General features: G+C 69.3%; 104 protein-coding genes (2 of these 104 only partly in view). 53 read left to right on the plus strand and 51 right to left on the minus strand.

The annotated features are described in order from the left end of the window. Positions 1–38, plus strand: the end of a protein-coding gene (locus tag ACODSY_RS06715) for an NADP-dependent oxidoreductase (protein WP_488950920.1). The gene continues 1,000 nt to the left of window position 1, outside the view; 38 of the gene's 1,038 nt are visible here — the last part of the coding sequence; its start codon lies off the left edge, out of view; its stop codon occupies positions 36–38. Positions 39–144: 106 nt separating this feature from the next. Here the strand turns inward: ACODSY_RS06715 and ACODSY_RS06720 are convergent, their stop codons facing one another. Next, positions 145–1,953: a PAS domain S-box protein gene (locus tag ACODSY_RS06720; RefSeq protein WP_488950921.1), complete on the minus strand. Its 1,809-nt coding sequence runs from the start codon at positions 1,951–1,953 to the stop codon at positions 145–147. A gap of 515 nt (positions 1,954–2,468) precedes the next feature. Between ACODSY_RS06720 and ACODSY_RS06725 the strand changes: the two genes are divergently transcribed. The 6 genes from ACODSY_RS06725 to ACODSY_RS06750 all read left to right on the plus strand — a co-directional run bounded on the left by ACODSY_RS06725 (position 2,469) and on the right by ACODSY_RS06750 (position 8,346). Further along, positions 2,469–2,999, plus strand: a complete 531-nt coding sequence (locus ACODSY_RS06725) for a cytochrome P460 family protein (protein WP_488950922.1) — start codon at positions 2,469–2,471, stop codon at positions 2,997–2,999. Between the two features lie 54 nt (positions 3,000–3,053). Further along, entirely contained in the window at positions 3,054–3,614 is a 561-nt protein-coding gene (locus tag ACODSY_RS06730; RefSeq protein ID WP_488950923.1) for a hypothetical protein, read from the plus strand. Positions 3,615–3,859: 245 nt separating this feature from the next. Next, positions 3,860–5,899 carry a prolyl oligopeptidase family serine peptidase gene (locus ACODSY_RS06735; protein ID WP_488950924.1) on the plus strand — a complete coding sequence of 680 codons (2,040 nt, stop codon included), beginning with the start codon at positions 3,860–3,862 and terminating at the stop codon, positions 5,897–5,899. Positions 5,900–5,988: 89 nt separating this feature from the next. Next, on the plus strand, positions 5,989–6,951 hold the full coding sequence (locus tag ACODSY_RS06740) for a hypothetical protein (protein ID WP_488950925.1): 963 nt from the start codon (positions 5,989–5,991) through the stop codon (positions 6,949–6,951). Positions 6,952–7,108: 157 nt separating this feature from the next. Further along, on the plus strand, positions 7,109–7,552 hold the full coding sequence (locus tag ACODSY_RS06745; protein ID WP_488950926.1) for a helix-turn-helix domain-containing protein: 444 nt from the start codon (positions 7,109–7,111) through the stop codon (positions 7,550–7,552). A 113-nt stretch (positions 7,553–7,665) separates the two neighbouring features. After that, positions 7,666–8,346, plus strand: coding sequence for a YceI family protein (locus ACODSY_RS06750; protein WP_488950927.1), 681 nt, complete (start codon positions 7,666–7,668; stop codon positions 8,344–8,346). On the opposite strand, the gene ACODSY_RS06755 is transcribed toward ACODSY_RS06750, so the two are convergent. From ACODSY_RS06755 to ACODSY_RS06770, 4 genes are all read right to left on the minus strand, one after another. Next, positions 8,333–8,854: a winged helix-turn-helix transcriptional regulator gene (locus ACODSY_RS06755; protein WP_488950928.1), complete on the minus strand. Its 522-nt coding sequence runs from the start codon at positions 8,852–8,854 to the stop codon at positions 8,333–8,335. The genes ACODSY_RS06750 and ACODSY_RS06755 overlap by 14 nt on opposite strands. A 49-nt stretch (positions 8,855–8,903) precedes the next feature. Continuing rightward, positions 8,904–10,442 (minus strand): class I adenylate-forming enzyme family protein, encoded by a 1,539-nt coding sequence (locus ACODSY_RS06760; RefSeq protein ID WP_488950929.1) that lies wholly within the window; start codon positions 10,440–10,442, stop codon positions 8,904–8,906. 45 nt (positions 10,443–10,487) lie between these two features. Next, complete coding sequence (locus ACODSY_RS06765) at positions 10,488–11,969, minus strand: MFS transporter (protein WP_488950930.1); 1,482 nt, start codon at positions 11,967–11,969, stop codon at positions 10,488–10,490. A 144-nt stretch (positions 11,970–12,113) separates the two neighbouring features. Continuing rightward, entirely contained in the window at positions 12,114–13,370 is a 1,257-nt protein-coding gene (locus tag ACODSY_RS06770) for a TetR/AcrR family transcriptional regulator (protein ID WP_488950931.1), read from the minus strand. 103 nt (positions 13,371–13,473) lie between these two features. Between ACODSY_RS06770 and ACODSY_RS06775 the strand changes: the two genes are divergently transcribed. Continuing rightward, complete coding sequence (locus ACODSY_RS06775) at positions 13,474–14,646, plus strand: CaiB/BaiF CoA transferase family protein (protein ID WP_488950932.1); 1,173 nt, start codon at positions 13,474–13,476, stop codon at positions 14,644–14,646. 97 nt (positions 14,647–14,743) lie between these two features. After that, positions 14,744–16,312: a flavin monoamine oxidase family protein gene (locus ACODSY_RS06780; RefSeq protein ID WP_488950933.1), complete on the plus strand. Its 1,569-nt coding sequence runs from the start codon at positions 14,744–14,746 to the stop codon at positions 16,310–16,312. A 211-nt stretch (positions 16,313–16,523) separates the two neighbouring features. Here the strand turns inward: ACODSY_RS06780 and upp are convergent, their stop codons facing one another. The 3 genes from upp to ACODSY_RS06795 are packed head-to-tail and all read right to left on the minus strand — an operon-like array spanning position 16,524 to position 19,587. Further along, positions 16,524–17,153 (minus strand): uracil phosphoribosyltransferase, encoded by a 630-nt coding sequence (gene upp, locus ACODSY_RS06785; protein ID WP_488950934.1) that lies wholly within the window; start codon positions 17,151–17,153, stop codon positions 16,524–16,526. Between the two features lie 11 nt (positions 17,154–17,164). Then, positions 17,165–18,328 carry a DUF1688 family protein gene (locus ACODSY_RS06790; RefSeq protein ID WP_488950935.1) on the minus strand — a complete coding sequence of 388 codons (1,164 nt, stop codon included), beginning with the start codon at positions 18,326–18,328 and terminating at the stop codon, positions 17,165–17,167. A gap of 2 nt (positions 18,329–18,330) precedes the next feature. Continuing rightward, a complete protein-coding gene (locus ACODSY_RS06795) occupies positions 18,331–19,587 on the minus strand; it encodes a GTP cyclohydrolase II (protein WP_488950936.1) in 1,257 nt (418 codons plus the stop codon). A gap of 182 nt (positions 19,588–19,769) precedes the next feature. Between ACODSY_RS06795 and ACODSY_RS06800 the strand changes: the two genes are divergently transcribed. From ACODSY_RS06800 to ureG, 9 genes are all read left to right on the plus strand, one after another. Then, positions 19,770–20,156: a nuclear transport factor 2 family protein gene (locus ACODSY_RS06800; protein WP_488950937.1), complete on the plus strand. Its 387-nt coding sequence runs from the start codon at positions 19,770–19,772 to the stop codon at positions 20,154–20,156. A 90-nt stretch (positions 20,157–20,246) separates the two neighbouring features. After that, a complete protein-coding gene (locus tag ACODSY_RS06805) occupies positions 20,247–21,071 on the plus strand; it encodes an urease accessory protein UreD (RefSeq protein ID WP_488950938.1) in 825 nt (274 codons plus the stop codon). After that, a complete protein-coding gene (locus tag ACODSY_RS06810; protein WP_488950939.1) occupies positions 21,072–21,374 on the plus strand; it encodes an urease subunit gamma in 303 nt (100 codons plus the stop codon). A gap of 13 nt (positions 21,375–21,387) precedes the next feature. After that, a complete protein-coding gene (locus ACODSY_RS06815) occupies positions 21,388–21,591 on the plus strand; it encodes a hypothetical protein (protein WP_488950940.1) in 204 nt (67 codons plus the stop codon). Further along, the gene (locus ACODSY_RS06820; protein ID WP_488950941.1) at positions 21,588–21,893 is read left to right on the plus strand and encodes an urease subunit beta; all 306 of its coding nucleotides are present in this window, start codon (positions 21,588–21,590) and stop codon (positions 21,891–21,893) included. The genes ACODSY_RS06815 and ACODSY_RS06820 overlap by 4 nt, the downstream gene beginning before the upstream one ends. Beyond that, on the plus strand, positions 21,893–23,596 hold the full coding sequence (ureC, locus tag ACODSY_RS06825; protein WP_488950942.1) for an urease subunit alpha: 1,704 nt from the start codon (positions 21,893–21,895) through the stop codon (positions 23,594–23,596). Before ACODSY_RS06820 ends, ureC begins: the two co-directional genes overlap by 1 nt. Then, positions 23,593–24,048, plus strand: coding sequence for an urease accessory protein UreE (locus ACODSY_RS06830; protein ID WP_488950943.1), 456 nt, complete (start codon positions 23,593–23,595; stop codon positions 24,046–24,048). The genes ureC and ACODSY_RS06830 overlap by 4 nt, the downstream gene beginning before the upstream one ends. Further along, positions 24,038–24,694 carry an urease accessory protein UreF gene (locus ACODSY_RS06835; protein WP_488950944.1) on the plus strand — a complete coding sequence of 219 codons (657 nt, stop codon included), beginning with the start codon at positions 24,038–24,040 and terminating at the stop codon, positions 24,692–24,694. The genes ACODSY_RS06830 and ACODSY_RS06835 overlap by 11 nt, the downstream gene beginning before the upstream one ends. Continuing rightward, positions 24,691–25,311: an urease accessory protein UreG gene (gene ureG / locus ACODSY_RS06840; protein ID WP_488950945.1), complete on the plus strand. Its 621-nt coding sequence runs from the start codon at positions 24,691–24,693 to the stop codon at positions 25,309–25,311. The genes ACODSY_RS06835 and ureG overlap by 4 nt, the downstream gene beginning before the upstream one ends. Here ureG and ACODSY_RS06845 read toward each other — a convergent pair. The 4 genes from ACODSY_RS06845 to puuE are packed head-to-tail and all read right to left on the minus strand — an operon-like array spanning position 25,308 to position 28,641. Then, entirely contained in the window at positions 25,308–26,270 is a 963-nt protein-coding gene (locus ACODSY_RS06845) for a glycosyltransferase family protein (RefSeq protein WP_488950946.1), read from the minus strand. The genes ureG and ACODSY_RS06845 overlap by 4 nt on opposite strands. 6 nt (positions 26,271–26,276) lie before the next feature. Continuing rightward, positions 26,277–27,266, minus strand: coding sequence for an allantoicase (gene alc, locus ACODSY_RS06850; RefSeq protein ID WP_488950947.1), 990 nt, complete (start codon positions 27,264–27,266; stop codon positions 26,277–26,279). A gap of 9 nt (positions 27,267–27,275) precedes the next feature. Continuing rightward, positions 27,276–27,740: a 2-oxo-4-hydroxy-4-carboxy-5-ureidoimidazoline decarboxylase gene (gene uraD / locus ACODSY_RS06855; protein WP_488950949.1), complete on the minus strand. Its 465-nt coding sequence runs from the start codon at positions 27,738–27,740 to the stop codon at positions 27,276–27,278. Then, positions 27,730–28,641 (minus strand): allantoinase PuuE, encoded by a 912-nt coding sequence (puuE, locus tag ACODSY_RS06860; protein ID WP_488950951.1) that lies wholly within the window; start codon positions 28,639–28,641, stop codon positions 27,730–27,732. The genes uraD and puuE overlap by 11 nt, the downstream gene beginning before the upstream one ends. A 110-nt stretch (positions 28,642–28,751) precedes the next feature. Here puuE and uraH point away from each other — a divergent pair, with 110 nt between their 5' ends. From uraH to ACODSY_RS06905, 9 genes are read left to right on the plus strand one after another with little or no spacing between them, the layout of a single operon-like run. Then, entirely contained in the window at positions 28,752–29,093 is a 342-nt protein-coding gene (uraH, locus tag ACODSY_RS06865) for a hydroxyisourate hydrolase (RefSeq protein WP_488950953.1), read from the plus strand. Position 29,094: 1 nt separating this feature from the next. Beyond that, on the plus strand, positions 29,095–30,534 hold the full coding sequence (xdhA, locus tag ACODSY_RS06870) for a xanthine dehydrogenase small subunit (protein ID WP_488950955.1): 1,440 nt from the start codon (positions 29,095–29,097) through the stop codon (positions 30,532–30,534). After that, positions 30,527–32,842, plus strand: coding sequence for a xanthine dehydrogenase molybdopterin binding subunit (xdhB, locus tag ACODSY_RS06875; RefSeq protein ID WP_488950957.1), 2,316 nt, complete (start codon positions 30,527–30,529; stop codon positions 32,840–32,842). Before xdhA ends, xdhB begins: the two co-directional genes overlap by 8 nt. Continuing rightward, a complete protein-coding gene (xdhC, locus tag ACODSY_RS06880; RefSeq protein WP_488950959.1) occupies positions 32,835–33,779 on the plus strand; it encodes a xanthine dehydrogenase accessory protein XdhC in 945 nt (314 codons plus the stop codon). Before xdhB ends, xdhC begins: the two co-directional genes overlap by 8 nt. Next, on the plus strand, positions 33,776–34,966 hold the full coding sequence (locus tag ACODSY_RS06885) for a urate hydroxylase PuuD (protein WP_488950961.1): 1,191 nt from the start codon (positions 33,776–33,778) through the stop codon (positions 34,964–34,966). The genes xdhC and ACODSY_RS06885 overlap by 4 nt, the downstream gene beginning before the upstream one ends. After that, a complete protein-coding gene (locus ACODSY_RS06890; protein WP_488950963.1) occupies positions 34,963–35,454 on the plus strand; it encodes an ureidoglycolate lyase in 492 nt (163 codons plus the stop codon). Before ACODSY_RS06885 ends, ACODSY_RS06890 begins: the two co-directional genes overlap by 4 nt. Beyond that, positions 35,451–36,758, plus strand: coding sequence for a guanine deaminase (gene guaD / locus ACODSY_RS06895; protein WP_488950965.1), 1,308 nt, complete (start codon positions 35,451–35,453; stop codon positions 36,756–36,758). Before ACODSY_RS06890 ends, guaD begins: the two co-directional genes overlap by 4 nt. 57 nt (positions 36,759–36,815) lie before the next feature. Beyond that, a complete protein-coding gene (locus ACODSY_RS06900) occupies positions 36,816–37,844 on the plus strand; it encodes a purine nucleoside permease (protein ID WP_488950967.1) in 1,029 nt (342 codons plus the stop codon). Then, positions 37,841–39,169, plus strand: coding sequence for an NCS2 family permease (locus ACODSY_RS06905; protein ID WP_488950969.1), 1,329 nt, complete (start codon positions 37,841–37,843; stop codon positions 39,167–39,169). Before ACODSY_RS06900 ends, ACODSY_RS06905 begins: the two co-directional genes overlap by 4 nt. Here the strand turns inward: ACODSY_RS06905 and ACODSY_RS06910 are convergent. Beyond that, entirely contained in the window at positions 39,166–40,632 is a 1,467-nt protein-coding gene (locus ACODSY_RS06910) for an adenosine deaminase (RefSeq protein WP_488950971.1), read from the minus strand. The two genes, ACODSY_RS06905 and ACODSY_RS06910, sit on opposite strands and share 4 nt — an antisense overlap. Before the next feature lie 61 nt (positions 40,633–40,693). On the opposite strand from ACODSY_RS06910, the gene ACODSY_RS06915 reads away from it, so the two are divergent. Next, positions 40,694–41,104, plus strand: a complete 411-nt coding sequence (locus ACODSY_RS06915; protein ID WP_488950973.1) for a cupin domain-containing protein — start codon at positions 40,694–40,696, stop codon at positions 41,102–41,104. On the opposite strand, the gene ACODSY_RS06920 is transcribed toward ACODSY_RS06915, so the two are convergent. From ACODSY_RS06920 to ACODSY_RS06960, 9 genes are all read right to left on the minus strand, one after another. Next, positions 41,101–41,640: a Pycsar system effector family protein gene (locus ACODSY_RS06920; protein WP_488950975.1), complete on the minus strand. Its 540-nt coding sequence runs from the start codon at positions 41,638–41,640 to the stop codon at positions 41,101–41,103. The two genes, ACODSY_RS06915 and ACODSY_RS06920, sit on opposite strands and share 4 nt — an antisense overlap. A gap of 45 nt (positions 41,641–41,685) precedes the next feature. After that, the gene (locus tag ACODSY_RS06925; RefSeq protein ID WP_488950977.1) at positions 41,686–42,288 is read right to left on the minus strand and encodes a nitroreductase family protein; all 603 of its coding nucleotides are present in this window, start codon (positions 42,286–42,288) and stop codon (positions 41,686–41,688) included. Next, positions 42,288–42,677 carry a pyrimidine utilization protein C gene (gene rutC, locus ACODSY_RS06930; RefSeq protein ID WP_488950978.1) on the minus strand — a complete coding sequence of 130 codons (390 nt, stop codon included), beginning with the start codon at positions 42,675–42,677 and terminating at the stop codon, positions 42,288–42,290. Before rutC ends, ACODSY_RS06925 begins: the two co-directional genes overlap by 1 nt. Before the next feature lie 11 nt (positions 42,678–42,688). Continuing rightward, a complete protein-coding gene (gene rutB / locus ACODSY_RS06935; protein WP_488950979.1) occupies positions 42,689–43,411 on the minus strand; it encodes a pyrimidine utilization protein B in 723 nt (240 codons plus the stop codon). After that, complete coding sequence (rutA, locus tag ACODSY_RS06940; protein WP_488950980.1) at positions 43,398–44,474, minus strand: pyrimidine utilization protein A; 1,077 nt, start codon at positions 44,472–44,474, stop codon at positions 43,398–43,400. Before rutA ends, rutB begins: the two co-directional genes overlap by 14 nt. A gap of 63 nt (positions 44,475–44,537) precedes the next feature. Further along, on the minus strand, positions 44,538–45,347 hold the full coding sequence (locus tag ACODSY_RS06945) for an LOG family protein (RefSeq protein ID WP_488950981.1): 810 nt from the start codon (positions 45,345–45,347) through the stop codon (positions 44,538–44,540). 18 nt (positions 45,348–45,365) lie between these two features. Then, a complete protein-coding gene (locus ACODSY_RS06950; RefSeq protein WP_488950982.1) occupies positions 45,366–46,661 on the minus strand; it encodes a hypothetical protein in 1,296 nt (431 codons plus the stop codon). Between the two features lie 9 nt (positions 46,662–46,670). After that, positions 46,671–47,714 (minus strand): alpha/beta hydrolase family protein, encoded by a 1,044-nt coding sequence (locus tag ACODSY_RS06955; RefSeq protein ID WP_488950983.1) that lies wholly within the window; start codon positions 47,712–47,714, stop codon positions 46,671–46,673. Between the two features lie 4 nt (positions 47,715–47,718). After that, positions 47,719–49,965 carry a TonB-dependent receptor gene (locus tag ACODSY_RS06960; RefSeq protein ID WP_488950984.1) on the minus strand — a complete coding sequence of 749 codons (2,247 nt, stop codon included), beginning with the start codon at positions 49,963–49,965 and terminating at the stop codon, positions 47,719–47,721. 165 nt (positions 49,966–50,130) lie between these two features. Here ACODSY_RS06960 and ACODSY_RS06965 point away from each other — a divergent pair, with 165 nt between their 5' ends. Further along, a complete protein-coding gene (locus tag ACODSY_RS06965; RefSeq protein WP_488950985.1) occupies positions 50,131–50,838 on the plus strand; it encodes a hypothetical protein in 708 nt (235 codons plus the stop codon). Here the strand turns inward: ACODSY_RS06965 and ACODSY_RS06970 are convergent. The 3 genes from ACODSY_RS06970 to ACODSY_RS06980 are packed head-to-tail and all read right to left on the minus strand — an operon-like array spanning position 50,835 to position 53,605. Further along, on the minus strand, positions 50,835–51,329 hold the full coding sequence (locus tag ACODSY_RS06970) for a DUF6841 family protein (RefSeq protein ID WP_488950986.1): 495 nt from the start codon (positions 51,327–51,329) through the stop codon (positions 50,835–50,837). The two genes, ACODSY_RS06965 and ACODSY_RS06970, sit on opposite strands and share 4 nt — an antisense overlap. Before the next feature lie 26 nt (positions 51,330–51,355). Next, a complete protein-coding gene (locus ACODSY_RS06975; protein ID WP_488950987.1) occupies positions 51,356–52,042 on the minus strand; it encodes a TetR/AcrR family transcriptional regulator in 687 nt (228 codons plus the stop codon). A gap of 3 nt (positions 52,043–52,045) precedes the next feature. Beyond that, on the minus strand, positions 52,046–53,605 hold the full coding sequence (locus ACODSY_RS06980; protein ID WP_488950988.1) for a sulfatase: 1,560 nt from the start codon (positions 53,603–53,605) through the stop codon (positions 52,046–52,048). Positions 53,606–53,692: 87 nt separating this feature from the next. On the opposite strand from ACODSY_RS06980, the gene ACODSY_RS06985 reads away from it, so the two are divergent. Then, positions 53,693–54,601, plus strand: coding sequence for a LysR family transcriptional regulator (locus ACODSY_RS06985; RefSeq protein ID WP_488950989.1), 909 nt, complete (start codon positions 53,693–53,695; stop codon positions 54,599–54,601). Positions 54,602–54,611: 10 nt separating this feature from the next. On the opposite strand, the gene ACODSY_RS06990 is transcribed toward ACODSY_RS06985, so the two are convergent. Further along, positions 54,612–55,262: a 2-hydroxychromene-2-carboxylate isomerase gene (locus ACODSY_RS06990; protein WP_488950990.1), complete on the minus strand. Its 651-nt coding sequence runs from the start codon at positions 55,260–55,262 to the stop codon at positions 54,612–54,614. A 77-nt stretch (positions 55,263–55,339) separates the two neighbouring features. Between ACODSY_RS06990 and ACODSY_RS06995 the strand changes: the two genes are divergently transcribed. The 8 genes from ACODSY_RS06995 to ACODSY_RS07030 all read left to right on the plus strand — a co-directional run bounded on the left by ACODSY_RS06995 (position 55,340) and on the right by ACODSY_RS07030 (position 61,518). Beyond that, positions 55,340–56,341: an MBL fold metallo-hydrolase gene (locus ACODSY_RS06995; protein WP_488950991.1), complete on the plus strand. Its 1,002-nt coding sequence runs from the start codon at positions 55,340–55,342 to the stop codon at positions 56,339–56,341. Between the two features lie 85 nt (positions 56,342–56,426). Beyond that, entirely contained in the window at positions 56,427–57,041 is a 615-nt protein-coding gene (locus tag ACODSY_RS07000) for a response regulator transcription factor (protein ID WP_488950992.1), read from the plus strand. 54 nt (positions 57,042–57,095) lie between these two features. Beyond that, positions 57,096–57,467, plus strand: coding sequence for a response regulator transcription factor (locus tag ACODSY_RS07005; protein ID WP_488950993.1), 372 nt, complete (start codon positions 57,096–57,098; stop codon positions 57,465–57,467). Positions 57,468–57,532: 65 nt separating this feature from the next. Further along, positions 57,533–58,330, plus strand: coding sequence for a PAS domain-containing protein (locus tag ACODSY_RS07010; protein ID WP_488950994.1), 798 nt, complete (start codon positions 57,533–57,535; stop codon positions 58,328–58,330). 89 nt (positions 58,331–58,419) lie between these two features. Further along, on the plus strand, positions 58,420–59,100 hold the full coding sequence (locus ACODSY_RS07015) for a sensor histidine kinase (RefSeq protein ID WP_488951085.1): 681 nt from the start codon (positions 58,420–58,422) through the stop codon (positions 59,098–59,100). Positions 59,101–59,214: 114 nt separating this feature from the next. After that, on the plus strand, positions 59,215–60,084 hold the full coding sequence (locus ACODSY_RS07020; protein ID WP_488950995.1) for an alpha/beta fold hydrolase: 870 nt from the start codon (positions 59,215–59,217) through the stop codon (positions 60,082–60,084). 78 nt (positions 60,085–60,162) lie between these two features. Further along, positions 60,163–60,729, plus strand: a complete 567-nt coding sequence (locus ACODSY_RS07025; protein WP_488950996.1) for an NADPH-dependent FMN reductase — start codon at positions 60,163–60,165, stop codon at positions 60,727–60,729. A 93-nt stretch (positions 60,730–60,822) separates the two neighbouring features. After that, on the plus strand, positions 60,823–61,518 hold the full coding sequence (locus tag ACODSY_RS07030) for an EF-hand domain-containing protein (RefSeq protein WP_488950997.1): 696 nt from the start codon (positions 60,823–60,825) through the stop codon (positions 61,516–61,518). Here ACODSY_RS07030 and ACODSY_RS07035 read toward each other — a convergent pair. Genes ACODSY_RS07035 through ACODSY_RS07045 form a run of 3 tightly spaced genes read right to left on the minus strand, consistent with a single transcriptional unit; the run spans position 61,515 to position 65,822 of the window. Next, on the minus strand, positions 61,515–63,134 hold the full coding sequence (locus ACODSY_RS07035; RefSeq protein WP_488950998.1) for a glycoside hydrolase family 43 protein: 1,620 nt from the start codon (positions 63,132–63,134) through the stop codon (positions 61,515–61,517). The two genes, ACODSY_RS07030 and ACODSY_RS07035, sit on opposite strands and share 4 nt — an antisense overlap. Continuing rightward, entirely contained in the window at positions 63,131–64,375 is a 1,245-nt protein-coding gene (locus ACODSY_RS07040) for an MFS transporter (protein WP_488950999.1), read from the minus strand. Before ACODSY_RS07040 ends, ACODSY_RS07035 begins: the two co-directional genes overlap by 4 nt. Before the next feature lie 22 nt (positions 64,376–64,397). Beyond that, complete coding sequence (locus ACODSY_RS07045) at positions 64,398–65,822, minus strand: sugar porter family MFS transporter (protein ID WP_488951000.1); 1,425 nt, start codon at positions 65,820–65,822, stop codon at positions 64,398–64,400. A 430-nt stretch (positions 65,823–66,252) separates the two neighbouring features. Here ACODSY_RS07045 and infA point away from each other — a divergent pair, with 430 nt between their 5' ends. After that, positions 66,253–66,528 carry a translation initiation factor IF-1 gene (gene infA, locus ACODSY_RS07050; protein WP_488951001.1) on the plus strand — a complete coding sequence of 92 codons (276 nt, stop codon included), beginning with the start codon at positions 66,253–66,255 and terminating at the stop codon, positions 66,526–66,528. A 7-nt stretch (positions 66,529–66,535) separates the two neighbouring features. Here infA and ACODSY_RS07055 read toward each other — a convergent pair whose 3' ends face one another. Genes ACODSY_RS07055 through ACODSY_RS07075 form a run of 5 tightly spaced genes read right to left on the minus strand, consistent with a single transcriptional unit; the run spans position 66,536 to position 72,521 of the window. Continuing rightward, on the minus strand, positions 66,536–68,317 hold the full coding sequence (locus tag ACODSY_RS07055; RefSeq protein WP_488951002.1) for an IlvD/Edd family dehydratase: 1,782 nt from the start codon (positions 68,315–68,317) through the stop codon (positions 66,536–66,538). Continuing rightward, positions 68,310–69,185, minus strand: coding sequence for an SMP-30/gluconolactonase/LRE family protein (locus ACODSY_RS07060; protein ID WP_488951003.1), 876 nt, complete (start codon positions 69,183–69,185; stop codon positions 68,310–68,312). Before ACODSY_RS07060 ends, ACODSY_RS07055 begins: the two co-directional genes overlap by 8 nt. Next, positions 69,182–69,952, minus strand: coding sequence for a D-xylose 1-dehydrogenase (xylB, locus tag ACODSY_RS07065; protein WP_488951004.1), 771 nt, complete (start codon positions 69,950–69,952; stop codon positions 69,182–69,184). The genes ACODSY_RS07060 and xylB overlap by 4 nt, the downstream gene beginning before the upstream one ends. After that, positions 69,943–71,379 (minus strand): aldehyde dehydrogenase family protein, encoded by a 1,437-nt coding sequence (locus ACODSY_RS07070; RefSeq protein ID WP_488951005.1) that lies wholly within the window; start codon positions 71,377–71,379, stop codon positions 69,943–69,945. Before ACODSY_RS07070 ends, xylB begins: the two co-directional genes overlap by 10 nt. Next, positions 71,376–72,521 carry a fumarylacetoacetate hydrolase family protein gene (locus ACODSY_RS07075; protein WP_488951006.1) on the minus strand — a complete coding sequence of 382 codons (1,146 nt, stop codon included), beginning with the start codon at positions 72,519–72,521 and terminating at the stop codon, positions 71,376–71,378. The genes ACODSY_RS07070 and ACODSY_RS07075 overlap by 4 nt, the downstream gene beginning before the upstream one ends. Before the next feature lie 157 nt (positions 72,522–72,678). On the opposite strand from ACODSY_RS07075, the gene ACODSY_RS07080 reads away from it, so the two are divergent. After that, complete coding sequence (locus tag ACODSY_RS07080) at positions 72,679–73,881, plus strand: SGNH/GDSL hydrolase family protein (protein ID WP_488951007.1); 1,203 nt, start codon at positions 72,679–72,681, stop codon at positions 73,879–73,881. A gap of 135 nt (positions 73,882–74,016) precedes the next feature. Here ACODSY_RS07080 and ACODSY_RS07085 read toward each other — a convergent pair whose 3' ends face one another. Beyond that, positions 74,017–75,087: a LacI family DNA-binding transcriptional regulator gene (locus tag ACODSY_RS07085; protein WP_488951008.1), complete on the minus strand. Its 1,071-nt coding sequence runs from the start codon at positions 75,085–75,087 to the stop codon at positions 74,017–74,019. Between the two features lie 313 nt (positions 75,088–75,400). On the opposite strand from ACODSY_RS07085, the gene ACODSY_RS07090 reads away from it, so the two are divergent. Next, a complete protein-coding gene (locus ACODSY_RS07090) occupies positions 75,401–78,280 on the plus strand; it encodes a TonB-dependent receptor (RefSeq protein ID WP_488951086.1) in 2,880 nt (959 codons plus the stop codon). A 165-nt stretch (positions 78,281–78,445) separates the two neighbouring features. On the opposite strand, the gene ACODSY_RS07095 is transcribed toward ACODSY_RS07090, so the two are convergent. Beyond that, the gene (locus ACODSY_RS07095) at positions 78,446–78,967 is read right to left on the minus strand and encodes a BLUF domain-containing protein (protein WP_488951009.1); all 522 of its coding nucleotides are present in this window, start codon (positions 78,965–78,967) and stop codon (positions 78,446–78,448) included. A 44-nt stretch (positions 78,968–79,011) separates the two neighbouring features. Here ACODSY_RS07095 and ACODSY_RS07100 point away from each other — a divergent pair, with 44 nt between their 5' ends. Continuing rightward, entirely contained in the window at positions 79,012–79,446 is a 435-nt protein-coding gene (locus tag ACODSY_RS07100; RefSeq protein WP_488951010.1) for a DUF6491 family protein, read from the plus strand. A 7-nt stretch (positions 79,447–79,453) separates the two neighbouring features. Here the strand turns inward: ACODSY_RS07100 and ACODSY_RS07105 are convergent, their stop codons facing one another. Then, positions 79,454–81,559, minus strand: coding sequence for an alpha-glucuronidase family glycosyl hydrolase (locus ACODSY_RS07105; RefSeq protein ID WP_488951011.1), 2,106 nt, complete (start codon positions 81,557–81,559; stop codon positions 79,454–79,456). 105 nt (positions 81,560–81,664) lie between these two features. Between ACODSY_RS07105 and manD the strand changes: the two genes are divergently transcribed. Next, entirely contained in the window at positions 81,665–82,876 is a 1,212-nt protein-coding gene (manD, locus tag ACODSY_RS07110) for a D-mannonate dehydratase ManD (RefSeq protein ID WP_488951012.1), read from the plus strand. A gap of 79 nt (positions 82,877–82,955) precedes the next feature. Continuing rightward, positions 82,956–83,702 carry a FadR/GntR family transcriptional regulator gene (locus ACODSY_RS07115; protein ID WP_488951013.1) on the plus strand — a complete coding sequence of 249 codons (747 nt, stop codon included), beginning with the start codon at positions 82,956–82,958 and terminating at the stop codon, positions 83,700–83,702. 1 nt (position 83,703) lies between these two features. On the opposite strand, the gene ACODSY_RS07120 is transcribed toward ACODSY_RS07115, so the two are convergent. The 5 genes from ACODSY_RS07120 to ACODSY_RS07140 all read right to left on the minus strand — a co-directional run bounded on the left by ACODSY_RS07120 (position 83,704) and on the right by ACODSY_RS07140 (position 89,847). Beyond that, the gene (locus ACODSY_RS07120; protein ID WP_488951087.1) at positions 83,704–84,660 is read right to left on the minus strand and encodes a DUF1206 domain-containing protein; all 957 of its coding nucleotides are present in this window, start codon (positions 84,658–84,660) and stop codon (positions 83,704–83,706) included. Further along, positions 84,564–85,763, minus strand: a complete 1,200-nt coding sequence (locus tag ACODSY_RS07125) for a DUF2252 family protein (protein WP_488951014.1) — start codon at positions 85,761–85,763, stop codon at positions 84,564–84,566. The genes ACODSY_RS07120 and ACODSY_RS07125 overlap by 97 nt, the downstream gene beginning before the upstream one ends. Positions 85,764–85,858: 95 nt before the next feature. Further along, positions 85,859–88,249 (minus strand): glycoside hydrolase family 3 N-terminal domain-containing protein, encoded by a 2,391-nt coding sequence (locus ACODSY_RS07130; protein WP_488951015.1) that lies wholly within the window; start codon positions 88,247–88,249, stop codon positions 85,859–85,861. A gap of 87 nt (positions 88,250–88,336) precedes the next feature. Beyond that, a complete protein-coding gene (locus tag ACODSY_RS07135; RefSeq protein ID WP_488951016.1) occupies positions 88,337–89,191 on the minus strand; it encodes an aldose 1-epimerase in 855 nt (284 codons plus the stop codon). After that, positions 89,188–89,847 carry a TetR/AcrR family transcriptional regulator gene (locus tag ACODSY_RS07140; protein ID WP_488951017.1) on the minus strand — a complete coding sequence of 220 codons (660 nt, stop codon included), beginning with the start codon at positions 89,845–89,847 and terminating at the stop codon, positions 89,188–89,190. The genes ACODSY_RS07135 and ACODSY_RS07140 overlap by 4 nt, the downstream gene beginning before the upstream one ends. Before the next feature lie 258 nt (positions 89,848–90,105). Between ACODSY_RS07140 and ACODSY_RS07145 the strand changes: the two genes are divergently transcribed. After that, positions 90,106–91,323: an amino acid aminotransferase gene (locus ACODSY_RS07145; protein ID WP_488951018.1), complete on the plus strand. Its 1,218-nt coding sequence runs from the start codon at positions 90,106–90,108 to the stop codon at positions 91,321–91,323. Here the strand turns inward: ACODSY_RS07145 and ACODSY_RS07150 are convergent. The 3 genes from ACODSY_RS07150 to ACODSY_RS07160 are packed head-to-tail and all read right to left on the minus strand — an operon-like array spanning position 91,290 to position 96,335. Next, entirely contained in the window at positions 91,290–92,582 is a 1,293-nt protein-coding gene (locus tag ACODSY_RS07150; RefSeq protein WP_488951019.1) for an APC family permease, read from the minus strand. The genes ACODSY_RS07145 and ACODSY_RS07150 overlap by 34 nt on opposite strands. 10 nt (positions 92,583–92,592) lie before the next feature. Then, positions 92,593–94,314 carry a M61 metallopeptidase family protein gene (locus tag ACODSY_RS07155; protein ID WP_488951020.1) on the minus strand — a complete coding sequence of 574 codons (1,722 nt, stop codon included), beginning with the start codon at positions 94,312–94,314 and terminating at the stop codon, positions 92,593–92,595. After that, positions 94,314–96,335 carry an amidohydrolase family protein gene (locus ACODSY_RS07160; RefSeq protein ID WP_488951021.1) on the minus strand — a complete coding sequence of 674 codons (2,022 nt, stop codon included), beginning with the start codon at positions 96,333–96,335 and terminating at the stop codon, positions 94,314–94,316. Before ACODSY_RS07160 ends, ACODSY_RS07155 begins: the two co-directional genes overlap by 1 nt. Positions 96,336–96,552: 217 nt before the next feature. Between ACODSY_RS07160 and ACODSY_RS07165 the strand changes: the two genes are divergently transcribed. Both ACODSY_RS07165 and ACODSY_RS07170 read left to right on the plus strand, forming a co-directional pair. Continuing rightward, positions 96,553–98,046 carry a S10 family peptidase gene (locus ACODSY_RS07165; protein ID WP_488951022.1) on the plus strand — a complete coding sequence of 498 codons (1,494 nt, stop codon included), beginning with the start codon at positions 96,553–96,555 and terminating at the stop codon, positions 98,044–98,046. Between the two features lie 5 nt (positions 98,047–98,051). Continuing rightward, positions 98,052–99,521, plus strand: coding sequence for a S10 family serine carboxypeptidase-like protein (locus ACODSY_RS07170; protein WP_488951023.1), 1,470 nt, complete (start codon positions 98,052–98,054; stop codon positions 99,519–99,521). Here the strand turns inward: ACODSY_RS07170 and ACODSY_RS07175 are convergent, their stop codons facing one another. The 4 genes from ACODSY_RS07175 to ACODSY_RS07190 form a co-directional block, all read right to left on the minus strand. Continuing rightward, positions 99,522–100,223, minus strand: coding sequence for a class I SAM-dependent methyltransferase (locus tag ACODSY_RS07175; protein WP_488951024.1), 702 nt, complete (start codon positions 100,221–100,223; stop codon positions 99,522–99,524). Beyond that, complete coding sequence (locus tag ACODSY_RS07180) at positions 100,213–100,677, minus strand: RrF2 family transcriptional regulator (protein ID WP_488951025.1); 465 nt, start codon at positions 100,675–100,677, stop codon at positions 100,213–100,215. The genes ACODSY_RS07175 and ACODSY_RS07180 overlap by 11 nt, the downstream gene beginning before the upstream one ends. A 71-nt stretch (positions 100,678–100,748) precedes the next feature. After that, complete coding sequence (locus ACODSY_RS07185; RefSeq protein WP_488951026.1) at positions 100,749–101,690, minus strand: ornithine cyclodeaminase family protein; 942 nt, start codon at positions 101,688–101,690, stop codon at positions 100,749–100,751. 90 nt (positions 101,691–101,780) lie between these two features. Then, positions 101,781–104,765: a TonB-dependent receptor domain-containing protein gene (locus tag ACODSY_RS07190; RefSeq protein ID WP_488951027.1), complete on the minus strand. Its 2,985-nt coding sequence runs from the start codon at positions 104,763–104,765 to the stop codon at positions 101,781–101,783. 291 nt (positions 104,766–105,056) lie between these two features. On the opposite strand from ACODSY_RS07190, the gene ACODSY_RS07195 reads away from it, so the two are divergent. The 3 genes from ACODSY_RS07195 (at position 105,057) to ACODSY_RS07205 (ending at position 108,500) form a co-directional block, all read left to right on the plus strand. Next, a complete protein-coding gene (locus ACODSY_RS07195) occupies positions 105,057–105,539 on the plus strand; it encodes an Lrp/AsnC family transcriptional regulator (RefSeq protein WP_068876012.1) in 483 nt (160 codons plus the stop codon). 100 nt (positions 105,540–105,639) lie between these two features. Further along, a complete protein-coding gene (locus ACODSY_RS07200) occupies positions 105,640–106,905 on the plus strand; it encodes an aminotransferase class V-fold PLP-dependent enzyme (RefSeq protein WP_488951028.1) in 1,266 nt (421 codons plus the stop codon). Beyond that, positions 106,902–108,500, plus strand: a complete 1,599-nt coding sequence (locus ACODSY_RS07205) for a S10 family peptidase (RefSeq protein WP_488951029.1) — start codon at positions 106,902–106,904, stop codon at positions 108,498–108,500. The genes ACODSY_RS07200 and ACODSY_RS07205 overlap by 4 nt, the downstream gene beginning before the upstream one ends. Positions 108,501–108,552: 52 nt before the next feature. Here the strand turns inward: ACODSY_RS07205 and ACODSY_RS07210 are convergent, their stop codons facing one another. Further along, positions 108,553–109,008 carry a hypothetical protein gene (locus ACODSY_RS07210; RefSeq protein ID WP_488951030.1) on the minus strand — a complete coding sequence of 152 codons (456 nt, stop codon included), beginning with the start codon at positions 109,006–109,008 and terminating at the stop codon, positions 108,553–108,555. Between the two features lie 549 nt (positions 109,009–109,557). Between ACODSY_RS07210 and ACODSY_RS07215 the strand changes: the two genes are divergently transcribed. Beyond that, on the plus strand, positions 109,558–109,899 hold the full coding sequence (locus tag ACODSY_RS07215; protein ID WP_488951031.1) for a hypothetical protein: 342 nt from the start codon (positions 109,558–109,560) through the stop codon (positions 109,897–109,899). A 136-nt stretch (positions 109,900–110,035) separates the two neighbouring features. Beyond that, positions 110,036–110,626: a hypothetical protein gene (locus ACODSY_RS07220; RefSeq protein WP_488951032.1), complete on the plus strand. Its 591-nt coding sequence runs from the start codon at positions 110,036–110,038 to the stop codon at positions 110,624–110,626. Between the two features lie 134 nt (positions 110,627–110,760). On the opposite strand, the gene ACODSY_RS07225 is transcribed toward ACODSY_RS07220, so the two are convergent. After that, the gene (locus ACODSY_RS07225) at positions 110,761–112,269 is read right to left on the minus strand and encodes a S10 family serine carboxypeptidase-like protein (RefSeq protein ID WP_488951033.1); all 1,509 of its coding nucleotides are present in this window, start codon (positions 112,267–112,269) and stop codon (positions 110,761–110,763) included. A gap of 259 nt (positions 112,270–112,528) precedes the next feature. On the opposite strand from ACODSY_RS07225, the gene ACODSY_RS07230 reads away from it, so the two are divergent. Continuing rightward, on the plus strand, positions 112,529–112,707 hold the start of the coding sequence (locus ACODSY_RS07230; protein WP_488951034.1) for a pyridoxal phosphate-dependent aminotransferase. 1,000 nt of this gene lie beyond the right edge of the window; the window shows 179 of its 1,179 coding nt (coding positions 1–179); the start codon lies at positions 112,529–112,531; its stop codon lies beyond the right edge, outside the window.

The raw sequence follows: 112,707 nt of genomic DNA on the forward strand, positions 1-112,707 counted from the left end.
AGATGCTGGTGCGGGTGAGCGAGGACCCGACGCTCTAGAGCGCGTGGGCGAAAGTGGATGCCGGTTTCGCCCCGGGAAACGCGCTCCAAATCAGAGAGATCGAGCCTGTTGGGTTCAGATGGGTCCGCCTGGCCCGAACGGGCTCTAGGCGGCCTTGCGCGCCCGCAGCAGCTCGGTGTCCAGCAACTGCACGTCGACCGGCTTGCGCACGCGCGGCCACTGCTCGTAGACGGCGCCGCCTTCCAGATGTTCGTACCCCGAGCAGAACACGAAAGGCACCTTCTGCGACTGCAGCCACTCCGCCAGGGGGTAGACCAGTTCGCCCCCCAGGTTCACGTCCAGCACCGCCGCGTCGGGCAACGACCCGTCCTGCAGCAGACGGCGCGCCTCCTCCACCGTGGCCGCCGGTCCCACGATGTCCCAACCCAGTTGGGCCAGGTCCTTCGCGACCGCCATCGCGATCAGCGCCTCGTCCTCCACCACCAGCAAGCGCCCGCGCCGCGTCGCCGGCGGCGGCTCGGGCGGCGCCGTGCCCCAGAAGGCGGCCGGCGCTGCGGGAAAGTGCTCGGGTCGATAGGCGGGCGCCGGGAGGATCGCCGCCAGCCGGACGCCGCTGGCCGGCCAGGCGACGTCCAGCGAGCCCCCGAGTTGGCGGGTGACCACCTGCCGGATCAGCGTGGTGCCGAAGCCGGAAGCCGCCGGCTCTTCCACGGCCGGCCCTCCGGCCTCCTCCCAGCCGATCTCCAGCTCGCCGCCGTCGTGCACGCTCCACCGGACGCGCACCTGGCCACGCTGCGTCGACAGCGCGCCGTACTTCACCGCGTTCGTCGCCAGCTCATGCACCAGCAAGCCGATGGGTTGGACCGCCTTCGGGCTTAGCGTGACGCTCGGTCCGTCGATGGCGACCTGACCTTCGCGGCCATAGCTGGCCGTCTCGTCGGAGACGATCTGCGCGAGGTCGGCGCCCTGCCAACTGTTCTGCGCCAGAAGCGAATGAGCGCGTCCGAGCGCCGAGATGCGGCCACGCACGGCGTCCACGAACGCCTCCTTGCTCTCCGCCCGTGTCAGCGAAACCACCGCCTCCACGACCGCGAGCGCATTCTTCGCGCGATGATCGACCTCCCGCGCCAGCAGGTTCCGGGCGTCCTCGGTGGCGCGACGCTCGGTGATGTCGCGCAGGATCACCGTTCCCAGCTTCGCGCGGCCGAACCTCACGTGCGAGATCGACGCCTCCACCGGGAATTCCTCCCCGTCCGCCCGCAGCGCGCTGACTGCGCCCAGCGCGCCCATCCGCCGGTTGGTGATCCCGGCCTCCTTGAAGCTGAGGATGTGTTGCCGGTGACCTGGGCGGAACCGCTCGGGGATGAAGCGCTCGATGGAGGTGCCGATCGCCTCGGGGGCCGGCACGCCGAACATCCGCTCTGCGGCCGGATTGAACACGATGATCCGCTGTTCCTCGTCGATGGTGATCAGCGCATCCATCGCCGACTCGACGATGGCTTCCATCCGCCGCCGGCTGTCGAGCAGCGCCACTTCCGCGGCGCGGCGTTCGGTGATGTCGCGCAGGATTACCGTCGCCAGCCGCTCGCCGCCCACCTGGACCTGCGAGATGGACGCCTCGATGGGGAACTCCTCGCCCCCGGGGCGCACGCCGCTCACGGCGCCCAGCGAGCCCATCTGCCGGTTGGTGTCTCCGGTTTCGAGGAAGCGGCGGATGTGCGCGGCGTGCAGTCGGTGGTGGCGCTCGGGAATGAAGCGGGAGATCGGCTGGCCCAGCGCCTCGCTTGCCGGGAGGCCGAACATCCGTTCCGCAGCCGGGTTGAACACAACCACCAGCTGTTCTTCATTGACGGTGATGATCGCGTCCATCGCCGAGGCGAGGATGCCCTCGAGCCGCTGCATCGTCTGGAGGTCGCCCTGAGCGGCTCCCAGGCTGGGTGTGGGTCCTTGCATTGGAGCCGGCCGGACCTGTCCAACACAGCCACGAAGCGGCTGCCCCGCGATCTTTACGGCAATGCGAGCCTGCCAGAAGCATCTTCTGGTTGAGTTCCGCCGCGTGCGGACAGGGCTTGCGCCGACGCTGCGCCGCACCATCTGTTGAGGGCGCGAGGTGAGATCCCCGCTCGAGCCCCCCGCCGCCTGATCACCGGCGCGACTCGACGGCCCGCCTCCGCCAGCCGGAACGCAACGCAGCGGTGGCCCCGCCTTGGTCCCTGCCCAGGGATGCGTTCGCTCCGGCGCCGTTTCCCGCCTCTGCGGCTCTCCTCACCTCGCGCGGAACGGCGCTTGACGGCCCGCGGCCATGAGCGCGCAGTGCGCGGCAGTAGCGTCGTGACCCCCCGTGATCTGCCGTGCGATGCGCGCGTGCTGTGTGGTGCGGACGGCAGCCTCCGAAGACCGCGTGCCGACCGCCGCGCACTCCCGCGCGGCGTCGCGAACTGTCCATGGCAGCCGCAAAGGGATCGACCATGAAGCGCCACCAGAAACTCGCCCTCGCGACCGCCGCCGCGGGCTTCATGCTCGCCGGCGCCGGCGTCGCCGCACATGACAAGTACACGCTGAAGTCCCCCGACGGCGTCGCCTTCGCCGATTTCCGGGGTTACGAGGACTGGGCCGTGGTCTCGTCGGCGCGCACCGGCGAGGTGCTGAAGGTGATCGTCGCCAACCCCGCCATGATCAAGGCGTACAGGTCGGGCATACCGGGCGACGGCCGTCCGTTCCCCGAGGGCTCCAAGATCGCCAAGCTCCAGTGGAAGCCGAAGAAGAGCACCGAAGCGCCCTTCGAGGTCGAGGTGCCGGACACCTTCGCCCAGGCCTTCATGATGGAGAAGGACAGCAAACGCTTCGCCAGGAGCGGAGGCTGGGGCTACGCGGTGTTCAACTACGATCCCGCCTCGGACAGCTTCACGGCCGACGCCGCCCCGTCGGACTGCGGCAACGCCTGCCACACGGCGGTGAAGGCCAAGGACTACATCTTCCATCCGTACCAGAGGCGGTAGCCGCAGCCGCATGAACGACCGCTTCTGACGCACGGCCATGTTTCCCTCCGGCTCATGTCGGATGACATCGCCCCGATCTCCCGCGAGGAGGAGGTGCTGGCCGTGGCCATGGAGCTCGAGCTGGCGGTGGCGAAGCATGTCCAGGCCAAGCTGCTGGCCGCCGAGGACGCCGACGAGCTCAACGGCCTGGGCCGCACCTGGCAGCGGGTCAGCCGGTCGCTGCGCCAGACGGTGGCGCTGAAGGCCAAGCTCACCCGCGAGCGCGAGGCCGGCCCGGCGGAGGCGCGAACGCGCGAACCCCGGCATCACCCGCACGACGACCGCATCCTGTTGCTCTCGCCGAAGACGCGCGCCCGCGTCGAGCAGGCGGTCGTCGCGGCCCGACCCTGTGTGGAGCGCGAACGCCCCGACTGGGACGAGTTCGACGAGACCGAGCTCTACGACGTGCTGATCTATTTCGCCGAGACCTGCGACGATTTCCTCGACGCGCCCATGAACGTCCTGGTCCAGCGCGTCCTCGAGGAGATGCGCGGCCGCTCGGACGCGTTTGCGCAGCTCTGGACCCCGTCCGACGGCGCCGTCCCCGCCAAGCCCGCCGTCGACGACTCCGCCTGACCGCCGCGCCCGCGCGAAGCGCCGTTCTCTCCAACCCCCAAAGACACGAAAGACACGAAAGCGCGCCGCCCATCCCGGACCGCGCCGCCTTCGCCTGCCTTTTCGTGCCGTTCGGGGCTTTCGGGGTTCAACAACGACGGCGCCTGCGACGCGCACCGGCGCGCGACCCACGTTCGTCGACACCTTCTGGACAAAACCGGCGGCGCCGCTTCTTCTCACCGCCTTGTTCATTCGGGGAATTCGGGATGCGGCTGGCGGCTCTGGCGACGGCGATGGTTCTGGCGACCGCGGGCGCGGTCTCGGCGCAGGTGGCGGAAGGGCCGTCGAGGACCTTCGGCGCCCGCGACCTCTTCGGGCTGCAGATGGCCACCGATCCCCAGGTGCGGCCCGACGGCGGCGCGGTGGCGTACGTGCGGGCGTCGAACGACATCATGACCGACCGCGCCCGCCGCTCGATCTGGCTGGTCGACACCGCGACCGGCGCCCAGACCCCGCTGGTGGTGGACGAAGCGTCCAACCTCGCCCCGCGCTGGTCGCCCGACGGCTCGCGCCTGGCCTACGTCGCGGCCGGTCCGGACGGGGCGCACCTCTACGTCCGCTGGATCGCTTCGGGCCGATCAGCCAAGGTCGCGAGCCTGGAGCAGGCCCCCAACGACATCGCCTGGTCGCCCGACGGCAAGACCCTGGCCTTCACGATGCTCACGCTCGACGAGGGCCGGCCGCTTGGCCCGCCGATCAAGAAGCCCGAGGGGGCCAAGTGGGCCGAGCCGTTGAAGGTGATCGACCGCATCACCTACCGCGCCGACGGCGAGGGCTTCCTCAAGCCCGGCTACCGCCATCTGTTCGTGGTCTCGGCCGACGGCGGCCAGCCGCGCCAGATCACCTTCGGCAAGTTCGACGACGCCGGACCCATCGACTTCAGCCATGACGGCAAGTCGGTCTTCTTTTCCACCAACCGCGCCGAGAACTGGGAACGCGATCCCCAGGAGGCCGAGATCTATGCGGTGAACGTCGCCGATGGCGCGCTGAGCCGCCTGACCAACCGCGTCGGCCCCGACGCGGCCCCCACCGTCTCGCCCGACGGCGCCCGGATCGCCTACCTCGGCTACGACGACCAGCGCCGCCGCGGCTACGAGAACGTTCGGCTCTACGTCATGGACCGCGACGGCAGGAACGGCCGCGTCCTGACTGGCGGCCTCGACCGCAGCGTCAACAGCCCGGTCTGGGCGGCGGACGGCCGCAGCCTCTATGTCTCCTACGACGACCAAGGCGTGACCAAGGTCGCCCGCATCACCCTGGACGGTAAGGTCGAGACGGTGGTCTCAGGCCTGGGCGGCGGAGGCCTGGACCGCCCCTACACCGGCGGCCAGTTCTCGGTGGGTCGGAACGGCGTGGTCGCGTTCACGGACGCCGACACGGCCCGGCCGTCCGACCTCGCCATCTGGCGCGGCGGCAAGGTCCAGCGCGTCACCGACCTCAACGGCGGCCTGTTCGCGGGTAAGAGCCTGGCCAAGGTCGAGGCCCTGCCGGTTACCTCCAGCTACGACAAGAAGCCCATCGGCGCCTGGATCGCCTACCCGCCCAACTTCGATCCCTCGAAGAAGTATCCGCTGATCCTGGAGATCCACGGCGGCCCGTTCTCGGCCTACGGCCCCAGCTTCGCCACCGACGTGCAGCTCTACGCCTCGGCGGGCTACATCGTGGTCTATTCCAATCCGCGCGGCTCCACGTCGTACGGGGAGGCCTTCGCCAACGAGATCGACCGCAACTACCCCAGCCACGACTACGACGACCTGATGAGCGTGGTGGACGCCGCGATCGCCAAGGGCGTGGTGGACGACAAGCGCCTCTACGTCACCGGCGGCTCGGGCGGCGGGGCGCTGACCGCCTGGATCGTCGGCAAGACCGACCGCTTCCGCGCGGCGGCGACGCAGAAGCCCGTGATCAACTGGACCAGCGAGGTGCTGACCACCGACGGCTACACCTTCATGGCCAGCTACTGGTTCGGGAAGATGCCGTGGGAGGATCCGCAGGGCTATTGGGCCCGCTCGCCGCTCTCCCTGGTCGGCAATGTGAAGACTCCGACCCTGGTCGTGGTGGGCGAGAACGACGACCGCACGCCGCCGTCCGAGGCCGACCAGTACTTCGCCGCGCTGCAGCTCCGCGGCGTGCCGACCGCCCTGGTCCGGGTGCCCGGCGCGAGCCACGGCGGCATCGCCGCGCGCCCCTCGCAATCGGCCGCCAAGGCCGGCGCGATCCTCGCCTGGTTCGAGCGATACAAGTGAGGTGAAGCCCCGCCGCACGCTCCGGTGGCTGTCAACTTCCGCAGAACATGGTTTATTCCGGGGGTATGGCGAAGCCGGGGACATAGGCGGTGGCGCGGGAGGCTCCGAACAACCGCATCCGCGTGGCTGCCCGGCTGGCTAATGCCTTCGCCCTCGACCTGGTGAAGCTGGGCGGGTTCGGACGCGACGTGATCGACGGCCTGCTGATGGTCGCCATCAGCCAGGCCAACGTCGCCCAGATCACCCGCAATCCGGATCTGCAGCGCGCCTTCGCGACCCTCGACCAGCCGCCGCCCGACGACATGCGCCGGCCGGTCAGCGTCAGCGCCATCGCCAACTCCCTGCGACTGCCCTTCGAGACCGTGCGCCGGCGGATCGCGGCCCTGGTCGAGTTGGGCGTGATCCAGACCGCCCCGCGCGGCGTCATCATCCCGGCGGCGCCGCTCAACTCGCCATTCTACCGCATGGGCGCCGAGGCCAACTATTCGCTGGTCCGCAACCTCTACTTCCGTCTGCGCGGCATCGGCCTGCTCGAGGACCTGCCCCGCCCTAACGGCCCGGCCTTCGCCCCCGATTGCCCGCCGGTGCGCCTGGTGATCCGGCTATCGTCCGACTATCTGCTGCGGCTGGCCGAGCCGGTCACCCAGTACATGGGCGACCTGGTCACCGGCCTGCTGCTCATGGACATCATCCACGCCAACACCGAGCACCTGCCCGATAGCGAGGGCGGCGGCGAGGAGGGCAGCTGGTCACCCGAGGCCTTCGTCCCCGACGGTCTGCGCAAGCCGATCCGCGCCGCGACGCTGTCCGAGCGCCTGGGCATCCCTCAGGAGACCGTCCGGCGGCACTTGCAGCGCCTGCTCGACGCCGACCGATGCGAACGAAAGGAGGACGGCTACGTCGTCCCGGGCCGCGTCCTGGCCCGTCCGCCGTTCGTCCAGTACATGCTGGACAATCAGTCGCACCTGCACCGGTTGTACGTCGGACTGGCGGATTTCGGCGTTCTCTCCGAGTGGGAGCGCGAAATTCTTGCCCTCCGCGGCGCAGCCTGACCGAAACGGGAACGCGCCATGACCCCAAAATGGGTAGCCGGTCGTTTCCAAGCTGGGCCACGCTGCCTCAACTTATGGACGTACCTCGGGGGAGGTACGGGCGCGGGGGCTGCTCCATCGGGGGGTGAGGCGGCCCCCGCATCACCGAGTCGGGGAAATGACGAAGCCATTGGAACGAGAGCTGGAAGGCGCGCCCGTCAACGGCGCGGCTGAGGCTGGACGGGGCGAAGGCCCTCATCCGGTCGATCGTCATGTGGGCCTGCGCATCCGCATGCGCCGCAAGGAAATGGGCGTGAGCCAGGAGCGTCTTGCCGAGTCCCTCGGCATCACCTTCCAGCAGGTCCAGAAGTACGAGCGCGGCGCCAACCGCGTGAGTGCCTCGAAGCTGTGGGAGATCGCCGCGGCCCTGAAGACGCCGGTGGCCTATTTCTACGACGGCCTCGGCGACCAGGAGGCGCTCGCCGCCCAGCGCGACGCGGCCCAGGAATTCATGCTCTCCAGCGAGGGCATGGAGTTGATGGCCGCCTTCCCGCGCATCGCCGAGCCGGCCATCCGCCGCAAGATCGTGGAACTCGTCCGCGTCGTCGCCGACGAAATCTGATCGGTGTCGTCTCGCCTGGATGGCCTGGGCGGAACATTTGTTGCGCCGGCCGTGTCTGGAACTACGCCTCTGACGCGTCTTTCAGTTATCGACGCGCCCGGAGGAGTTTCCGCATGAAGTTTACGCCTATCCTGATCGCAGCAGGCGCCCTGGCCGCCTGCTCGCCGCAGACCAAGCCGGCCGCCAAGTCCGAGGCGCCTGCCGCCGTCGCGGCCGCGCCCCAGGCCCAGCCGCCCGCCGACGCGCCGGCCGGCGAATATACGATGGACCTGCAGCACACGAGCGTGATCTTCCGCGTCTCGCACATGGGCCTGTCGCGCTACACCGCGCGCTTCACCAAGGCCGAGGGCAAGCTGGCCTTCGACCCCGCCAATCCGGCGGCTCAGAGCGTGACCGCGACCATCGACGCCGGCTCGCTGCAGACCGACTATCCGGACCCGGCGAAGCTCGACTTCGACGCCCAGCTCGAGAAGGAATTCCTCGACACCGCGAAGTATCCGACGATCACGTTCCGATCGACCAAGGTCGAGCCCACCGGCGCGCGCACCGCGAAGGTTACGGGAGACCTGACCCTGCATGGCGTGACCAAGCCGGTGACCCTCGAGGTCACCTTCAACGGCGGCTACAAGGCCGGGTCGATGGACCCGATGGGCGCGCGCGTCGGCTTCTCGGCGCACGGGACGTTCAAGCGCTCGGACTTCGGAATCGCCTACGGCATCCCGGCGCCCGGAACCACCATGGGCGTCGGCGACGAGGTCGAGGTAGCCATCGAGGCCGAGTTCACGAAGAAGTAGACGCGGGCTGGGCGCGGTTTCGGGCCACGACCTCCAGGTAGGCCGCCTGAAGCTCGCCCAGCACCGAGCGCCCCTCGCCGGGCGCGCCCAGATGCAGTCGGCGCAGCTCGTCCATGAAGGCCCCCCACATGGGCGGGCCGCCCTCTTCCAGCAGCTGGGCCCGGATCGAGAGTTCCTCGGTCACAGGCAGGTGCCTGCGGCCCCACCCGCCCACCATCGCCATGATCGGAACAAGCTGGATCGCCCGCTCGGTCAGGCTGTAGATTGCCTTCTGCTTGTGGGTCGGGTCGTCGGCGCGGGTGATCATCCCCTGCGCCATCAGCTTCTTCAGCCGATCGGCGAGGATGTTGGAGGCGATCCCCTCCTCGGACTTGCCGAGCAGCTCGCGGAAGTGCCGCCGGTTGCCGAACATCATGTCGCGCAGGATCAGCAGGCTCCACCTGTCGCCCAGGATCTCGAGCGTAAGGTTGATGGGGCACCCGGAGCGGATCGCATGCGACTCGGCCATGACCGCTTGCAAAATAGTATCGGTCCCGGCGAAGGCAACCCGCAGCCAGCTAGGCGGGCGCGTAGCCGTCCCGCAGCTCGCGCTTCATCACCTTGCCGATGTGGCTGCGGGGCAGCGCGTCCACCAACCTCACGTCCGCCAGTCGCTGCGTCTTGCCGACCCGGCCGTTGACGAAGGCTTTCACCTCCTCGGCCGTCGCCACGGCGCCCGGCTTCAGCGTCACGAACGCCACCGGCGTCTCGCCCCAGGCCTCAGAGGGCACGCCAACCACCGCCGCCTCCAGCACCGCCGGGTGCTGACCGAGTTCGGCTTCCAGGTCGCTGGGATAGATGTTGAAGCCGCCGGAGATGATCATGTCCTTCTTGCGGTCCATCAGCGTGAGGAAGCCGTCCTCGTCGAAGCGCCCCACGTCGCCGGTGCGGATGTAACGGAGGCCGTCGGGACTGTACCACTCGGCCTCGGACGTCTTGCCGGGCTGGTTGTGGTAGCCGACCATCATCGCCCCCGAACGGCCGACCACCTCGCCGATCTCGCCCTGGGCCACTTCCCGGCCATCCTCGCCAATCAGGCGGATGTCGTGGCCCGGCAGCGGACAGCCGACGGTGTGCAGCTTGTCGGGATGTTCGTGGGCCTGGAGGTAGCAGGATCCGCCCCCCTCGGTCATGCCGTAGAACTCGGTGAGCCCGCCCGGCCAGCGGTCCAGCACCTGGCGCTTGAGCTCGGCCGAGAACGGGGCCGAGGTGGCGAACTTCATCCGGTAGGACGTGAGGTCGTAGCGGTCGAACTCGGGATATTCCATCAGCCGCCGGTACTGCACCGGCACCAGCATGGCGTGGGTCGCGCGATGCTTCTGCGACAGGTCCAGGAACGCCTTCACCTCGAACTTGGGCATCAGCACAGCCGTGCCGCCGTTCGAAAGCGTCGGCAGGAACGAGACGAGGGTCGTGTTGGAATAGAGCGGCGTCGAGATCATCGTCACCGCGTCGTCCGGGTAGACGCCGCGACGGATCTGGCCCCAGCGCATGCGGTGCGGCTGGACGATGCCCTTGGGCGCGCCGGTGGTGCCCGACGAATAGATGATGTTGAAGCCCTGGTCCGGATCCACCTCGTAGAGCACCGGCTTCGCGCCCGCCGGCGCCAGCCATTGCTCCAGCGGAACGCCGGCGCCCGACCCATCGAGCGAGACCCGTTTGGCCTTCACCTGGTCGAGCACGCCAGCCATGTGCTGGGCTAGCTGTTCGTCGAGGAAGAAGACCTTCGCCCCGCTGTCGTTCAGCTGGACGACCAAGCTCTCGGGCGTCGACGACGGAGCCAGGGGCGCCACCGTGGCCGCCGCCCGCAGGATGCCCAGGAACGTCGCACCGTACTCGACGGAAGTCGTGGCGCAGACCGCCGCCACGTCGGCGCGGCCCACACCGTCGCGCTGCAGCGCCGCGGCGACCCGGTCCATCAGGGCGTCCAATTCGGCGTAGGCGAGCGTGCGCTTCGCATCGACCAGCGCCGCCTTCGAGCCCTGCTCGACGGCATGGGCGCGGATGATGTCGGCAAGGGTCCCGAAATCCTGGGAAAGCAACTCTTCGGCAGTCACGAACACAACTCCTTCAGGCGGCGGCGCGCCCAGCCGCGCGATCGGTCATCTCAACTTCGCCCCGCTCGACGCGGGCTCGCCTTCCTGCGCCAGATCGGCCGCCGCGGCCAGCTTGCGCAGGGTCTCCATGTGGCTGGTCCGGGTGATGCCGTAGCCCAGCAGCAGGAGCGCCGCCGCCCCATAGAGCACCGCCTGGGTCGGCGCATAGACCAGGCCCAGTTGGCGGAGGATCTCGGGGTCCACGGCTCCCGGCTTCGCACCGCTCGGGAAGCCGATCGCCCCGATGATCAGGCCCGAGGCAAAGATGCCAAGGCCGGTGGTCGACTTGTTGGCGAAGGCGATGGCGGCGAAGAACAACCCTTCCTGTCGCCGCCCGGTCTTCAGTTCGGCGTCCTCCACCACGTCGGCGATCATCGACGAGAAGAGGATGTTCGCGACGATCCCGATCCCCACGTAGAGGATGTTGGTCGCGAAGATCGTGCCGAAGATCAACGGAGAGTCATTGGCCGGGAAGAGCCCCAGCAGGCGCAGCGCGATCGGTCCGATCCCGAAGGCGAGGCCCGTGGGGATCAGCACCATGGCGGCCGGACGCTTGTCGAACCGCCGCGCGATCCGCGGGGCGAGCAGGAAGGCCAGCACCGCCGCGGTCAGGCTGGAAAAGCTGAACAGCGCGATCTCGCCCGAGCTGAATTCCCAGAAGTAGGTCGCGAAGTACAGGTTGATCGCGAACCCCAGGCCGATGCCGGCGTAGAGAAAGAACGCCGCGGCCAGGATCATCAGGAAGTTGCGGTTGTTCAGCGTGCCGAGCATTTCGCGCCCCAGCCTGCCCAGCGTGATCCGCTCGAGCGGCGGGGCGCGAAGATGCGGTATCTGGCGATGGGTGCCCAGCGAGGTGACCAGGATCGCGAAGATCATCAGGCCCGCGGCGAAGACGCCGTACTGCGCATAGCCCTCGGGATTCAGCTGGCCGACGGGATATTCCTCGGTCGGCTTCAGGAACACCGCCAGGGTGACACCGTAGGCCGCCAGGCCACCGGCCCAGCCGAACAGATAGCGGTAGCTGAGCAGTCGCGTGCGCTCGTCGTATTCGGTGGTCAGTTCGGCGGCCAGCGCCGCGGACGGAATCTCGTAGCAGCTGATGAAGCTTCGGATCAGCACCGCCACGGCGACGAGATAGGCGACCTGCGCGGGCTGGCTCCACCCCGTCGGCGGGTGCCAGATCAACATGTACGACAGGGCCACGGGGATGGCCGCGCCATACATCCAGGGATGCCGGCGGCCCCACTTCGAGCGCGTGTTGTCGGAGAGCTGTCCGACGATCGGGTCGATAAAGGCGTCCAGGATCAGCGCGGCCATGATCGCGAGGCCGACCGTCTGGGCCGGCAGCCCGATCACCTGGGCGTAGTAGAACGCCAGGAAGAAGGAGAAACCGTTGTCCTTCACCCCGAACGCCACCGAGCCGAAGCCGTAGAACAGCCGCGTGGACAGGCTCAGGCGCCGGGCGTGGGTCACGGTGTCAGTGGCCAAGGGTCATCCTCCGGTGATGCGCGGCCTCGCCGTCTGTGCGGGGCGCAACCTGCGGGAGGGGCAGGATGAGGTCAAATGTTTTGAGTTGGCGGTACGGTCACACAGATATGGCGGCGCACTTTCGAGTTGAGTGGACGGTATCCACTATTGGGCCGCGGGGGACGCCAGCCCTTCGAAGAGCGGCCTCACGTAGTGCTCGACAACGGTCTCGGGATCCATGCCCGGGGTCCAGTAGTGCAGCTCGGCGGCGGCGTTGATCGCGGTGCTGATGATCTGCGAGGCGATGTTCACGTCGAGGGGAGCGATCGAGCCGTCGGCGATCCCGTCGCAAAGCATCGAGGCGAAGCGGTAGGAGAGCCTGTTGAAGCGTTGCATCAGCGCCGGCCGCAGCGCTTCGGGGACCGCCGTGAGGGCCGATGTGCGCAGCAGGGGCGCCTCGCCTCGGATCTGGTGCTCGATCAGGGCGACGACCGCCGACGCCAGGATCTCCAGCCCGGAACCGCCCGCCTGTTCGGCGGCGCGGATCGCCCGCCACATGATCTCGAAGGTGCGCTCGAAGCAGGCGACGACCAGCTCGTCCTTGCCCTGGTTGTGATGGTAGAAGGCGCCCTTGCTGACGTTCAGCCGCGCCGAGATCCGCTCGACGGAGGCGCCGTGATAGCCCTCCTCGTTGATCAGGCAGGTGGCCGCCTTCAGGAACATCTCGGACGATGCGCTCGCGCTGGGTCCGTCGTCGGGCAGAAGCCGCAACGGCTTCAGCTTGGGCCAGGAGCCGCCCCTCGCCACCAGGCCGTGGGTCAGGATCGCAGCCATGCGCTCGGCCGTGCGGGGATAGTCCGCGACCTCCACCTGGTGCTGCCAGGCGACGATCCAGAACATCTCGCTGAGCAGAATGTGCGCGCGGGCATTGCGGTGCAGGCGCGGCAAGGCCTCAGGCCCCGCGAGCAGGCCGCGAAAGCTGCGGAACATGCCGGTGTAGACTGAATTCACCGCCTCGGAACTCAGCGCCCGCACGTCGTTGAACACCGGCAGGGGGTCGGCCTCCCCCAGGCCGATGCGCCGCGCATGGTCGAACCAGGCCTGGATGAAGGCGGACAGCCGCCTCTCCACGGTGGCTTCTCCAGCGCCGGCGGCGATCAGCGCCTCATAGGCCTCGACACCCTTGATGAAGGCGGCGGCGGCCAGTTCTTCCTTGTTGCGGAAGTAGTAGATGACCCCGGTCGGAACGAGGTCTAGGCGCGAGGCCACGTCGCCAAGGGTCATGCCGCGCACGCCCTTGCGGTTCATCTCCTCCACCGCCGACCGGACGATGGCGTTGCGCTTGGCCTCGTAACGCCGCGTGGGCTGGCGCCCCCCGGCCTGACTGTTCGACGAGGCCCCACCGTCGAGTGTCATGCCCATGTCATTGTCTTAGCGTGCTTCGGGGCCCGCCTCCATGACCCCTTCCGTGGGGTCAGTTGTGGCAGATCGCACCCCACGCTTAGCTGTTGCCGGGAGGACCACAATGCTGCTGCAAGGCCTGAAGGTCGTGGAGATGGCCACCTGGGTGGCTGGGCCGAGCGCCGCGGCCGTGCTGGCCGACTGGGGCGCGGAGGTGGTGAAGGTCGAGAGTCCCATCGGAGACGCCACCCGCGTCTACTATCCGGACACCGCCGAGCAGCCGGGCAATCCCGTCTTCACCAACGAGAACCGCGGCAAGAAAGGCGTGATGCTGGACATCTCGCGTCCCGAGGGGCGGCGCGCCCTGAAGGCGCTGCTGGCGCAGGCGGACATCTTCGTCACCAACGTCCGGCCCGGCTCGATGAAGCGGATGGGATTGGACTACGAGAGCCTCAAGACCGAGTTCCCGACCCTGATCTACGCCGCGGTCACCGGCTACGGACTGGTCGGCCCGGAGGCGGACACGCCGGCCTTCGACATGACCGCGTTCTGGACCCGCTCGGGCGTGGCCCACGCGACCATCCCGCCCGACCAGGAGCCGTTCGCCTCGCGGCCGGGATTCGGCGATCACGTGACGGCGCTCTCGACGGTCTCGGGCGTCCTGGCGGCCTTGCACGAGCGGCACGCCACCGGGCGGGGGAGGCTGGTGGAGACCAGCCTGCTGCGCGCCGGCGCCTATGCGATCAGCTGGGACCTGGCGATCCAGCTCCGCTATGGCCAGGTTGTCACCGCTCAGCCGCGCGCGGATCGGCCCGGCCCAATCTCGGGCTTCTTCCGGACGAAGGACGATCGCTGGCTGTTGCTGCTGCCAAGAACCCTCGACTGCTTCACCCAGCTGATGATCGCCCTCGACGTGCCCGAGTTGCTGGCGGAGCCACGGTTCGATCCACCGGTCACCGACCAGGAGACCGTGCGCGAACTGCGCGCCCTGGTGGACGCCGCCTTCGCCAAGATGACCCTGGCCGAGGTCGGCGAGCGGCTGACCGCCGGCGACCTGGCCTGGGCGCCTATGGGCACCCTGGCCGAACTGGCCGACTCCGACCTCGCGCGGGACGCCGGTTGCTTCGAGGTCGTGGACGACGGCTGGGGTCAGATGCACCGCGTCCCCGCCTCGCCCGTGCGGTTCCCGGAGGGCGCGCCTGACGTCGGACGCGCCGCGCCGAAGCTGGGCCAACACACCCGCGAGGTCCTGGAGGCCGCTGGCCTGACGCAGGACGAGATCGAGGCGCTGCTCTAGCGGGCGCCCTCGCGCGTCGGCGACCGCCGGTCGCGGAACATATTGCGCGCCGATCCGCACAGGTGAAATCTCGCCGGGCAGCTGGCGGGGATCGGACATGGCAATCTCGAGGCGGGCGTTCCTGGAGCGCGTGGGCAAGGCGGGAGGCTATGGGGCGCTCTTCGTCACCATGCAGGGCCTGGGCCTGTTGGCCGCGACCAAAGCCTATGCCGGGCCGCCCCAGCTCCCCCCGGGCAGCGGCAAGGGGATCACCGTCGCGGTCCTGGGCGGCGGCATCGCCGGCCTCGTCGCCGCCTACGAGCTGCGCAAGGCAGGCTACGAGGTGACCGTGCTGGAAGCCCGTGACCGTCCCGGCGGTCGCGCCTGGAGCGTGCGGCGCGGCTCGGTGATCCAACAGGTCGGCCGGCCGGACCAGATCGTCGACTGGGACGCCGGAACCCACCACTACATGAACGCCGGCCCGGGCCGCATCCCCCAGACGCACCATGCCATCTTGGGCTATTGCCGCGACCTGCGCGTGCCACTGGAAGTGATGGTCAACGGCAACCGCACCGCCAAGCTCGATTTCGGCGGCAAGGTGGTCACCAACGGCCAGGCGATCAACGACACCCGTGGCGCGTTCTCCGAGCTGCTGGCCAAGGCCATCGATCAAGGCGCCCTCGACCGCGAACTGACCGGCGTCGATAAGCAGCGGCTGATGGGCTACCTGGGCGCCTATGGCGACCTGAACCCGCAGCACATCTATTCCAACCGTGAAGGCCGGGCAGGCTTCAAGGACCACCCGGGCGGCTATCTGCATCCGCCGAGCGGCGCCGAACCCATGCGCCTCTCCGACCTGATGCAGGCCCGCTTCTGGGGCATCTCGGGCTTCTTCGAGGAGCTGATCGAGATGCAGGCGACCATGCTCCAGCCGGTCGGCGGCATGGATCGCATCAGCTATGCCCTCTACGAGCAGGTGAAGCCCGCCGTGACCTTCGGCGCCGAGGTGAAGGAGATCCGGCGCGCGAGCCAGGGGGCGAGGATCGCCTATACGGCGGGCGGCGCGGCGCGCACCCTGGACGCCGACCATGTGATCGTTACGATCCCCCTCCCCGTCCTTGCCAAGATCCCGGCGGACTTTTCCCCGGGCGTGAGGACGGCGATCGCCTCGGGCGGCAAGACCTATGGTCACGCCACCAAGGTGGCCTGGCAGACGCGCCGCTTCTGGGAACAGGACGACTACCAGTTCGGCGGCCTGGCCTGGACCGACGAAGCGAACGAGCTGATCTGGTACCCCTCGGGCGGCTTCGGCGAGACCACGGGCGTCCTGACCGGGGCGTATTCCATCGGCTTTTCCGGCATCCTGAACCCGCCCAGGTACGCCGCCATGTCGTTCGACGAGCGCTATGCGATCTCACGCCGGGTGATCGACAAGTTTCATCCCGGCCGGGGCAAGGAATTGACGAAGCCCTTCTCGGTGTCCTGGCGCGACACACCCTTCAGCGAAGGGGTCGCGGTGGGGTGGAGCGAGAACCAGCGCAAGACCGACTACGCGACGCTATGCCGGCCGGACGGCCCATTCATCTTCGCCGGCGAGCACATGAGTTACATCAACGCCTGGCAGGAGGGCGCGGCCCTGTCCGCGCACGAGGCCATCAGGCTGATCCAGGCCAAGGTCGCGGCCTGATCCTTGGGACGAAAAAGGGCCGCGCGGTTCGCCGCGCGGCCCCAAGTTCGAGGAAGGAGAACGCCCGAGAGGGCAAGACGACTGTGTGAGCGCCGGTCACCTTGCGGCAACGGACACCGGTGTCCCGAGCTGGATTTGCCGCCGGACGCCCAGGATCGAAGCACGGCATGCCCCTGGCGCCCGAATCCTCGGCAAGGCCAGTTCTCGCAGCCTAGCGCGTGCCGTACATTCGGTCCCCGGCATCGCCCAGGCCCGGCAGGATGTAGCCGTGGTCGTTGAGCCGCTCATCGATCGCCGCCGTCCAGAGGCGCACGCCGGGATGGTGGCCGTGAAACTTCGACACTCCCTCGGGCGACGCCAGCAGGCAGGCCATGCGGATGTCCTTGGCGCCGGCCTCCTGCAGCCGGTCGACCGCGGCGATGGCGGTGTTGCCGGTGGCCAGCATAGGGTCGATCACCACCACCGTGCGCTCGGAGATGTCGGCAGGCGCCTTGAAGTAGTACTCGACGCAGCTGAGCGTCGCCGGATCGCGGTAGAGACCGATGTGCGCCACGCGGGCGGCGGGCACCAGCTCCAGCATCCCGTCCAGCATGCCCATCCCGGAACGGAGGATCGGCGCGAACACCAGCTTCTTGCCCGCGAGCTGCTGCGCCTTCATCGGCTGCAGCGGGGTCTCGATGGAGACCGTCTCCAGGGGCAGGTCGCGGGTGACCTCGTAACAGAGCAGGCCACCGATCTCCTTGAGAAGCTGGCGGAAGCTCTTGGTGGATGTGTCCTTCTTCCGCATCAGCGTGAGCTTGTGCTGCACCAGCGGATGATCGACGACGTGGACGCCCTTCATCTCGATGTCCCTCAGAAAACCGTCCCGTCGGAGATGACGGTGATAGGCGGCGACAAATCTGGCCGCTTCTGCTTGGCGATGCGGCGTCCCGCGGCCCACGAGCCGCCCTCCAGCACCCGGGCCAGCGGGAAGTCTTCGGCCGATACGCCGAGGCGCTCGCGCACCATCGGAGCCAGTCTGTCCAGCAGCGCCACCGTCAGCGACCGCCAGCCGACGACCAGCGGACTGTCCACGGCGTGGCCGCGCGAAGCGTCCTCCGCGTCCTTCAGAACGAGGGAGCCTGTGTCTACGAAGAGCCCGCCGTTGCGGTACTCGGCCAGGCCGGTGAGGCCGTCGACGTCGACCACCTCGACGCCCGACGCCTCAAGCGGTTCGATCAGCGAATAGCTCATCCACTGGCTGAGCTTGTGCAGCGGCACGAAGCCATCGATGGCGGGATGCCTCCAGCAGTCGCCCAGGGGCACACCGTCGAGGCTGAGCCGGCCTGGCCATATGGGTCCCAGCGCCTGGAGCAGGACCTCTAGGATCACCGGCGCGCGCAGGCGGCCGTGCTCGGCATGCTTGACCATGACGTCGAACAGCGCCCCAGGGCGGCCCACCGCGTCGCCCAGCCGGCGCAGCAGGGCCGCGCGGCCTTCCAGCCCGACGAGGGGGTTGTCCGCGCTGGCCTGGAACGCCTCCGCGATCATGGCGGCGTCGACCTTCTGCAGGGCGTCCGCCCGCAGAGGATCGGAGGGGTCGGAAGACATCGCGCCGGATTCGAAGAACCTCAAGGAGGCGACGCCTAGCCCCTCTGAACGCCCCAGGACGGCGCCGGTCGCCGTATCCCGATAGCGCCAGGCCGCGCCGGCGCCCGCGTCCAGTAGGACCGACGGGATCACCAGGTCGAAGGCGGCCCGCCCGAGCTGGGCCGGGTCGGACGGCTTCTCACGTTCGGCCCAGAGGTCCCGGCCGCCGATCACGAAGTGTCGCCAGCGGGCATGGAACGGGACCTGGAGGTCGGGATAGTTCAGCCGCACGGTCTCGGCCGTGAGGTCGGCCGCCGCCTCCAGTCGCGACAGGTCCAGGCGCCAATCCGCGAGGTCGCCGGCCTCGGCCAGAGCCAGCATCTCATGCGCACGGCGGCGCACCGCCGCCGCGGACAGAAGCCCGCGCGCCGTCTGCAGGTCATCCACGCCTAGAATTCCTTCAGGTCGCGGCCGACGGTCTTCTTGAGGTCTTCCTGCGTGGGCGCGCCTTCGGGCGTGAAGTAGCCGGCCGCCTTCTTGGCCTCCATCTCCACGCTGGCGTCGGGGGGGACCAGGTCGTCGGGGATCGGAACCCGTTCGCCGATCTCGATACCACCGCCCACCAGGGCGTCGTACTTCATGTTGGACATGGAGACGAAGCGGTCGATCCGGCGGATGCCCAGCCAGTGGATGATGTCGGGCATCAGCTGCTGGAAGCGGGCGTCCTGGACGCCGGCGACGCACTCCGTCCGCTCGAAATAGGTCGCCGCCTGGTCGCCGCCCGGCTGGCGCTTGCGGGCGTTGTAGACGAGGAACTTGGTCACCTCGCCCAGCGCGCGGCCTTCCTTGCGATTGTAGACGATCAGCCCCGTGCCGCCGGCCTGGGCCTGGCGCGTAGCCTCTTCGATGCCGTGCGTGAGGTACGGCCGGCATGTGCAGATGTCGGAGCCGAAGACATCGGAGCCGTTGCACTCGTCGTGCACGCGGCAGGTGAGCGGCACGGAGCGGTCGCCCAGCTTCGTGGCGTCGCCGAAGATGTAGAGCGTGATCCCGCCGATGGGCGGCAGGAACACCTGCATGTCCGGCCGGGTCACCAGCTCGGGATACATGCCCCCCGTCTGTTCGAAGAGGGTGCGGCGCAGGGTCTGCTCGTCCACGCCGAAGCGGGCCGCGACGCCGGGCAGATGCCAGACGGGATCGATGGCGGCCTTGGTGACGGCGATGTCGCCGGTGTCGTGAAGGACGTGGCCGTCGGCCTTCAGGCGTCCCGCGCGCATGGCGTCGGCGATCTCCGGCAGGGTCAGGCGCGCCTTGGTCACGGCGATGGTCGGGCGGATATCGACGCCCTCGGCAATTTCCGGGGCGAAGTCCTCGGCGATGCGGGCGCCCCACGGGTCGAGCGAGACGATCTTGCCGGGCTCGCTCCACTGCGGGTGCGGGCCCACGGGAACCACCGGATGGGTGTTGACCAGCTCAGGCCGCACCATCGGATCCATGGCGCCCGAGGCCACCGCGAGGGCGCGGTAGACGGAATAGGCGCCGCCATGGGCGCCGATCGCGTTGCGGTCGCTTCCGGCGTTGGCGGTGGCGACGACCGGCCCGCGCTCGCGCGCGGTCGGGGCATCCCAGACGATCGGGAAGCGGCTGGCCGCGCCCGCCCCGGGGTGCGACGTCAAACGGATATGCGATGTCCTGTTGCCGGACATGTGCGAACGAACCTCCAGAGTCGAAAAGGCCCTGTCGCCGGGATCGCCGGCGCAGGGCCTTTGAGAGGAGAGACTGATCCCAGTTCGCGGCGTTGGCAAGAATCTCCGGATTGCGGCCGAAAAGCACAGCTTGACGTAGATCGTTGGTTGGCCGCCGCATGGGCGAGGGGCGAGGAAGAACAATGGAAACGCAGATCAAGGATCTGGAAGAGGTCCGAGCCGTCATCCAGCTCTACATCGAGGGGGCGAACGGCGACGTCGCCAAGCTAAAGCAGGCCTTCCACCCCGATGCGCGGATGATGGGTCACATCGGGCCCGTGGAGACCTACATCCCGATCAGCGAGTTCTTCACGATGATCGAGCGACAGCCGGGGATGGCCGGCCCGAACTACAAGGCGAACGTTCGCGCGATCGACATCGTTGGTGACGCCGGCGTGGCCGTGCTGGTCGAGACCGACTATATGGGCTGCGACTTCGTCGACTACTTCTCGGTCGCCCGGATCGGCGGGCGCTGGCAGATCACCAACAAGACCTACGCCCACACCGGGGGGACACCGCCCGGCGCCTAGCTGCGCCCAAAAATCAGGCGCCCGCGATTGACGTCGCGCCGCTCGCCACGGTTGTCTGGACAGTCTCACGAACCCCGCGAGGGTGAACCGGTGATCCAGGGACCCGCCTCTCTGCCGGAACTGCCGACGCTGCAGCGCGCGCGAGGGGCTGGGCGGATCGCGGTGCGGGCCGAGCATGGCCGAACCCACCTTTCGCGGCTCTATCAGGACGGCTGCGGCAAGATCCGGCTGCCGCGGGGGCGCGACCTGGAGGCGGTGCTGATCAACACCGCCGGCGGGGTCACGGGCGGAGACCGGATCGAATGGCGTGCCGAGGCCAGCGATCGCGCGCGTCTGACGCTGACGACGCAAGCCTGCGAGAAGGTCTACCGCGCCCGCGACGGCTTCGCCGAGGTCCGCACGTCGCTCACGCTGGGCGATGGGGCGCAGGTGGACTGGCTGCCCCAGGAAACGATCCTGTTCGATGGCGGGGCGCTGTCCCGCCGGCTGGAGGCCGACCTCGGCGGGGGCGCGCGGCTGCTGGCGCTCGAGGCCGTGGTGCTGGGCCGCACCGCGATGGACGAGACGGTGCGCCATGGCCTGCTGCACGACCGCTGGCGGATCCGCCGCGAGGGCCGCCTGGTGTTCGCCGACGACCTACGGCTGGACGACGCCATCGCCTCGATCGGCGCCGCCGCACCTGTGCTTGCCGGGGCGCGGGCCTTCGCGTCGCTGCTCCTGGTGGACGACGACGCATCGCGATTCCTCGCACTCCTCAGGGCGGCGCTGGGCCCAAGCGGCGGCGCAAGCGCTTTCGGCGGCAAGCTGTTCGCCCGTGTGGTGGCGCGCGACGGCTTCGCCCTCCGCAAGGCGCTTCTCCCGGCCCTGGAGGTCCTTCGAGACGGCGCCCCCCTGCCCCGCGTCTGGAGGACCTGAATGAACCTGACGCCGCGCGAAAAGGACAAGCTGCTCGTCGCGATGGCCGCCGAGGTGGCCCGCAAGCGGCTGGCGCGCGGCGTCAAGCTGAACCATCCCGAGGCGATCGCCCTGATCACCGACTTCGTGGTCGAGGGCGCCCGCGACGGCCGCTCGGTCGCCGAGCTTATGGAGGCCGGCGCCCATGTGGTCGGCCGCGCCCAGGTCATGGAGGGCATCGCCGAGATGATCCACGACGTCCAGGTCGAAGCCACCTTTCCCGACGGGACCAAGCTGGTCACCGTTCATCACCCCATACGCTGAGGACCCAAGAACGATGCGCAAGGCGCTGACCACCTTCGCCGCCCTGGCGGCCGCCACGCCCGCCCTCGCCCACGAGGGCCATCACGAGCAAATGCCGATCGCACAGGCCGTGCGACACCTGGTCAGCGAGCCAGACCACCAGATCGCTTTCGCGGCCCTGGTGGTGCTGGCGGTGGTCGCGGGCTGGAGCTGGCGCCGGGCCAGGGCGCGCAAGTGATACCAGGCGAGGTCATCTCGGCCGACGGCGACATCGAGCTGAACGCAGGCGCGCCGGTGACCACCCTGCGCGTCGCCAACACCGGCGACCGGCCAATCCAGGTCGGGAGCCACTACCACTTCGCCGAAACGAACCCGGCGCTGCGGTTCGACCGCGCTGCCGCGCGCGGCCTGCGGCTGGACATCGCCGCCGGGACCGCGGTGCGTTTCGAGCCCGGCCAGGAGCGGGAGGTGGCCCTGGTGCCGTTCGGGGGGGCGCGCGCGGTCTACGGGTTCCGGCAGGACGTGATGGGCAAGCTCTGATGGCCAGGATCAGCCGCGCCGCCTACGCCGACATGTTCGGCCCCACGGTGGGCGATCGGGTGCGGCTGGCCGACACCGACCTATTCGTGGAGGTCGAGCGCGACCTGACCACCTATGGCGAAGAGGTGAAGTTCGGCGGCGGCAAGGTCATCCGCGACGGCATGGGCCAGGGCCAGGCCACGCGCGCGTCCGGGACCGCTGACACCGTCATCACCAACGCCCTGATCGTCGACCACTGGGGGATCGTGAAAGCCGATGTGGGCCTGCGTGACGGCCGCATCCTGGCCATCGGCAAGGCGGGCAATCCCGATGTGCAGCCGGGCGTCGACATCGTGATCGGACCCGGTACGGAGATCATCGCCGGCGAGGGCAAGATCCTCACCGCCGGAGCCATGGACGCGCACATCCACTTCATCTGCCCCCAGCAGATCGAAGAGGCGCTGATGAGCGGCGTCACCACCATGCTGGGCGGTGGGACGGGTCCGGCCACCGGAACCAACGCCACCACCTGCACGCCCGGCGCCTGGCACCTGCAGCGGATGATCGAGGCGGCCGAGGCGTTTCCGATGAACCTGGCCTTCGCGGGCAAGGGCAACGCCAGCCTGCCCGAGGCGCTGGTGGAGCAGATCGCCGGCGGCGCCTGCGCCCTGAAGCTGCACGAGGATTGGGGCACGACGCCGGCCGCCATCGACTGCTGCCTGTCGGTCTGCGACGACCTCGACATCCAGGCCATGATCCACACCGACACGCTGAACGAGAGCGGCTTCGTCGAGGACACCATCGCCGCCTTCAAGGGCCGCACGATCCACGCCTTCCATACCGAGGGCGCCGGCGGAGGCCACGCGCCGGACATCCTGAAGGTGGCGGGGCTGGCGAACGTGATCCCGTCGTCGACCAACCCGACGCGGCCTTACACACGGAACACCCTGGCCGAGCATCTCGACATGCTGATGGTCTGCCACCACCTGGACCCGGCGATCCCCGAGGACATCGCCTTCGCCGAGAGCCGGATCCGCAAGGAGACCATCGCCGCCGAGGACATCCTGCACGACCTCGGCGCGCTCTCGATCATTTCGTCGGACAGCCAGGCCATGGGCCGCGTGGGCGAGGTGCTGATCCGCACCTGGCAGACCGCCGACAAGATGAGGAAGCAGCGCGGTAAGCTGGGGGACGGTCCGGCGGACAACTTCCGCGTCAAACGCTACATCGCCAAGGTCACGATCAACCCGGCCATCGCGCACGGGATGAGCGCGCACATCGGCTCCGTGGAGCCGGGCAAGCGCGCCGATCTCGTGCTGTGGAGCCCCGCCTTCTTTGGGGTGAAGCCGGACCTCGTTGTGCTGGGCGGGTCGATCGCGGCGGCCCCGATGGGCGATCCGAACGCCTCGATCCCAACGCCGCAACCGGTCCACTATCGCCCGATGTTCGGCGCCTTCGGCCGCGCGGTGACACGCTCGTCGGTGGTGTTCACGTCCAAGCTGGCGATCGAACGCGGCCTGCCGGCAGAGCTGGGACTGATGAAGGACATAGTGGCGGTGGAGAACGTCCGCGGCGGCCTCTCCAAGGCCTCTATGATCCACAACGGCGCGACGCCCCGGATCGAGGTCGATCCCGAAACCTACGAGGTGCGCGCCGACGGCGAACTGCTCACCTGCGAACCCGCCGAGGTGCTGCCGATGGCCCAGAGGTATTTCCTGTTTTGACCACCATCACCGACATCCTGCCCGCCGGGGCCTGGAGCGGCGAGCCGGTCGACCGGGTCGCCCTTGACTACGACGGACGCCACCGTCGCCGCATCGTGCTCACCGGGGCGTCGGGTGCGGAGTATCTGCTGGACCTGGCGGAGGCGACGCACCTCAAGGGCGGCGATGGCCTGCAATTGCCTGGCGGCGGTGTCGTTGCGGTGGTCGCCTTGCCCGAGCCCCTGCTGGAGATCACCGCCCATAGCCTGGCCGCGCTCGTCCGCCTGGCCTGGCATATCGGCAACCGCCACCTGGCCGCCCAGGTCTTCGCGGATCGCATCCTGATCCGCCGCGACCACGTGATCGGCCACATGCTCGAACACCAGGGCGCGCATGTCCGCGAGGTAGTCGCACCGTTCGATCCCGAGGGCGGCGCCTATCACGATCACGGGGGCCACGATCATGCCCACTGAGGCCCGCCTGCTGCGTCTGCTGACCTGGCTCTCGCCCGCCTTCCCGGTCGGGTCGTTTGGCTTCTCGCACGGCCTCGAGACTGCGATCCGCGAAGGCGCGGTCACCGACGTGCGCTCGCTGACCGGTTGGATCGCGCCGCTGCTCGAGCACGGCTCCGCCTGGACCGACGCGGTGCTGGTGAAAGCCGCCTGGATCGCCGTGACCGCCGAGGACCATGTCGCCCTCGACGACGTCGCCGAACTCGGAGAAGCGCTCGCACCGTCCCTCGAGCGCCACCGCGAGACCATGGCCCAGGGCGAAGCGTTCCTGACCGCGGTGGCCGCCTGGAACCCCCCGCCGATCATCCGCGCGCCCTACCCCGTGGCGCTGGGTGCGGCGGCGGGCGCGGCCGGTTTGCCGTTGCAGCCCGCCCTGACGGCCTGGCTGCATGCCTTCGCCGCGAACCTGGTCAGCGTGGCGGTGCGCGCCGTACCGCTCGGCCAGTCGGACGCCCTGCAGGTGATCGCCGCGCTGGAGCCGGTGATCCTGCGCACCGCCGCCCGCGCGGCCGCGTCGACGCTGGACGACCTGGGATCGGCCAGCCTGCTCTCCGACGTTGCCGCTATGCGGCACGAGACCCTCGATGGAAGGCTTTTCGGCTCATGAACGGCCCCCTGCGCATCGGCATCGGCGGCCCCGTCGGCTCCGGCAAGACCACGCTCGTGGAGAAGCTCTGCAAGGCCATGCGCGACCGCTGGTCGATCGCGGTCGTCACCAACGACATCTACACGCAGGAAGACGCCTTGATCCTCAGCCGCCTTCAGGCGCTGCCGGACGATCGGATCGTGGGCGTGGAGACGGGCGGCTGTCCGCATACGGCGATCCGCGAGGACGCCTCCTTGAACCTGGCGGCCATTGCCGATCTGAACAGGCGCTTTCCCGACCTGGACGTCATCTTCATCGAGAGCGGCGGCGACAACCTGGCCGCCACCTTCAGTCCCGACCTCGCCGACCTGACGCTGTATGTGGTCAGCGTCTGCCAGGGGGAGAAGATCCCGCGCAAGGGCGGCCCGGCGATCACGCGCTCCGACCTGCTGATCATCAACAAGACGGACCTGGCCCCGCACGTCGGCGCGGACCTCCTGGTGATGGACCGCGACGCGCGCCGGCAGCGCGGCGATCGACCGTACGTGTTCACCGACCTGACCCGTCTGAAAGGCGTCGACGAGGTGATCGGCTTCATCGCGAAGGTCGGCGGCCTGCCCGCGGCTTTCGCCGCCTAGGAGTCCAGGGGGCCGTTCTTCACGCGCGTCTCCGGCGCGAGCCGCATCCATGTCTCTTCGAGCGCGCTTCGGAACCGGGCGTAGGACCATTCGCGGGCGGTCTCGCGTCCAGCTTCCAGATAACGCGCCAATTCTGGCCCGCCGGCGGCCAATAGGTCAGCCGCCGCAGCCAAGGCGTCGACCGCTGCGACACAGTCGTCCTCGTCGACCCAAAAGCCGTTGTCGGGGGTCGCGAAGTCTCGTCCGCCTATGCCCGTGAAGCCGGTGCAGAGGGCGCCCGACGCCATGGCCTCCAGGGGGGTGAGGCCGACAGCCTCCAGCTTCCCCAGGCTGAGGAAGAGGTCGGAGGCCGCCAGCGTCTCGGCCACCTGCGCCTCGGCGGCGTCGCGGATCACGCGCCAGGCGCGGCCGGCATGCTCCGGATGCGACTTGTCGAAGACCCGACGGATGAACTCCGCCTCCTGAGGGCGCTTGTGCGGGATGCAGGCGATGGCCGCCCGCCGCTCGCCACGCGGATGGAATACGCGTTCGTCAGCGAAGCACGGCACGAACTCAACTGTCGCGGCCGGATAGCAGCGCCGGATCAGCGCTGAAAGCTGGCGGCCCACGGAGATGAAGGCGGGGAACCGGTCGGCGGGGAACCGGTCAAGCGTCGCCACCGAAAGGCCGCCGAAGACCAGCGCGCCCTGGCAGAAGACGATCGTCCGAAGTCCGGCCTCGGCAAGCTTGGCCAGGGCATGCACGGCGTCTTCCGGCGCCACGATGATGTCATTGGGGGAGAGCGGACCGATCTCCACGGGCACGTCCGGCTGCAGCGCCGGGTGCCACCGCGCTTCGCGGTTCGTCGACAGCACCGCGTCGAAGCCCAGCGCGCGCAGCGTCTCCACATGCCGGAGCTGCATCTTCACGCCGCCCCGGATCGAGCCGTCGGGAAAGGTGAGATAGACGATCCGGGCCATGCGCGCCTAGCGGGCGACCGTCCCCATCATACGCAGCCGGCTGACGCCGCCGTCCGGGTAGATGTTGAGCCGTACGAAACGGATCGGCCCGAGCTGGGCGAGTTCATCGCGGAACGTATGGATGTGGTCGGCTTGCAGCTTCACTTCAGGCAGCAGCACTGGCCACCCTTCGGCTTGCTGCGCGATTTCGTGCGGCGCGCCGTGCGCCCGACGCGTGGCCTGGATGGAGCAACGGTCGGGGTAGTTGCCCTTGAAGTGCGCCGTATCGACGACGACCTCGCTGATCTGGCCGAAGGTCCCTAGTTCCAGGATCGCCCAGTCGTGGCCCGGTTCGCGGCGTCGGCGGGTCTCCCAGCCGTCTCCCATGTCCACGCCGCGCCCGGGGGCCGTCATGTTCTCCACCCGGCCGAAATGCTCGTCGTTGGCGGTGATCCCGCGCCCGCCCCAGGCCATGGCCAGCAGGTCGATCGTCTGGTCCCGGCCTACCTTCGACCAGTCCGGATCGACGCGACCCCAGACCCGCAGGCGCGCGACGCCGCCGTCGGGAAAGATGTGCAGGCGCACGTGGGTCGCGGGCGTCGCGTGCTCTAGCGGAAACCAGGCGCGGTCGTCGCCCTTGAGGTCCAGGCGAGGCGTCACCTTGACCCACCCTGCATCGTCCCCCGGCGCGGTCTCTCCCGAGACACAGAGCTCGACCTCGGCGCCTGGCGGATAGTTGCCGGTGAAGTGGCGGGTGTCGATTTCGAACCCAGCGACGATGCCCGGCACGCCCAGCTTCACCACGCACCAGTCATGACCGGGCGTACGCTTGCGGCGGCTCTCCCAGCCGTCCATCCACTTGCCGTTGTCGTCGTACTTGCCGGGGATGAACACGGGCTCGGTCGGCGAGATCAGCCGGCTCTTGTCCGCGAAGAAGTCGTCCGTCGCATAGACGACCTCCGAGCCCAGGCGAGGCTGGGCGAGGTCCACGAACTGGCGGCGTAGATCGTCGAACATCCTGGAACCTTAGAACAATTCATCCAGCCGGAAACCGGCGATCCGATGGATCTGGGCGATGGCGGTGGCGAATTCGGTCTCGGGGTCATTGCCGAGCCTGGCCTCGAAGGCGGCGAGTATGTCGGACCGGCCCGCGCCTTTCACGGCGAAGATGAAGGGGAAGCCGAAGCGGGCGTTGTAGGCGGCGTTCAGGCGCTGGAAGGCCGCGAACTCCTCCGGGCTGCACTGGTCCAGGCCGGCGCCCGCCTGTTCCTTCACCGAGGCGTCGGCCATCCTCGCGCGGCTGGCAAGCTCGGGATGGGCGCGGATGAGGGCCAGCTTCCGCGCGTGGGGCGCGGCGTCCACCACCGCCGCCATCGCCTTCGCCAGGCCGTCCCGATCGGCGGGCGGGTCGGGCCAGACGCCTTCCGCGACCCAGGGCGAGTCCTCGTAGACCGGGCCGAAGCGGGCGATGAAGTCCTCCCTAGCCCCCATGAGGATGCCGCTCCCGCCAGTGTCTGGCGATCTCCACCCGCCGGCAGAACCAGACGTCGTCATGATCCAGCGCGTAGCGGATGAACCGCTCCAGTCCCGCCATCTTCCCCGGCCGCCCGGCGATGCGGCAATGCAGGCCAACGGACAGCATCTTCGGCCGTTCTGCGCCCTCGGCGTAGAGCACGTCGAAGGCGTCCTTCAGGTAGGAGTAGAACTGCTCGCCGGTGTTCAGGCCCGTCCCCGAGAAGCGCATATCGTTGGCTTCGAGCGTGTATGGCACGATCAGGTGCGGTCGCCCGCCCGCCTCGGTCCAGAACGGCAGGTCGTCGGAGTAATCGTCGGCGTCGTAGAGGAAACCACCCTCCTCCGCCGCGAGGCGGCGTGTGTTGGGGCTGGTGCGGCCGGTGTACCAGCCCAGGGGCCGATGGCCGGTCAGGCGCGTGTGGATCTCTATGGCGCGGGCCATGTGCTCGCGTTCCACCGCCTCCGCGACGTCCTGGTAGTTGATCCAGCGCCACCCGTGGCTGGCGATCTCGTGGCCCGCCTCCAGCATGGCTTCCACCGCGGCGGGGTTGCGTTCCATGGCCATCGCGACGCCGAAGACGGTCACGGGCGTCTGGTAGCGATCGAACAGGCGCAGCAGGCGCCAGACGCCGGCGCGGCTCCCGTACTCGTAGATCTGCTCCATGCTCATGTGCCGCGCATTCGGGATGGCGGCGGGATTGATCATGTCGGACAGGAACGCTTCCGAGGCGGGGTCGCCGTGCAGGACGCAGTTCTCGCCGCCCTCCTCGTAGTTCAGCACCATCTGGATCGCGATGCGCGCGCCGCCCGGCCAGTCCGCATGCGGCGGATCCTTGCCGTAGCCGATCAAGTCGCGCGGATAGCTGGTGTCGGGCATGGCTGACCGCTTAGCAGGCTTCGTGAGGGCCGCACCGTCGCAATCCTGCGCCACGGTTGCAATTCCCGGCCTCAGGGCGGATTCTGGGCGGCTGAATTGCGGAGACTTGCTTGGCCGGCCTCACCACCCACGTCCTCGACACCATGCACGGGCGTCCGGCCGCGGGCGTCAGCCTGCGCCTGCTGCGCGGGGGCGAAGTGCTGGGGTCGGCGGTAACCAACGTCGACGGCCGCGTGGACCAGCCGCTGCTCACCGGCGAGGCCCTGACGCCGGGCGCCTACCGCCTGGAGTTCGACATCGGCGAATACTTCCGCGACATGGGGGTGGCCCTGCCCCAGCCGGCGTTCCTCGAGATTGTGACCATCGACTTCGGCGTGGCCGAGAGGGGCGCGCACTACCATGTGCCGCTGTTGGTCAGCCCATTCGCCTATTCGACCTATCGGGGCAGCTGACGTGGGCCGCCCCATCCGTTTCCTGCTCGACGGCGAGGTCCGCGAGCTGCCCGCCGATACGGACCCGACGCTGACGGTTCTGAACTGGCTGCGCTACGACGCGCGCCGGACCGGCACGAAGGAGGGTTGCGCCGAAGGCGACTGCGGCGCGTGCACCGTGGTGCTGGGCGAGCTGGTCGACGACAGGGTACGGTTCCGGGCTGTCAACGCCTGCATCCTGTTCGCTCCGATGCTCGATGGCCGCGCGCTGTTCACGGTGGAGAGTCTCGGCCGCGAGGGCGCGCTGCACCCGGTCCAGCAGGCCATGGTCGACCAGCACGCCAGCCAATGCGGCTTCTGCACCCCGGGGTTCGTGATGAGCCTGTATGCGGTTCAGCGCTCGGGCGGGCCGACCGACACCGCGAGCCTGAAGGACGCCCTGGCGGGCAACCTCTGCCGCTGCACCGGCTACGGCCCCATCCTCGCGGCGGGCCAGGCGATGGGCGCTTGCGGAACGGATGACGAGGCCTTGGCCGCGGCTCTGACCGCGATCCAGCCGAACGAGGGACTGACCCTCGAACACAAGGGCCGCAGGTTCTTCGCGCCGCGTTCGAGCGACGAACTCGCCGCGCTGCTTGAGGCGCATCCTGCGGCCACGGTCCTGGCCGGCGGAACCGACGTCGGCCTCTGGGTCACCAAGCAGCACCGGGTGCTGGAGACGGTCGTCTCGCTGAACGACTGCGCGGACCTGAAGGGGATCCATGACCTAGGCGGCGCGATCCGGATCGGCGCCGGCGTCCGCTACGCCGACGCCCACGGGGCGCTGTCCGCGCTGCATCCCGAGTTCGGCGAACTGCTGCGGCGGCTGGGCGGACTGCAGGTGCGCAACCTGGGCACGGTCTGCGGCAACATCGCCAATGGCTCGCCCATCGGCGATATGCCGCCGGCGCTGATCGCCGCCGGCGCGACGCTGGTGCTGCGCAAGGGATCGGTTCGGCGCGAGATGCCGCTGGAGGCGTTCTTCCTGGCCTACGGGAAACAGGACCGCCACCCCGGCGAATTCGTCGAGGCGGTGATCGTCCCGAAGCCGGCGGCGGGCCGCATCTTCAAGATCGCCAAGCTTTCCAAGCGGTTCGACCAGGATATTTCGGCCGTCTGCCTCGGTCTTTCCGTGGGCGTAGAGGCGGGCCAGGTGACCGACGCGCGAATCGCCTTCGGCGGCATGGCGGCGACGCCCAAGCGCGCGGCGGCCTGCGAGGCCGCGCTGGTCGGCAATCCCTGGACGGCGGAGACGCTGGAACAGGCTGTCGCGGCGCTGGCCGAGGACTTCACGCCCATCACCGACATGCGCGCCTCGGCGAACTACCGGCTGGAGGCGGCGCGGGGGCTGATCCGCCGCGCATTCGTAGAGAGCGCCGGCGGGGCGCGCGTCGTCGACGCCGAGGCGGTGGCCTATGGCTGACTCCGGCGGCGTGCGGCTGCTTCCTATCCTGCATGCGCCCATCGGCCACGACAGCGCGCCGCGGCACGTCAGCGGCGAGGCGCTCTACATCGACGACATCCCCGAACCGCCGGGGCTGCTGCACATCGCCGTGGGCCAGGCGACACGGGCGCATGCGCGGGTGACGAAGCTGGACCTCTCCGCGGTGCGCGCGGCGCCCGGCGTCGTCGCCGTGCTGACGCCTGCCGATGTGCCGGGCAAGAACGACATCAGCCCGTTTGCCGGCGACGACCCGCTGTTCGCCACCGGCGAGGTTAAATTCCAGGACCAGGCGCTGTTCTGCGTGGCGGCGGACACCCTGCCCAAGGCGCGCGCCGCCGCCGCCCTGGCCGTCGTGGAGTACGAGGACCTCCCGCCCCTGCTGACGGCCGACGCCGCTGTCGCCGCTGGGTCGTTCATCGAGCCCACGCAGACCATGAAGCTGGGCGACGCGCGCGCCGCGATCGCCGCGGCTCCGCACAGCGTCTCGGGCCGCCTGCAGGTTGGCGGCCAGGAGCACTTCTACCTGGAGGGCCAGGTGGCGCTGGTTGTCCCCGGCGAGGGCCAGGACCTACACGTCTGGACGTCGACCCAGCACCCCACCGAAACCCAGCACATCCTGGGCCGCGTGCTGGACTTGCCCGACGCGGCGATCACCGTGGAGGTGCGCCGGATGGGCGGCGGCTTCGGCGGCAAGGAGACCCAGTCGGTCCAATGGGCGGCCATGGCCGCGCTGGCCGCGAAGCTGACCCGCCGCCCCGCGAAGATCCGCCTCGACCGTGACGACGACATGGTCATGACCGGCAAGCGGCACGACTTCGAAATCGACTGGGAACTGGGCTTCGACGGCGACGGGCGGCTGCGCGGCGCGGCCTTCGAGTTCGCCTCGCGCTGCGGCTTCTCGGCCGACCTCAGCCACGCGATCAACGACCGGGCGATGTTCCACGCCGACAACGCCTATGCGCTGCAGGCGGCCGAGATCGTCAGCCACCGGGCGCGCACGCACACCGTCTCCAACACCGCCTTCCGCGGCTTTGGCGGGCCGCAGGGCATGATGGCCATCGAGCGCGCGCTGGACGCCGCGGCGCTGTCGCTGGGCAAGGACCCGCTGGATGTGCGCCTGGCCAATCTCTACGGCGTCTCGGGCGATCTGACCCCCTACGGCCAGACCGTCACGGACAGCGTCGCCCGAGAGATCATGACCGAATTGGAGGCCAGTTCGGGTTATCGGGCCCGCCGCACGGCGATCACGGCCTGGAACGCCCGGAACGACCACTTGAAGCGCGGCATCGCGCTGACGCCGGTGAAGTTCGGCATCTCGTTCACCACCACCTACCTGAACCAGGCGGGCGCCCTGGTGCATGTCTACACCGACGGCTCGATCCACCTGAACCACGGCGGAACCGAGATGGGCCAGGGGCTGAACATCAAGGTGGCGCAGGTGGCGGCCGACGCGTTCCAGGTCCCGCTGTCGGCGGTGAAGATCACGTCCACGCGCACCGACAAGGTGCCCAATACCTCCGCGACCGCTGCGTCGTCGGGCAGCGACCTAAACGGCATGGCCGCGCTGGACGCCTGCGAGCAGATCAAGGCGCGGCTGTCCGAGTGGGCGCTGGCGAACTACGGCCATGCGCCGGTCTTCACGCCGGACGGCGTGCGCATCGGCGCCGAGCTGCTGAGCTTCCGGGATTTCGTGCACGAGGCCTACGTGGCCCGCGTCTCGCTTTCGGCGGCCGGCTTCTACAAGACCCCCGACATCCACTACGACCGGGTCACCCACAAGGGCCGGCCATTCTACTACTTCGCCTATGGCGCCGCCTGTTCCGAGGTGGTGATCGACACCCTGACCGGCGAGAGCAAGGTGACCCGCGTGGACATCCTCCACGACGTCGGCCGCTCGCTGAACCCGGCCATCGACCTGGGCCAGATCGAGGGCGGCTTCATCCAGGGCATGGGCTGGCTGACCACCGAAGAGCTGGTGTTCGACGACGCCGGGCGCCTGCGCACCCACGCGCCGTCCACCTACAAGATCCCGACCGCCGGCGACCGGCCGGACGCCTTCAACATCGCCATCTGGCCGCCGGGCGAGAACCGCGAGAACACGATCCATCGGTCCAAGGCGGTGGGGGAGCCGCCGCTGATGCTGGCGATCTCGGTGTTCTCCGCGCTCACCGACGCGGTCGCCAGCGTGGCCGGCCACAGGGTCATGCCGAACCTGGACGCACCGGCGACGCCCGAGCGGATCCTGGCGGCGGTGAACGAGGTCCGGCGGAGGGCGGCCGATGCCTGAGTGGATCGGCGAGGCCCTGGCCGCGGCGCGGCGCGGCGAGACGCTGGCGATGGTGACGGTGGTCGGCGCCCAGGGCTCGACACCGCGTGAGACAGGCGCGCGCATGCTGGTTTGGCCCGATCGGTTCAGCGGCACCATCGGCGGCGGTTCGCTGGAGCGGCAGGGCCTCGACCAGGCGCGCAAGCTGCTGAGCCAGGCTTCCCGGCGCCACGCGCTGCAGGACTATCCGCTGGGCCCGTTGCTGGGCCAGTGCTGCGGGGGCCACGTGCGGCTGCTGGTCGAGCGCGTGGACGCGGAGAGCCTCGCCTGGCTGGAGCCAGCGGCGGCCGCCCGCGAACCGTTCGTCCTTACAGCGCAATTCAACGACGGCGGCATGAGCCGCCTGATCGAGGCCGAGGCGGCGGTGTCGGACGGTCCCCGCACGCCGATCCCGGAGGTGCGCCGCGTGTCCGAGACGATCCGCCCGACGCTGCCCCGCCTCGTCATCTTCGGCGCCGGACACGTCGGCCAGGCGGTGGCCCGGGCGTTCGCGCCGCTGCCCTTCCACCTGGACTGGCTGGCCAGCCGCGAGGACCTGCGACCCGAGGCCAGCGGCACGCGCGCCACGATCCTCAGCGAAGATGAACTGGCCGAGGCGGTCGAGGCCGCGCCGACCGGCACGCTGTTCGCGATCTTCACGCACAGCCACGACCTGGACTATCGGCTGACCCGCGCCGTGCTGGCGCGCGGCGACTTCGGCTATCTGGGGCTGATCGGCTCGCGGACGAAGCGTCGGCGGTTCGAGGCCCGGCTGCGCGCCGACGGCGTACCCGACGCCGAGCTCGCCCGCCTCACCTGTCCGATCGGCATCGTCGACCTGAAGGGCAAGGCGCCCGCGGTGATCGCCATAGCCCTAGCCGCAGAGCTGCTGCAACTGACCCAAGATCCCACCGAATGATCGCCGACATCGAGGCCTGGGCGAACCTGGCGATCCGCTGGCTGCACCTCGTCGCCGGCATCGCGTGGATCGGATCGTCCTTCTATTTCATGTGGTTGGACAGCCATCTGAAGAGGCCGCCGGAAACGCCCGACGGCGTCGCCGGCGAGCTGTGGAGCGTCCACTCCGGTGGCTTCTACCGGCAGATCAAGTTCATGGTCGCCCCCTCCGACATGCCGGAGGAGCTGCACTGGTTCAAATGGGAGGCCTACACGACGTGGATCAGCGGCTTCCTGCTGCTGAGCCTGATCTTCTACGTCGGCGCCGACCTCAACCTGATCGACACGTCCAAGTTCGACCTCACGACTTGGCAGGCCATCGGCCTCGGCCTCGGCTCCCTGGTCGCGGGGTGGCTGGTCTACGACGGCCTCTGCCGCTCACCCATCGGCCAAAACCTGAGGCTTTTCGGAGTCGTATGGTTCGTTCTTCTCACGGCCGCAGCCTACGGCCTGACGCATGTCTTCTCCGACCTGGGCGCCTTCATGCACGTGGGCGCGATCATCGGGACGGTGATGGCCGCCAACGTCTTCATGATCATCATCCCGAACCAGCGGAAGGTCGTGGCCCAGGTGCTGGCCGGCCAGGCGCCCGACCCGTCGCTGGGCAAGCAGGCCAAGCAGCGCAGCGTCCACAACAACTACATGACGCTGCCGGTGCTGTTCATCATGATCAGCAACCACTACCCGATGATCTTCGCCGCTCCGCTGAACTGGCTGTGGCTGGCGGGGCTGGGTATCGCGGGGTGGACGATCCGGCACTTCTTCAACCTGAAGAATTCGGGCCGGATGGAGCCCCAGGTGCTGGTTTACGGCGCCTTGGCCTTCGTCACGGTGGCCGTGCTGAACGAGAGCGCGCGGCCAAAGCCGCCGACGGTCGCCGAAGTCCCGACCTATGCGGTGGTGCGCGCCATCGTCGACAAGCACTGCATCGCGTGCCACGCCGCCCACCCGAGCCATCGGGGCGTGCCGGTCGCGCCGAACGGGGCCATGTTCGACACCGACGCCGGGCTGCAGCAGCACGCCGACAAGATCTACACCCGGGCGGTGGCGACCCGGTCCATGCCCCAGGGCAACGAGACCAAGATGACGGAATTGGAGCGCGCCCAGCTCGGCGCATGGATCAAGGCCGGCGCGAAGGTGGGGCCGTGAGGACGCTCGTTCCTGAAGCCCTGACCGCCGACGCCTTCGCGCCCTTCGGCGACGTGATCGAAGCTTCCGACCGCGCGGAAGTGATCCCGATCAACTACGGCTGGACGACCCGCTTCAACGCGCTCTCCGACGTGGCGGTGGGCGACGGCCACGCGATCCTCAGCATCTTCCGCTCGAAGCCGCTCGAGCCCCTGGTGCTGAAGATCTTCGAGCGGCACCCGCTGGGCAGCCAGGCCTTCATGCCCCTGAACGGCCGGCCGTTCCTGGTGGCCGTAGCCCCGCCGGGTGACTTCGATCCGGCCGCGGTTCGCGTCTTCCGCGCCGCGGCGAACCAGGGCGTGAACTACGCCAAGGGGACCTGGCACCACTTCCTGCTGGCGTTGGAAGCCGAGAGCGACTTCCTGGTCGTCGACCGCGACGGCGGGACCGGCGAAAACCTGGACGAGGTGGAACTCGCCGAAGCCGACTGGATCGCCATATCGGCATGACCCGCCAAGCCTACCGCGCCGCCCTGCTACACATGCTGGACGACCCGTCGCGCGTCCCGGCGGCGGAAGCGCACGCCTATCACCCCGACGGCCTGCTCGTGGTGGAGGACGGCCACGTCGCGGCCTGCGGCGCCTGGGACGACCTCGCGCCGAACCTGCCCGACGGCGCGCCAGTCGAACACTTGCCGGGCCGCCTGATCACCCCGGGCTTCGTCGACGCCCACGTGCACTACCCGCAGGTGGACGTCATCGCGGCGTGGGGCGCGCAGCTCATGGACTGGCTGCACACACATACGTTCCCGGCGGAGATGGCCTTCGCCGACCGGGCGCATGCTGACGCGGTGGCGCAGGTGTTCCTGGACCAACTCCTGGCCAACGGCACGACCAGCGCCCTCGCCTTCTGCACGGTCCACAAAGGCTCGGCCGAGGCCCTGTTCGAGGCCGCGCTGGACCGGAATATGCGACTGGTCGCCGGCAAGGTGCTGATGGACCGCGAGGCGCCCGCCGCGCTCACCGACACCGTCGAGACCGGCCGCGCCGACACCGAAGCGCTGATCCGCGCGTACCATAGCCGGGGCCGACTGGGGTATGCGGTGACCCCGCGCTTCGCCGTGACCTCCACGGACGCCCAGCTCGCCATGGCCGGCGAGGTGCTCGCCGCGCATTCCGATGTCCTGCTGCACACCCACATGTCGGAGAACGCCGGCGAGATCGCCCGCGTGGCCCAGCTCTTCCCCTGGGCGCGGGACTATCTGGACGTCTACGACCGCTTCGGTCTCGTCGGCCCGAGGTCGGTCTTCGCCCACTGCGTCCACTGCGACGCGGACGTGATGGGGCGGATGGCCAGGGCCGGCGCGACCGCCGCCTTCTGTCCCTCTTCCAACCTGCTGCTGGGCAGCGGCCTGTTCGGCCTGAAGCGCGCCTGCGAATGCGGGATGTCGGTGGCGCTGGGCACCGACATCGGCGGCGGCGGCAGCTTCTCGCAGCTCCACATGATGGCCGAGGCCTACAAGGTGGGTCAGCTCCAGGGCGACAACCTCGACCCGCTGCATGCCTTCTACCTGGGCACACTGGCCGGCGCGAAGGCGCTGCACATCGATAGCCGGGTGGGCAACCTCCTGCCGGGTAAGGAAGCCGACTTCGTGGTCCTCGACCTCGCCGCGACGCCCCTGCTCGCACGCCGAACGGCCGGCGCCCGCACCCTGGCCGAGACGCTGTTCGTGCTGGCAGTGCTGGCGGATGACCGGCTGGTCGAGCGCACCTACCTCATGGGCCGGCTGGCCCACGCCCGTGAGGCCACCTAGGACTTGCCTCAACCCTCGCGGCTCCGACTATTCCGGGCAGGTTCGGGGGAATCGCGTGTGCTACGCCTGATCGTCTTCATCGCCGCCCTGCTCACTCCTGTCGTGGCGCTGGCCAGGCCCGTTCCGATCAAGGTCGTGGTCGTCACCGCCTTCGAGATCGGCAACGACACCGGCGACGCGGCCGGCGAGCTTCAGCTCTGGATCGAACGCGGTCCACCCACCGAGACCGTGGCCATCCCCGGCGTCGAGCGGCCGGCGCGACTGTCGAAGGACGGCGTGCTGATCATCAACACCGGCATGTTCGGACGCGCCCGCGGATCGCTGACCGCCCTCATCGTCGATCCCCGTTTCGACCTCGCCAAAGCCTACTGGCTGATGGCCGGCATCGCCGGGGTCGACCCGAAGGCCGGCTCGATCGGCAGCGCCGCCTGGTCGAACTGGGTCGTGGACGGTGATCCGCTTTACGAGATCGACGACCGCGAAATCATTGCCGGCTGGCCCTGGGGCCTCTACGCGCCCAACTCGAATGGGCCGGGCGAGAAGGGCGATGGCGCGGACGCCAGCGGCATGGCGTGGCGCCTCGACCCCGGCCTCACCCACTGGGCCTATCAGCTAACGCGCAACATCGACCTGCCCGACAACGCCAAGCTGGGCGCCGACCGCGCCGGCTATCCCGAGGAGCCGGCGGCGCAGAAGCCGCCGCATGTGTTCGTCGGCGCCAGCTTGGGCACGGTCCGCTTCTGGCACGGCGAGCTTCGCACGCGCTGGGCGCGCGATTGGGTCCGGGTCCAGACCGACGGACAGGGCGCGCTGGGGATGACCGACGGCGAGGATCAGGCCGTGCTCGACACCCTGGCGCTCCACGCCAAGAGCGGCCGGGTCGACCCGCGCCGCGTGCTGATCCTGCGCACCGCCAGCAACTACTCCCGCCCGGCCGCGGGCAAGCCCAACCGCATCACCTTCGCCGACGGTGGCCTGGAGGCGGGCGTCGAGGCCGCCTACCGCGTGGGCGCACCCGTGGTGAAGGCCCTGGTCGGGGGTTGGGACCGCTACGCCGACGCCCTGCCGCAAGGAGCCGCGCCATGAGCTTCCTCGACAAGACCTTCCAGCTCCGCGAGCGCGGGACCAGCGTTCAGACCGAGGTGCTGGCCGGCGCCACCACCTTCCTGACCATGGCCTACATCGTGCTGGTGAACCCCTCGATCCTGGGGACCACCGGCATGCCGGTCGCGGGCGTGGCGGCGGCCACCTGCCTGGCGGCCGGCGTCGGGTGCCTGCTGATGGGCTTCCTCGCCAACTACCCCATCGCGCTGGCGCCCGGCATGGGCCTCAACGCCTACTTCGCTTTCACCGTCGTCCAAGGCATGGGGGTGCCGTGGCAGACGGCGCTTGGCCTGGTCTTCGTGTCCGGGCTGCTGTTCTTCGTGCTTACGCTGGTGGGCGTGCGGCAGCTCATCGTGGCGGCGATCCCACGGGCGCTGTTTTCGGCCATCGCGGCGGGGATAGGCCTGTTCATCGCCTTCATCGGCCTGCGGGGCGCGGGGCTGGTGGTGGCCAATCCGGCGACCCTGGTCAGCCTGGGCGACATCCACGCGCCGGCGACCCTGCTGGCCCTCCTGGGCCTCGCGATCCTCTCGATCCTGCTGGTGCTGAAGGTGCGCGGCGCGATCTTCATCGGCATCGTGGCGACCGCCGTCCTCGGCTGGATCCTGGGCCTCGCGAGCTGGAACCCGCAGCCCTACAGCCTGGAGCAGATGACGAGCACGGCGCTGCAGCTCGATATCCCGGCCGCCCTGGGCATCGGCGGCCACGGGTTCGGCTTGGCGCTGCTGGAGATCCTCTTCGTCTTCCTGTTCGTCGACCTGTTCGACAACGTCGGCACGCTGGTCGCCGTCTCCAAAAAGGCGGGCCTGATGCGCCCGGACGGTTCGATCCCGCGGCTGAACCGCATCCTGTTCGCCGACGCGGGCGCGACGGTTGTCGGCTCGCTGGCCGGCACCTCCACGGTGGTCAGCTACATCGAGAGCGCCTCGGGCGTCTCGGCCGGCGGTCGCACCGGCCTCACCGCCGTGGTCACCGGCCTGCTGTTCCTCGCCACCCTGTTCGTCGCCCCGTGGGCCCAGGTGATCCCGGCGGCGGCCACTGCCCCCGCCCTGATCCTGGTGGGCGCGATGATGATGGGCCCGCTGACCGAGATCGACTGGGACGACCCGGTCGTCGCGATCCCGGCGTTCCTGACCCTGGTCACGATCCCGCTGACCTTCTCGATCGCCAACGGCCTGGCCTTCGGCGTCATCGCCTACGCCCTGCTGAAGCTGGCCAGCCGCCGGGTCGCCAAGGCCGACTGGCTGCTCTTCGCCCTGGCCGCCCTGTTCGTGGCGCGGTTCGTCTACATGGCGTTCGAGGCCTAGAAGCCCGCTTCGAACGCCTTCAGCAGATGCTCATGGCGCCATTGCTCGCGCGCCTTGTCGCTATTCGCGACCAGCGCGGCGCAAGCGCCCTTCGGCTCGGCATTTCCGACCTGGCCGGCGCAGGCCGCCGCGGGTTTGCGGTAGACGTTGGGATCGCTCCACAGCCCCTCGCCCGCCAGGAAGCTGTAGGCGATGCCGTTGCGGGCCGCCGTCTTCAGGTCGCCGTAGGTGGCGCCCGTCCGCACGGCCAAGGCGTAGTCGCCCGACAGGTCGCTGCGCAGGATGCCCGCGTCGTCCGTCGAGATCGCCACCGGCACGCCCCGCTTCCGTAACCACGCGTACGGGTGCTCCTCGGGCGGGACGCCTAGGATCTCGCGGTTGGAGATCGGGTTCACCTCAACGAGGATCCCCTTCGCCGCCATCTCGGCGGCCAGGCCCTCGGCGCCGGTCTCGTGCGGAAGATCCACGCCGTGGCCGATGCGGCGGGCGCCGGCGACGCGGACCGCCGCGGCGATGTGGTAGCTCAGCGTCTCGGGCGGCGCGACGTCCAAGGTCAGTTCGCCCGCGTGCAGCGACACGGGCGTCTTGCGGCCATGCTCGGTCAAGAGGTCCACGATTTTCATGTGGGTGTCGTAGTGGGTCACCGCGTCCTGGCTGTCCTCGGGCGCGACCAGTTGCAGTCCCACCCAGCGCGGATCGGCCGCCACGGTGGCGACGCCGAGCTGGAGCTGGGCCATGGTCTCCTCCGGCTTGCCCTGCCGGATCGCCTGGAAGAGGAAGCGCACGGTCACCTGGCAGCCCGGCTTCGCCTCGGGCGTCCCGCATTTCAGGACCTCACGGGCGCGGGCCTGCAGCGTGTCGGTGTGGGCGACGACACGGGGGACCAGCTTCTCCAGGCCTGCCTCGGTGAGCGCCGCCCGCGTCGCGGCCGCGTCGCCACGCCACCCCACCTGCCCGCCCAGCGCGCGCGATGGGACGAACAGCGGCGTGATCATCAGCTCGAGGTAGAAGGTGTTCTGGCGCGCAAGGTCGCCCATCACCACGGCCAGCGCATCGCCTTCGCGCGACGGCTTCATCCCCATGCGGCCGAACGACGAGAAGAACTGGTCGTGGCCCGAGCGGTCGCGGAAGCCGGGATGGCGCGTGCTGACGCTGTCGACCACCAGCGAGCGCAGGGCCTCGTCGGCGATCACGTCCTTGGCGGGCTTGTAGTCCTCGTTCGCGCAGACCTGCCGGATCGAAAGGGTCTTCATGTCCACGCACAGGCCGTCTTCCGCGGCCCAGTTCAGCAGCGTCTCGCCGTAGATCGCACCCGAGAGGTGGTTGTGCAGTTCGCCGCCCTTGGGGAACGCCTTCATGAACACCGCCAGCTCGGCCGCGCCCATCTTCGAAAGGTCGGGCGCCGCGGCCGCCGGGGCCGCGAGCGCCAGCGCGGCCAGCGCGCCGACGAGGAATCGTTGCATGGCGCATGAGGGCGAACGGCGGGCCTTGCGGTCAAGGTCCGGCTGACGCTCTGATGGCGCGATGGACGCCGCCGACCTGATCAAGCGCCTGGGGCTTATGCCACATCCGGAAGGCGGCTGGTATCGCGAGACCTGGCGTTCGGCGGCCTCCACGCCCGATGGGCGCGCAGCGGCGACCTCGATCCTGTTCCTGCTGGAGCAAGGGCAACGATCGCACTGGCATCGCGTCGACGCCGAGGAGCTGTGGATCTTCCAGGCCGGGACGCCGCTGAAGCTGCGCACGAACGACGGCGGCGCGACGACGGAGACCCGCCTGGGCCCCGGCCCAGGCCAGTCGCCGCAGCATCTGGTGCGAACGAACGAATGGCAGGCGGCGGAGGCCGACCGCGGTTGGTGCCTCGTGGCGTGCGTGGTGACGCCGGGCTTCCGCTTCGAAGGCTTCGAACTAGCGCCGCCGGGATGGGAACCCTAGCGCCCGGCCAGAGTCAGGAAGTACGGCGCGACGAACGCGAACAGGCTGGCCACCAGCCCGGCCAGCAGGATGCGATAGGCGTAGCCCAGGTAGAGATACTTCTTGAACGCGAGGACCTTGCCGTTCTGGTAGATGTCGTGGGCGAAGGCCTCGTAGACGGTCTTGGGTTCGCTGATCACCGTCATGATCCGCTCGATGAACTCGTCCTCCGGGATCTGGGTGAACGAGCCGAAGAACAAGAGGTTGGCCGGGCCGTCGGGCCGGGGCGGCGTCTTCACCGACGGCAGCACGGCCATCACCGCCAGGAAGGCTGAGGCGAAGGCGGCTCCGCCCAGGATGAACAGGGGCAACGGCCGGGCCACATTGTGGATCTGGCTGATCGAGACCGTGAAGATCACGAAGGTGGCGGCCAGCACCATGTTGGCCTTCTGGTCCGCCATCTGGCTAAGCTGGTACTGCACCTGCTGGGCCGTGCGCAGCAAGTGCACGCCGTCGTTGGCGAAGGTGGGCCGCGGCGCGGCCTCTTGATCTGGCATCCTGCTCCCCCGATACGCCGGCGACGGGCCCCAAGTCCGTCGCCGCTACGCCCTGAACCGCCCCTCGAATGCGAAGCTCGACACCGCGTTACGCGGACTCGGCGTCTCGCGCGAGCGATAGGGTTCGTCCAGGATCTCCTTGTCTGTCGGCCGCCCGACGGCGATGGCCGCCTCGACCCGGAATTGGGCCTCGTCCACCCCGAGCGCCTCGTAGGAGCGCGGCAGGTCGAAGCCCGCCATGCCGTGCGCGGCCCAGCCCACGCGATGCGCTTGCAGCGCCAGGTAAGCCCAGGCCGCGCCCGCGTCGAACGAGTGACTGTGGATCGGCGCAGGCTCGCGGCCTTCGGACCGGCGGAAGCGATCCGAGATCACGTACATCAGCACGGAAGCATGCTTCACCCAGGCCTGGTTGTACGGGATCAGCACGTCGAAGAGCCGGTCCCAGGCCTCGGTGCCCTTGTGCGCGTAGACGAAGCGCCAGGGCTGCGCGTTGAAGGCGCTAGGCGCCCAGCGGGCCGCCTCGAACAGGCTCATCAGCAGCGCGTCCGGCATCGGCTCGCCCGTGAAGGCGCGCGGCGACCAGCGATGCAAGAACATCGGATCGACGTCATGATCGGCGGCGCGACCGTTGGCTTCCGGGCCCGCCATCACCTCTTGCCCACGTGAGCGATCGTGGCGATCTCCACCAGGAAGTCCGGACGCACCAACCCGCACTGGATGCAGAAGCGCGCCGGCTTCTCGCCTGGGAAATACTCCGCATAGACCTTGTTGATCGCCGCGTAGTCGGCCCAGTCCTTCAGGAAGATGTGGTTCATGGTGACGTCGTCCATCGTGCCGCCTGCGGTCTCGATGACCGACTTGATGGTCTCCAGCACCTGCCGCGTCTGGGCGGCCGCGTCGCCGACGTGGGCGACGTTGTTGTCCTTGTCGAAGGCCAGGGTGCCCGAGACGTAGACCACGCCGTCGGCCAGGGTCCCGGGTGAGAAGGGCGCGATGGGAACCTGCGTCCCGGGCGGCGTGATGACGGTCTTGGGCATCTGTCTTCCTCCTACGCTTCGGGCGGGGCCTGGCCGACCGCCCCGCAGAAATCGGCGGTGTTCGACACCCAGCCGAAGAACTTCTCGACGTTGTAGACCGTGGCCTCCTGCAGGAAGGCCGGCCCGGCCTGGTGGGTGGCGTCCTCGATCAGCACGCCGAAGTATTCGCGGTGATAGCCGTCGCGCAGGGTGCTCTCGACGCAGACGTTGGTCGCGATGCCGCAGAACGCCAGGTTGCGGATCCCGCGCGCCCGCAGCATGGAGTCCAGGGCGGTGTTGTAGAAGGCCGAGTAGCGCGGCTTCTCGATGACGATGTCGCCCGCCTGCGGCTTCAGCCGGTCGACCAGGGCGTAGTCCCACGTCCCCTTGGCCAGCAGCTTGCCCTCCAGCTCGGGCTTGTCGCGCATGGTCTTCAGCGCGTTGGACTTCCACCAGTTGGGCGAGCCGGGGCCGCCCGCCTCGACATACTCCGGATCCCAGCCGTTCTGGAAGAACACCACCTGCACGCCGGCCTGCCGCGCCGTCTCGACCAACACGGCGATCTTCTCGATTACGGCGGCCGCGCCGCCGATGTCGAAGCCGGCGATGTCCAGATAGCCGCCCGCCGAGGCGTAGGCGTTCTGCATGTCCACCACGATCAACGCCGTGGCCTTCGGGTCGATCGGCAGGTTCTCAGGCCGCGCCGGCAGGGTCACCGCGCCCTGGATGGGGATCGTGGGCCTAGGCGCCGACATGTCGACGGCTCTTCATCAGCGGTTGGATCTTCGCGCCGAAGTCCTCGACGCCCCGCACGAAGTCGTCGAACACCAGCAGGACGCCCGCGGTGCCGGGCACCTCGGCAACCTCGTCCAGCATCCGCGCCACGCTCTCATACGAGCCCACCAGCGTGCCCATGTTGAGGTTCACCGCCGACTCCGGCGCGGCGAGCTGGGTCGTGTTGGTGTTGCTGGTGCCGCCCTGGGCGTTGGGCGCGGCCTGGTTGGTGAGCCACTGCAGCGCGCCCTGGTCCGCCCCCTCGCGATAGACCCGCCACGTCTCCAGCGCCGCCTCGTCGGTCTCGTCGGCGATGATCATGAACAGGATATAGGCGGCGACCTCGCGGCCGGTCTTGGCCTTGGCAGCTTCAAGCCGCTTGTTCACCGAGGCGAAGGCCGTGGGCGTGTTGGTCCCCTTGCCCAGGGCGAAGGAGTAGTCGGCGAACTCGGCGGTGAACGCCAGGCCCTCGTCGGACGAGCCGGCGCAGATGATCTTCACGCCCGGCGTCGGCTTGGGGCTGACCCGGCAGTCGTTCATCTGGAAGTACTGGCCCTTGAAGTCCGAAACGCCGGTCTCCATCAGGCCCTTCAGCACCGTCGCGTACTCGGCGAGGTAGTTGTAGCGGTCGGAATAGTGGCTCTCGCCCGGCCACAGGCCCATCTGGTCGTACTCGGCCTTCTGCCAGCCGGTGACCAGGTTGATGCCGAAGCGGCCGGGCGCGATGGAGTCGATGGTGGACGCCATCCGCGCCACGATGGCCGGCGGTAGGGTGAGCGTGGCGGCCGTGGCGAAGATGTTGATCTTCGAGGTGACCGCCGCCAGCCCCGCCATGAGGGTGAAGCTCTCGAGGTTGTGCTCCCAGAACTCGGTCTTCCCGCCGAAGCCGCGCAGCTTGATCATCGAGAGCGCGAAGTCGAAGCCGTAGCCCTCGGCTTTCTGCACGATCTGCTTGTTGAGCTCGAAGCTCGGCATGTACTGCGGCGCGGTCTCGGAGATGAGCCAGCCGTTGTTGCCGATCGGTATGAAGACGCCGATGTCCATGGGCCCGCCCCCCTCTGCACGGCCGTCCAGTTGGCGCCGGACCGTGCAGAGGCGCAAGCGGATCTAGGCCAGATCGTGCCCGTCGGCCGGGGGAGGGTCGGGAATGTCCTCGTACGGGCGCAGCCCCCCCTTCAGCAGGCATTCCCAGACCTCCTCCGGCGTCTCGGCGAAGTGGAAGAGGTCGAGGTCGGCCTTGGCGATCATGCCGGCGGCGACCAGGGCGTCGAGGTTGATCACCGAGCGCCAGTAGCTCTCGTCGAACAGCACGATGGGCATGGCCGGCGACTTGTCGGTCTGGCGCAGCGTCAGGATCTCGAACAGCTCGTCCAACGTGCCGAAGCCGCCCGGGAACACCACGAGCGCGCTGGCGCGCATCGCCAGGTGCATCTTGCGCATGGCGAAATAGTGGAAGCGGAACGTCAGCTCGGGTGTGGAGTAGCTGTTCGGGTGCTGCTCGTGCGGCAGGGTGATGTTGAGGCCGATGGAGGGCGCACCCACGTCGGTCGCGCCGCGGTTTGCCGCTTCCATGATGCCAGGGCCGCCGCCGGTGCAGATGACGTTGTAGCGCTCGTTCTTCGCCGACAGATGGGCGCCCCCGCGCTTTGAGGCGATGGCGGCGAACTCCCGGGCGGCGTTGTACCAGCGCGGATGCGGGTCGGGGCCGTCCTCCCGGATGCGGGCCGAGCCGAATACGACGATGGTGGACCGGACGCTCCAATTGCGGAGCGCCTCGTCGACCTTGGCGAACTCCAGCAGGAAGCGAACCCCCCGCATGGAGGGGCCCATGATGAAGTCCTGGTCCATCGAGGCCAGACGGTAGGTTGGCGACGCCATCTGCGGCGCAGCCGGATGCAGTTTCTCAGGGGTGGTCATCCCGCCAATGTAGGCGCTTTAGCCGGGCTTCGTCAGCGCGCGCTCGATAACCTGGGCAAACGCATCGGCCACGGGCGGGATCAACGCCGGCGACACGCAGCGCAGGTCGTCGCCGCGGGCATGGTGGAACCGGTGGGCGCCGAAGATCCCGATCGCGGGCTCGTACCCGGCGTGCACGATGCTGGCCAGCTCGCCGGCCGTCTGGCGCGGATCGATGGCGTAGGTCTGTTCCAGCCCGGGCTGGCCGGCAAAGGCCGCCTTGCAGGCATCGACCAGCGGCGCGCTGGCCAGGAGGAAGCGCTGAGGGTCGGCGCTGGGCAGCGGCGCAAGGGCGGCGCCACGCTCGTGCCAGTCGCGCGCCGCGACATTCGCGCCGAGGTGAACCCAGAGCGCCGTCTGCGCCGGCTTGGGCGCCAGGTGCTCGATGAACTGCTCCCCGCCCGCATATTCGTACTCATGGCCGCTGGTGGCGACGAGGGCGAGATTGGCGGGAAGCTTCGTCTTCGCCGCCCAGGTCACCAGCTGCATCCAGGCGGCCAGGCCCGAACCGCGCTCGCCGGCGCAGCCGAACCAGCCTGAACGCGGCGTCGAGATCACGAGCCACTTGCCGGCGCCGCGGTCCAGGCTCGCCGTAACGTTGAAGGCCGGGCGACGGATGGAGCGGCCGGGCATGACGAAGGTCGCCGCTGCGCCCGCGAAGGCGGCTTCGACAAAGGGGTCCGCCTCGCGCGGGGCCAGCACAGCCGCCGGAATCTCGAACAGCGGCTTGTCGACCGGCGTGTTGAGCGCCAGGGCCTCGCCCGTTGGACCGGTCGTGACGATGATCGCCGCCTTCGCGCCAGCCGCCGCGGCAGCCTTCACCCGCCGCGCGACCTCGCCCTTGGCGGTGGACCAGCGGGCGAAGGGCAAGACCAGAATGGCGATGTCGCCGGATCCGCGGCCAGGCACGAACAGACGGCCAGTGATCCCGGGCGTCGGCTGGACGATAGCCTGGGGGATCAGCGTCGCCTTCGCGCCCGCGATGGACAGGGTCGGCGCCTCGCCCTCATAGGCCGGGACGTCGAACGACTGCCGCCGGCAGGCATAGCCGAGGGCCTTCAGCTCGCCTTCGATCCATTCGCCCGAGGCATTGTCGCCCGGCTCGCCGGCCGCCTTGTCGCCGAAGCTGGCATAGCGCTCCAGGGTGCGCATGGCGCCTGCCTCCGAGCCGCCGGCCCTGGCTGTGGCGCCCGCGGCGGGAGCGGCGGCCAGCAGGGTCGCGCCGACGCCCAGGATGGCGCGGCGGGAAGCGGAGACCGGGGCGTTCTTATCCATGGCGGGAAGCTAGCGAAGCCCGTCGACTGGCGCGATGGGCGTCGGCGCCCCGCAGCGCGGCGCCTTCTGATATCCGTCGCCCGCGCCCTTGATGCGGGCCGGCAGGTCGCAGAGTTCCTTCGCCGCCGTTTTGTCGCCCTTGAGGTAGGCGCGCCAGAACCGGATCGTCTCGGCCTTCACGATCTCCATCTGCGGCGGATCGGTGGGTTTCAGCACGCCCCCCGCCCCCCGGCGGCCGCCGAACAGGCCGTGGTCGGCGCCGTTCAGGACGATCAGGAACTGATCCGCGCCCTGGATGGCCTGATAGGGCGTCGTCCGCTGGAAGGGGTTCTTCTCCAGGTCGAACGGCGTGACGTCGGCGGTGCCGGTGAAATGCAGCATCGGGGTCTTCACGGCGGCGAAGGCGGCTTTCGGATCGTCGCCACGCGGCTTGTTAGGGCTGTAGGCGATGGCGGCCTTGATCCGCGGCTCGGCGAACTTCGTCTGCGGAGTGGCGCCCAGCACCCGCTGGCCCACCGCCACCAGCGTCGAGAGGGCCCCGTATGAGTGGCCGGACATGCCCACGCGGCTCATGTCGGCCTTGCCCGCCAGGCGCGGATCCCTGGCGATCTGGTCCAGGGCGAACGGCAGGTCGCCGTACCGCGCCTGAGCGACCTGCGGATTCATGGCGCCCCGCCCCGCCGCGACGATCCCGGCCTCGGCCGTGGGACGGACGGCGCCGCGCAGGATCCCCGTATCCGATCCCGCGTGCTGAAGGCAGACCACCAGGAAGCCTGCGTCGGCCACCGCCTGCAGGATGTAGGTGGACGCTTCGCGATTGCCGCCCAGGCCGTGGCTGTGGACGACTACCGGAAAGGGCCCCGCCCCCTTAGGCACATAGGCCTTGAACGGCACGACCCGGCCGCCCCGCGCCGCGTCCGCCCACTCGCCGTAGACCACCTCGACATTCGAGGCCGCCGCCGGCGCGGCGGGCTGGGCGACCGCCGGCGCGGCCGCCGGAACGGCCACCGCCAGCGCGGCCAGAACTAGCGAGGTTGCGAGGGCGCGGCTCATCGGCTCACCACGTGTAACGGAGCTGGGCGCCCCAGGTGCGGGGCAGGTTGTAGCGCCGCACGTCGCCCGTGGCCGTCGGGTTGTGGAAGACCAGGTAGTTTTCCTGGCCCGCGTTGTTCACGAAGCCGGTCAGGTCGAACTGCTTCCAGGTGACGCCAGCGCGCAGGTTGAACAGCACGTAGTCGTGCAGCAGCGTGGTCTGGTTGGCCTCCTGCACGCCGCCCTGGCGGGCGTTGCCGTTCACGTTGACGTAGCCGCTGACCTCGTCGGTGATGTCGTGGCGATAGTTGACGGTGAAGGTCTGCGTCCACTTGGGCTGCTGCGGCTGCTTGTAGCCTTCGTAGCGGCCGCTCTTCACATGGCCGCCCTGGCGCGAGCCGCCCACGGTCACCCGCAGGTTCCCGCCCGCGACCTCAGCGCGCGCGGTCGCCTCCACCTCGATGCCCCAGAGCGTCGCCGGTCCGGCGTTGAAGGCATAGGACGTGGCCTGGACCGGGCACGCGGGATTGCTGGCGGCGCACCCGTTGTCGGCCTGGATCACCAGGTTCTTGTAGTGGTTCGAGTAGCCGGCGGCGGTGACGTAGATGTTAGACGCCAGATTGCCCTTGAACCCGACCTCGTAGGCGGTGACCGTCTCGTTGTCGAACTCAGCCGGTGGCGCGAGCGCCGGGTTTTGCCGCGGGTCCCCCAGGTTGCCGTTGAAGCCGCCGGCGCGATAGGCCGAGCCGATCTTGGCGTAGACCATCACCAGGGACGTGGGCTTGTAGGCGACGGTCGCCGTGTAGGAGACGTTGCTCTGGGTCCGCGAGCCGGTCGGGTTGACGTTGGCCGCCGTGACCGGGACGTCGGTCACGAACAGGAACTGCCGCCCCAGGAAATCCCGGTCGTCGTGCGTGTAGCGGAGATCGCCCGAGAGCTTGAGCTGCTCGGTCAGGTCGTAGTCCAGCGACCCGTAGACGGCATACGAGGAGTAACGCGAGCGGCCGCGGGTGATGGTTCCAAAGTTGTTGCTGGCCGCCGTCGGCGTCTTGCCCAGGATATTCGAGGTGGTGTCGTTGAGCAGATACCATTCGCCGCCGGCCACCCAGTTGAAGCCGTTGGTCTCTCCGACGAGGTGCGCGTCGTAGTAGCTGATCCGCGCATGGTCGATCTGGGCGCCGCCCTGATTGTAGTCGGCCGCCCGGATCGCGGCGAGGCCGGCGGTCGAGACCCGGCCCGGAATGGCCGAAAGGGCCGTGAAGAACTCGCGAGAAAGCGCGTCGCGATCGTACTGGTTCTGCCCCCTGCGATCGCGCAAGTTGACCACCGTCGACAGGGTGGCCCAGCCGAGGTCGGTGTCGGTGGTAAACTCCAGGTTGCTCAGGCGCTGCTTGCCTGTGGAGTCGGTGTTCCAGGGCGTGTCGTACTTGTCGGTGAAATAGCCCTGCGGGAAGTTGGCGTTCGGGAAGGTCACCACCTGGTAGACGAGCCCGGGCACGCGCTCGTTCGCGCGTTCCAGCATCAGATTGGCGGTGAACGGCCCGTTGTCGTAGCGCACCTGGCCGCGGAAGAACTGGCGTTCGGTGGCGTCAGCGTACCGGTCGATGACGTAGAGGTTGTAGAAGCCCTTGTCCTGGTCGCCCAGCGCCACGCTGAAACGGGTGGACCAGTTGTCGTTGATCGGCAGGTTCACCGCCATCTCGACTTCGCGCTTTTCATGGGAGCCGAGCGTGCCGAGGACATAGCCTTCGAATTTGTCGGTCGGCCGCGCAGTGACGACGTTGACCGAACCGCCCGAAGCGTTTCGCCCGCCCAGGCCGCCCTGCACGCCGCGCAACACCTCCACGCGCTGGATGTCGAAGAGGTCCATGCCGGTGAACGTGCGTCCGGCGACGTTGCCGCCGCCGATGAAGGCCCCGTTGCGGAAGAGTCCCACGCCCGCCTCGGCGTTGGTGGCGCGCGACGTGCCCGAGCCGCGAATCGAGACGTCGGAGGTGAGCGCGTTCGAGGTGTTGGCGAAATTCACCCCCGGGGAGTTGCCGAGGAGCTGCTGGGCATTGGCCAGCCCGCCCTGATCACGGATCTCCTCCGCGCCGAGCGCCGTGGCCGCGACCGGCACGTCGCGCAGCCGCTCCTCCCGCTTGCGGGCGGTGACGAGGATTTCGTCGAGTTCGACGCCCGAACCGGTGGCCGTTTGGGCAAAGGCCGGCGCGCTCAGGGCGCAGCAGACGGCGGCGATGGATGCAGTTTTCAGGGCTTGGCGCCTGGTCATTCTATTCCCCCTCGTCCCGCGTCGTGATCTTGGCTGTTACTGCGCGGTGACAGCGAGGGTGAAGCTAGCGATAGAGACCGGCGATTTCCAATGCCCGCAGGGCTTGGAGCCATAGCGCCTTGTCCGCTTGACGCGCTCGCGACCGGCCCGAGAGTGGAGGGCATGATGGGTTTAAATCGCAGGCGCTGGCTGGCCGGTGCGGGGGCGCTTGCCGCGGCGCCCGGCATTGGCTGGGCGGCGGGAGGCGCGCGGATGTACGACTACCTGTTCCTCGACCTCGAGGCGGCGCCCGGCACGCCACCGGCCAAGGCCTATGCCGACCAGGTGCGCGCCCAGGCCGCCGCGATTTCGGCCGCGGGCGGTGAGGTGCTGGGCCTCTTCACGCCGCAGCTCGGCTGGCACGCCCGCCAGGCGGCGCTGCTGGTGGCTTGGAAGCCCGACGCGTCAGGACGCGAGGCCGAGATGGCCGCGCTCGCCAGGCTAAGCGGCGTGGCGAAGGTCGAGCGGCAGCGGCTCGAGGCCACGGCGCGGCCGGCGGCAGGCGACCGACCGAAGCCCGGCGGCGTCTACGTCCATCGCTGGTTCGTTATCGGAGCGTCGGACCTCGACGAGGTGGTCGCCCTGTCGACAGAGGGCTGGCGCGACTTCGAGGCCCGGTTCGACACCAACATCTTCGGCTTGTTCTCAGCCGAGCGGTCGGCGGCCGACAAGGCGGCCGGCGCCACCCGTCTGCTGCTGGTCACCCGCTACAAGGACCACGGCGTGTGGGAAACCTCGCGGGATCCTTCCACCGACGCCATGGCCGCCTTCATGCGCCGCCAGAAGCTCACCCGCGACACCTGGGCCGCGAGCACGCTCCTCACGAGCTTCTAGGGGGCGAAGCTGGAGCGCCCCTGGATGCCCCAGCGGCCATCCAGCCGGGTGACGATGTAGATGCTGTCGAAGCCGCCGATCACCGTGCCGTCCTTGCGGAAGCGGCTGAAGCGCGTGTCGATGTGCACCTTGTCCGCGCCGGCGTGGATCACGTCGCGCCGCTGCCAGGCTGAGTGGTCCCAGTCGGTCAGCGCGCCGCTCGTGAACATCTCGGGCTTGTGGAAGCCCGGGTTGATGATCGTCACCTTGTTCGACGCGAAGCGCACGTGCGGGAAGTTGAAGGTCGCCTCGTAGGCGGGAATATCGCGCGCGTTGAAGGCCTTCATGAAGGCGTCGAGCCGCTCCTGGGCGGCGGCGATCTCGGCGGCGAATTTCGTGTGTTCGGCCTTCACCGGCGGCGGTGCGACCGACTGCCCCAGCGCGTCCGTTCCGGCCGCGAGCGCGGCGCCCGCCACACCGGCGCCGATAAGCGCGTCCCTGCGACTGACCATGGCGGTTCCTCTCCTGTGTTCTTCTCTCAAGGCAGCAGTCCCTCGGTGTCGAATGGCCATTCCTGCTCCGGCGAATCCAGGTTGAGCAGCTCGGCCGCGTTGTGGCGCCAAGCCCGCATCATCTGGCCGCACCAGCGGACGAAATGCTCGTCGCGCGCCGGATCGCCGTTCTCGACCCAGTAGGCCAGGGCGTCGTTGCAGAACGAGATCATCGGCTCCAGCGACAGGTCGAGCAGCGCGGGCCGCGTGTCGCGCGCCGGTGGCCTGTCGGGATACCAAAGCAAGGCCCGCAGCCGCTGCCCCGTGCGTTTGCGCAGGGCCTGGTGCGCCGCCTGGTAGGCCGGATCCTGATCGCCGTGGCGCACCAGCAGGATGAAGCCGTCCTCGAACGATCGCGCGGCGTCCAGCGACTTGCGCATCCCATTGCCGTAGCCGCGCCAGGCCTTCTCATCCTGGGCCTTCAGGCGTCGCAAGGTCTCGGTGAAGATGCCCTGGATCAGGGCATCCTTGGACGGGAAGCGCCGGTAGAGGACCACCTTCGTGACCCCCGCCGCGGCCGCGACCTGTTCCATGGTCGCGCCCGCCAGTCCGTGCTGGCGGAAGACCCGGGCGGCCACCCGCATGAACGCCTCACGGCGTTCGGCTTCGCGGGCGCTGCGCGGTCCATCCGGCGCGTCGGTGTCGTCATTGGCGGCGGCGAGGGCTTTGGGCATGCGTCAGTCGTAGATCTTCAGCAGCACGCCGTCCTGCTTCTTCACCGACTGCCGCATGCTGGTCCACTGTGGCGGAACGTTGCCCTTGTCCCAGGCGGCGATCTTGGCCTTCAGCGAGGCGACCACGCCCGGGTTCGCCGTGGCCACGTTCGCCTTCTCCCCCAGGTCGCCCTTCAGGTCGAACAGCATGACGTGCTGGCCATGCTCCGAGACCTTGGCGTGCGTGCCGTCCGGCGTGATGGCGGCCGAGTTGGTGGCGGATTCGGACGGGTCGGCGATGTTGGCCTCCCACATCTTCCAGTTCCCGTCCCGGATCGCGAAATTCGGGCCGGCGCGCCAATAGACCGTGGGATTTGGGACGCCCGTCTTCGACCCCGTGACGAACGGGATCAGATCCACGCCATCGGTCCCCTTGGGCAGCTTGGCGCCCGCGAGGGCGGCGGCGGTGGGCACGATGTCGAGGCTGGAGACCATTCGGTCGTCGACTTGCCCGCCGGGGATCCGGCCCGGCCAGGCCACGATGTAGGGCACGCGGACGCCGCCCTCGAGGTGCGCGCCCTTGTGGCCGTTGAGCGGCGCATTCGAACAGGCGCCCTGGATGTAGGCCGCGCAGCCGTTGTCCGAGAGGAAGACGATGACCGTGTTCTTCTCAAGCCCCTCGGCCTTCAGCTTGGCCCGGACGGCGCCGACCCCGTCGTCCAATGCCGAGACCATGGCGGCGTACACACGCTGGCCCCGATCCGGCACGTCGCGGTAGCGGTCGAGATACTTCTTCGTCGCCTGGAGCGGCGTGTGGGGCGCGTTGTAGGCGAGATAGAGGAAGAACGGGCGGTCCTTGTTGGCGCCGATGAACCGCACCGCCTCATCGGTGAAAACGTCGGTCAGATAGCCGTCCACCTGCACCACCTGCTTGCCGCGCCGGACGCTGGCCACGCTGCGGACATAGGCCATGCGCTCATCGTCCGTCGCCGTCGGCGGAAGCGGATCCTTCGCCGTGGCGCGGAACGAGGCTTCGGAGCCGGGCGGATTGTAGGTATCGTCGCCCGGTTCGCTCTTGGTCAGGAAGCTGGTCGCCCCCGCGGTGATGCCGAAGAACTCGTCGAAGCCGCGGTCGATAGGCTGATACCCGTCGGCTTCGCCCAGGTGCCACTTGCCGATCATCCCGGTGTGATAGCCGGCGCTCTTCAGGATGTTGCCCACGAAGGGCTCGGCCAGCGAGACCCCGCCCCGCCGGTCGCGGCCCACGGGATTGAACTCCCATCCGAACCGCTGCTGGTAACGCCCGGTCAGGATCGCCGCCCGCGAGGGCGCGCAGACCGGATGGGTGACGTAGCCCGAGGTGAACCTCACGCCGTCCGCCGCGAGCGCGTCGATGTTGGGCGTGCGGATGATCTTCGAACCGTAGACCGACGTGTCGCCGTACCCCAGGTCGTCGGCCAGGATGACGATCACGTTCGGGCGGGCGGCAGCCGTCGCCGCTGGCTTGTCGACGGCCGTGGCCGGCGGCGCGCTGGCGGCGGTCAGCGACAGGGCCGCCGCCGCGGCGAAGAGGATACGCTTCATCGGAACTCCATTCTTCGGCCCAGACGCTAGCCCGATCGCGCGTTCCGATCTGCCCAATCCTCAGGCGTGGTGCTATAGCCCACGGGCATGGAGCTTCGGCATCTCGAACAGATCCTGGAAATCTGCCGCGCGGGCGGTTTCAGCGGCGCCGCGCGCAAGCTCCAGATCTCACAACCCACGCTGTCTAAGAGCATCGCGCGGCTCGAGGCGCAGCTCTCGCTGAAGCTCTTCGAACGCACCAACGGCGCGGCGCGGCCCACCGCCTACGGCGCCTTCGTGGCCCAGCGCGCCGAGACCTTGCTGCAAGGCGTGGCCGCCCTCACCCGCGACCTCGAGCAACTCGCCCGCGGCGAAGAAGGGCGCATCCGGATCGCCGTGGGCCCAGCCTCGCGCCTGAAGCCTCTCCCGGAATTGCTGCGTCGTATCGCGGTCCGCTTCCCCAAGCTCCACGTCGAAACGATCCAGGAGACCGGGCCGGGCGTGATGAAGTCGCTGCAAGACGGGCGCGTCGACATCGCCTTCGGCTACTCCGAACATGCGGCCCGCTACGGCGAACTGATCCGCAAGAAGATGTTCGAGGACGCGGTCATCTTCGTCGCGCGCCGCGATCACCCGGTTCTGGCGCTCACCGACGTCGGCCCGCGAGAGTTGCTGCGCTGGCCGGTGGCCCTGCCCAACGTGCTGCCTGGCCTCGCGCAGTGGGCGGGGGAGATGGACCGCGAGGAAGCCGAGAACCTCAAGGCTTTCATCAGCGACGACTATTCCCTGATCATCGAGCGCGCGCTGCAGACCGACGCCATCGCCATGGGCGCGTCCTTCCTGTTCGAGGAGCAGCTTCGCGACGGCAGGCTCGCCGTCGTCTCCTCGACCCTGGACATGCCGTACGCCTGCTGGATGCTGACCACGGCGGAACGCTGGCGCTCGCCGCTCATCAAGGCGATGGCGGAACTGTCGAAGGCGGCTGTCACCGAAAGGCCGGCAAGCGCCGCGGCCTGATAGCTGCCAGCTATGCCCTACGGGACAGGCCGGCCTGCTCCATTCGCCATTTCATCTGGTCGAAGCGGTCCTGGCCGAAGAAGGGCTCGCCGTTGAACGACATCATGGGCACGCCCCAATGGCCGGCGGCGCGCTGGTCGACCTGATTGGTCTCCACGATCGCGGCGAACCGACCGGGATCGCCGTCGACCGCCGCGCTCAGTTCGGCGTAGTCCAACCCCGCCCGCGTGGCCGCCTGGGCGATATGGTCGCCCTCGTGCCAGTCATCCACCTCGCCGCTCCAGATCGTGTGGCTGGCCTCCCTCAGGAACGCCAGGCCCCGCCCCCGCTCCGCCGCCGCCACGCCGAGGTGGGTCAGGCGGTGGATGTAAGGCTGCTCCATCCGGTAGCCGACGCCCGGCGCCTGCTGCACCGGGTCGGGCCGCGGCCAGCGGAACGGCAGCCCCAGGAACGCCGCCTCGCGGAAGACATCCCGCATGAAGTAGGGCGTCCACAGCGGGTCGCGCGTCTCGAAGAACTCCGGCGTGCGCACCGCCAGCGGATAGACCGGCCTTACGTTGCAGGCCACGGCGTAATCCGCCTCGAGCGCCAGGAGGCGCGGCACGACCATGTAGGAATAGGGCGAGCGGAAGGACCAGTAGAGGTCGTAGCTGAGGGTCATCGCATCCTTCCCGATTGGCGTTTCGCAAGCTCTAGCATAGAAACGTGAATGACAATTCCGTTTCGGAGACGTGGACCGTGCCCCGCATCCTAGCCGCCATCCTGCTTCTGGCCCTATCCGTCTCGTCTGCCCGCGCGCAAGCGCCGGCCTTCGACGGGCTGCGCGTGATCTTCTGCGGCACGTCGGGGCCCCTGCCGGTGGCCGGTCGCGCCAAGCCTTGCACCGCGGTGCAGGCCGGCGGTGCGCTTTACCTCGTCGATATCGGCCCGGAAGCGACCGAAAACCTGATGAGCTGGCGCGTGCCCGTGGCGACCGCCAGGGCGGTGTTCATCACGCACCTGCACTCCGATCACATCGGCGACCTGGGCGAGTTCAACATGCAGAGCTGGGTGAATGGCCGCTCGGCTCCGCTCGCGGTCGTGGGTCCTGCTGGCGTGGACCGGCTCGCGAAGGGGTTCAACCTCGCCTATGAGGACGACCACGGCTTCCGCAAGGCGCACCATGAACACGGCGCCCGGTTCGAGCTCGCCGAGGGCCTGCTCGCGCCAAAGGTGGTCACCATTCCGAAGCCCGACGGAATCGCGACCGCCTGGAAGGACGGCGAGCTGACGGTCACGGCGATCCGCGTCCACCACGACCCTATCGATCCGGCCTTCGCCTATCGCTTCGACTACAAGGGCCGGTCCGTGGTCGTCAGCGGCGACACGACGAAATGGGCTCCCCTCGCCGTGGCGGCGAAAGGCGCCGATGTCCTGGTCCACGAGGCGCAGAACAACGCCATGACCAAGCAGCTCTCCCAGGGCCTGGCGATGATGGGCAACACGCGGTTGAGCTCTATCATGGCCGACACGGTGACCTACCACACCGAACCCGCGGAGGCCGCCGACATCGCCCGCCAGGCCGGCGTCAAGGCGCTGGTGCTCAACCACCTCACCCAGGCCGGCCTGCCGATGTTCACGCCAGAAGCGTTCGCGAAGGGCATCGAGGATGGCGGCAAGCTGGACTGGCGCCTGGCCAAGGACGGCATGACCATCGAGCTGCCCGCAGGCAGCTCCGACGTCCGTTTCGGCAGCTACTGAAGGTTCGCGGCCCATCCCTTAGTATGAGCGGCGCCATGTCACGGGCCGTGGCATAAGGACAGTGTCTGCAGCCCCCCGAGCCCGCATGCCCGAAGCCGCGATCGTCCATGTCGTCGATGACGACGCCTCCCTCGCCGAGGCGCTGTCCAGCCTCTTCCGTTCGGTCGGGCTGGAGGCGCGAACCTACGGCTCGGCCCAGGCCTTCCTCGACGCGCCGGCTCCTGACGCGCCGGGCTGCCTGGTGCTGGACGTGCGCCTGCCGGGCCTCTCCGGCCTCGACTTCCAGGCCCAGCTCGCCCAGCTCGGCGTCGGCCTTCCAGTCGTGTTGATGACCGGCCACGGCGACATCCCCATGTCGGTGCGCGGCATGAAGGCGGGCGCGATCGACTTCCTCCCCAAGCCCTTCCGCGAACAAGACATGCTGGACGCCGTCGCCGCCGGCATCGAGCGCGACCGCCAGCGCCGGGCCGCCGACGGAGGGCGCCGCCAGCTCGAGGAGAAGTTTTCCAGCCTGTCGCCCCGCGAACGGCAGGTCATGGCGCTGGTCACCGCGGGCAAGCTCAACAAGCAGGTGGCCGGAGACCTCTCGCTCTCCGAGATCACCGTGAAGATCCACCGCGGCGCGGCCATGCGGAAGATGGGCGCTCGCTCGCTGGCCGACCTCGTGCGGATGGCCGAGGCCCTGCACGTCACCGCCTGACGACCATACCAGCGTATGATTTCAGCGCGGGCGGCGGCGTGCGAAGCCGTCCGCATGAGTGCGGCCGACCCGTTGATCGCCATCGTCGAGGACGACGAGTCCCTGCGCCAGGCGATGGTGGGCCTCGTGCGATCCCTGGGCTACCGGGTCGCCAGCTTCCCCAACGCCGAGGACTTCCTGGCTGCCGACGCGCGGGAACGGTCGAACTGTATCGTCACCGATATTCAGATGCCCGGCCTGAGCGGCATCGACCTCAAGGCGCGTCTGGTCGCCGACGGGGTCGCCACCCCCGTGATCATGGTGACCGCCCGCGGCGAGGCGGCGATCGAGGACCGGGCGCGGGCCAGCGGGGCATTCTGCTTCCTGAAGAAGCCCTTCGAGGCGGAGACCCTGATCGAATGCCTGGAACGCGCGCTGGTGCGATGAGGCGGCGCTGTTCAGACGCGCCGACCGGCGGCTAGTCTGCCTTGGCGAGCGGGCGGCAGAGGCACATGGACGGCAAGGACCTTGGCGACCTTTTTCACCTGGTCCACGACAGCATCTTCGTGCGCGATCTCCAGGGCCGCGTACTGGCCTGGAATAACGCCTCGGTGAAACTGTACGGCTGGGATGAGGCGGCCGCGCTGGGGCAGCCAGCGCACGAACTGCTTTCAACCCGCCATGCCGATCCGCTGAGCGAGCTGGAGGCCCGGCTGTTGGCCGACGGCCGATGGGAGGGCGAGCTCACGCGCCGCGCCGCCGACGGTCGAGACCTCGCCATCGAGGCCCGCTGGTCGCTGCAGCGCGACGCCCACGGCGAGCCCTCGGCGATCATCGAGACCGGTCGGGACATCACCGCGCGCCGCGAGGCCGAAGACGCCCTGCGCCGCAGCGAGCGCCGCTACCGGAACCTCTTCGGCGCCATGGCGGTCTCGTACTGGGACCTCGACTTCTTCGCGGTCGGCCAGATGCTCTGGCAGCTTCGCTCCGACGGCGTGACGGACTTCGCGGCCTACCTTGCGGCGCATCCCGAGGTCGCGCGCGAGATGATGCGGGTCACTCGCGTCATCGACGTCAACGAGGAAACTGCACGCTCTATCGCGCCACGAAGGCCGAGCTCGCGGGCGACGTCGAACGCTTCTGGCCCGAGGCCAGCACGGCTGTCTATTCCGCATCCGTCGTGGCGGCAGTGTCGCGGGCGCCCAGCTTCTCGGCCGAGACCCGGTTGCGCCGGCTGGACGGCACCGAATTCGACGCCCTCTTCACCGCCTGCTTCCCGCGCGAGAGCGTCGGGGCGGGCTCACTGCTGATCGGGGTCATCGACCTCACCGAGCGCAACCAGGCGCAGGCGGCGCTCCACGCGCTCCAGGCCGAGTTCGCACACGCGGCGCGGGTCTCGATGCTGGGCGAGCTCACGGCCTCCATCGCGCACGAGGTGAACCAGCCGTTGGCGGCCATCGCCACCAATGCCTCGGCGGGCAAGCGGTGGCTGTCGCGGCCGCAGCCGGATCTGGACGAACTCCGGGGGATCAACGAGCGCGTGATCGCCGACGCCCAACGGGCCGCCGCTATCATCTCTCGCGTCCGCGGCATGGCCGAGCGGCGCGCGCCGGAGGTCGGCCCGCTGCCCATCAACGCCGTGATCGAGGAGGCCATGGGCTTCCTGCGTCACGAGTTGCAGGGTCGCGGTGTGACCGTCAGCCTATCCCTCGCGCCTGGCCTGCCGCCCGTGAGCGCCGACCGGACACAGTTGCAGCAGGTGCTGGTGAACCTGGCCGTCAACGCCATCCAGGCCATGGTGGGCGGGGGCGACGCGGCGCGCGAACTCGGGCTGCGGAGCGAGCCGGCGGACGGTGGCGTGCGCGTGTCGGTGAGCGACAGCGGGCCCGGCATTCCCCCGGACGACCTGCCTCGCCTGTTCCAGAGCTTCTTCACCACCAAGGAAGGCGGCATGGGCATGGGCCTCCCGATCTGCCGTTCGATCATCGAGAGCCATGGCGGGACCCTGGACGCCCAGAACAATCCGGAGGGACCGGGCGCCCGCTTTACGTTCACCCTGCCCGCTGCGGCGGCGCCCTGACCGTGGGGACGGCGGCCTCATACCAATGTATGCGCCCCGCACACCCGACGTTGAATTGAGACCGTCACGGAGGGCGCGCATGGTGGCTTCAGACCTGAAGAGGAGCCCCCCACCATGCCCACGATCACCACCAAGGACGGCGCGCAGATCTTCTACAAGGACTGGGGTTCGGGCCAGCCCATCGTCTTCAGCCACGGCTGGCCGCTGTCGGCGGACGACTGGGACGCGCAGATGATGTTCTTCGGCAGCAAGGGCTACCGCGTCATCGCCCACGACCGCCGGGGCCACGGCCGCTCCAGCCAGACCTGGGACGGCAACGAAATGGACACCTACGCCGACGATTTGCGGGCGCTGGTGCTTGCGTTGGACCTGAAGGACGCGATCCACGTCGGCCACTCGACCGGCGGCGGCGAAGTCGCCCGCTACCTGGGCCGCCACGGAACCGACCGGGCCTCGAAGGCCGTGCTGATCGGCGCCGTGCCGCCGGTGATGGTCAAGAAGGAGAGCAATCCCGAGGGCCTGCCGATCGATGTGTTCGACGGCTTCCGCGCCGCCCTCCTGGCCGACCGGGCGCAGCTCTACCTCGACATCCCCACCGGCCCGTTCTTCGGCTTCAACCGCCCCGGCGCGAAGGTCAGCGAAGGCATGATCCGCAACTGGTGGCGGCAGGGCATGATGGGCAGCGTCAAGGCCGGCTACGACTGCATCAAGGCCTTCTCCGAGACCGACTTCACCGAGGACCTGAAGAAGATCGACATTCCGGTCTTCCTGATGCACGGCGACGACGACCAGATCGTCCCCTACGCCGACGCGGCGCTGAAGGGCATCAAGCTGCTGCAGAAGGGCACGCTGAAGATCTACCCGGGCTTCCCGCACGCCATGGCCACCACCCATGCCGACATCATCAACAATGACCTGCTCGCCTGGCTGAACGGCGAGCTGAAGGACGCGACGCAGACGACGGCGGCCCTCGAACCGGCCTGACGCCGCCACTTGGGCCTATAGCCGCCGACGCCGCCGTTTCCCCCAACGGCGGCGTCATGCTGCGTGTTAGGACGGACCATGACCGACTCCCTTCGCATCCTGGGCGTGGCGGGCAGCCTGCGCCGCGCCTCGCTGAACCGCGCCCTACTCCGCGCCGCGACCGAATTGGCTCCGGCCGGGGTTACCGTCGAGACCTTCGACCTTTCGACCGTCCCGCTCTACGACGGTGACGTGGAGGCCGCGGGCGATCCGGATGGCGTCGCGGCCTTCAAGGCGGCCATTCGTGCAGCGGACGGGGTGTTGTTCGCCTGCCCCGAGTACAACCACGGCGTCCCGGGCGTGATGAAGAACGCCGTCGACTGGGCTTCGAGGCCGCCGGCCGGCGCGGCGCTGAACGGCAAGCCGGTCGGGATCATCGGCGCCTCGCCCGGCCAGACCGGCAGCGCACGCGGCCAGAGCCAGCTTCGCCAAGCGTTCGAGTTCACGAACTCCTACTGCATGCCCCAGCCCGAGATCCTGGTGTTCCGCGCGCACGAGAAGTTCGACGCGGACGGCCGCCTCGTCGACGAGAACACACGGAAATACCTCGGCCGCTACATGGCCGCGCTCGCCGCCTGGGTCGGCCGGTTCCGCGACGGGGGCTGACGCGGCGGCAAAAGCCCGCGATTGTGGCGCGTCCGACATGCCGCCGCCGCTTTGGGGGGCGACAGCGGACCAAGTGTCGTCGGACGGGGCAGCATGCGTATCGGAACATGGATCGGCCTTCTGGGCGTGACGCTGGCGCTCGCAGCCTGCGCGGGCGGTCGGCGCGACGGGCCGCCGCCCGGCTTCGGCGACGAGGGTCGCGGCGACGGTTCGCCCCGGCCCCGGGCGCAGCTCTTCATCAGCCCCTCGGGCCAGCCGTTCCGCGCGCCGGGCGGCCAGCCCTATCCGGTCGCCGAGTGGTTCGCGAAGGCGGACGCCGACCATGACGGCAAGCTGAGCCGCGACGAATTCCGCGCCGACGCCGACGCCTGGTTCAAGGTGCTCGACGCCAACGGCGACGGCCAGATCAGCATGCCCGAGGCGACCCGCTGGGAAGAGGAACTGGTCCCCGAGGTGAGCCGAGAGGGCGCGGGCATGATGGGCGCCATGGCGGGGCGGCGCAGCTCGGCGGGCCGCAATGAACTTAACACGCGGATGCAGGGCGCCGCGGCCTACAGCCTGATCAACGAACCGCACCCGATCCGGGGCGCGGACGCGGACTTCTCCTTCAGCGTCAGCCGCGCCGAATGGCGGGCGGCCAGCGACCGGCGCTTTGCACTCCTGGACGTGGATGGGGATGGCGCGATCCTCCTTGCGGATCTGCGTCCGACGCCCGTCCAGGCGATGGGCGGCGGCGGTCAGCGCATGGATCGCCGGCCGCCCATCGGCGAGACGCGGCGCCCCCGCTAGGGGACATACTCGCGCTCGCGGTAGTCGAACCAGGCGAAGTCGGCCGGGTGCGCGGCGCCTGAGGTGTCCTGGCACGCCATGCCGACGAAGGCGCCCGTGAAATTGGGCGTGCCCGGGACGGCGGCCTCGTCGGAGAGGATGGAGGCGTCGAAGACCTGCGGCAGGCGCGTCCAGGCCTCTTGGCCCGCGGGGCGAAAGGCGAACCGCAGACGCTCGTAATCGACCTCCACGCGAAGCTCGATGGGCCCTGGCCCGATGGGGATCGGCTGGGTGAAGGCGTCGGCCTGGGGGCTGTCGGGCAGGGCCGACATCACCTGAACGACGCGGCCCAGGGCGGCGTCGTGGGTGACCATCAAGTAGTGGAATTTCGAGGCGTTGTAGTAGCAGACGAGGCCGGCGGCCTGCTGGAAGTGCTGGGGCTCGAAGTCCATGCGCGTGGCGGCGACATAGCAGAAGGCCTGCTGGCGGCGGGCGACCAGCGCCTGGCGGAACAGGCTGCCGAGGCTTTCGCGGCCGACGAGGCGCAGCCAGCCCGGGCGCGACGCCAGGCTGAAGATCTCGTCGGGATGGGGTGTGCGCAGCCACTGGAAGTCGATGGGAAGCACGGGCCCGTCGAAGTCGCTGCGCTCAGGCGCGGTCGGCCAGGGATGCGGCGGCAGGCCGGGCGCCGGCGTCTCAAGCTCGGGCGTGGCGCGGCCGTCGGCGGTCCGGAGCCAGCCGTCCTCCCCCCAGACCATCCGCTGGATCGCGGTCTCGCGGCCCAGGACGCAGCGGCCGCGGTTCGCCAGCGGCCGGCCGCAGAGGTAGACGGCATAGGTCTCGCCGGCCTGGGTCTCGACGAGGTCGGCGTGCCCGGCGCGCTGCACTGGCGCGTCGGGACGGTCGCGGCTGGTGAGGATCTGCCCGTCGGGGTGGAGTTCGTACGGCCCCCAGAGGTCTCGCGACCGAACCATCGTCGCGGCGTGGCCAAAGCCCGTGCCGCCCTCGGCGGTGAGCAGATAATACCAGCCGTCGCGGCGGTAGAGATGGGGCGCCTCGGTCAGGCCGAGGTCCGTGCCCTCGAAGATCACCCGGCGCTCGCCGACGAGCCGGCGCTCGGACGGCGAGTACTCCTGGCAGACGATGCCGGCGAAGCGGTTTCGGCCGGGCCGGTGGTCCCAGAGCTGGTTCACCAGGTACTTGCGGCCGTCGTCGTCGTGGAACAGCGACGGGTCGAAGCCGCTGGAGTTCAGGTGGATCGGATCGGACCAGTCGCCGTCGATGGTCGGCGAGGTCACCAGATAGTTGTGGAAGTCGCGCAGCGAGGCGCCCGACGCTCCGCCGACCGTGGTGCGGCCATAGCGCTTCACGTCCGTGTAGATCAGGTGGAACAGGCCGTCGGCGTGGGTCAGGCACGGCGCCCAGACGCCCCCGGAGTCGGGGTCGCCGCGCATGTCGAGCTGGCTGGCGCGGTTCAGTGGGCGAGCGATCAGCCGCCAGTTCACCAGGTCGCGGCTGTGGTGGATCTGGACGCCTGGGAACCACTCGAAGGTCGAGGTGGCGATGTAGTAGTCGTCGCCCACGCGGACGATGGACGGATCCGGGTTGAAGCCCGGCAGGATCGGGTTGCGGATCATGCCCGGCGGTCCTTCACCAGGGTCCAGAGGACGACCGGGCCGGCCAGGTCGAGCACGCCCAGCGCCATGAAGAACGGGTCGTAGCCGACCGTGGCGACCAACCCGCCGATGGCCAGCGAGAACAGCAGGACGCCCAGGTTTCCACAGGTCCCCGCCAGGCCCGCGACGGTGGCGACCTCGCTACGCTTGAAGAGGTCGGAGGCCATGGTGATCACCGTCACCGATAGGGTCTGGTGCGCGAAGCCACCCAGGCAGAGCAGCGCGATGGCGGCATAAGGGCTCTCGACCCGGCCGACGAACATCATGCCGGTCATCATCAGGGCGCCGAGCGTGAAGGCGCCGCGCCGGGCGTTGATCAGGCTGAGGCCGCGCCGCTGGAGGAACAGCGCTACCGCCGGCCCAAACAGGCAACCCAGGTCGGCGGCCAGGAACGGCAGCCAGGCGAAGAGCGCGATCTGCTTGAGGTCGAAGCCGCGGGTCTGGACCAGGTAGAGCGGGATCCAGAACGACAGCGTGCCCCAGGTGGGGTCGGCCAGTAGGCGCGGGATGGCGATACCCCAGAAGTCGCGGCGGCGCAGGAGGGTCGGGATCGAGGGCCGGGCGCTATCGGCGGCGAGGTCCCTCTCCTGCCCGGCCTCGATCAGCTCACGCTCGGCGGACGACAGGCGCGGGTGCTGTTCCGGCGTCCGGAACCAGAGCAGCCAAGCGGTGGCCCAGGCCAGGCCGATGGCGCCGGTGATCACGAAGGCGGCGCGCCAGTCGTAGGCCAGGATCGCCCAGGCCACGAGCGGCGGGGCCAACATCGAACCCAGCGACGCGCCAATATTGTAGACGCCGCCGGCGAAGCCCCGTTCGCGCGCCGGAAACCAGGTGGCCACCACCTTCATGCCGGCCGGATTGGCCGAACCCTCGGCGAAACCCAGCAACCCGCGCATGACCGCGAAGGCCGGCCACGTGCTGGCGAATCCGTGCGCCATGGAGATCACCGACCAGGCGCCCGCGAACAGCGCCAGGCCGTAGCGAAGGCCGACGCTGTCCAGCACGTAGCCGACGATCGGCTGCAGGATGATGCCGCCCTGGAAGGCCGCGGTGATCCAGCCGTACTGCCGCTCGCTGATGTGGAGCTCGGCCAGCATGGTGGGCGCGGCCACGCCGATCACCGAGCGCGTCAGGTAGTTCAGCATCGCGCCCAGCATCACCAGGCCGATGATCCACCAGCGCAGGGCGTGGAGGGTCTTCATCGGGGGGTCGCCGGGCGCCGCGTCAGCCCCTCATGTCCTCCAGCTCCTTGCCGCGGGTCTCGTTGACCATGGCGCGGACGAAGAACAGGGAGATCAGGGCGCTTAGGGCGTAGAAGCTGTAGGTGGGCGCGAGGCCGAGGCCGGCGGCGAGCGCCGGGAAGCTGACCGAGATGGCGAAGTTGGCGGTCCACTGGGCGAAGCCGGCCACCGCCAGGCCCGAGCCGCGGATCTGGTTGGGGAACATCTCGCCCAGTATGACCCACATCACCGGGCCCCAGCTCAGGTTGAAGAAAATCACATAGGCGTTGGCCGCGATCAGGGCCGCGAGGCCGGGCGTGTCGGCGAGGTGCAGCGCGCCGTCCACCATCGACGCGGTGGAGAAGGCCCAGGCCATCACGGCCAGGGTCACCGTCATCCCGGCCGAGCCGATCAGCAGCAGCGGCTTCCTGCCGATGCGGTCGATGAGGGCGATGGTGGCGAGGCAGGCCAGGATCGAGAGCGAGCCCGACAGGATGTTGATCTTCAGCGCGTCGTCCTCGCTGAAGCCCACCGACTGCCAGAGCACGGCGCCGTAGTAGAAGACGATGTTGATCCCGACGAGCTGCTGGAAGACGGCCAGGCCGATGCCGGTCCAGACGATCGGGCGGATCTTGCCGGTCGACTTGTCGACCAGGTCGCGCAGCGTCGGTCGGTGGTGGTCGACGGCCAGGCTGTCACGGATCTCGGCCACCTTGCGCTCGGCCTCCTGCGCGCCGAACAGGCGGGTGAGCACGTCGCGGGCGGCGGCGTCGCGGCCCTTGGCCACAAGGTACCGGGGGCTTTCGGGGATGAGGGTCAGGGCGGTGAGGAAGACGCCCGCCGGGATCACCTGCATCCAGAACATCCAGCGCCAGGCCGGATAGCCCATCCAGAACTCGGCGGTGGAGCCCCCGGCGGTGGCCGCCAGCGCATAGTTGGCGACGAAGGCGCCGGTCAGGCCGGTGATGATCATGATCTGCTGGACGCTGGACAGGCGGCCGCGGATCGAAGCGGGGGTGACCTCGGAGATGTAGACCGGCGACAATACGCTGGCCGCGCCCACGCCGACGCCGCCGATGAAGCGGGCGATGACGAAGACCAGTGAGCTGTCGGCCGCGCCGGTGCCCAGCGCGCTCACGATGAAGAGTCCCGCGGCGATCATCATCACCGTGCGCCGCCCGATCAGGTCGGCCAGACGTCCCGCCAGGAAGGCCCCGACCGCGCAGCCCAGCAGGATCGCGCCGACCGTGAAGCCCGTACCGAGCTTCGAGAGCGCGAAGGTGTGCTCCAGTCCCTCCTGCGTTCCGTTGATGACCCCGCTGTCGTAGCCGAACATGAAGCCGCCGATGGTGGCGACGGCCACGATGGCGGCGATGAAGGCCATGTTCACCCGGGCGGCCTCCCCGGTCCCGGCTACGGTCACAGTCACGCCTTGCCCTCGCATTTCCTCGTGCGCGGCTCTTGGGCCGCTTCGGTCACACCTTTGATGATAGCGCTATCATGGTCAAGGCCATTGGTATGACCATGAAGGGAGGGTTGCGGGGACTTCGGGCCGCCGATAACGAGGGCTGGGAGGCCGAGGGGGCGGTGCACCGACGACGCCTACGGCCGCGCCTTGCTAAAAACCGCCAAAAACCCCATTATGCCGGGATCAAATCTCGCTTTGGCTAGCCTGCAGCGCCCCCTGATCTATGAAACCCCCGGCGCGCTCCGACTTCGACCTTTCCGAAAATTTGATCCCACGTCGAACTTTCGATGCGAGAGCTCATTCCGGTTGGTGGTGAGGTAAGGCCGCCAAAGATTCGCGCCGGGCCGATCCTGTCGGCCCGTGTTCGCATGCCCGAACCAAGGAGACGCCGATGGCGAAAGAGGAACTGATCGAATTCGAAGGCGAGATCGCCGAACTGCTGCCCGAGGGCCGGTTCCGCGTGAAGCTTGAGAACGATCACGAAGTGCTGGCCTACACGGCCGGCAAGATGAAGAAGAACCGCATCCGTTCGATGGTTGGCGACCGCGTGACCGTGGAAATGACGCCCTACGACATGGACCGCGCGCGGATCATCTTCCGGCACCGCGACGCGACCCCGCGCGTGGGCGGCGGCGGCCCGCCGAAGCGGCCGTTCCGCAAGCGCTAGACCGACCTCAGTGGTTGTGGCGTGGGGTCCTGGCCGCCACGCCGCGATACTTCACGGCCATCTCCAGCACGGCGCCGTCGGCGAGCTGGCCGGTCTTCTCGCGATAGAGTTCCTCCCAGGGCGTATGGCTCTGGGGAACCGGCGGCGGGGCCTCGGCCCTGCGCCGCGCGATCTCCCCCTCCTCCACCAGCGCATCGCAGCGGCCTGTATTCAGGTCGACGCGGATGACATCGCCCGTCCGCAGCCACTCCAGGCCGCCCCCCGCCGCGCTCTCGGGCGAGGCATTGAGGATCGAGGGGCTGTCCGACGTGCCCGACTGGCGGCCGTCGCCCAAGGTCGGCAGGCTCAGGATTCCGCGCTGGATGAGGGCGTCCGGCGGCTGCATGTTGACCACCTCGGCCGACCCCGGCCAGCCCAGCGGACCTGCCCCCCGGATCACCAAGATGCAGCGCTCGTCGATGGCCAGCGCCGGGTCGTTGATGCGGTGGTGATAGTCGTCCGAGCCGTCGAAGACGATGGCACGGGCCTCAAAGACCCCCTCCCGACCCGGCTCGCTAAGGTAGCGCGCGCGGAACTCCTCGGAGATGACCGAGGTCTTCATGATCGCGAAGTCGAACAGATTGCCCTTCAGCACCACGAAGCCGGCGCGTTCGCGCAGGGGCGCGGCGTAGGGGAAAATCACCTCGCGGTCTTGGCTCTCGTGACCGACGATGTTTTCAGCGATCGTGCGGCCCGTGACCGTTAGGCAGTCGCCCGCCAGCTCTCCCGCGCGCAGCAGTTCCCAGAGCACGGCCGGGACACCGCCAGCGCGGTGGAAACGCTCGCCCAGATACTTCCCGGCCGGCTGCATGTTGACCAGCAGCGGCACGTCCAGGCCGTGGACGCTCCAATCGTCGGGCGCGAGCTCGACGCCGGCGTGGCGGGCCATGGCGACGATGTGCGGCTGGGCGTTGGACGAGCCGCCGATGGCGCTGACGGTCTTGATCGCGTTGAGGAAGGCGGCGCGGTCGAGGATCTTCGAGGGGCGCAGGTCCTCGTAGGCCATCTCCACGATCCGGCGACCGGTCTCGTAGGCCATCTGGCCGCGCTCGCGATAGGGCGCCGGGATGGCCGCGCAGCCGGGCAGCGACAGGCCCAGCGCCTCGGCCACCGCGTTCATGGTCGAGGCGGTGCCCATCGTGTTGCAGTGGCCGGCCGACGGCGCCGAGGCGGTGGCGCGGCGCAGGAACTCGGCCTCGTCGATCTCGCCCGCCGCCAACTTGCGGCGCGAGCGCCAGATGACGGTGCCCGAGCCGACCAACTCGCCCTCGTGCCAGCCGTCCAGCATGGGGCCGCCCGACAGCACGATGGCCGGGATGTCGACCGTGGAGACGGCCATGATCCCGCTGGGGGTGGTCTTGTCGCAGCCCGTGGTGAGCACGACGGCGTCGATCGGGTAGCCGTAGAGGGTCTCGACCAGGCCGAGGTAGGCCAGGTTGCGGTCCAGGGCCGCGGTGGGGCGGCGGCAGTTCTCGAAGATTGGATGGACCGGAAACTCGATGGGCACGCCGCCCGCGTCGCGGATCCCGTCGCGCACCCGCTTCGCCAGCTCGAGGTGGATGCGGTTGCAGGGCGAAAGGTCGCTACCGGTCTGGGCGATGCCGATGATCGGACGACCCGACTGCAGCTCGTCCGGCGTGATCCCATAGTTCATGAACCGCTCCAGATAGAGGGCGGTCATGTCGGAGCGGGCGGGGTCGGCGAACCAGTCGCGCGAACGGAACGGGCGCGCGGGCGTGCGGTCAGGCATGGCGCACATCGTGCTGCGGCAGGCCGGGCGTGTCGACGTCGAACCGGAACAGGCCGCCGGCCAGGGGCTGGGCCTCGCGCTCGGCCGGAGACAGTCCCTTCCAGGCCGTGGTGGCGTAGACGGTCGTGAGGTCCGGGCCGGCGAAGGCGAGCTTGGTGACATTGGCGACCGGCAGGCGGACGAAGCCGATCTGCTGGCCCTTGGGCGAATATCGGCGCGCGCCCCAGCCGGCGAAGAGGCCGGTCCAGACGCAGCCCTCCGCGTCGACGGCGGGGCCGTCGGGATAGCCGGCGCCGTCCTCGATCCGGGCGAAGACGCGCTTGTTGGAGAGGCTGCCGTCGGGGGCGAGGTCGAAGGCGTAGAGCGTCTTCTTCAGCGTGTCGGTATGGTAGAGCGTGCGGCCGTCGGGGCTGACCGCCGGGCCGTTGGTGATGCAGTACCCGTCGTCCATGCGGCGCAGGCCCTGGGCGTCCAGGCGGTAGAGGGCGCCTGTCAAATCGGTCTCGCCGTCATGCATCGAGCCGAACCAAAGGCGTCCCTTGGCGTCGACGAAGCCGTCGTTCAGTCGGTTGCCCAGGGCGGGGTCCTCGACGGCGGTCATCAACTCGAAGCGGCCGGATTTCGGATCGAAGCGGTGCAGGCCGGTCTTCAGGCCGGCGATCCAGCCGCCGTCCTGGGTGGGGGCGATGAACCCCGGCTGGGCCGGGGCGGCCCAGCTGAAGGCGGCGCCGCTGGCCGGCTCGTAGCGGTGGATGCGCAGGCCCTTGATGTCGACGAACCAGAGCGCCCGGTCGGCCGCGCGCCAGACCGGCCCCTCGCCCAGTTCGCAGGCGCACCTCAGGACGCATTCGGGCCGGGGATCGCTCATCGCCAGCCCGCGTCGATCCAGTACTCGTGGCCGGTGCAGAAACGGGCGTCGTCCGAGGCCAGGAACAGGACCAGGGCGGCGACGTCGCGCGGCTCGATGCGGCCCTCCAGGCATTGCTGGGCCACGATCTCGGCCTCGCCCTCGGGGGTGTACCACTTCATCTGGCGGGGCGTGCGGACGTTGCCGGGCGCGATGCAGGTGACGCGGATGCCGGAGGGGCCGAGTTCGCGGGCGAGCGCGCGGGTCATACCCTCGATACCGGCCTTGGCGGTCTCGTAGAGCACCAGGTCGGGCAGGCCGAGGTGCCAGGAGATCGAGCCGAAGTTGATGATCGCGCCGCCGCCCCTGGCCTTCATCCCCTCCACCACCGCCTGGGCGCAGAACACCATGTGGCGCAGGTTCACCGCGATGCGGTCGTCGAAGTAGGCGGGGGTGACGTCGGCCAGGGTGTGGCGGTCGTCGTTGCCGGCGTTGTTGACCAGCACGTCCAAGGGCCCCAGCGCCTTGAAAAAGGCGGCGATGGCGTCGGCGTCGCGCAGGTCCAGGGTGTGGAAGGTGGGCGGGATCCGAGCCTCGGTGAGGTTGGCGACCAGGGCGCGGGACTCGGTCTCCAGCACGTCGACGAAGTGGACCTCGGCGCCCTGGGCGACAAAGGCCTCCACGAGGCCCGCGCCGATGCCCGAGCCGCCGCCGGTGACGACAACGCGTTTGCCCTCCAGGCTAGGATAGACGGCGCCCCGCGGCGTCACGGACACGTTCACGCCCATGAGTAGGCCGTCTTGGTCTGGGTGTAGAACTCGACGGCGGAGAAGCCCTGCTCGCGGGCGCCATAGCTGGACTTCTTCGAGCCGCCGAAGGGCACGTGGTAGTCGACGCCGGCCGTCGGCAGGTTGACCATCACCATCCCCGCGCGGACCCGGCGCTGGAAGTCGCGGGCGTATTTCAGCGAGGTCGTGACGATGCCGGCGGAGAGGCCGAAGTCGCCGCCGTTGGCCACCGCCAGGGCCTCGTCGTAGTCCTTCACGCGGACGGTGGAGGCGACCGGGCCGAACACCTCCTCGTTGTTGATCCGCATGGCGGGATCGGTGTCGGCGATCAGGGTGGGTTGGACGTACCAGCCGGGGTTTTCGAGCTTCAGCCGCCCGCCGCCGGTGACGATGCGGCCGCCCTCGGACTTCGCCACGTCGATGTAGCGGTAGCTGGTCTCCATCTGCGCCTCGCTGACCGCCGGGCCCATCTGGGTGTCGGGGGCCAGGGCGTCGCCGACACGCAGGGCCGCGACCTTCTCGGCCAGGGCGGCGACGAAGCGGTCGTGGATGGCGTCGGTGACGATGATGCGGCTGGAGGCGGTGCAGCGCTGGCCGGTGGCGAAGAACGAGCCGTCGAGGGCCACCATGACGGCGCGGTCGAGATCGGCGTCGTCCAGGATCACCAGCGGGTTCTTGCCGCCCATCTCCAGCTGGACCCGGGCCTGGCGCTTCACGGCGGCCTCGGCGACGGTGGCGCCCACGCCCTGCGAGCCGGTGAACGAGACGCCGTCGACGCCCGGATGGTCCACCAGTTTCGCGCCCATGGCGCCCGGCCCGAAGATCATGTTGAAGACGCCGGCCGGCGCGCCGCACTCCCAGATGATCTCGGACAGGGCCGCGGCGGTGGCGGGCGTGGGACCGGCGGGCTTCAGGACCACGGTGTTGCCGAAGGCCAGGGCCGGGGCGGTTTTCCAGGCCGGGATGGCGATCGGGAAGTTCCAGGGGGTGATCAGGCCGAAGACGCCGACCGCCTGGCGATAGGTCTGGATCTCCACGCCGGGGCGGACGGAGTCCAGGTTCTGGCCGTGGCGGCGCAGGGCCTCGCCGGCGAAGTACTTGAAGATGCGGCCGGCGCGGACGGTCTCGCCGATGCCCTCGGGCAGGGTCTTGCCCTCCTCGCGCGACAGCAGCCGGCCAAGTTCCTCGCGGCGCTTCAGGATGGTGTCGCCCACCTTGTCGAGCAGGTCGGAGCGGACCTCTGGGGAGGCTTCGGACCAGGCGGGAAAGGCGCCCTGGGCGGCGGAGACCGCGGCGGCCACCTCGGCCTCGCCGCCACGCGGCACGTGGGCCACGACGTCGGTCGTGTTCGAAGGGTTCGTACTGTCCTCGGCCGCCTGGGCGCTTACGCGCTCGCCGCCGATGTACTGGGGAAGTGTCTCGGTCATTGCGCTGCCTGGGGGAGGAGGAGGCCGCGTCCGGCGAGGTTTCGCATCAGGTCGCCGACGCCGAACGTCCAGGGCGCGGCGGCCTTCGAGGTCGTCACCTCGTTCTCCAGCACGCCCAGGCGCGGGCTCGACACCCGCACCACGTCGCCGACCTTGTGGGTGAACCCCTGCCCCGCCGCCTCGCGATCCTGGGTGGGCGCGAACAGCGTGCCCAGGAACAGGGCGAAGCCGTCGGGGTACTGGTGCTCGGAGAGCGCCTGGCGGACCAGGTCCAGCGGGTCGCGGCTGATCTGGTCCATCGAGCTGTGGCCTTCGAGCCGGTAGTTGTCGCGGCCCTCGATGACGAGGTCGACGCGGGCGTTCCGGACGTCGTCGACGGTGAAGGCCTCGTCGAAGAGGCGGATGAAGGGGCCCAGCGCGCACGACGCGTTGTTGTCCTTGGCCTTGCCCAGCAGGAGCGCCGAGCGGCCCTCGAAATCGCGCAGGTTGACGTCGTTGCCGAGGGTGGCGCCGACGGCGCGGCCATTGCGATCGCAGATTAGGACGACCTCGGGCTCGGGGTTGTTCCAGGCGGAATCGGAACGGATGCCCACCTGGGCGCCGTGGCCGACGGCCGACAGCACCGGGGCCTTGGTGAAAATCTCGGCGTCGGGTCCGATGGCGACTTCGAGGTACTGCGACCAGAGGCCGTCGGCGATCAGGGCGGCCTTGAGCTTCGCGGCGGCGTCGCTGCCCGGGACAACGGCTCGGATGTCGGCGCCCACGCGGTCGCGCAGGTCAGCGCGGATGGCCTCGGCCTTGGCGGCGTCGCCTCGCGCCCGCTCCTCGATCACCCGCTCGACGGCCGAGACCGCGAAGGTGACCCCGGCGGCTTTCACGCACTGCAGGTCGACGGGGGCCAGCAGCGGTTGGCCGGCGAAATCAAAGTCTTCGATAGGACCCAGGTCACGGCCGCTCACGGTGGAGACATCGAGGTTGAGCAGCTCGGAAACGGTGGCGGCGGTGCGGGAGACGTCGAACAGGCGGCCGGCCCGACACAGAACCGGCGTCGGCCCGGCGGCGGTCTGAATACGCCCCACGAGCATCGCCACCTGCCAGTCGCCGGGCAGAAAGGCCGTCGGCCGCGTCGCGGCTCCGCCCATGGTCAGACCTCCCTATTTTTGGTAGCGCTATCAATCCGAGGCCTGACCTGTCAAGGTGGGGTTTCCAGATCGGCCGTTCCACGAGCCGGCATACCGAGGCGAGGAAAACGTGAGGCGGAGCGTCATCTTACTTGGCTTGCGCAGGCAGGCCGCCGCAATGCTGCTCGCGGTGTCGATCACGATGCCGGCGGCCGCGCGCGAGCCGGCTTGGGTCGGCGCCTGGGCGGCCTCGCAGCAGGTCCCGGAGCCGCGCAATGCCCTGCCCGCCGAGGCCCTGACCGACGCGACGATGCGCCAGGTGGTGCGCGTCACCGCCGGTGGCCCGCGGATCCGGATCAAGCTGTCGAACGCGTTCGGGACGTCGCCGCTCAGCTTTTCGGCGGTGCATGTGGCCCGGCCGACCGCGCCAGGCACGCCGGCCATCGACCCGGCCAGCGACCGAGCCGTGACGTTCAACGGACGGCCCGAGGTCACCATCCCAGCGGGCGCGGAGTACCTGTCCGACCCCGTGGCCTACCCGGTAAAGCCGATGGAGCGGGTGGCGATCAGCTTCCACCTGCCCCAAGCGCCGGCGGGACTAACCGGGCATCCGGGCTCGCGCTCGACGACGTTCTACGTGCACGGCCGCAAGGCGGGCGACGCCGACCTGCCTGGCGCGGCGACGGTGGTGCGCTGGTACCAGATCGCCGCCATCGACGTGCCCGCGGCGACGAAGAGCGCGGCGATCGTGACCTTCGGCGACTCGATCACCGACGGGTTCGGCGTGGCGGCCGAGCGCGACGAGCGCTGGCCCGACGTCCTTGCCGAGCGCCTGCAGGCCGACCCCAAGCTGCGCCACCTGTCGGTGCTGAACCACGGCATCAGCGGCAACCGGCTGCTGAACGACGGGCTGGGCCCGAACGCCCTGGCGCGCTTCGAACGCGACGTGCTGGCCCAGCCCGGCGCCCGCTATCTGATCGTGCTTGAGGGCGTGAACGACCTAGGGACCGCCGCCCAGGCCGGGCCGATGTCAACTGAAGCCCACGCCCGGCTGGTGGCCGACATGATCGGCGTCTATCGCCAGATGGTGGCCCGCGCCCGGGCCCGCGGGATCAAGGTGATCGGCGCCACGATCCTGCCCTTCGCCGGCTCGTTCTATAAGCCCGACGCGGCCCATGAGGCCGACCGCCAGGCGCTGAACGCCTGGATCCGTGCGCCCGGAAACTTCGACGCGGTGATCGACTTCGACGCCGTGACGCGCGACCCGGCCCAGACCGATCGGATGCGGGCCGACCTGGACTCCGGAGACCACCTGCACCCGTCGATGGCGGGCTACCGGGCGATGGCGGCCGCCGTGCCGCTCGGGCTGTTCAGGCCGTGAGGGGCCGATAGGCTGCTTCCCTTCTCCTCACCCGTAGGGGGAGGGAGACCATGCGCAGCATGGTGGGGGGGCATGCCGGAAGCGCCGAGCTTGGAGTGTTCCCCCTCCGCCGCCCTTCGGGCGGTCCCCCTCCCCCTACGGGTGAGGAGGTTTGCGCCCCTCCCCCTTCGGCGGGCCGTCGGATTGGCGGCGGACCAGGGTGAAGTCCTGCACAGCGTGAGGATGCTGGGCCTTTTCGCCGGCGCGGCGGCTGCGGATCTCGTCGGCGAGCAGGATGACCGCCTGGCGCGACATGTCGGCGATGGGCTGGCGGATGGTGGTGAGTTCGGGCCAGACGGTGGTGGCGAGCGCGCTGTCGTCGAAGCCGACCACCGTGAGGTCGCGCGGGACGTCCAGGCCGCGGCGGTGGGCCACGGCGATGGCGGCGGCGGCCATGTCGTCGTTGCTGGCGAAGATGGCGGTGACCGGCGGCGCGATGGCCATCAGTTGCTCGGCCGCCTCGAATCCAGAGCGGTACGTGAAGTAGCCCTGCACCACCAGCCGGTCGTCTGCGGCGATCCCGGCCTCGGCCAGGGCGGCCAGGTGCCCTTCAAGGCGCTGGCGGCTGGCGGTCTGGTTGGGGTGGCCCTTGATGAAGCCGATGCGGCGGTGGCCCAGGCCGATCAGGTGGCGGGTCATGGCCTGTGCAGCGGCGAAGTCGTCGATGCGAACGGCCGAAGCGTCGGCGGGCGGCTGGCCCGTGGCGACCGCGACGGCCGGGATGTTGGCGTCGGCCAGGGCCCGGGTGACGGCGGCGTTGTCGCAGAGCGGCGGCGGCAGGATGATGCCGTCCACCCCGGCGGCGACCAGGCGCGTGGCCGCTGTCTCGGCCCGCTCGTCGTCGCACTTCTCGACGATCAGCTGGATGTTGCCGCGGCTGGTCTGGTCCAGGCTGCCGACCAGGAACTCGCTCAGATAGGCCGCGGACGGGTTGGAGTAGAGCAGGCCGATCCGCACGAGGTCGGCGCCGGCCAAGCTGCGAGCGGCCGGATTGGGGGCGTAGTTCAGCTCGCGGATCGCCGCATTCACCGCCGCGCGGGTCGAGTCGCGAACGTTCTTCTCGCCGTTGATCACCCGCGACACGGTCATCGGAGATACGCCGGCGAAGCGCGCGACGTCATGGATCGTCAGCGAACTTCTCTGTCGCCGTGCCGGTTTCGGCTCCAAGCCTTTTCTCCCCTGTTGCCGTAGCTCTCGCCTACCCGGCCGCGCTTCTCAAGCCCCGTCGAACCGGGCGCTCGATTTCATTGGTCTGACCTACCGTCCCACATCGGTCAGACCGTATTGACACAAAAGAACTGACCTAGTACCAGTCCCAATGTGACCGCTATCATTACGGGGTAAAGCAGGGCGGCCAGAGAGCTTCTCCAAGAAACGGCACGGTCAAAAGGCCGGCCGATGCGACTGCGCACAAAGAACAACAGGGGCGTGTCCGACACGCACCCAGGGGACGGGAAACATGAATTCTTCCACACAGAAGATGTCTGTGCGTACGAAGGCCGTGCTTCTGGGCGCGACCTGCCTTGCGACCTGCCTGGGCACCCAGGCCCAGGCGCAGAGCTCAGCCCCGTCGGGCGCCGCCGCGGTCGACGAGATCGTGGTCATGGGCTTCCGCCGCAGCCTGGCGGAGTCGACCACGGCCAAGCGTGAGGCCACCGGCTTCCAGGACAGCATCTTCGCCGAGGACATCGGCAAGTTCCCAGACACCAACCTGGCGGAATCGCTGAACCGCATTCCCGGTGTGCAGCTCACCCGCGAGATCACCGGGGAAGGCCTGAACATCGCCATCCGCGGCCTGGGCACCAACTTCACGAAGATCCTGCTGAACGGCAACCAGATCGCGGTCGCCTCATCGGGCCGCACCGACAGCCAGAACCAGAACCGCGAGGTCGACCTCGACGTCTTCCCGACCGAACTGTTCAACCGCCTGGACGTGAACAAGACGCCGGTCGCCAACATGCTGGAAGGCGGCGTCTCGGGCACCGTCAACATGCGCAGCGCCCGGCCGTTCGACCACGAAGGCCGCCAGTTCACCTATTCGCTGCAGGGCGCCTACAACGAGAATTCAAAGAAGTGGAGCCCGCGCGGTTCGGTGATCGCCAGCCAGACCTGGGACACCGACATCGGCCAGTTCGGCGCGCTGGTCGGCGTGGCGATCGCCCGCAACAAGGTGCTGACCGAGGGCTTCGAGACCATCGGCTGGAGCAACGCCACCAACGTAGTTTGCGCCGGGTGCAACACCAACGGCGGCAACGGCTTCAACTTCGCCACGAGCGTGCCGGCCAACGCGGGGAACGGCCTGACCGCCGGCACGGCGATCGACAACGCGTTCCTGACGGCGCGCAACCCCGGCACGTCCCTGCAACAGCTCAGCGACGGCCTGCTACCGCGCCTGGGCCGCCCGTCCTACAGCTCCGGCCGTCGGGATCGCGACGCGGCGCTGGTCTCGCTCGAGTATCGCCCGTCCGAGACGCTGAACTTCTACTTCGACGCCCTGCTGGCGCAGGCCGAGCGCAAGTTCGAGCGGCTCGACATGAACTGGGTGGTCCGCAATTCGAACTTCATGGTCCCCCTGAACGTGAAGGTGGACTCCAACAACGTCGTCACCGCCGGGACCTTCGCCAACTCGCAGTTCTTCCTCGAGTACCGGCCGTACGACGAGGACCTGAAGTTCTTCAACCTGAACCCCGGCTTCGGCTGGCAGGTGAACGACTGGATCCGCGTCGACGGCCAGCTCAACATGAGCAAGAGCGAGTTCTTCCGCGAAGCGCCGACGGTGCTGATCAACACGCCGCTGAACACCGGCGTCACGGTGGCTTACGACAACACCAGCGGCCCCTTCCCCTCGATCACGAGCAACGTCGATCTCAACAACCCCGCCCTGGGCTGGGTTTTCGCGGGCGGCCGGGTGAACATCCAGAACGAGCGGCGCGTCACCAAGACCAAGGGCGCCCACCTCGACACCACCTTCGGCGACGAGACCCTGAACCTGAAGATCGGCGGCGCCTACGACACCGCGCGGCGCTCGATCGTGGCGCTGGACAACAGCCCGGCGTGGCAGCAGGCGGTGTGCGGCGGCGGCGGGACGTTCTTCCCGGCGCCCGCGCCCCAGCCGGCCTGCGACGGGCGCGCGGGTTCCGCGGTGACGCAGTCGCAGCTGGCCTCCTTCCTGCGACCTGGTCCCGGCTTCATCACGGTGGACTGGGACGCTTTCCGGAAGGCCACCAACTACGACGCCTTCAGCGACGCGGCGCCCTTCTCGTCCGCGGCGGCCACCGCCGCCCGATCCGGGATCATCAAGGAGGAGACGGTGGGGGCGTACGCCGAGTTCAACGGCGTGTCGGAGTTCCAGTCCTTCAAGCTGCACTACAATGCCGGCGTCCGTTACGTCTCGACGGAGCAGACCATCACCGGGCCGTTCACGCCGCCTGGCGCGCCCGCGCCCACGGGTTTCCAGTCGTTCGACTCTCGCTACGACGCCTACCTGCCCTCGTTCAACGCCTCGCTTGAGATGCCGCACAACGTGCTGTTCCGACTGTCGGCGTCGCGCACCCTGACACGGCCGGATCCCAGCGCCATGCTGCCGGGCACGACCTTTGTCGACCCGTCCGCCCAGAGCGCGAACCAGGGCAACCCGAACCTGACCCCGTTCAAGTCGAACAATTTCGACGCGGGCCTGGAATGGTACACCGGCCAGGAAGGCTACATAGGCGTGGTCGGCTTCCAGAAGGAGGTCACCGGCTTCACGATCCAGGGCACCAACACCATCCCGTTCCGCCAGTTGGGTGTGCCGTTCGATGCCCTGACGCCGGCCCAACAGACCGCGATCAACAACCGCGGCGGCGCGGACGCAGCGACCGTGACGGTGACCCAGCAGGTCAACGCCGGCGGGGTGCTGACCATCCGCGGCTACGAGCTGAACTGGGTGCAGCCGCTGAGCTTCGTGGTGGACGGCCTGGGCTTCACGGCCAACTACACGCGCATCTACCAGAGCGCCTCGGGCGCGGGCGCGCCGCCGGTGGCCGTCGGGGTCTCGCCGTACACCTACAACCTGACCGGCTACTACGAGAAAGGCCCGGCCTCGATCCGGCTGTCGTGGACCTACAACGACAAGCAGATCAGCTCGACGCCCAACCAGAACAGCGTGCCGGTGGCGCAAATCCGCACCGATGCCCGCGGCCAGCTCGACCTGTCGGCCAGCTATTCCTTCGACTGGCTGCCCACCGAGCCGCGCATCACCCTGGACGTGATCAACATCACCGACGAGGAGCAGCGGCAGACCTTCGAATATCCGAACGCCGCCTTCACCTACTACAAGCCGGGCCGCGCCGTGCTGATCGGCATCCGCGGCAAGTTCTGATCGGCTCGTCTCACTCCCCCCGAGACCGGGTCCTGCCTGGGGCGGTGCGCGAGCGCCGCCCTTCTTCTTTCGGCCGACTTCATCCGAAGCGGATAAGGCAGGCTCAAAATCAAAAATTTGGGCGCGGCGGACGGATCAGCCCGCTTCCACTCAAGTCTGCGCGCCTTAGGAGGCGAGCAGCTGCTGATGCATGGCGTCGAGGCGGCGAGCGTTGCGCAGGGCAAGGCCCTCCAGATGCTGCAGCAGCGCGCCCGCGTCCGCGCTCGTGACGTCGAAGCCGATGTCCGGCGGGCTCAGGATGGCGTCGTCGAGTTCGGAGAGGCACAGGCCGCACATCGACCATCGGGGAAACCGCCGCGCCTCGATCCCGGCCAGCAGCCGCAGCCGCACGTTGGTATGGCGCGCGTCCTGCAGGATGCGTTCGTAGCAGGCGGTGACCCGCGTATCGCTGCCCTCGAGCACCTGAACGAAGCTTTCGCCGTCGGCGAGGAGGAAGCCGGTGATCGCGTCCTGGCGATTTCGCGCCGCGGAAACGACCAGGATGTGCTCCATCGTGCTCGTCAGGCGCTCGGAAGCCGTGGGCGCGATGCGGCTGACGTAGAGGAGACGGCAAAGCATTGCGGGGAGGAATAAGGGCTGAGCTTCGGGATGCAACCCTCGCAAGCCGCGCCCCTTTTCAACGAACATGTTACGTGGTTAAGCTCGCAGCGTCAGCTGGCTGAGGACACGCCATGAAGTCGATGCTGTTTGCCCTGAGCGCCGTGTCGGCGCTGGCCGTATCTCCCGCATGGGCGCAGTACGAGCCGCCGAACGTTTTCGACGCGGCCGCCCAGGCGCATGCCTACGGAACAGGCGCGCGGCCGAAGGCTCTGCAATGCTTCAACGGCCAAAGGATCAAGGCGGCCAGCCGCTCGGGCGAACGCACGCTGCTGGTCCAGAACGGGGGCGGTGCGATCTACGAGGTGACGCTGAAGGCGCCGTGCCAGGCCGCCGACCGGGCGACCAAGATCACCGCCATGTCCAGCCAGGGCGCGCCGGTCTGCGAGGACGATACCGCCGTGCTGTTCGCGCGGACCGACACGGGGCTGAAGCGCTGCAAGATCGACAACGTGCGCCGGCTGTCGTCCGGCGAGCTGGCCCTGCTGTCCGCCGCGCAGCGCCGATAGTGGGTCGTCAGTTCCCCGGCGCGTAGGGGAAGCGGAGCGCCTCGTACCATTCCAGCGGATGCGGCGGGGCTGCGTAGCCGGCCGGCAGAGGCCGCTTCGCGAACGTCTGGAAGTAGGCGATGCAGGCGTCGCGCCACCATTGCGCCTCGCGCTCCTGGACCGCGAGGTAGGCGGCGACCTCGGCGTGGCGCTCAGGGTCCACATAGGGCGCGAGCGACGCCCAGGTTGCCCGCATGGTCTTTACCTCGTCGACGCCCCGCGAGTAGCGGACCACCAACTCGTCCCAGAGGGTGCGGCCGGACTCCACGCGATAGTCCCAGGGCAGGCGGTGGAACCACAGCAGGAAGCGCTCATCCTCGGCCAGCGCCTTGCCGGCCTGGGGCGCGTACTGGGCGACGGCGTTGGTGCCGGTGGCCATGCGGTCGAAGCCGATCCCGTCCGGCGAGGCGCGGTGGTAGTAGACGCTGGTCCAGTCGGCGCGCTCGCCGCCCGCGTACCAGGGCGCCGGGCCGTAGTGGTGGCCCTTGCCCATGATGTGGTGCAGGCCCAGCGGGGTCATGTAGTCGACCATGGCCTCACGCGAGCCCAGCATCAGCTCGGTGGCGGGTTTCAGGAACGCCGGGTCGTTGGAGAAGGTCATCCGCAGCCACTCGTCGGCGATGGCTTTGGAGGAGAGGTCCGGATCCCACGCCAGGCGGCCGAAGGCGTACCAGTTGGCCTGGTCGAACTGCGAGCCCGACCAGTTGCGGTCGGAGCCGATGTTGGCGACGCCGGCCATGCCGGTCAGCTTCTGGCCCGTGGCCTGGCCGTCGACGACCTTGGCGACCGTGGTCCCCTTCCCGGCCCGCCAGGTGTCGGCCTGCAGCGTCTCCTCCCAGAGCGGGCCCTGGTAGACGAGGTGGGTGGCGAAGCCGAGGTATTCCTTGGTGACCTGGAATTCCATCATCACCGGGGTCTTCGGCATGGCGCCGAACAACGGGTGGAAGGGCTCGCGTGGCTGGAAGTCGAGCGGCCCGTTCTTGACCTGGATGATGACGTTCGGGGCGAACTTGCCGTCTAGCGGGACGAACTCGCTGTAGGCCTGCTTGATGCGGTCTTCCGGCTGTTCGTGGGAGTAGACGAAGGCGCGCCACATCACGAAGCCGCCGTAAGGGCCGACCGCCTCGGCCAGCATGTTGGCGCCGTCGGCGTGGGTGCGGCCGTAATCCTGCGGGCCGGGCTGGCCCTCGGAATTGGCCTTGACCAGGAAGCCGCCGAAGTCGGGGATGGTCCGGTAGATCTCGTCGGCCTTGGCCTTCCACCAGGCGCGGACGGCGGGGTCGAGCGGGTCGGCGGTGGACAGGCCGCCGATCTCCTTCGGCGCCGAGAAGCGGGCGGAGAGGTAGACCTTGATCCCGTAGGGCCGCAGCACGTCGGCCACGGCGGCGGCCTTCGCGACGTAGGGGGCGGTCAGGCTGTCGGCCTTGGCGTTGACGTTGTTGAGGACCGTGCCGTTGATCCCCAGCGAGGCGTTGGCGCGGGCGTAGTCGACGTAGCGGGGATCGCGGACGTCCGGCAGCTTCCACCAGTCCCAGATCGACTGGCCCGCGTAGCCGCGCTCGACAGAGCGGTCGAGATTGTCCCAGTGGTTGAGCAGGCGGAGCTTCACCTTCGGGGCCGAGACGATGTCGAGGCGGTCGAGCGGCTGGCGCGTCTGCACCGCGCGGAGGAAGGCGAAGGCGCCGTGGAGCACGCCGGCGTCTGAGTTGGCCGCGATGACCGTGGCGGGCCGCCCGTCGATCTTGACGCTGCGGATCACGTAGCCCTCCGCGCCCGCGGCCTGCAGCGGCAGCTTCAGCGCGGCGATCTGGGCCTGAGCCGAGGTTCCGGCGAGCAGCGCCGTGCGTCCAGCGGGGGCGGATCCACGCAGGCCCGCGAGGCCGCGCTCCAGCTCGGCGCGCACCGCCGTCAGCGTCGGGCTGTCGCCCAGCACGGTGACCTGGCCCACGGCGGCGGCGCCCTCCACCGGGCGATAGCGGAGCCAGAGGTCGTAACCGTCCTCGGCGCGGGCGGCAGGTGTGGCGAACACCGTCGCCGCGAAGGCCAGGAGCGCGAGGAACGGGCGAAGCGGCATGGTTCGACTCCAAGTGGTCCAAACACTGATCTTCTATTGGTCAGACCACATCGTTGACAACCTCGGAGTGGAGGCCTAGGCAGGCGGCAGTACAGAAAGGCCCGCATGCCCAGGATCACCGCCGCCAGGACGATCGTCACCTGCCCCGGGCGGAACTTCGTGACGCTCAAGATCGAGACGTCGGACGGTGCTTACGGGATCGGCGACGCCACGCTGAACGGCCGCGAGCTGTCGGTGAAGAGCTATCTGGACGATCACGTCATCCCCTGCCTGATCGGCCGCGACGCCCACCAGATCGAGGACATCTGGCAGTACCTCTACAAGGGCGCCTACTGGCGGCGCGGCCCCGTGACCATGAGCGCCATCTCGGCGGTCGACATGGCGCTGTGGGACATTAAGGGCAAGCTGGCCGGCCTGCCGGTCTATCAACTGCTGGGCGGGGCCTGCCGAAGCGGCGTGATGGTCTACGGCCACGCCAACGGCGAGACGATCGCCGACACCCTCGCCGCGGCAAAGGACTACCAGGCGGCGGGCTACAAGGCCGTGCGGCTGCAGACGGGCGTGCCGGGCTTCAAGGGGACCTACGGCGTCTCCAAGGACAAGTTCTTCTACGAGCCGGCCGATGCCGACCTGCCCACGGAAACGACGTGGGCCAGCGAGCCCTACCTGCGCGTCGTGCCCGAGTTGTTCGCGGCGGCTCGCGAGGCGCTGGGGTGGGACATCCACCTGCTGCACGACGCGCACCACCGCCTGAAGCCGATCGAGGCCGGGCGGCTGGGCAAGGACCTCGAGCCCTACCGGCCGTTCTGGCTGGAGGACGCCACGCCGGCCGAGAACCAGGAGGCGTTCCGGCTGATCCGCCAGCACACGACGACGCCGCTGGCGGTGGGCGAGATCTTCAACTCGATCTGGGACTGCAAGGGCCTGATCGAGAACCAGCTCATCGATTACATCCGCGCCACCGTCACGCACGCGGGCGGCATCACCCACTTGCGGCGGATCGCGAGCCTGGCCGACCTCTATGGCGTGCGCACCGGCTGTCATGGCGCGACGGATCTGTCGCCGGTGTCGATGGCCGCGGGGCTGCACTTCGACCTGTCGATCCCGAACTTCGGGGTGCAGGAATACATGCGCCACACCCCCGAGACCGACGCGGTCTTCCCGCACGCCTACACCTTCGCCGGTGGCCTGCTGCATCCGGGGGACGCGCCGGGCCTTGGCGTCGACATCGACGAGGACCTGGCGGCGACCTTCCCCTACCGCCGCGCCTATCTGCCGGTGGCGCGGCTGCAGGACGGGACGATGCACGACTGGTGACGCGGGCATGCGGACCTGACTCATGGTATCCAGTCACCGGCGTCCGAAGGGACGCGCAGCAGCCCAGCGTCAGGAGTCCATGGCCGTCAGCGGCAAGCTCTACCGTCGTCTCGCCGACAGCATCGCCGCCGAGATCGAGGCGGGGAAGTACAAGGTGGGCGAGCGCCTGCCGACCGAGCGCGAGCTGGCCGACCAGTTCGGTGTCAGCCGGCCCACCCTCCGCGAGGCGCTGATCGCGCTGGAGATGCTGGGGATGATCGAGGCCCGCCACGGGCTCGGCATCTACGTCACCCGCGCCCAGATGCCGATCACGGCATCGGCCTACGACGTGGAGGTCGGGGCGTTCGAGCTGATCGAGGCGCGGCGCCTCTTCGAAGGCGAGGCCGCGGCCCTGGCGGCCGCCACCATCGACGACGATCAGCTGGGCGAGCTGGAGCGCCTGATCGGCCTGATGGCCGACGAGGACGAGCTGAAGGGCGAGGACGCCGATAAGGAATTCCACATGGTGATCGCCCGCGCCACCGGGAACGGCGCGATCATCGCCACCGTCGAGAACCTGTGGGAGCTGCGCAACCGCTCGCCGCTGGCCCGCAACATCCTGAGCCGCGCACGCGGCGGAGGCCTGCAGCCGCGGATCGAGGAGCACCGGCGCGTGCTGGACGCGCTGAAGGCCCACGACCCCGCCGAGGCACGCCAGGCCATGCGCGACCACCTGGAGCGGGTGATCGAGCACCTCCTGCACGCCACCGAGACCGAGGCGCTGGAAAAGGCCCAACAGGAGAGCAAGGCCCGCCGCAGCCAGGTGGCGAAGCGCGTGGCGATCTAGCTCAACAGCCGATGCGCCGCAGTCCAGCCTTGAGGAAGCCGAACGCTCCGAAGGCGATGAGGCCGAGGGCTATGGCGGCCAGGATCGCCGGGCCCATCGGCTGATTCTTGAGCAGGTCCAGCGCCCCGCCCAGCCCCCGGGCCTCCGAAGCCCTGGCGTGCCACCCCGCCGACAGCGTGAGGAGACCCGCGGCGCCCATCGCGACGCCGCGAGCCGCGTAGCCCGCTCGAGCGAGCGTTCCCGTCCAGCCCGCCGCCTCCCCTTCGCACTCTAGGCTATCGGTGAAGTGGCCTCCGAATGCCCGCACGACGTTGGCCGCCCCAGCCGCCATCACGATCGCTCCGACCCCTATGACGAGGAGATCGCCCATGGGCATCGTCAGGGCGTCCTGCACGGCGGCCTGGGTCTTCGCCTGGTCGTCGGTCTCGCGGAGATCTTCCATGGCGTCGAGGAGGCCAAAGACCGAGACCGCCAGGCCTCCGTAGATGAGGCCGCTGACCGCCTTGCCCGCGCGGGCCGCAAGAGCCGCCGGCGTCTTGCCAAGGCGGTCGGCGTCGAACACCGCCTGCAGCGCCCGCCAGCCGGCGAAGGAATAGAGGCCGACGCCGGTAATCCACAACAGCACGACGCCCGGCGGCCACTGTCCCCAGGCCTCGAGGGCGTCAACGGCTCCGGCCGCCCGTGGGGCCAGCCCGGTCGCGGCCATCAGCGCGATCGCGCCGATGCTCACATAGACCGCGCCTCGCGCGGCGTATCCAAGGCGGGCCGCCCCCTCCAGCACTCGCGCGAGGGGGGCAACAAGGCGCGGAAAGTCCTCGACGCCTGGCAGCCGCCTCACGAGGCGGCGGGGACCCGCGCTAGTCATGCGGCTTTTCGGTCGAGGGACAAGGCATAGGTCCGGCAGTGTTCCAGATAGGCGCGCTCGTGGATGCCAAGTAAGTCCACCACCCCCGACCATAGCCACCCCGGAGCGTCCAAGCGCGCGGTGCGCGACCGCTGGAGGTCCGCGAGCCACGCCGCGCGGGTGGCTCCGTCCATCTGTCGGCCGTGGGCCTTGCCGACCACGCTAGCCAGATATTCGGCGAGGCCGATCGCCTGCCCCTGGCTCAGGCGCTCGATTTCCAGCTTGAGGTCTTGCGGCATGAGTTCGCGCAGCACGATGGGCCGTCCCAGTATTCGCCCCGCGACCATCCGCTCACCCAGATTCGGCGAAAGTGCCCGGGCGCCGGTCACCACGCGCACGGCGTTGTCCCGCGGCATGCCCGCGCCGGCCGCGCGCGGCGCGGCGGCGGTGACGGCCTCCTTGATATCCACCAGGCAGAGGGATGCGCGCTTGCCCCGTCCCACGCGAAGCATGGCCGCGTAGCGGAGCCTGCCCAGAGAACTACAGCCCTTCATCCAATAGGCCGCATCCACAAGCTCGACCGGCTCTTCGGCCTCCCGCGATTGAAGGCGCGTCAGAAGCGCGTGCAATTCACGGTCCTCGAGCATCGTCCGGAGGGACGAACGCTCCTCTTCGGTTAGAGCCCAGAAGGTCTTGCCCAGCGGCACGACGGGCTCGGCGGTATCCAGCCGCTCGGCCGCCAGATGGCGCCAGCGACGGCGGATCGAGCGGTCGAGCAGCGAGCCGATCGCTTTTGGCCTCAGGTCGAGCTCGGCTGCGCGATCGAAGTCGCCGGCCAGCGCCCTCTCGTATCCGGCCGTTAGGTGCTCGAGGAGGCGGGCGGTCACCACGCCGGGGAGATCCGACCCCCTCGCCGCGGAGGCGAGCGAAAGCCCAAGGCGGATGAGGTCGTGAGCGGGGTTGCCGATGACGGTCTGGTCGAGATCGCGGATCTGCACGGCCACTCGCCCCTTGCTATCGGCGAGGGGTCCGAGGTTGCCGAGGTGGCAGTCGCCGCAAATCCAGACCGGTGGCCCCTCCGGCACATCCGCCGGGCCCGCGTCCAGCCACTCGTAGAACCTGAGGGTGCTGCCCCGCACGTAGGCGTGGGCCGAGCGAGCCATCTTGAGGTTCTGCACCTCGCGCAGCCGCGTCGCGCGTCGTTCGGGTGGTATCATGGCGCCTTCCAACGAGGCTGCATGAGCCCCCGCGGCTTGAGCGTGTAGCTGGGCTCGGGGTTCCGGATCTGGCCGGCTCGGCGCGACGCCGCCCTCTAGCCCGTCACGACGAACGAGGCCGATTTCACGTCCTGGCTGTTCCCCCCGGCCATCACCGTGAACTTGCCCGGCTCCACGACCCGCTTCATATCGATGTTCCAGATCGCCAGGTCCGCCGGGGTCAGCTCGAAGGCCAGGGTGCGCGTCTCGCCGGGGGCCAGGGTCACGCGGCGGAATTTCTTCAGCTCCTTGAGCGGCCGGGTGACCGAGGCGGCCTCGTCGCGCAGGTAGAGCTGCACCACCTCGTCGCCGGCGCGCTTGCCGGTGTTGGTCACGTCGACCTCGACCTTCACGCTCTCGCCGGCGCCGATGCTGGCCCGTGCGGGCCGGGGCGCCCCGATGTCGAAGGTCGTATACGAGAAGCCGTAGCCGAAGGGGTAGAGCGGGGTCGCGTCGCCAAACAGGTAGCCACGCCGCGCGCTCGGCTTGGCGTTGTAGAAGACCGGCAGCTGGCCCACGTCGCGGGCGATCGACACCGGCAGCTTGCCGCCCGGCGCGACCCGGCCGAACAGGACGTCGGCCACGGCGTTCCCCGTCTCCTGCCCCAGGTACCAACCCTCGATAAGGGCGTCGGCCTTCTCCGCCAACAGGTTCACCGACAGCGGCCGGCCATTGAGCAGCAGCACGACGGTGGGCTTGCCTAGCGCGAAGATCGCGCGGGCCAGGTCGTTCTGCTGGCCGATCAGGTCGAGGCTGTCGCGGTCGCCCAGGTGGTTGTCGGCCCAGGCCTCGCGGCTGGTCTGTTCGTTGTCGCCCAGGACCATGAGGACGACGTCGGCCTTCCTCGCCGTCTCCACGGCCTCGGCGATCAGCCTGGCGTTCACCGCGGGGTCGACCAGCTTCACCTCGTCGGCGGCCCAGACGCGGCTTTCGGTGATGCGGACCGCCTCGGCGTAGTCGACCTGGAACTTGCCGGTGCTGGCTTCGGCCTGCAGACCCTCCAGCACGCTGACCACCTTGCGCGGGATGTCGCTGTAGCCGCCGATCGGGGTGTCGCGGGCGTGCGTACCCAGGACGGCCAGGCGGCCCATCTTGCCGGCGTCGAGCGGCAGCAGGCCCTTGTCGTTCTTGAGCAGCACCATGGCCCTGGCGGCGGCCTGGCGGGCCAGGGCGATGGCGTCGGGCGCGGCGGTCAGGCGGTCGGCGTTCCTGAGGTCGCCGTAGGGGTTCTCGAAGAGGCCGCCCTCGAACTTGAGGGTCAGGACACGGCGGACGGCGGCGTCGACCTGGGCCTGGGGGACCTTGCCCGCGCGGACCAGCTCCGGCAGCCGGTTGTAGGCCTCGCCGTCGGGCAGCTCGACGTCGACGCCCGCATTCATGGCGGCGACGGCCGCCTCGTCCGGGCCCTCGTACATGCGGTGGCGGGTGACGAGTTCGCGGATGGCGAAGTAATCGCTCAGGGTCGCGCCCTGGAAGCCCCATTCCTCTCGCAGCACGTCGTGCAACAGCCAGCGATTGGCGTGGGAGGGCACGCCGTCGATCTCGTTGTACGACGGCATCACGGCGCGGACGTTGGCCTCCTTCACCGCGCGCTCGAACGGCGGGAAGAAGTTCTCGCGCAGGGTGCGCTCGGAGATCTGGGCCGGCCCGACGTTCGTCCCGCTGTCAGGCTGGCCGTGGCCGGTCATGTGCTTGAGCGTGACGAAGACCTTGTCCTTGGCCAGAGGCAGGGTGCGCCCCTGGAAGCCGTGGATGGCCGCCAGGCCGATCTCGGCGCAGAGGTGCGGGTCCTCGCCGTAAGTCTCCTCGATCCGGCCCCAGCGCGGGTCGCGGGCCACGTCGACCACCGGGGCGAGCGCGATGTTGGAGCCGCGCAGGCGCATCTCGCGCGCCGTTATGGCGAACACCTTCTCGACCAGCTCGGGATCCCAGGTGGAGGCCAGCGCGATGGCCTGCGGGAAGCTGGTGGATTCGCGGGCCACATAGCCGTGCAGCGCCTCGTCGTGCATCAGCATCGGGATGCCCAGGCGCGTCTGCTCCATCGCCCATTTCTGGGCGGCGTTGATGTAGCGGGCGGTCTCGGACGGCGTGCGATTGACCGTGCCGGGCTCGGCCCCCGCGAAGGCCCCCGCCTTGGCGCCGCGGCGGTCGGAGGGGCGCGAGATCTGGCCCAGGCCGTTGGGGAAGGCCCGGGTCGCGGCCTCGGGCGAGAACTCGGCCTCGGGGGTCTGGATGTCCTCCTTCTTGAGCCAGATGCCCACGAGCTGGGCGACCTTCTCCTCCAAGGTCATGCGGCCCATCAGGTCGTCGACGCGCGCCGAGATCGGGGCGGAGGCATCCTTGTAGAGCGGCTTGGCGGCGGCGGCCCGCGCCAGCGGCGGGGCGGCCAGCGCGCCAGCCAGGACGGCGAGGCTCGCGCCGAAACGGCGGCGGGTGAGGCGCGTCATACGGGTCTCCTCCAGCGGTCTCGCGCCGCCATGCTTGTATGACGTTGTGCCGGAGGTGGTCTGACCAATCAAGTGGATTGTTAGCGCTCACATGAGCGCGAGGCGCATCTCCGCCGTCAGGGTCTCGCCTGGTTGCAGGACGTGGACGCCCTGGACCAAGGGATCGGCCATGTTCACGGCGTTGGGCGCGTGGCTGACCGGCTCGACGCAGAAGAAGTCCTGGTCCGGCGGCGCGTATAGGTGGAGCCAGCCGAAGGTGGGTGAGGCGGTCAGCTCCAGCGACGGCAGGCCCGGCCCGAGATCAATCCGGGCCGCGCCGTCCCAGCCGCTGTGGCAATGGTCGAGCAGGCGGTTGGACCGCAGGGCCGCGCCGGCGACCCAGGGCGAGGTGGGGATGTGCTCGACGGGCAGCAGGTCGTCCGAAGCGAACCAGAGACCGGTCGTGCGTGCGGTCAGCCGCGCCGTCGGACTGTGCGGGAAATAGGGGTGCAGTCCCAGGCCGAAGGGACCGTCCGCGGTGTCGAGGTTGGTGACCTCCAGTCCGACGGCGAGCGCGTCGGGCGCGAGGCGGAAGGTCTGCCGCGCTCGATAGCGCCAGGGCCATTCGGTGGCGGCAGGTTCGAACGACAGCTCGGCGGAGTCCCCGCCCCTAGCCTCCACCCGCCAGGCGCTGCGCCAGCCGTCGCCGTGCAGCGGGTGGGCCTGGCCGGCCATGTTGCGGCTGAGGGTCGCCGTTCGCCCCCCGAAGGCGAAGCAACCGTCGGCGATGCGGTTGGCGTAGGGGACCAATGGGAAGCAGGCGGTCTCCAGCACGTCCGCCGCGTCCTCCGGCGCGGGCCGCAGCAGGTCGCGACTCTCGTGGGTCAGCGACAGGATCGCGCCGCCGAGCGCGGGGTCGAAGGCCAGCCGCATCGCGCCGGCCTCGAGAACCTCGCGGGTCATCCCCGATCGACGCCGAGGTAGCGGATCATCATCAGGGCGAGTTCTTCGTGGAGCACCGGGTCGTCGGCGGCCCACGGCCCCGGCCCGTGCAGCATGGCCGAGATGATCTGGCCGTGCATCATGCGGATCGCGAGATGGGCGCGCTTCTGGAGCCCCTCGTCCGCCGCCATGCCCCGGGCCTTCAGCAGCCGCACCACATATTCCGCCTCGATGGCCTCGATCCGCCGCATGGGCGGCCAGACGTTCTGGCCCCGCAGGCTGAGCTCGAAGAGCGCGCGGTAGTAGCCTTCGATGCCGCGCATGGTGCGCGCGGTATTGTGGGTCAGCCGATTGAGCAGCTCCTCCAGGGTCTCGCCCGCCCGGGCGGGGTCCTGGAAGAATTTCGAGATATTGGCCTCGGCGTGGGCCGCCATGTCGGCCTGCAACGCCAGGAAGAAGGCCTCCTTGTCCTCGAAGCGGCGATAGAAGCTGCCCACCGAACAGCCCGCCCGCTTGGCGATGTCGGTGACGTGGGTTTCCCAGAAGCCGCTCGCGGCGAAGGCGCGTTCGCCGGCCTTCAGCAAGCGGTCGCGCTGCTCGCGGCTGCGGGTCTGGTACGCCGGGCGGGTCCAGGCCGGATCGGCCGCCGTGGCTTCGAGAGGCTTGGCTTTGGACATCCCGTCTCCGCTGCTCGTCCTGAGGTTTAGCCGCCACAGCCCAGGTTTCCAATCCGCACCGCGTTCCGGAACCGCGATTCCGTTCAACTGCCTAACGCGGCCGCCCGCCGACGCGAGCGCCTATGTTCCAGCGTGGACGGCGACGGCCCGACAGATCCTTCCCCTGTCTGCGCCCATCTTGGAATCCGAATGCGACGACCGTCACCTTGGCGACGAGAAAGACAACCTTATGCGCGCGCAAACAGATAGATTGCGCTCATGAGCTCGACCGACACCGCCTCCGCCCGCGCCGCCGCCGGCGTCCTGTTCGACGGACTGCTGCCCCAGCCGCCGGACGCGGTGTTGGCCGTCAGCAAGATGTACCGCGAGGATCCGCGCCCGACGAAGATCGACGTGGGTGTCGGGGTCTACAAGGACGCACAGGGCAAGACGCCGGTGTTCGCCGCGATGAAGGCCGCCGAGCGACGCCTGCTGGAGACCCAGGACACCAAGGCCTACCTCGGGCCCGAGGGCGACTTTGGCTACCTGGAGCGGCTGGCGCCCATCGCGTTCGGGACGGGCGCGGCGGCGGCCGACCTGTTCGGCGTGCAGACGCCCGGCGGCACCGGGGCTCTGCGTCTGGCGGCCGAGCTGGCCAATTCGGGCAAGCCCGGCGCGAAGATTTGGCTGGGCCAGCCCTCGTGGCCGATCCATGCGCCGATCTTCGCCGAGGCCGGGCTGGAGGTGGCGAGCTTCCGCCACTTCGACCCCAAAACCCAGGCGCTGACCTTCGACGAGACGATCTCGGCGCTGAAGGGCGCCTCTGCCGGCGACGTCGTCCTGCTGCATGGCTGCTGCCACAACCCCAGCGGCGCGGACCCCAGCGCCGAGCAGTGGCGGGAGCTGACGCGAGTGATCCTGGAGCGCGGCCTCGTGCCGCTGATCGACCTGGCCTACCAGGGCCTGGGCGGCGGGCTGGACGAGGACGCCGCCGGCCTGCGGATCGTGCTGGACGCCGTGGACAACGCCATGGTCGCCTATTCCTGCGACAAGAACTTCGGCCTCTACCGCGAGCGGACCGGGGCCCTCTTCGTGCGCGCCCGGGCCCATGCCGAGGTGGTGCGCACCAACATCCTGAAGATCGCCCGCTGCGCCTGGTCGATGCCGCCCGACCACGGCGCCGCCGCCGTGCGCCTGATCCTGGAGGACGAAGCCCTGACCGCGTCGTGGCGCGAGGAGCTGGAGGCCTGCCGCCTGCGGCTGCAGTCGATGCGCGAGGCGCTGGCCGAGGCCGACCCGCGCTTCGAGCCGATCCGCGAGCAGAAGGGCATGTTCTCGATGCTGGCGCTGTCGCCGGCCCAGGTCGAAGCCATGCGGCGCGACCACGGCGTCTACATGACCGGCAACGGCCGCATCAACATCGCGGGCCTGACGGCCGAGACGATCCCGGCCTTCGCCGGCGCCTACGACGCCGTCCTGCGGGACACGAAGGCGTAGTAGGCGAGGCCCAGGACCAGCCAGCCGGCCAGCAGGGCGTAGGGCTTCCAGTCGGTGCTGAAGCCGAGGCTGGCGATCACCAGCGCGGCGACGATGCCGAGCGCGGACAGGCCCTTCACCAGGCCCGTGCTGAAGCGGAGGCGCGCCTGGGCGTGCACCTCGGGATGCTTGTCGGCCACGACGTAGGCCGCCAGGCACGAGCCCGCGTACTTCATCATCGTCGGGATGTTCACCGCCAGCAGCAGGAACAGCAGGCTGGAGGGCAGGAACAGGCCCAGGCAGCAGGCCAGGAAAGCCACCACCGTGGCCACGTGCGGCGTGCCGAACTTCGGATGGATGCGGCCCAGCGGTTCGGGCAGCACGCCGGCGCGGCCCATGGCGTACAGGAACCGCGCGAAGACCAGGAACACGGCGTTCATCGACTTCAGCAGCGCCAGGACGGCGGCGGTGACGATCAACGGGGTAGCCCAGCCGCCCAGCGCCTTCTCGGCGGCGGTCAGCAGCGGGGCGTCGCTGGCGGCCAGCGCATCCGCGCCCACCAGGCTCAGGGCCGTGAAGGCGATGGCGAGATAGACGACCACGGTCAGGACCAGCGCCAGCGCCAGGCCGAGCGGCACCACGCGCTTGGGATCGGCCACCTCCTCGCCCACCTCGGTGGTGGTCTCGATGCCCAGGAAGAGCTGGATCATCAGCGGCAGGGCCGCGACGATCGGCGCCCAGCCGACGTTCAGGGACTGGGTGATGAGTTGCGGCTTGAGCTGCGGCGCGCCGGCGACGACGAACACCGCGAACACCCCCAGCAACAGCAGCATCATGACCGTCTGGGCGCGCGCGGCGAGGGCGACGCCCAGGAAGTTCAGGACGAAGACGGCGAGGAACAGGCCGAACATCACCGGCTTGGCCGGCACGGCGATCACCTTGCCCAGGTAGCTCACCAGCACCGTGCCCAGCACGATCATCACCACCGCGTTGGACAGGATGCGCAGCCAGACGATGCCGAAGGCGATGATCGGGTGGGTGAACTGGCGCTGCCACTCGAACGAGGCGGCGGTACGCGGCACGGCCGAGGCCATGTAGGCGTAGACCAGGCCGAACAGCACCATCGGCAGGGCGGCCAGCACGCAGGCGACGAGGATGCCCTCGTGGCCGACCTGGGCCGCCGGCCCGAGGACCGAGAAGATCGAGGCGCCGATGGCGGTGCCCGCGCCCAGCATCACCAGATCGATGAGGCGGACGCCGTGGCGGAGCTGTTCGGTCATGCGGGTTCCGTCAGAAGCGGCAGGCGGCATCAGGCGTCTTCGGATCGCGCGCCCAGCGATAGCCTTCGACGGCCGGGCCGCGGGGCAGGAAGCTCACGGTCGTCTGGGACTCGCCGCGGCGCAAGGTGAGCTTGAGCGGCACGTTCTCGTCCTTGCGCGAGGCGTTGAGGTCGCCGGCCTCGACGATGACGTCGCCGTTGCGCACGCCGGCCGCCTCGGCTTCCGAGCCGGGCTCCACATCCTTCACCACGCGGTCGTCGTTCAGCGAGGTGGGGGCGAAGCCGAGGCGGAACGTGCGGACCGCGCGCGGTTCGACGACGAGGCACGGCGCATAGAGTCTCGCGGGGGGCAGGAGCAGGCCGCCACTGGTCATCAGCTCATAGCCCGCCTTGGCTTTCTCGGGTCCGATCTCCTTGCCGACCAGCTCCAGCCACACCGGGACGCCATAGGCCTGCCCCGCGTCCAGGCGACGGCGCATCTCCTTGGCGACGTCGTCCAGGCTGCGCTTGCCGCCCGAGGCCTCGCGGATCGCCGCATCGGTCTGTTGCAGATAGAGCCAGCCGCGGCCGTACGGCACGGTCTGGGCCGCCGGATCGTCCCAGAACCTCTTCGCCGCCTCGGGACTGGTCGCCCGCACATAGGGATTCGAATAGTAGGCGGTGGCGCGATCGTTGAAGGTCTCGAGCAGGCGCTCCGTGGTGATCGCCTTCGCGCGCCAGCTGAGGACGGTCGAGTAGTATTCGGCCATGCCCTCGGAGTACCAGGCGGTCTCGCCATGATCGCCTTGCATGGCCGGCCAGGTGTGGGCCATCTCGTGGGCCAGCAGGCCCTGCAGACCGTCGACCGTTGGCTTCGAAGGCGGGTGGTAGCCGAACATGAAGGACCGGGCGAGGCCGGTGCCGCCCGTCCCCAGGTAGGGGTTCTGGCGCACGAAGACGCGGTAGCTGCCGCCCTTGTCGCCGAAGAACTGGGCCATGCTGCCGTAGAGCGCCTTCATCTTCGCGCCGAGGTCAGCGGCGTCGAAGGGCGGGTCGGACAGCCAGTAGAAGTCGAAGTCCGGATCGGCCTTGGCCGGGTACGACTTCATAGGGCCGGCATAGTAGTAGCTGAACTGCAGGCTTTCGGAGGGCAGCACGGTCTCGACGGTCCCCTCGCCCAGCGACCAGATCCCGCGAGATCCGGCCGGCGCCTGGGAAAGGTCCCACGACAGCCGCACCTTCCAGGGACCGGAGGCCACCGGCGCGACGAGGAAGCCGTTCCCCGCGCCCGCGAAGCCGCCGGCCTCCTCGCGCAGGTCGAACAGCGGGCCGTTCTTGGTGGCGGCCGTCACCTTGCGGGGGGGTGCCTTGTAGCTGACGACCACGTCGCCGGTCGTGGCGCGGCCGACGATCCAGCGGCGGTAGACGCCCTGCGGCGTCGGTGGCTCCTCGGCCTTGGTGAGCGGGATCGGGCCCTGGTCGTCGCGCGCCTGCAGCGCGTCGTCGGGCCACGGCGGTGTGGGGATGCCCACCAGCTTCAGCGGCAGGCGGACCAAGGCGTCGCCGGCCTTCAGCGCCGGCGCCTGCAGGGTCATTCTGACGCCCATGTAGCTGTCGTCGCCGCCCGCAGCGTGCGGGGTCAGGACCACCTCCAGCTTCGGCGGCTCGGCTGCGGCGGCCTGGCCCACCGCGAGCGCCACAAAGGCGGCGGCGAGAAGCGCGGCGGCGGCGGACACGGCGACTTTGCGGATCATCAGCGCGGCGCCGTCACGGGGGGCGGGGCGGCGAACGGCTTGATCGCCAGGTGCTCGTAGATCTCGGCCGGGTAGTAGGCGACGCCGCCGACCATGGTCATGCGGTTCTTGCGCAGGGCGCTGATGTCGGCGACCGGATCGCCGTCGACCAGGATGAAGTCGGCCAGCTTGCCGCGCTCGATCGTGCCCAGCTGGCTGTCGCGCTTGAAGTAGCGCTCGGCGCCCAGGGTGCTGAGGTAGAGCGCGCGGCCCGATGGGATGCCGGCGGCGACATAGACCTCCATCTCCCGCAGGTTGGAGAAACCGGTGCCGTCGTCGGTGCCGGGCAGCAGCTGTATGCCGTTGTCGTCCAGCATCTTCAGCACCTCGAGCACCTTCCTGAAGCCGGCCTGGTAGTCGGCGTCGTCCTGGGGCGTCTTGATCGTCACGAAGCTGCGCTTGCGGTAGCGCTGGTAGCCGATCGGCACGTGGCTGAGGTAGGGCGCGTCGCCGGCCTGGACCTCGCCGGAGCGCGACAACATCAGGCGCTCCAGGATCATCGCGGTGGTGTCGAGCGCGATGCCCTTCTCCTTCATCAGGGCGACGGTCTTCTGGACGCGGGCCGAGCTGAGATCGAGGTCCTTGCCACGCGCCATGCCGGTGAGGCGCAGCGGCGTGCGGGTGTCTTCCTTCGGGTCGAGGATCCAGCCCAGCATGAGCTGGTTGATGTGGGCGATGTCGTTGTAGCCATCGCCAATCACGCGATCGGGCGAGGAGAAGGCCGGCACGTGGCCGGTGACACCCATCCCCAGCTTGTGGGCCTCGGCCGCGACCGCGGCGACCCAGTCGGGGTTGAAGCTGTTGTAGATCTTGATCTGCCAGTAGCCGTGGTCGGCGTACCAGTGGACGTCCTTGATCGCGTCTTCCAGGCTGTCGGCGATGAAGCCGTTGCGCGCCGAGTAGGGGCTGCGGCCCTCCAGGAAGCCGTTCCGGACGATGCGCGGCCCGGCCAGCTTGCCGGTCGCCAGCCCGTCCAGCATCGCCAGCAGGCGTTCGTTGTCGTTGCCCTGGTCGCGCGTCGCGGTAACGCCGGCGGCCAGGTTGAACAGGTTGGACGACAGGGTGGTGTGCGAGTGCATGTCGTGCAGGCCAGGGACCAGCGTGCCGCCCTGCCCGTCGATCACCGTCTCGCCGGCCGGCGCCGGCCCCCCCGCATCGTTGGCCCACACGCCGGTGATCCGGTCGTCATAGACCACCACCGTCGAGAGGCCGCCCACCTTCATCGACACGGGATCGAAGACGCGCACGTTGCGGATGCGGACCGGCCCGTCGAAGCGGTGCGCCAGCTTCTTCTGCGCCGCCTCGGCCCGCGCCTGGCCGATCTCGCGGTTCATCTTCTGCAGGACCGGGATCTGGTCCTCGTAGCCCTCGCGGATCAGGCCGCCCGAGGCGAACAGCTCGCCCTTCGCGTCGACCAGCACATAGTCGGGCTCCAGGTCGATGCCGGCCAGTTCGTAGACCGTGAGCGGGACGGCCCTCTTGCCTTCGCCCAGGGTGATCTTGCGCACCTCGGTCAGGCGCAGGCTGCCGGACGGGGCGACCGGCAGGGTGTGGTTCGGCGCCTTCAGCAACGCCTTCACATAGACGCCCAGCATCCAGGGGCTGACGTCGTTGCCGATGTAGAGCAGCGGCTTGGGCGAAGCGACCTGGCCCTTGTCGGCCTGGCTCACCCACTCGGCCTGGCCGGCCTTCCACGCGTAGTGCTCGTGCACCGGACTGCCGAACAGGGACTCGCCCTCGATGTTCCAGCTCACCGGGAAGCCGGCGGCGTCGGCGTCGATGGTTTCTCGCGCCTTGGGGCCGCGGCCGTTGTTCGAGATGGCGTAGTCGACCTTGGTGGTCCGCCCCTGCACATCGGCGACCAGGTGGCCGACCTTCTCGCCGTTGGCGATGGCCGTGTAGCGGAACGTCTCCGCCGAGGCGGGAACGGACAGGCTGAGGGCCAGAAGCGCGCCCACGGCGGCGGCGGTCTTGAACGGCATGAACGGAACCCCTCGACGATGGCATCATCGTACCTTTGGGGATGGGATTTTCTATTCGAACTGCAGGGCTCGCGTCTGGACGGCGACAAGTTCAATGCACATCCGTGGCGGCGGCGACATAGGCTATGCCTCGCGTTTTCCGCCACCGCGGCAGAACGAAAAGAAAATCCGACGGGGGCGCGCTAGCGTTCCATCCTGGCCAGTTCAGGGGGCGTCGATGACCGAGATCACCAAGCGTGCGTTGCTGGGCGCGGGCGGGCTGCTGACCCTGGCGGCGGGCGCCGCGCAGGCGGCCGAGGGCGGACCGTTCGTAACGAGGCACTCGGGCGTCTTCAACGGACGGAAGGTCGACTACGTCGCCACCGTGGGCGAGACGGTGATCACCGGCGCCGACGGCCAGCCGACCATCCGCTTCGTCTGCACCTCGTACGTGAAGACGGGCGGCGACCCGAAGACGCGGCCGGTGCTGTTCGCCTTCAACGGTGGCCCCTCCAGCTCCTCGTCGACGCTGCACATGGTGGCCCTGGGCCCCAAGCGGATCGTGGTGGAGCAGGACCCGAAGGCGCCCGGCGCGCCGCCCGCCACGGTCGACAACACCCTGACCGTGCTGGACGTGGCCGACATCGTCTTCATCGACCCGGCCGAAACCGGGTTCACGCGCATCCAGCCGGGCGGCAAGCGCGACTATTTCTACTCCATCGAGGGCGACAGCCAGTCGGTCTCGGACTTCGTGGTCGCCTGGATCAAGTCCAACGGCCGCGAAGCGTCGCCGAAGTATGTGCTGGGCGAGAGCTACGGCACCCAGCGCGCCGCCTTCATGGCCGGCCAACTGGCGAAGGTCATGCCCCTGGATGGCGTGTTCCTATTCGGCCAGGCGGTGAACATGATCGAGACCAGCCAGCGCGCGAAGAACGTGCTGGCCTACGCCACAAACCTGCCGGCGCTGACCGCCATCGCGGCCTATCACGGCAAGGCGCCCGCCTGGAAAGGCAAGTCGATGTCCCAGGTGGTCGACGAGTCCTACGCCTTCGGGATGGGTGAGTACCTGCAAGCGCTGCTGCAGGGCTACGACCTGCCGGCGGCGAAGCGGAAGGCGCTGGCCGGAAAGCTGCAGGCGATGACTGGCGTGAGCGCCGCCTACTACCTGGCCAACGACCTGGTGATCACCAAGATCGCCTTCGCCACCGAGCTGCTGAAGCCGGAAGGGCAGATGATGGGCATCTACGACGCCCGCTACGTCGGCCCCCTGCCCCAGCCCGGCCAGCGCGCGCAGGACCCGTTCGGCAAGGCGCGCGGCGCCATCGAGCCGATGGTGCAGCAGCACCTGTCGCAGAACCTGGGCGTCACCTGGCCCATGAGCGACTACCGCTCGATCGCGCCGGGCTCGAGCGCCTGGACCTGGGGCGGGACGCTGGGGCCGGGCGGCCCCTTCCTCGACTATGACTACCCCTCGCGGATCGACGCGGCGTTCAAGGCCAACCCGAAGTTCCGGCTGATGATCGGCACTGGCGTCTTCGACCTGACCACCACGGCGGGCCCGGCGCGCTACATGGTCACCAAGAGCGACTGGCCGCGCGAGCGGATCTTCCAGCGCCTCTACTGGGGCGGCCACATGGCCTACACCCACATCCCCTCGCACAAGGCGTTCTGCGAGGATGTCCGCGCCTGGGTGAGCGGCGGCAAGCCCGGCCCGCAGAAGCTGGAAGCCTAGGTCCGATGCGCAGCCTGCTCGCCGCCGGGCTGGCCGGCCTGACCCTGGCCGCCACGGGGCCGGTGCTGGCCCTGCCGGCGGCCGAGACGCCCGTACTCACCCAGCACCGGATCACCGTCGGCGGCAAGCCGCTGGCCTACACCGCCGAGGTGGGCCGGATCGCGATCCGCGACGCCGAGACCGGCGAGCCGCGGGGCTGGATGGGCTACATCGCCTATCGCGTTGCGTCGACGAAGCCGCGGCCGGTCGCCTTCGTCTGGAACGGCGGGCCGGGGGCCAATTCGGCGACGCTGCACTTCGAGGTGGCCGGGCCGAAGCGGAGCGAGGCCGGCGAGCTGGTGGACAACCAGGAGACCTGGCTGACCGACGCCGACCTGGTGTTCGTCGATCCCATCGGCACGGGTTTCAGCCGGCCGGTGAAGGCCGAATACGCCGAGGCCTTCTACGGCACGGTGGGCGACGTGGCCTCTGTGACCGAATTCGTCCGGGCGTGGCGGCTGCAGCATGGGACCGAGGCCAATCCCCTCTACCTGATCGGCGAGAGCTGGGGTGCGGGGCGCGCGGCCAACGTCGGCTATGCGCTCCTGAAGCGCGGCGTGCCGGTGGCGGGACTGGGCCTGGTCTCGGGCGGCACGGGGCTGTCGCGCCTGGGCGAGGACGGGCCGGTCGGGCCGCTGAAGATCGTCGGCTTCTCGGCGACGGCGTTCGCGCTCGGCAAGCTGGCGCCCGATGTCGGAGCCGACACCGCAACCGTCGAGGCGGCGGCGGGCAAGTGGGTGCGCGAGACCTACGCGCCGGCCCTGGCGCGGCGCGACCAGCTCTCGGACGCCGAGCGCGACCAAGTGGCCGCCGGCCTGTCACGCTTCACGGGCGTGCCCGCCGACAAGATCGACCGCAAGACGCTGGCCCTGACGCCGCGCCAGTTCCGCACCTTGCTGGTTCCCGGCAAGACGCTGAACACCTTCGACATGCGGATCAACGACGAGCCGCGGGCCGCGTCGCGCGACGCCATCCTGGCCTATCTCCGCGGCGACCTGGGCTATCGCACCGACCTGCCGTACGTGGGCCTGGAGGCCCAGGACGATGGCTACCTGCCCGACGGCAAGCCCGTGCAGGGCGTGGGCGCCCGCTGGGACTACGCCACCGCCAAGGTGACGCCCGAGGAGCGGCAGGCGGCCATCGCCGAGGCGGTGCGCACAGGGGCCGGTCCGCCCAACCTGGGCCCGCCGCTGCCAGCGACCGCCGAGGCCGTGGCGCTGAACCCGAACCTGCGGGTGCTGGTGGCCTCGGGGCTCTACGACTCCCTGGCCAACTGCGCGGGCGCGGAAGAAACAGGACGAAGTCTGCCGGCGCCGCTGAAGGCGGCCATGAGCTTCCGCTGCTATCCCGGCGGCCACATGATGTACCGCGACCAGCCCACCCGGCTGAAGTTCAGCGCGGACATCCGCAAGCTGGTGTCGGGCGGCTTGCCCTGACTAGGCGTAGGCGACCCACCCCCGCCAGGTGAAGGCGGCGTAGAACGGCGTCACGTCGCGGAAGCCGGCTTCGCGCAGGATTGACTCGTCCTGTTCGGGCGAGAACATGTTGAGGTTCGCCTCGACGGCCGTGAGCATCGCCTGGGCTCGCTCGGGATCCACGCCCGAGGTGACGGCGAAGGCCGCGTAGCGTGACAGCCAGGCCGACCGCGCGCCCGCGTCCTGGGGGAAGCTGGCGTGGACGGCCACGAACGGCGCGCCCGGCTTGAGCCTCCGGCGGATCTCGGAGGCGGTGCGGCGGCGCGCCTCCGCGTCCAAGAAATGCAGCGTGAGCAGGCAGGTGGCCGCGTCGAACGGCCCCTCGGGGGCGTCGTCCACGTAGCCGGTGACGAGCTCGGCCCGCCCGGCGTGCGGCCCCAGCGTCGAGGCCGCCAATTGCAGCATCGGTCCGGACGGGTCGACGCCGACGAAGGTCCAGTCCGGATGGGCGTCCGCGAAGGCGCGCAGCTCGAGACCGCCGCCAGCGCCGACGACGAGCACCCTGGCGTGGGCCGGCGCGCGTTCGGCCAGCAGGATCCCCGCCATGCGGTGGATGTCCGCGAAGCCCGGCACGAAGCGTGGCGGACCTTCGGTGTAGCGCGCGACGGCTTCGGGGTCCGAGAACGGCGCCAGTAGCGGCGCGACGCCGGCGTCAGTCGGCATGGATCGTCTCCAGTTGGAACGCGCCGCCCCGCGCGGCCAGCCGCGCATGAAAGTCGGCGCTGAGGGTTGCGAGCGTCACCGTTTCCAGCCGCGCCAGGATGAGGGCCTCCGCCGCCTGCAGGGCGCCGTCCAACGCCGCATTGACCGCCTGTTCCACGAGGCATGCGGGATCGGCGTCGCGGTGGCCGATCGCGAAGAGCGACGGCCGGCCGAGGCTCTCGTAAACGTCCCCGACCGTGACCTCCGTCCGGTCGCACGCGAGGCTCCAGCCGCCGCCGTGGCCCTTCTCCGAGCGGACGAGGCCGCGGTCGCGCAGGCCCGCCATGGTGCGGCGGACGACCGCCGGGTTGGTCTGCATGGCCCGCGCCAGCACCTCGGAGGTCACCGGACCATCGCTCTCGGCCATGTGCAGCAGGACGTGCAAGACGCCCGACAGGCGGCTGTCGTATTTCATGTAGCTTCAATAGCTACATGATAAGGTACGCGTCAAGGCGGCGAGGACAACCGAGGCCTGTTGGTGTGTGGCTAACCCGCCTCGTACAGCGCCTTGGCGGCGGCCAGGTCCTGCACCACGTGGCCGAGGGACTTGTAGACGGTGATCTGGTCGGCGGACTGGCGGCCTTCGAGGTCGCCGGCCAGGACCTGGCCGATCTCGCCTACCACATGGCTGTCGTCGATGAGGCCGGCGGCCTTGGCGTAGAGGAACTCGGCGCCCTGGGCGAGCACGCCCTCGCGGCTGTCGGCGATGAAGCGCGAGCGGACGACCAGATCGTGGTCGGCCTCGGTCGGGCCCGGACCGCTGGAGCCGACCAGGTTCACATGCGTGCCCGGCGCCACCCAGTCGCCTAGAAGGATCGGCTCGCGGGCGCCCGAGACGGCGGTGACGATGTCGGCGCCGGTGACGGCCTGGCGAACGGTAGGCGCGGCGAAGGTGGGCACGCCCAACTCGGCCTCGATGGCCTTGGCGAAGGCCTTGGCGCGGACCTCGTCGCGGCCCCAGACGGTGATGGCCTCCAGCTTGCGGACGCGGCTGATCGCGCGGGCGTGGGTGCCGGCCTGTTCGCCGTAGCCGAGGATCGCCATGCGGCTGGATTCCGGTCGCGCGAGTGCGTCGGTGGCCACCGCACTGGCGGCCGCGGTGCGGATGGCGGTGACCTCGCCGGCATGGGCGATGCACACGGGCGCGCCCGTCTCGCCGTCGAACAGCACGACCACGCCCTGGTGCGACTGGATCCCCTTGGCGAAGTTGCCGTGGAAGACGCTGATCAGCTTGGCGCCGAAGTAGCTCTGGGTTCCGAGCGCGCCCGGCATGATCCCGAACACCCGCCCCTCGCTCAGCGGCAGGATCGAGCGCAGGTGCTGCCGGGTTTCGCCCTTCGAGAAGGCGATCATCGCCTGGCGCACCAGCGGGATGCAGAGCTCGTAGGTCAGCTTCTCGCGGACCTCGTCCCGGTCGATCACGCGCATCGGCAAGCCCTCCCCACGGAATCAGAACGCGGCGGCAGTGTGGGGACCGCCGCCGCGTTCACGCGACCCGATACTCTGGCTCGCGCCGAACTAGAAGCGGGCCTTCAGGCCGACGTAGTACTGCCGGCCCAGGATGTCGCCGTAGTTCCGGGTGGGGAACGAGGGCTCTTCGTCGGTGAGGTTCGTGACGCCGCCGCGGATCGTGTAGTTGCCGATCTCGTACGCCGCCGACACGTTGTGGCGGATGTTTTCCTTGATCGTCGGCGTCGGGTTGTTCTCGATCGTCGACGTGTAGGTGTCCTTCACCGCCGACAGGTAGTTGAGCGCGTAGTTCAGGCGCAACGGACCCTTGTGCCAGCGCATGTCGAACCGGACCCGTAGGTCGGGCGACGGGCCGAAGTCGGGGGTCCGCGCCGTGTTGTCGACCCGCGTAAGATCGACGCCGGTCACCGAGATCTCGAACTTCTCGATCCGGGTGGCCTCGACGTTCAGCTCCAGCTCGCCGAGGTCGCGGTCGTCGAAGTAGCGGCCGATCGGGAAGGTGTAGTTGATGTTGTACACCTCGCCGCGGAAGGTGATCCGGCCGGCGTTGAAGGTGGTCGAGCGCGCCGTCACGATCTGGCCGGTGGCGTCACGGGTGAAGGTGCCACAGATGTCGGCCGGCTGTTCCGCCAGGTCATAGCAGGTGGCTAGGAAGCTCTGGGGCGTGAAGGACGACAGGCCATCCTTCAGGTCGATCTCAATCCGGTCGGCGACGATGCTCAGGCCCGGCACGAAGGTCGGCTGGAACACGAAGCCGTAGGTCCAGGTCTTCGAGATCTCGTTCCGCAGGTCGGGGTTGCCGCCGCTGGTGATGTTGGCGCCCGAGAAGTTCTCCGAGAGGTCCTGGAAGGTCGCCAGCGGGCCGTAGCCCGGGTTCGCGCGGAACAGCGCCTGGCAATTGGCGAGACGGACAGCCGGGTTCGGCCCGCCCGCGATCCGGTCGGCGTCGCACGGGTCCTGCGCGATGGAGCCCAGGGCGGTGCGCTGCGGCGCGAAGAGCTGGTCGAGGTTCGGCGCGCGGAAATTGCGGCTGCGCGAGGCGCGGAGCGAGAAGCCGTCGACCACTTCCCAGCGGCCGCCCACGCCCCAGACGTCTTCCTTGCCGGCGATGGAATTGTCCACGTAGCGGTAGGAGCCGTTCAGTTCGACGGTCTTGGCGAAGGGCAGCGAGACGTCGCCGCCCAGCACCGGCACCAGCAGTTCGCCGGCGAACTCGTTGGTCTTGTAGTCGCCGCCGCTGGCCAGCGTCGCCACCTGCGAGCCGGTGAGGCCGAGCTGGAGCGAACGGATCGGCACGAACTTGGCCTTCTCCTCACGGTGCTCGTACGAGGCGCTGAACTTCACCTTGCCCGCCGGCAGGGCGAACAGGTCGCCGCCGAACGTCGCCAGCAGGTCGTCCTGGGTGTTCAGGTAGTCTTGGCCGATCGGCGTCGTGGCGTAGAGGCGGGCCTCCTGGGTGACGTTGCCCACGCCGAACGGGTTGATCGGAGCGCAGGCCGGGTCGTCGTTGGCGGTCGAGGCGTCGGCGTTGATCGCGCAGACGATGTTGCCCGCGCTGTTGCGGACCGCGTTGATCGCGTTGTTGAAGCGCTGGGTGTTGACGCCGTACGCGCGGATCTTGCCGTCGGTCTCGGCGTGGCTGAACGAGACGCTCCAGTAGAAGTTGCGCTCGCCCACGTCGAAGTCGCCGTCCAGCGACAGCAGGGCGCGGACCGTGTCGGTCCGGTAGTCCTGCTCGCGGGTCGGCAGCAGGTCGGACCACCACTTCGACAGGGTGAGCGGCGGGCCGCCGGGGCCGAGGATGTTCCTCACCGCCTGCGAGAGATACGGATTGGTGCGCGAGACGGCGATCGCCCCGGAGCCGGTGGCGGCGCCGTTGAGCACCGTGTTGCTGGCCTGCTGGCCGTACGGGTCGCGGGTTTCGACGCGGGCGTACAGCAGCTCGCCCGACAGCTTGATGCGGTCAGTGATGTCGTAGTGGCCGATGAGCGTCCCGCTCCAGCGTTCCGTGCCGGTCACGAGGGCGGCCAGCTCCTGGTAGGGATTGCCGTCGCCGCCGCTGGTGAAGGGCGGCACGTTCGGGTTCAGGAGATTGCCGATGCTGTAGGGGACCAGCGTCTGGCCGTCGGCGCTGAACTGCTGCGGCACGCCGCCGACCCGGTAGATCGAACTGGCGAAGGGCGGGCCCGGATTGAACAGCACGCCGTTGGCGTTGAAGCTGACGAAGCGGCTGTTCAGGTTCTCGACGCCGGAGGGAATGCCGTCGGAATTCGTGCGGTTGGCGGGGTTGGAGACCACGACGCGGCCCAGGTTCGAGCGCGGGCGGTCGTAGTCGTAGAGCGGGCGGGTCTTGGACCACTCGACGTTCACGGCCAGGTTGGCGCGGTCGTCCAGGAAGTTGCGGCCGGCGGTCGCCCGCAGGCTGCTCGTCGGGTAGTCGTCACGCGACGAGATGCCGTACTGGGCGTCCAGCTCCAGGCCCGTGAAGTCCTCACGCAGGATGTAGTTCACGACGCCGGCCACGGCGTCCGAGCCGTAGACCGCGCCGCCGCCTGCCTGGGACACGTCGATGCGCGAGATCAGGCCGGTCGGGATGATGTTCGTATCGACCACGCGTTCGCCCGCGCCCGAACCGGCGCCCGAGCCGGCTGACGTCGTCACGAAACGGCGGCCGTTCACCAGCGTCAGCGTGCGTCCGGCGCCCAGGCCGAAGAGGTTGGGGAATTGCTGGCCGTTGCCCGCCGCCGAGCCGCTGCCCGCGGCCTGGGCGAACTGGGGCATGTTGGCGGTGAGCTCGTTCAGGGCCTGGCCGGCCTGGATGAAGCCGCGATCCTCGAGCGCCTGGGCCGTCAGCACCGTCACCGGCGCCTCGGTCGTCGTCTCGGCGCGACGGATGCGCGAACCGGTGACGACGATTTCGCCGATCTCGCTGGCGCCTTCCGCCGCGGTCTGGGCGTAGGCCGGCGCACCGACGGCGAGCACGAGCCCTCCGATCACCGTGGAAGCCAGCATGCGAGCGCGAATGGTATTCATCTCAAAGATCCCCCAGGGGTCTGAAGCCTGAGCCGGCCCGCGGTTTCCGCGTGTCTCCGGCGAACTCCTTGCCACTCACAGACCGTAGGTTCGGGACGCCGGTTTTTCTTTTCGTTCTTCGAACCTTTGCCCGTTCGACACACATTGATAATGCAGGCGCCCCGCCGGCCACGAATGGGCAATGCAGCCCGAGGCAGTTCGCTCAAATCCTCTTCCGCGACGTGACCGTTCCTTGACAGCCGCGCTTGGCGCATCCGCTATGCGCCCATGGCCCGACGCAAAGACGAAGTTATGCCCGCCGCCCTGGACGCGATCGACATCAAGATCCTCGACCTGATGCAGCGCGACGCCTCGCTCTCCACCGGCGAACTCGCCGAGCGGGTGGGGCTGTCCCAGTCGCCGTGCTGGCGGCGCATCCAGCGGCTCCGTGAGGAAGGCTACATCAAGGCCGTCGTCGCCATCGTCGACCACGAGCTGGTCGGGTTCAAGATGCAGATCTTCGCCCAGGTGAAGATGACCACCCTCACCGAGGAGGAGCGGGCGAACTTCTACAAGGCGATCAACAGCATCCCCGAGATTCTGGAGTGCTGGACCGTCTTCGGGGAGATGGACGCCATGATGAAGATCCTGGCCCCCGACGTGACCTGGTACCAGGACTTCATCTTCTCGGTGCTGCTGAAGCTGCCGGGCGTAGTGGACGTCCGGTCCATCGTCACCCTGTCGGCCCAGAAGAGCACCATGGCGGTGCCGCTGACCGCGCGGAAGTTCCGCTGAGCGCACGAATAAATCATCCAAGCGACCCCCCGGCGTTCGGCAAGTACGAAAGGATAATTCGGCGGCCGGGCGCTAGCATCCGCGGGAGGCAGGACGTCCGATGAAGTTCACCCGTAGAGCGCTGGTGGCCGCCGCGGCGGCCACGCCCGGACTGGCCCACGCGGCCCAGGCGCCGGCGGCGACTCCGCCGGCGGGCGCGACGACGACGACCCTCCCCGCCAGATCGGCCTTCGCCAAGATGCCGTACGTCTACCTGGACGCCGGCTCGACGCACCCGATGCCGCTGGGCGCCAAGGCGGCGCTGGAAGAATACCTCCGCTACAAGACCCGCGACGGCCTGTGGACCGGCTACTCCATGGACGCCAAGGAGAAGGCGGTGATCGAGGGCTTCGGCGCCCTGGTCGGCGCCGCGCCGGACGAGCTCACCTTCATCCAGTCCACCACCATGGGCGAGAACCTGGTGCTGCAGGCCCTGGGCTATCCGCAGGCCGGCGGGCGGATCGTCACCGACGCCCTGCACTTCTTCGGCTCGTTCTACACCTACGGCGAGCTCGGCAAGCTGGGCGTCGACGTGGTCACCCTGCCGATGACGCCCGAAGGCCGCATCGACATGAAGGCCATGGCGGCGGCGGTGAACGACAAGACCAGGCTGGTCTCGATCAGCCACGTCTCCACCACCAACGGCTTCGAGCACGACCTGAAGGCCGTCTGCGACCTGGCGCATGCGCACGGCGCCTATGTCTATGCCGACATCGTCCACGGCGCCGGCTCGACCCCGCTGGACCTGCGCGCGGCCGGCGTCGATTTCGCGGCCTGCTCTTCCTACAAGTGGCTGATGGGCGACTTCGGCCTGGGCTTCCTCTACGTCCGCCGGGAGCTGCAGGAGAAGATCCAGCGGCCCTGGTGGGGCTACCATCAGGTGGGCGGCCGGTTCGTCACCCACGTCTTCCCGTTCGACCCGCCCGGCGAGACCGTCGCCGACTACGGCTACGCCAAGGGCGCCGCCGGCGACTTCGCCATGGGCACCACCTCGTGGACCGGCGTCGTCCAGCTCGAGCACAGCCTGGGCTTCATCCAGAAGCTGGGCGTGCAGAACATCCAGGCCTGGCGCCAGCCGATGGCCGACGCGGTGCAGGGCGAGCTGCGCCGCCGGGGCTATCAGCCGCTGACGCCGCTCGGCAGCCGCACGCCGCTGGTGGCCTTCGCGCTGAAGGACGCCCGCGCCAAGCTGGGCGAGTTGCTGGCGAAGAACGACCTGCGCCTGACGGTCAGCGCCAACCGCTTCCGCGTCTCGCTCGGGGTGTTCAACGACATGAACGACATCGACCGGCTACTCGCCGTCCTGCCAAAGGCCCCGCCCGCGTGAAGCTCGCCGCGCTGTTCGCCGCCACCGCCCTGACGGCCACCTCCGCCTTCGCCCAGGCGCCCGCCCCCGCCGCGCCGCCTGCCGCCGCCAACGCCGGCCCGTTCTCGATCCCGATGTCGCGACCGACCGCGCCCGGCCCGGTCGAGCCGCTGCCCGCCCCCAAGCGGTTCGTCAGCAAGCGGACGATCACGGTCAAGGGCGTGAAGGTCCCCTACACGGCCATCGCCGGCGAGACCTATCTCTACAACCGCGCCGCCGAGCCGATCGGCTCGATCTTCTCGTTCAGCTACCTCAAGGACGGCCCATCTAAAGAAACAGGGGGCGACCCGAAGCGCCCCGTGCTGTTCGTGTTCAACGGCGGACCGGGCTCGTCGTCGCTGTGGCTGCACATGGGTGTGGTGGGCCCCCGCCGGGTGGTGCTGAACCAGGAGGTGAACCCCTCTAACGTCCCGCCCTTCGGCGTGGCGGACAATCCCTACAGCCTGCTGGATGTCGCCGACCTGGTGTTCATCGATCCGGTGGGCACGGGCTGGTCCAAGGTGGTCGGCAAGGGGACGACCGCCGACTTCTGGGGCGTCGACGAGGACGCCGACACGGTCAGCCAGTTCATCGAGCTCTGGCTTTCAGAGCACAGGCGCTGGAACTCGCCGAAGTTCGTGATGGGCGAGAGCTACGGCTCGGTGCGCGCCGCCGTCCTGCCACGCGCCCTGATGGGCGGGCCGCTCTACGTGGGGACGATGCGCGGCATCACCCTGAACGGCGTGATCCTGCTGGGCACGACGCTGAACGCGCGCATCGGCCAGCCGGGCGACGAAGGGCCGGAGATGCGGACCGCCCTCAGCCTTCCGGCCATGGCCGACACCGCCTGGTACCACCAGAAGATCGACCGCAAGGGCCGCGGCCTGGAGACCTTCCACCAGGAGGTTCTGGCCTTCGCCAAGGGCGACTACGTCGAGGCGCTGAAGAAGGCGGCCGCCGGCACGCTGACGCCGGCCGAGCGGACCGCCATGGCCGAGCGGCTGGCCGGCTACACCGGCGTGCCCGCCCAGGCCTATGAGAAGAGCCTGTCGATCCAGGACGCCGCCTTCGGCCGGATGATCCTGGCGGACAAGGGGCTGCAGGTGGGCGCCTACGACAGCCGCTACACCCTGCCCCTGGCCGGCAGCGGCAATGATCCGGTGGGCGACGATCCCGCCATGGGCCGCTATGTGCCGGGCTTCGTGGCCGCCTTCCACCAGATGGTCGCCGACGACCTGAAGATCGACATGGACCGGCCGTACGGCGCCATCGTCTGGAAGGACCTGCTGCCGTCCTGGAACTGGGAGCGCCGCGGCGTGCCGCCGGGCCAGAGCTTCGCCACCGACCTGGCCGTGGCCATGCGCCGGAACGAGAAGCTGCGGGTGCTGGTGGCCTCGGGCTACTACGACCTCACCACCCATCCGGCGCCGGCGGAGTACTCAGTGGAACAGGCCAAGATGCCGATGGATAGGGTCATGCTCCGCCGCTACGCCTCGGGCCACATGCTGTACCTGGGCGACACCGCCGAGGCCTTCGCCGACGACGTGCGGACGCTGATCAGAGAGGCGACGAAGTAGGCGCAGAGTGGTCGCTGCGAGGTTCCGCAGGGGGTGGGTTGCGGACATCGCGCTAGATGCCTTTCGCATCCCACCTCGCTCGTATCTCGGCGTCGGCAAGGGTGAGCGCATCATCGCCTTCGGGCGAGTCGCAGTCGGATGCGAAGTAGATGATTGAGAGCGCCGCCCGCTGCCCGTCGTAATCGCCGACGTGCCTCATCAGCCTGACGCCTTGCTGCCAGGGGAGCGACGCGCCGTCGATCAGAGCGTGAGCGGCCTGAAGCACCGGCGACTTGAGGGGATGATCGGGACCAGCCACCCATTCCGAAACGAGGTCGCGTAGTCGCGATTTCTCGACGAGGCCGTGACGGGGCGGCCGACATAGCTCGTGCAAGACGCAGAATGCTGCGTTGAGCGAGATTGCCCATCCCTGTCCGACCAGGGCAGAAGCTGACGGCTCGTCATACGGAAAGCGACCATCGAAGGGCGCCGTAAACGCCTTCTCAGAGTCGGCATCATGCAGGATCATCTGGCCAAACTCGCAGCCGACGATGGGGTCCGCAACGGGTCTATTTGCGGACCTAGCAACGGGCGGTTGCAGTGACTAGCCTAGCTTCACCATTGTCGGGGATTTTGGAACAGTGACTGCACGATTGGCGAAGTGGTTGGCGCGTCTCCCTTGGAGCCTAGTGTTCATACTGGCGGGCCTAACGGCGCTCTTCGTCTTCGTTTTCACGGGCGCATCGATCATGTCGGTGCCCGAGCGGTTAGGTGCCGCTGGAATATACTTCGCCATGGGGTGCGCGGTGTATGGCGGCCTAGTCGCACTCGGGCGCTACGCGCTCCGGCGGTGACGTCCGCAACGGGTCGATTTCGCCCGTTGGCTGCCGGCCCGATAGCTGACCTCAGCCGTTTGACCCGGGAGCGGACGTTCTTACGTCAAGCCGGGGTGGACAGCGGCCATCGCCCGTCGTCAGACTGCCGCATGGCGAGCGCAGTTTGGACCGCAGTGGCGGCGTTGCTTCTTCAGGCGGGGACAGTCGCAGATCAAAGGGCTCCTTCGATCCCTCAGGTCGGCATGACGGTCGCACCAAAGGACGCCAGTATCCTTGCGCGGGAAAAGAACGATCCGGTGGCGGCGCGCTGCGCCCAGGTCGCAGATGGTTTCGCTGCGAAGGTGAAGGCGGAAGTCGGCGATGTGAGTATCCGTCATGGGCCTGACGGAGGCACAGTATGGACCGCCACCTTGCTCATGGCCCGTGAGCCGCCCCTTGGGCCGCGCATGTCGTGTGACGCGCGGAGCTTCACCATCGGCAATGACACGTTCGACGTGTCGAAATCGGCCGAAGAGATGCCATGGCCTTACTGCGGATGGGGGCTCGCCAAGGAAGATCGTGTCGGGGTCCGCTGCCGAAGCTAAGGTCAGTCCGACCGTCTCAATGTCGGCGATGGGTCGATGGCGGTCCCCAGGCTGCTGGCGAGAATCCGACGTGTCGCCAGATTGCCAGCCGCGCTGAGACTTGACGGCCCAGCCTCAACGTTCTACTTTTGTTCCCATGCAAGCCGAGACCGCCCAGCTCGACGAAATGCGCGCCGCCGCGCACGCCCTGGGCATGGCCTTCGCCCAGGCGGCGCAGGTCGAGGAGGATCTCGACCGCAAGCTGGCCCTCTTCGACGCCTTCCACCGCAGTTTCGCCTCCGTGCGCCTCTCCATCGCGCTGGCCCTGCGCCTTGAGCGCGAGACGCGCATGCCGGCGCGGGTCGAGATCGAGCGCCCCGAAACCGAGCGCCCCGAAACTGAACGCCCTGAGGCGGAGCGCGCCGAGGGGCCTGAGCGTCCTGAACGCTATGACGAGCGCGACCGCGATCGCGAGACGGAGAGCGCCAGCTTCCCGATTCTCTTGCGCACCCTGGGCAGCGTCGCCGACGACGCCGAGACGCTGCTGCCGCAGGCGGCTGAACTCCCCACCTTGCGCGAGCTCCTCGACCGTGTGGGCGTCCACACCGTGGCTGCGGCGCCTATCGCGATGCCGCTCCGATCCCGCCTCTCCGGCGGAACCGCCACCCTCACCCTGCCGCCGCCCAACCGGCCCGGCGGGCTGCCGAACGGCTTGCCCCGACGATCCACCGGCCCTCCGCGCAGGTGACCCGGCCCGCAACGCGTCGAACCGCCCTCCCCGCCGCCAACCCAACGATTGTCATTCCGGCTTCGCCGTTACGCGAAGACCGGGACCCATTGGGCGTGGCGTTTCGGGATGGGACGTGCAGCCCCTCCGGGTTATTATTTCGGCGTCACGAACGCCCGCACCGCCGCGTCGAACGCCGCCAGGTTCTCCGGGTGGTCGTAGACGCCGTGGGGGCCGGCGAAATAGGCGGCGGTGAGCTGGGCGCCGGGCACGCCCGCCTGGTCCAGCACGTAGCGGCCGGCGTAGGACGGGGTGGTCAGGTCGTAGTACCCTGCCGCCCAGAAGAGCCGCATTTTCGGGTTCTCGCGCATGGCCTGGCCCAAGGCGTCGTAGGGATTGGCGCCGCGTTCGTGGGTCCAGGCCGAGTTCACTTGGAAGTTCACGCCGTAGTACGGGTCGGTCGCCGGGTACTTCAGCACCTCGTTGATGTAGCGGCCCACGACCGGGCTCGGGATCGCGCCGAGGGCCGCCGGACTGGGCGGCGGGGCGGCCGGCGCGCCCGCAGCGCGCTTGGGCACGACGCCCAGGGCCGGGTCGTCGATGGCGCCGTCCTGGCCAGGCTCCAGCGGCGCGGTGATGGTCACGTCCAGCAGGCCCGTGCGCAGGGTCTTGTCCTTGAGGATGTTGAACATCCAGTCGTTCTTGGACAGGCGCAGGTTCTTCTCTTCGATCAGGTCGGCGGGCAGGCCGACGAAGGCCGACATCTTCTCGGCGATCCGGCGCTTCTCCGCGGGCGGCAGGCTGCCGCCCTGGATCAGGGCGGTGACGTATTCGGTGCGGGCGAACTGCAGCGCCTCGGCGAACACCTGGTCGACGGTGCGGCCCGCGCGGTCGATCTTCCGATGATACCAGGCGCCGGCCGCCATGGTCGGCAGGGCCACGACGTAGGGCATTTCGCGGCCGGGGGTCTCGCCGGCCAGGGCGATCAGCAGGACGCCGTCGAACGGCAGGTCCTTCGACAGCTTCACGATCGTGGCGGCCCGGGTGGTGCCGTAGCTCTCGCCCGCCAGGTAGCGCGGCGAGGCCTCGCGCCCGTTGGCCTTGAGCCAGGCCTGGATGACCGTCTTCACGGCCAGGGCGTCGCCGGTGTTGCCATAGAAGGCCTTGCCGTCTTGGCCGGAGAACAGCCGGGAGAAGCCCGTGCCGACGGGATCGATGAACACCAGGTCGACGGCGTCCAGCGGGCTGGTCGCATTGGGCTCCCAGCCGCCGCCGCTGCGGTCGTCGGGGGCGGTCCTGGTGCGCTTGTAGGGACCCAGCGCGCTCATGTGCAGCGGCGAGGACGAGGCGCCAGGCCCGCCGTTGAACATGAACATGACCGGCCGCTTGGTCCGGTCCTTCACCCCATCACGGACGTAGGCGATCGTCGTGGCCGTCGCGGCCGGCCTGCCCGCGGCGTCGGTCAGGACGGTCTCGGCGACGGTCGCCGTGTACTTCAGCTTCTGGCCGTTGAAGACGCCCTCGTGCTTCGTCACCGCCATGCGGGGCGCGCGCGCGCCATCTGTCGTGGGCGTTGCCGGCGCCTGGGCCTGGGCGGCCAGGGGCGCCGCCGCCAGCAACACGAGGCCCAGCGCGGCCAGCCCGCCATTGCGCAGTTTGGTCATCCGATATCCCCAGCTCACGAGGAGACTAGCCCCCGCCGCGCGGATTTTCCTTTCGTTGTCGGACCTGCGGATGCGCCGACGCCGCCGCCTCGCCATTCGCCGCCGCGACCCGTGCATGACTTATGCGCCTTGCCGGGACCACGCGAATAGCACCCTCGCGATGTAGGGGCTGCGGGGGTGAATTCGCAAAGAAAGTCCGGGGCCGGCGCCTAAACTAAGGAAAACCGCCGGATTCAGGGCGGCGCGTAAGGATGCTTCATTGACGTCAGCCCATCTGCCAGGCGCGGCCGGCGCCCCGCCCCGCGCTGCGGCCGCCCGTCTGTTCGACGCGGCGTCCTATGCGGATTGGGGGCGAGCCGTCGTGCGGGTGCGCGAGACCGGCGCCGATGTGGCCATGCTGTGGGACAGCACCATCGCGGAGCCGACCGAGGCCCTGAT

This window comes from Phenylobacterium sp. FG114 (genome assembly GCF_057809855.1).

Bases quoted from the DNA above. Each gene is read 5' to 3' on its own strand.
- ACODSY_RS06720 (WP_488950921.1), bottom strand. From the start codon at position 1,953: ATGCAAGGACCCACACCCAGCCTGGGAGCCGCTCAGGGCGACCTCCAG.
- ACODSY_RS06725 (WP_488950922.1), top strand. From the start codon at position 2,469: ATGAAGCGCCACCAGAAACTCGCCCTCGCGACCGCCGCCGCGGGCTTC.
- ACODSY_RS06730 (WP_488950923.1), top strand. From the start codon at position 3,054: ATGTCGGATGACATCGCCCCGATCTCCCGCGAGGAGGAGGTGCTGGCC.
- ACODSY_RS06735 (WP_488950924.1), top strand. From the start codon at position 3,860: ATGCGGCTGGCGGCTCTGGCGACGGCGATGGTTCTGGCGACCGCGGGC.
- ACODSY_RS06745 (WP_488950926.1), top strand. From the start codon at position 7,109: ATGACGAAGCCATTGGAACGAGAGCTGGAAGGCGCGCCCGTCAACGGC.
- ACODSY_RS06750 (WP_488950927.1), top strand. From the start codon at position 7,666: ATGAAGTTTACGCCTATCCTGATCGCAGCAGGCGCCCTGGCCGCCTGC.
- ACODSY_RS06755 (WP_488950928.1), bottom strand. From the start codon at position 8,854: ATGGCCGAGTCGCATGCGATCCGCTCCGGGTGCCCCATCAACCTTACG.
- ACODSY_RS06770 (WP_488950931.1), bottom strand. From the start codon at position 13,370: ATGGGCATGACACTCGACGGTGGGGCCTCGTCGAACAGTCAGGCCGGG.
- ACODSY_RS06775 (WP_488950932.1), top strand. From the start codon at position 13,474: ATGCTGCTGCAAGGCCTGAAGGTCGTGGAGATGGCCACCTGGGTGGCT.
- ACODSY_RS06780 (WP_488950933.1), top strand. From the start codon at position 14,744: ATGGCAATCTCGAGGCGGGCGTTCCTGGAGCGCGTGGGCAAGGCGGGA.
- upp (WP_488950934.1), bottom strand. From the start codon at position 17,153: ATGAAGGGCGTCCACGTCGTCGATCATCCGCTGGTGCAGCACAAGCTC.
- ACODSY_RS06795 (WP_488950936.1), bottom strand. From the start codon at position 19,587: ATGTCCGGCAACAGGACATCGCATATCCGTTTGACGTCGCACCCCGGG.
- ACODSY_RS06800 (WP_488950937.1), top strand. From the start codon at position 19,770: ATGGAAACGCAGATCAAGGATCTGGAAGAGGTCCGAGCCGTCATCCAG.
- ACODSY_RS06810 (WP_488950939.1), top strand. From the start codon at position 21,072: ATGAACCTGACGCCGCGCGAAAAGGACAAGCTGCTCGTCGCGATGGCC.
- ACODSY_RS06815 (WP_488950940.1), top strand. From the start codon at position 21,388: ATGCGCAAGGCGCTGACCACCTTCGCCGCCCTGGCGGCCGCCACGCCC.
- ureC (WP_488950942.1), top strand. From the start codon at position 21,893: ATGGCCAGGATCAGCCGCGCCGCCTACGCCGACATGTTCGGCCCCACG.
- ACODSY_RS06835 (WP_488950944.1), top strand. From the start codon at position 24,038: ATGCCCACTGAGGCCCGCCTGCTGCGTCTGCTGACCTGGCTCTCGCCC.
- ureG (WP_488950945.1), top strand. From the start codon at position 24,691: ATGAACGGCCCCCTGCGCATCGGCATCGGCGGCCCCGTCGGCTCCGGC.
- ACODSY_RS06845 (WP_488950946.1), bottom strand. From the start codon at position 26,270: ATGGCCCGGATCGTCTATCTCACCTTTCCCGACGGCTCGATCCGGGGC.
- alc (WP_488950947.1), bottom strand. From the start codon at position 27,266: ATGTTCGACGATCTACGCCGCCAGTTCGTGGACCTCGCCCAGCCTCGC.
- uraD (WP_488950949.1), bottom strand. From the start codon at position 27,740: ATGGGGGCTAGGGAGGACTTCATCGCCCGCTTCGGCCCGGTCTACGAG.
- puuE (WP_488950951.1), bottom strand. From the start codon at position 28,641: ATGCCCGACACCAGCTATCCGCGCGACTTGATCGGCTACGGCAAGGAT.
- xdhB (WP_488950957.1), top strand. From the start codon at position 30,527: ATGGCTGACTCCGGCGGCGTGCGGCTGCTTCCTATCCTGCATGCGCCC.
- xdhC (WP_488950959.1), top strand. From the start codon at position 32,835: ATGCCTGAGTGGATCGGCGAGGCCCTGGCCGCGGCGCGGCGCGGCGAG.
- ACODSY_RS06885 (WP_488950961.1), top strand. From the start codon at position 33,776: ATGATCGCCGACATCGAGGCCTGGGCGAACCTGGCGATCCGCTGGCTG.
- guaD (WP_488950965.1), top strand. From the start codon at position 35,451: ATGACCCGCCAAGCCTACCGCGCCGCCCTGCTACACATGCTGGACGAC.
- ACODSY_RS06905 (WP_488950969.1), top strand. From the start codon at position 37,841: ATGAGCTTCCTCGACAAGACCTTCCAGCTCCGCGAGCGCGGGACCAGC.
- ACODSY_RS06910 (WP_488950971.1), bottom strand. From the start codon at position 40,632: ATGCAACGATTCCTCGTCGGCGCGCTGGCCGCGCTGGCGCTCGCGGCC.
- ACODSY_RS06915 (WP_488950973.1), top strand. From the start codon at position 40,694: ATGGACGCCGCCGACCTGATCAAGCGCCTGGGGCTTATGCCACATCCG.
- ACODSY_RS06920 (WP_488950975.1), bottom strand. From the start codon at position 41,640: ATGCCAGATCAAGAGGCCGCGCCGCGGCCCACCTTCGCCAACGACGGC.
- ACODSY_RS06925 (WP_488950977.1), bottom strand. From the start codon at position 42,288: ATGGCGGGCCCGGAAGCCAACGGTCGCGCCGCCGATCATGACGTCGAT.
- rutC (WP_488950978.1), bottom strand. From the start codon at position 42,677: ATGCCCAAGACCGTCATCACGCCGCCCGGGACGCAGGTTCCCATCGCG.
- rutB (WP_488950979.1), bottom strand. From the start codon at position 43,411: ATGTCGGCGCCTAGGCCCACGATCCCCATCCAGGGCGCGGTGACCCTG.
- rutA (WP_488950980.1), bottom strand. From the start codon at position 44,474: ATGGACATCGGCGTCTTCATACCGATCGGCAACAACGGCTGGCTCATC.
- ACODSY_RS06945 (WP_488950981.1), bottom strand. From the start codon at position 45,347: ATGACCACCCCTGAGAAACTGCATCCGGCTGCGCCGCAGATGGCGTCG.
- ACODSY_RS06950 (WP_488950982.1), bottom strand. From the start codon at position 46,661: ATGGATAAGAACGCCCCGGTCTCCGCTTCCCGCCGCGCCATCCTGGGC.
- ACODSY_RS06955 (WP_488950983.1), bottom strand. From the start codon at position 47,714: ATGAGCCGCGCCCTCGCAACCTCGCTAGTTCTGGCCGCGCTGGCGGTG.
- ACODSY_RS06960 (WP_488950984.1), bottom strand. From the start codon at position 49,965: ATGACCAGGCGCCAAGCCCTGAAAACTGCATCCATCGCCGCCGTCTGC.
- ACODSY_RS06965 (WP_488950985.1), top strand. From the start codon at position 50,131: ATGGGTTTAAATCGCAGGCGCTGGCTGGCCGGTGCGGGGGCGCTTGCC.
- ACODSY_RS06970 (WP_488950986.1), bottom strand. From the start codon at position 51,329: ATGGTCAGTCGCAGGGACGCGCTTATCGGCGCCGGTGTGGCGGGCGCC.
- ACODSY_RS06975 (WP_488950987.1), bottom strand. From the start codon at position 52,042: ATGCCCAAAGCCCTCGCCGCCGCCAATGACGACACCGACGCGCCGGAT.
- ACODSY_RS06980 (WP_488950988.1), bottom strand. From the start codon at position 53,605: ATGAAGCGTATCCTCTTCGCCGCGGCGGCGGCCCTGTCGCTGACCGCC.
- ACODSY_RS06985 (WP_488950989.1), top strand. From the start codon at position 53,693: ATGGAGCTTCGGCATCTCGAACAGATCCTGGAAATCTGCCGCGCGGGC.
- ACODSY_RS06990 (WP_488950990.1), bottom strand. From the start codon at position 55,262: ATGACCCTCAGCTACGACCTCTACTGGTCCTTCCGCTCGCCCTATTCC.
- ACODSY_RS07000 (WP_488950992.1), top strand. From the start codon at position 56,427: ATGCCCGAAGCCGCGATCGTCCATGTCGTCGATGACGACGCCTCCCTC.
- ACODSY_RS07005 (WP_488950993.1), top strand. From the start codon at position 57,096: ATGAGTGCGGCCGACCCGTTGATCGCCATCGTCGAGGACGACGAGTCC.
- ACODSY_RS07010 (WP_488950994.1), top strand. From the start codon at position 57,533: ATGGACGGCAAGGACCTTGGCGACCTTTTTCACCTGGTCCACGACAGC.
- ACODSY_RS07015 (WP_488951085.1), top strand. From the start codon at position 58,420: ATGCTGGGCGAGCTCACGGCCTCCATCGCGCACGAGGTGAACCAGCCG.
- ACODSY_RS07020 (WP_488950995.1), top strand. From the start codon at position 59,215: ATGCCCACGATCACCACCAAGGACGGCGCGCAGATCTTCTACAAGGAC.
- ACODSY_RS07025 (WP_488950996.1), top strand. From the start codon at position 60,163: ATGACCGACTCCCTTCGCATCCTGGGCGTGGCGGGCAGCCTGCGCCGC.
- ACODSY_RS07030 (WP_488950997.1), top strand. From the start codon at position 60,823: ATGCGTATCGGAACATGGATCGGCCTTCTGGGCGTGACGCTGGCGCTC.
- ACODSY_RS07035 (WP_488950998.1), bottom strand. From the start codon at position 63,134: ATGATCCGCAACCCGATCCTGCCGGGCTTCAACCCGGATCCGTCCATC.
- ACODSY_RS07040 (WP_488950999.1), bottom strand. From the start codon at position 64,375: ATGAAGACCCTCCACGCCCTGCGCTGGTGGATCATCGGCCTGGTGATG.
- infA (WP_488951001.1), top strand. From the start codon at position 66,253: ATGGCGAAAGAGGAACTGATCGAATTCGAAGGCGAGATCGCCGAACTG.
- ACODSY_RS07055 (WP_488951002.1), bottom strand. From the start codon at position 68,317: ATGCCTGACCGCACGCCCGCGCGCCCGTTCCGTTCGCGCGACTGGTTC.
- ACODSY_RS07060 (WP_488951003.1), bottom strand. From the start codon at position 69,185: ATGAGCGATCCCCGGCCCGAATGCGTCCTGAGGTGCGCCTGCGAACTG.
- xylB (WP_488951004.1), bottom strand. From the start codon at position 69,952: ATGGGCGTGAACGTGTCCGTGACGCCGCGGGGCGCCGTCTATCCTAGC.
- ACODSY_RS07070 (WP_488951005.1), bottom strand. From the start codon at position 71,379: ATGACCGAGACACTTCCCCAGTACATCGGCGGCGAGCGCGTAAGCGCC.
- ACODSY_RS07075 (WP_488951006.1), bottom strand. From the start codon at position 72,521: ATGGGCGGAGCCGCGACGCGGCCGACGGCCTTTCTGCCCGGCGACTGG.
- ACODSY_RS07080 (WP_488951007.1), top strand. From the start codon at position 72,679: ATGCTGCTCGCGGTGTCGATCACGATGCCGGCGGCCGCGCGCGAGCCG.
- ACODSY_RS07090 (WP_488951086.1), top strand. From the start codon at position 75,401: ATGTCTGTGCGTACGAAGGCCGTGCTTCTGGGCGCGACCTGCCTTGCG.
- ACODSY_RS07095 (WP_488951009.1), bottom strand. From the start codon at position 78,967: ATGTTCGTTGAAAAGGGGCGCGGCTTGCGAGGGTTGCATCCCGAAGCT.
- ACODSY_RS07100 (WP_488951010.1), top strand. From the start codon at position 79,012: ATGAAGTCGATGCTGTTTGCCCTGAGCGCCGTGTCGGCGCTGGCCGTA.
- ACODSY_RS07105 (WP_488951011.1), bottom strand. From the start codon at position 81,559: ATGCCGCTTCGCCCGTTCCTCGCGCTCCTGGCCTTCGCGGCGACGGTG.
- manD (WP_488951012.1), top strand. From the start codon at position 81,665: ATGCCCAGGATCACCGCCGCCAGGACGATCGTCACCTGCCCCGGGCGG.
- ACODSY_RS07115 (WP_488951013.1), top strand. From the start codon at position 82,956: ATGGCCGTCAGCGGCAAGCTCTACCGTCGTCTCGCCGACAGCATCGCC.
- ACODSY_RS07120 (WP_488951087.1), bottom strand. From the start codon at position 84,660: ATGGTCGGGGGTGGTGGACTTACTTGGCATCCACGAGCGCGCCTATCT.
- ACODSY_RS07125 (WP_488951014.1), bottom strand. From the start codon at position 85,763: ATGATACCACCCGAACGACGCGCGACGCGGCTGCGCGAGGTGCAGAAC.
- ACODSY_RS07130 (WP_488951015.1), bottom strand. From the start codon at position 88,249: ATGACGCGCCTCACCCGCCGCCGTTTCGGCGCGAGCCTCGCCGTCCTG.
- ACODSY_RS07135 (WP_488951016.1), bottom strand. From the start codon at position 89,191: ATGACCCGCGAGGTTCTCGAGGCCGGCGCGATGCGGCTGGCCTTCGAC.
- ACODSY_RS07140 (WP_488951017.1), bottom strand. From the start codon at position 89,847: ATGTCCAAAGCCAAGCCTCTCGAAGCCACGGCGGCCGATCCGGCCTGG.
- ACODSY_RS07145 (WP_488951018.1), top strand. From the start codon at position 90,106: ATGAGCTCGACCGACACCGCCTCCGCCCGCGCCGCCGCCGGCGTCCTG.
- ACODSY_RS07150 (WP_488951019.1), bottom strand. From the start codon at position 92,582: ATGACCGAACAGCTCCGCCACGGCGTCCGCCTCATCGATCTGGTGATG.
- ACODSY_RS07155 (WP_488951020.1), bottom strand. From the start codon at position 94,314: ATGATCCGCAAAGTCGCCGTGTCCGCCGCCGCCGCGCTTCTCGCCGCC.
- ACODSY_RS07160 (WP_488951021.1), bottom strand. From the start codon at position 96,335: ATGCCGTTCAAGACCGCCGCCGCCGTGGGCGCGCTTCTGGCCCTCAGC.
- ACODSY_RS07165 (WP_488951022.1), top strand. From the start codon at position 96,553: ATGACCGAGATCACCAAGCGTGCGTTGCTGGGCGCGGGCGGGCTGCTG.
- ACODSY_RS07170 (WP_488951023.1), top strand. From the start codon at position 98,052: ATGCGCAGCCTGCTCGCCGCCGGGCTGGCCGGCCTGACCCTGGCCGCC.
- ACODSY_RS07175 (WP_488951024.1), bottom strand. From the start codon at position 100,223: ATGCCGACTGACGCCGGCGTCGCGCCGCTACTGGCGCCGTTCTCGGAC.
- ACODSY_RS07180 (WP_488951025.1), bottom strand. From the start codon at position 100,677: ATGAAATACGACAGCCGCCTGTCGGGCGTCTTGCACGTCCTGCTGCAC.
- ACODSY_RS07185 (WP_488951026.1), bottom strand. From the start codon at position 101,690: ATGCGCGTGATCGACCGGGACGAGGTCCGCGAGAAGCTGACCTACGAG.
- ACODSY_RS07190 (WP_488951027.1), bottom strand. From the start codon at position 104,765: ATGAATACCATTCGCGCTCGCATGCTGGCTTCCACGGTGATCGGAGGG.
- ACODSY_RS07195 (WP_068876012.1), top strand. From the start codon at position 105,057: ATGCCCGCCGCCCTGGACGCGATCGACATCAAGATCCTCGACCTGATG.
- ACODSY_RS07200 (WP_488951028.1), top strand. From the start codon at position 105,640: ATGAAGTTCACCCGTAGAGCGCTGGTGGCCGCCGCGGCGGCCACGCCC.
- ACODSY_RS07210 (WP_488951030.1), bottom strand. From the start codon at position 109,008: ATGATCCTGCATGATGCCGACTCTGAGAAGGCGTTTACGGCGCCCTTC.
- ACODSY_RS07215 (WP_488951031.1), top strand. From the start codon at position 109,558: ATGACGGTCGCACCAAAGGACGCCAGTATCCTTGCGCGGGAAAAGAAC.
- ACODSY_RS07220 (WP_488951032.1), top strand. From the start codon at position 110,036: ATGCAAGCCGAGACCGCCCAGCTCGACGAAATGCGCGCCGCCGCGCAC.
- ACODSY_RS07225 (WP_488951033.1), bottom strand. From the start codon at position 112,269: ATGACCAAACTGCGCAATGGCGGGCTGGCCGCGCTGGGCCTCGTGTTG.